The 111,488-nt window shown below is 72.0% G+C and carries 110 protein-coding genes, 1 pseudogene and 1 riboswitch (1 of these 112 running past the window's edge); of the genes and pseudogenes, 61 read left to right on the top strand and 50 right to left on the bottom strand.

What is annotated here, in order from left to right; translation table 11 throughout:
* From CHF16_RS25500 to CHF16_RS25475, 7 genes are all read left to right on the top strand, one after another.
* On the top strand, nt 1-2,632 hold the 3' portion of the coding sequence (locus tag CHF16_RS25500; RefSeq protein ID WP_089328666.1) for a LamG domain-containing protein. 287 nt of this gene lie to the left of the window's left edge; the window shows 2,632 of its 2,919 coding nt (coding positions 288-2,919); its start codon lies beyond the left edge, outside the window; the stop codon is at nt 2,630-2,632.
* A 111-nt stretch (nt 2,633-2,743) separates the two neighbouring features.
* Nucleotides 2,744-9,619 carry an RHS repeat-associated core domain-containing protein gene (locus CHF16_RS25495; protein ID WP_143228112.1) on the top strand — a complete coding sequence of 2,292 codons (6,876 nt, stop codon included), beginning with the start codon at nt 2,744-2,746 and terminating at the stop codon, nt 9,617-9,619.
* The gene (locus CHF16_RS40445; RefSeq protein ID WP_179271693.1) at nt 9,616-9,834 is read left to right on the top strand and encodes a DUF2283 domain-containing protein; all 219 of its coding nucleotides are present in this window, start codon (nt 9,616-9,618) and stop codon (nt 9,832-9,834) included. Before CHF16_RS25495 ends, CHF16_RS40445 begins: the two co-directional genes overlap by 4 nt.
* A 179-nt stretch (nt 9,835-10,013) precedes the next feature.
* Nucleotides 10,014-10,145 (top strand): hypothetical protein, encoded by a 132-nt coding sequence (locus CHF16_RS41935; protein WP_281259394.1) that lies wholly within the window; start codon nt 10,014-10,016, stop codon nt 10,143-10,145.
* A gap of 123 nt (nt 10,146-10,268) precedes the next feature.
* Complete coding sequence (locus tag CHF16_RS25485; protein ID WP_245869204.1) at nt 10,269-13,289, top strand: ATP-binding protein; 3,021 nt, start codon at nt 10,269-10,271, stop codon at nt 13,287-13,289.
* A gap of 74 nt (nt 13,290-13,363) precedes the next feature.
* A complete protein-coding gene (locus tag CHF16_RS25480; protein ID WP_089328662.1) occupies nt 13,364-15,232 on the top strand; it encodes a hypothetical protein in 1,869 nt (622 codons plus the stop codon).
* Between the two features lie 19 nt (nt 15,233-15,251).
* The gene (locus CHF16_RS25475) at nt 15,252-15,611 is read left to right on the top strand and encodes a DUF5955 family protein (protein WP_089328661.1); all 360 of its coding nucleotides are present in this window, start codon (nt 15,252-15,254) and stop codon (nt 15,609-15,611) included.
* Nucleotides 15,612-15,684: 73 nt separating this feature from the next.
* Here the strand turns inward: CHF16_RS25475 and CHF16_RS25470 are convergent, their stop codons facing one another.
* Nucleotides 15,685-16,596, bottom strand: a complete 912-nt coding sequence (locus CHF16_RS25470) for a hypothetical protein (RefSeq protein ID WP_089328660.1) — start codon at nt 16,594-16,596, stop codon at nt 15,685-15,687.
* Nucleotides 16,597-16,759: 163 nt separating this feature from the next.
* Nucleotides 16,760-18,514, bottom strand: a complete 1,755-nt coding sequence (locus CHF16_RS25465; protein WP_143228111.1) for a hypothetical protein — start codon at nt 18,512-18,514, stop codon at nt 16,760-16,762.
* 367 nt (nt 18,515-18,881) lie between these two features.
* Between CHF16_RS25465 and CHF16_RS25460 the strand changes: the two genes are divergently transcribed.
* The 3 genes from CHF16_RS25460 to CHF16_RS25450 all read left to right on the top strand — a co-directional run bounded on the left by CHF16_RS25460 (nt 18,882) and on the right by CHF16_RS25450 (nt 22,392).
* Complete coding sequence (locus CHF16_RS25460) at nt 18,882-20,132, top strand: Mur ligase family protein (protein WP_089328658.1); 1,251 nt, start codon at nt 18,882-18,884, stop codon at nt 20,130-20,132.
* Nucleotides 20,122-20,832: a type 1 glutamine amidotransferase gene (locus CHF16_RS25455; protein ID WP_089328657.1), complete on the top strand. Its 711-nt coding sequence runs from the start codon at nt 20,122-20,124 to the stop codon at nt 20,830-20,832. The genes CHF16_RS25460 and CHF16_RS25455 overlap by 11 nt, the downstream gene beginning before the upstream one ends.
* 141 nt (nt 20,833-20,973) lie before the next feature.
* A complete protein-coding gene (locus CHF16_RS25450) occupies nt 20,974-22,392 on the top strand; it encodes a purple acid phosphatase family protein (RefSeq protein WP_089328656.1) in 1,419 nt (472 codons plus the stop codon).
* A 23-nt stretch (nt 22,393-22,415) separates the two neighbouring features.
* Here CHF16_RS25450 and CHF16_RS25445 read toward each other — a convergent pair whose 3' ends face one another.
* Nucleotides 22,416-23,255, bottom strand: coding sequence for an SAM-dependent methyltransferase (locus CHF16_RS25445; protein ID WP_089328655.1), 840 nt, complete (start codon nt 23,253-23,255; stop codon nt 22,416-22,418).
* A gap of 84 nt (nt 23,256-23,339) precedes the next feature.
* Between CHF16_RS25445 and CHF16_RS25440 the strand changes: the two genes are divergently transcribed.
* Nucleotides 23,340-24,668, top strand: a complete 1,329-nt coding sequence (locus CHF16_RS25440; protein ID WP_089328654.1) for a cytochrome P450 — start codon at nt 23,340-23,342, stop codon at nt 24,666-24,668.
* A 320-nt stretch (nt 24,669-24,988) separates the two neighbouring features.
* The gene (locus CHF16_RS25435; RefSeq protein WP_089328653.1) at nt 24,989-25,834 is read left to right on the top strand and encodes an SDR family oxidoreductase; all 846 of its coding nucleotides are present in this window, start codon (nt 24,989-24,991) and stop codon (nt 25,832-25,834) included.
* A gap of 125 nt (nt 25,835-25,959) precedes the next feature.
* On the opposite strand, the gene CHF16_RS25430 is transcribed toward CHF16_RS25435, so the two are convergent.
* Together CHF16_RS25430 and CHF16_RS25425 are read right to left on the bottom strand one after the other, a co-directional pair.
* Nucleotides 25,960-27,012 (bottom strand): glycoside hydrolase family 11 protein, encoded by a 1,053-nt coding sequence (locus tag CHF16_RS25430; protein ID WP_089328652.1) that lies wholly within the window; start codon nt 27,010-27,012, stop codon nt 25,960-25,962.
* Nucleotides 27,013-27,317: 305 nt separating this feature from the next.
* Nucleotides 27,318-28,313 (bottom strand): helix-turn-helix transcriptional regulator, encoded by a 996-nt coding sequence (locus tag CHF16_RS25425; RefSeq protein WP_089328651.1) that lies wholly within the window; start codon nt 28,311-28,313, stop codon nt 27,318-27,320.
* Between the two features lie 93 nt (nt 28,314-28,406).
* On the opposite strand from CHF16_RS25425, the gene CHF16_RS25420 reads away from it, so the two are divergent.
* Nucleotides 28,407-28,958 (top strand): DinB family protein, encoded by a 552-nt coding sequence (locus CHF16_RS25420; RefSeq protein ID WP_089328650.1) that lies wholly within the window; start codon nt 28,407-28,409, stop codon nt 28,956-28,958.
* 35 nt (nt 28,959-28,993) lie between these two features.
* Here CHF16_RS25420 and CHF16_RS25415 read toward each other — a convergent pair whose 3' ends face one another.
* The gene (locus CHF16_RS25415; RefSeq protein ID WP_089328649.1) at nt 28,994-30,013 is read right to left on the bottom strand and encodes a TerC family protein; all 1,020 of its coding nucleotides are present in this window, start codon (nt 30,011-30,013) and stop codon (nt 28,994-28,996) included.
* A 158-nt stretch (nt 30,014-30,171) separates the two neighbouring features.
* Between CHF16_RS25415 and CHF16_RS42295 the strand changes: the two are divergent.
* Nucleotides 30,172-30,729, top strand: a pseudogene (locus CHF16_RS42295) (DUF2238 domain-containing protein); the annotation flags it as partial.
* Nucleotides 30,730-30,828: 99 nt separating this feature from the next.
* Here CHF16_RS42295 and CHF16_RS25405 read toward each other — a convergent pair.
* Entirely contained in the window at nt 30,829-31,191 is a 363-nt protein-coding gene (locus tag CHF16_RS25405) for a DsrE family protein (RefSeq protein ID WP_089328647.1), read from the bottom strand.
* 184 nt (nt 31,192-31,375) lie between these two features.
* On the opposite strand from CHF16_RS25405, the gene CHF16_RS25400 reads away from it, so the two are divergent.
* The 4 genes from CHF16_RS25400 (at nt 31,376) to CHF16_RS25385 (ending at nt 34,169) form a co-directional block, all read left to right on the top strand.
* Nucleotides 31,376-31,864 (top strand): heme-binding beta-barrel domain-containing protein, encoded by a 489-nt coding sequence (locus CHF16_RS25400; protein WP_089328646.1) that lies wholly within the window; start codon nt 31,376-31,378, stop codon nt 31,862-31,864.
* A gap of 329 nt (nt 31,865-32,193) precedes the next feature.
* Nucleotides 32,194-32,610 (top strand): Fur family transcriptional regulator, encoded by a 417-nt coding sequence (locus CHF16_RS25395; protein WP_089328645.1) that lies wholly within the window; start codon nt 32,194-32,196, stop codon nt 32,608-32,610.
* A 9-nt stretch (nt 32,611-32,619) separates the two neighbouring features.
* The gene (ygfZ, locus tag CHF16_RS25390) at nt 32,620-33,600 is read left to right on the top strand and encodes a CAF17-like 4Fe-4S cluster assembly/insertion protein YgfZ (RefSeq protein WP_089328644.1); all 981 of its coding nucleotides are present in this window, start codon (nt 32,620-32,622) and stop codon (nt 33,598-33,600) included.
* 80 nt (nt 33,601-33,680) lie between these two features.
* Nucleotides 33,681-34,169 carry a hypothetical protein gene (locus CHF16_RS25385; RefSeq protein WP_089328643.1) on the top strand — a complete coding sequence of 163 codons (489 nt, stop codon included), beginning with the start codon at nt 33,681-33,683 and terminating at the stop codon, nt 34,167-34,169.
* Here the strand turns inward: CHF16_RS25385 and dtd are convergent.
* The gene (dtd, locus tag CHF16_RS25380; RefSeq protein ID WP_089328670.1) at nt 34,166-34,591 is read right to left on the bottom strand and encodes a D-aminoacyl-tRNA deacylase; all 426 of its coding nucleotides are present in this window, start codon (nt 34,589-34,591) and stop codon (nt 34,166-34,168) included. The genes CHF16_RS25385 and dtd overlap by 4 nt on opposite strands.
* Before the next feature lie 20 nt (nt 34,592-34,611).
* Between dtd and CHF16_RS25375 the strand changes: the two genes are divergently transcribed.
* Together CHF16_RS25375 and CHF16_RS25370 are read left to right on the top strand one after the other, a co-directional pair.
* Entirely contained in the window at nt 34,612-35,439 is an 828-nt protein-coding gene (locus CHF16_RS25375) for a beta-keto acid cleavage family enzyme (RefSeq protein ID WP_089328642.1), read from the top strand.
* A gap of 222 nt (nt 35,440-35,661) precedes the next feature.
* Nucleotides 35,662-36,615, top strand: coding sequence for an asparaginase (locus CHF16_RS25370; RefSeq protein ID WP_245869201.1), 954 nt, complete (start codon nt 35,662-35,664; stop codon nt 36,613-36,615).
* 103 nt (nt 36,616-36,718) lie between these two features.
* Here CHF16_RS25370 and CHF16_RS25365 read toward each other — a convergent pair whose 3' ends face one another.
* From CHF16_RS25365 to CHF16_RS25345, 5 genes are all read right to left on the bottom strand, one after another.
* Nucleotides 36,719-37,105 carry a hypothetical protein gene (locus tag CHF16_RS25365; RefSeq protein WP_089328640.1) on the bottom strand — a complete coding sequence of 129 codons (387 nt, stop codon included), beginning with the start codon at nt 37,103-37,105 and terminating at the stop codon, nt 36,719-36,721.
* A gap of 39 nt (nt 37,106-37,144) precedes the next feature.
* A complete protein-coding gene (locus CHF16_RS25360; RefSeq protein WP_089328639.1) occupies nt 37,145-38,389 on the bottom strand; it encodes a CynX/NimT family MFS transporter in 1,245 nt (414 codons plus the stop codon).
* Nucleotides 38,386-39,066 (bottom strand): FadR/GntR family transcriptional regulator, encoded by a 681-nt coding sequence (locus CHF16_RS25355; RefSeq protein WP_218826825.1) that lies wholly within the window; start codon nt 39,064-39,066, stop codon nt 38,386-38,388. Before CHF16_RS25355 ends, CHF16_RS25360 begins: the two co-directional genes overlap by 4 nt.
* Nucleotides 39,067-39,124: 58 nt before the next feature.
* Nucleotides 39,125-39,541 (bottom strand): hypothetical protein, encoded by a 417-nt coding sequence (locus CHF16_RS25350; RefSeq protein ID WP_089328637.1) that lies wholly within the window; start codon nt 39,539-39,541, stop codon nt 39,125-39,127.
* Between the two features lie 61 nt (nt 39,542-39,602).
* A complete protein-coding gene (locus CHF16_RS25345; RefSeq protein WP_245869198.1) occupies nt 39,603-41,318 on the bottom strand; it encodes a DUF2207 domain-containing protein in 1,716 nt (571 codons plus the stop codon).
* A gap of 408 nt (nt 41,319-41,726) precedes the next feature.
* Here CHF16_RS25345 and CHF16_RS25340 point away from each other — a divergent pair, with 408 nt between their 5' ends.
* The 5 genes from CHF16_RS25340 (at nt 41,727) to CHF16_RS25320 (ending at nt 44,894) form a co-directional block, all read left to right on the top strand.
* A complete protein-coding gene (locus CHF16_RS25340; protein ID WP_089328635.1) occupies nt 41,727-42,614 on the top strand; it encodes a neutral zinc metallopeptidase in 888 nt (295 codons plus the stop codon).
* A 118-nt stretch (nt 42,615-42,732) separates the two neighbouring features.
* A complete protein-coding gene (locus CHF16_RS25335; protein WP_245869195.1) occupies nt 42,733-43,182 on the top strand; it encodes a helix-turn-helix domain-containing protein in 450 nt (149 codons plus the stop codon).
* A complete protein-coding gene (locus CHF16_RS25330) occupies nt 43,179-43,589 on the top strand; it encodes a hypothetical protein (RefSeq protein WP_089328634.1) in 411 nt (136 codons plus the stop codon). The genes CHF16_RS25335 and CHF16_RS25330 overlap by 4 nt, the downstream gene beginning before the upstream one ends.
* A 191-nt stretch (nt 43,590-43,780) precedes the next feature.
* Nucleotides 43,781-44,146: a DUF2516 family protein gene (locus CHF16_RS25325; RefSeq protein ID WP_089328633.1), complete on the top strand. Its 366-nt coding sequence runs from the start codon at nt 43,781-43,783 to the stop codon at nt 44,144-44,146.
* 16 nt (nt 44,147-44,162) lie between these two features.
* Complete coding sequence (locus tag CHF16_RS25320; RefSeq protein WP_089328632.1) at nt 44,163-44,894, top strand: alanyl-tRNA editing protein; 732 nt, start codon at nt 44,163-44,165, stop codon at nt 44,892-44,894.
* Nucleotides 44,895-44,923: 29 nt separating this feature from the next.
* Here CHF16_RS25320 and CHF16_RS25315 read toward each other — a convergent pair whose 3' ends face one another.
* Nucleotides 44,924-45,643 (bottom strand): TetR family transcriptional regulator, encoded by a 720-nt coding sequence (locus CHF16_RS25315; RefSeq protein WP_089328631.1) that lies wholly within the window; start codon nt 45,641-45,643, stop codon nt 44,924-44,926.
* 71 nt (nt 45,644-45,714) lie between these two features.
* Between CHF16_RS25315 and CHF16_RS25310 the strand changes: the two genes are divergently transcribed.
* The 3 genes from CHF16_RS25310 to CHF16_RS25300 all read left to right on the top strand — a co-directional run bounded on the left by CHF16_RS25310 (nt 45,715) and on the right by CHF16_RS25300 (nt 49,764).
* Nucleotides 45,715-48,039 carry an MMPL family transporter gene (locus tag CHF16_RS25310; RefSeq protein WP_089328630.1) on the top strand — a complete coding sequence of 775 codons (2,325 nt, stop codon included), beginning with the start codon at nt 45,715-45,717 and terminating at the stop codon, nt 48,037-48,039.
* 58 nt (nt 48,040-48,097) lie between these two features.
* A complete protein-coding gene (locus CHF16_RS25305) occupies nt 48,098-49,147 on the top strand; it encodes a type III polyketide synthase (RefSeq protein WP_089328629.1) in 1,050 nt (349 codons plus the stop codon).
* Between the two features lie 98 nt (nt 49,148-49,245).
* The gene (locus tag CHF16_RS25300) at nt 49,246-49,764 is read left to right on the top strand and encodes an isoprenylcysteine carboxyl methyltransferase family protein (protein WP_245869192.1); all 519 of its coding nucleotides are present in this window, start codon (nt 49,246-49,248) and stop codon (nt 49,762-49,764) included.
* A gap of 49 nt (nt 49,765-49,813) precedes the next feature.
* Here CHF16_RS25300 and CHF16_RS25295 read toward each other — a convergent pair whose 3' ends face one another.
* The 6 genes from CHF16_RS25295 to CHF16_RS25270 form a co-directional block, all read right to left on the bottom strand.
* Nucleotides 49,814-50,353 carry a hypothetical protein gene (locus tag CHF16_RS25295; protein ID WP_089328627.1) on the bottom strand — a complete coding sequence of 180 codons (540 nt, stop codon included), beginning with the start codon at nt 50,351-50,353 and terminating at the stop codon, nt 49,814-49,816.
* A 151-nt stretch (nt 50,354-50,504) separates the two neighbouring features.
* Nucleotides 50,505-50,894 carry a hypothetical protein gene (locus CHF16_RS25290; protein WP_089328626.1) on the bottom strand — a complete coding sequence of 130 codons (390 nt, stop codon included), beginning with the start codon at nt 50,892-50,894 and terminating at the stop codon, nt 50,505-50,507.
* Entirely contained in the window at nt 50,891-51,130 is a 240-nt protein-coding gene (locus CHF16_RS25285; protein WP_089328625.1) for a ribbon-helix-helix domain-containing protein, read from the bottom strand. The genes CHF16_RS25290 and CHF16_RS25285 overlap by 4 nt, the downstream gene beginning before the upstream one ends.
* 48 nt (nt 51,131-51,178) lie before the next feature.
* Nucleotides 51,179-51,853, bottom strand: coding sequence for a winged helix-turn-helix transcriptional regulator (locus CHF16_RS25280; RefSeq protein ID WP_089328624.1), 675 nt, complete (start codon nt 51,851-51,853; stop codon nt 51,179-51,181).
* Between the two features lie 4 nt (nt 51,854-51,857).
* The gene (locus tag CHF16_RS25275) at nt 51,858-52,571 is read right to left on the bottom strand and encodes an alpha/beta fold hydrolase (protein ID WP_089328623.1); all 714 of its coding nucleotides are present in this window, start codon (nt 52,569-52,571) and stop codon (nt 51,858-51,860) included.
* The gene (locus tag CHF16_RS25270) at nt 52,568-53,587 is read right to left on the bottom strand and encodes an LLM class flavin-dependent oxidoreductase (protein ID WP_089328622.1); all 1,020 of its coding nucleotides are present in this window, start codon (nt 53,585-53,587) and stop codon (nt 52,568-52,570) included. The genes CHF16_RS25275 and CHF16_RS25270 overlap by 4 nt, the downstream gene beginning before the upstream one ends.
* 98 nt (nt 53,588-53,685) lie before the next feature.
* Here CHF16_RS25270 and CHF16_RS25265 point away from each other — a divergent pair, with 98 nt between their 5' ends.
* The gene (locus CHF16_RS25265; RefSeq protein ID WP_089328621.1) at nt 53,686-54,114 is read left to right on the top strand and encodes an organic hydroperoxide resistance protein; all 429 of its coding nucleotides are present in this window, start codon (nt 53,686-53,688) and stop codon (nt 54,112-54,114) included.
* A gap of 75 nt (nt 54,115-54,189) precedes the next feature.
* Here the strand turns inward: CHF16_RS25265 and CHF16_RS25260 are convergent, their stop codons facing one another.
* On the bottom strand, nt 54,190-55,014 hold the full coding sequence (locus CHF16_RS25260) for an aldo/keto reductase (protein WP_089328620.1): 825 nt from the start codon (nt 55,012-55,014) through the stop codon (nt 54,190-54,192).
* A 310-nt stretch (nt 55,015-55,324) separates the two neighbouring features.
* Between CHF16_RS25260 and CHF16_RS25255 the strand changes: the two genes are divergently transcribed.
* A complete protein-coding gene (locus CHF16_RS25255; RefSeq protein WP_089328619.1) occupies nt 55,325-56,506 on the top strand; it encodes a Cmx/CmrA family chloramphenicol efflux MFS transporter in 1,182 nt (393 codons plus the stop codon).
* A 148-nt stretch (nt 56,507-56,654) separates the two neighbouring features.
* Nucleotides 56,655-57,413, top strand: coding sequence for a TioE family transcriptional regulator (locus tag CHF16_RS25250; protein WP_089328618.1), 759 nt, complete (start codon nt 56,655-56,657; stop codon nt 57,411-57,413).
* Between the two features lie 19 nt (nt 57,414-57,432).
* Here the strand turns inward: CHF16_RS25250 and CHF16_RS25245 are convergent, their stop codons facing one another.
* Together CHF16_RS25245 and CHF16_RS25240 are read right to left on the bottom strand one after the other, a co-directional pair.
* Nucleotides 57,433-58,458 (bottom strand): NADP-dependent oxidoreductase, encoded by a 1,026-nt coding sequence (locus CHF16_RS25245; protein WP_089328617.1) that lies wholly within the window; start codon nt 58,456-58,458, stop codon nt 57,433-57,435.
* Nucleotides 58,459-58,461: 3 nt separating this feature from the next.
* Nucleotides 58,462-59,064 carry a TetR/AcrR family transcriptional regulator gene (locus tag CHF16_RS25240; RefSeq protein ID WP_089328616.1) on the bottom strand — a complete coding sequence of 201 codons (603 nt, stop codon included), beginning with the start codon at nt 59,062-59,064 and terminating at the stop codon, nt 58,462-58,464.
* 312 nt (nt 59,065-59,376) lie between these two features.
* Between CHF16_RS25240 and CHF16_RS25235 the strand changes: the two genes are divergently transcribed.
* Nucleotides 59,377-60,630, top strand: a complete 1,254-nt coding sequence (locus tag CHF16_RS25235; protein ID WP_089328615.1) for an IS4 family transposase — start codon at nt 59,377-59,379, stop codon at nt 60,628-60,630.
* 431 nt (nt 60,631-61,061) lie between these two features.
* Nucleotides 61,062-62,330 (top strand): HNH endonuclease signature motif containing protein, encoded by a 1,269-nt coding sequence (locus CHF16_RS25230; protein ID WP_089328614.1) that lies wholly within the window; start codon nt 61,062-61,064, stop codon nt 62,328-62,330.
* Nucleotides 62,331-62,342: 12 nt separating this feature from the next.
* Here CHF16_RS25230 and CHF16_RS25225 read toward each other — a convergent pair whose 3' ends face one another.
* The 3 genes from CHF16_RS25225 to CHF16_RS25215 all read right to left on the bottom strand — a co-directional run bounded on the left by CHF16_RS25225 (nt 62,343) and on the right by CHF16_RS25215 (nt 65,577).
* Nucleotides 62,343-62,795 (bottom strand): hypothetical protein, encoded by a 453-nt coding sequence (locus CHF16_RS25225; protein ID WP_089328613.1) that lies wholly within the window; start codon nt 62,793-62,795, stop codon nt 62,343-62,345.
* Nucleotides 62,796-62,829: 34 nt separating this feature from the next.
* Nucleotides 62,830-64,443 (bottom strand): serine/threonine-protein kinase, encoded by a 1,614-nt coding sequence (locus CHF16_RS25220; protein WP_179271692.1) that lies wholly within the window; start codon nt 64,441-64,443, stop codon nt 62,830-62,832.
* Between the two features lie 396 nt (nt 64,444-64,839).
* On the bottom strand, nt 64,840-65,577 hold the full coding sequence (locus tag CHF16_RS25215) for an SDR family NAD(P)-dependent oxidoreductase (protein ID WP_089328611.1): 738 nt from the start codon (nt 65,575-65,577) through the stop codon (nt 64,840-64,842).
* A gap of 114 nt (nt 65,578-65,691) precedes the next feature.
* Between CHF16_RS25215 and CHF16_RS25210 the strand changes: the two genes are divergently transcribed.
* Both CHF16_RS25210 and bluB read left to right on the top strand, forming a co-directional pair.
* Nucleotides 65,692-66,330, top strand: a complete 639-nt coding sequence (locus CHF16_RS25210; protein WP_218826824.1) for a TetR/AcrR family transcriptional regulator — start codon at nt 65,692-65,694, stop codon at nt 66,328-66,330.
* Between the two features lie 26 nt (nt 66,331-66,356).
* Nucleotides 66,357-66,552: riboswitch (cobalamin riboswitch) on the top strand.
* Nucleotides 66,553-66,588: 36 nt separating this feature from the next.
* A complete protein-coding gene (gene bluB, locus CHF16_RS25205) occupies nt 66,589-67,215 on the top strand; it encodes a 5,6-dimethylbenzimidazole synthase (protein ID WP_089328610.1) in 627 nt (208 codons plus the stop codon).
* Here bluB and CHF16_RS25200 read toward each other — a convergent pair.
* On the bottom strand, nt 67,112-68,290 hold the full coding sequence (locus tag CHF16_RS25200) for a glycosyltransferase 87 family protein (RefSeq protein ID WP_179271691.1): 1,179 nt from the start codon (nt 68,288-68,290) through the stop codon (nt 67,112-67,114). The genes bluB and CHF16_RS25200 overlap by 104 nt on opposite strands.
* Nucleotides 68,291-68,422: 132 nt before the next feature.
* Between CHF16_RS25200 and CHF16_RS25195 the strand changes: the two genes are divergently transcribed.
* The 4 genes from CHF16_RS25195 to CHF16_RS25180 are packed head-to-tail and all read left to right on the top strand — an operon-like array spanning nt 68,423 to nt 71,548.
* Entirely contained in the window at nt 68,423-69,535 is a 1,113-nt protein-coding gene (locus CHF16_RS25195) for a sensor histidine kinase (protein WP_179271690.1), read from the top strand.
* Nucleotides 69,532-70,224: a response regulator gene (locus tag CHF16_RS25190; RefSeq protein ID WP_089328607.1), complete on the top strand. Its 693-nt coding sequence runs from the start codon at nt 69,532-69,534 to the stop codon at nt 70,222-70,224. Before CHF16_RS25195 ends, CHF16_RS25190 begins: the two co-directional genes overlap by 4 nt.
* Nucleotides 70,225-70,262: 38 nt before the next feature.
* A complete protein-coding gene (locus CHF16_RS25185; RefSeq protein WP_089328606.1) occupies nt 70,263-70,646 on the top strand; it encodes a BlaI/MecI/CopY family transcriptional regulator in 384 nt (127 codons plus the stop codon).
* Complete coding sequence (locus CHF16_RS25180) at nt 70,643-71,548, top strand: M56 family metallopeptidase (RefSeq protein ID WP_089328605.1); 906 nt, start codon at nt 70,643-70,645, stop codon at nt 71,546-71,548. The genes CHF16_RS25185 and CHF16_RS25180 overlap by 4 nt, the downstream gene beginning before the upstream one ends.
* Here CHF16_RS25180 and CHF16_RS41525 read toward each other — a convergent pair.
* From CHF16_RS41525 to CHF16_RS25170, 3 genes are read right to left on the bottom strand one after another with little or no spacing between them, the layout of a single operon-like run.
* Nucleotides 71,505-71,765 carry a hypothetical protein gene (locus CHF16_RS41525; RefSeq protein WP_245869189.1) on the bottom strand — a complete coding sequence of 87 codons (261 nt, stop codon included), beginning with the start codon at nt 71,763-71,765 and terminating at the stop codon, nt 71,505-71,507. The genes CHF16_RS25180 and CHF16_RS41525 overlap by 44 nt on opposite strands.
* A complete protein-coding gene (locus tag CHF16_RS25175; protein ID WP_245869186.1) occupies nt 71,735-72,988 on the bottom strand; it encodes an MFS transporter in 1,254 nt (417 codons plus the stop codon). Before CHF16_RS25175 ends, CHF16_RS41525 begins: the two co-directional genes overlap by 31 nt.
* Nucleotides 72,989-73,035: 47 nt before the next feature.
* Nucleotides 73,036-73,524 (bottom strand): MarR family winged helix-turn-helix transcriptional regulator, encoded by a 489-nt coding sequence (locus CHF16_RS25170; RefSeq protein WP_089328604.1) that lies wholly within the window; start codon nt 73,522-73,524, stop codon nt 73,036-73,038.
* 226 nt (nt 73,525-73,750) lie between these two features.
* Here CHF16_RS25170 and trpS point away from each other — a divergent pair, with 226 nt between their 5' ends.
* Nucleotides 73,751-74,848: a tryptophan--tRNA ligase gene (gene trpS / locus CHF16_RS25165; RefSeq protein WP_089328603.1), complete on the top strand. Its 1,098-nt coding sequence runs from the start codon at nt 73,751-73,753 to the stop codon at nt 74,846-74,848.
* A 21-nt stretch (nt 74,849-74,869) separates the two neighbouring features.
* Here the strand turns inward: trpS and CHF16_RS25160 are convergent, their stop codons facing one another.
* Genes CHF16_RS25160 through CHF16_RS25150 form a run of 3 tightly spaced genes read right to left on the bottom strand, consistent with a single transcriptional unit; the run spans nt 74,870 to nt 77,225 of the window.
* Complete coding sequence (locus CHF16_RS25160; protein ID WP_089328602.1) at nt 74,870-75,487, bottom strand: TetR/AcrR family transcriptional regulator; 618 nt, start codon at nt 75,485-75,487, stop codon at nt 74,870-74,872.
* Complete coding sequence (locus tag CHF16_RS25155) at nt 75,487-76,437, bottom strand: saccharopine dehydrogenase NADP-binding domain-containing protein (protein ID WP_245869183.1); 951 nt, start codon at nt 76,435-76,437, stop codon at nt 75,487-75,489. The genes CHF16_RS25160 and CHF16_RS25155 overlap by 1 nt, the downstream gene beginning before the upstream one ends.
* Complete coding sequence (locus CHF16_RS25150; protein ID WP_089328600.1) at nt 76,413-77,225, bottom strand: class I SAM-dependent methyltransferase; 813 nt, start codon at nt 77,223-77,225, stop codon at nt 76,413-76,415. The genes CHF16_RS25155 and CHF16_RS25150 overlap by 25 nt, the downstream gene beginning before the upstream one ends.
* A gap of 29 nt (nt 77,226-77,254) precedes the next feature.
* Between CHF16_RS25150 and CHF16_RS25145 the strand changes: the two genes are divergently transcribed.
* A complete protein-coding gene (locus CHF16_RS25145) occupies nt 77,255-77,512 on the top strand; it encodes a CTP synthase (RefSeq protein ID WP_218826823.1) in 258 nt (85 codons plus the stop codon).
* Nucleotides 77,509-78,597, top strand: a complete 1,089-nt coding sequence (locus CHF16_RS25140; RefSeq protein WP_089328599.1) for a winged helix DNA-binding domain-containing protein — start codon at nt 77,509-77,511, stop codon at nt 78,595-78,597. Before CHF16_RS25145 ends, CHF16_RS25140 begins: the two co-directional genes overlap by 4 nt.
* 9 nt (nt 78,598-78,606) lie before the next feature.
* Here the strand turns inward: CHF16_RS25140 and CHF16_RS25135 are convergent, their stop codons facing one another.
* Nucleotides 78,607-79,095, bottom strand: a complete 489-nt coding sequence (locus tag CHF16_RS25135) for a MarR family winged helix-turn-helix transcriptional regulator (protein WP_089328598.1) — start codon at nt 79,093-79,095, stop codon at nt 78,607-78,609.
* A 92-nt stretch (nt 79,096-79,187) separates the two neighbouring features.
* Here CHF16_RS25135 and CHF16_RS25130 point away from each other — a divergent pair, with 92 nt between their 5' ends.
* Nucleotides 79,188-79,955: a dioxygenase family protein gene (locus CHF16_RS25130; RefSeq protein WP_089328597.1), complete on the top strand. Its 768-nt coding sequence runs from the start codon at nt 79,188-79,190 to the stop codon at nt 79,953-79,955.
* 19 nt (nt 79,956-79,974) lie between these two features.
* On the opposite strand, the gene CHF16_RS25125 is transcribed toward CHF16_RS25130, so the two are convergent.
* On the bottom strand, nt 79,975-80,823 hold the full coding sequence (locus CHF16_RS25125; RefSeq protein ID WP_089328596.1) for an NAD-dependent epimerase/dehydratase family protein: 849 nt from the start codon (nt 80,821-80,823) through the stop codon (nt 79,975-79,977).
* A gap of 268 nt (nt 80,824-81,091) precedes the next feature.
* Here CHF16_RS25125 and CHF16_RS25120 point away from each other — a divergent pair, with 268 nt between their 5' ends.
* Complete coding sequence (locus CHF16_RS25120; RefSeq protein WP_089328595.1) at nt 81,092-81,604, top strand: O-acetyl-ADP-ribose deacetylase; 513 nt, start codon at nt 81,092-81,094, stop codon at nt 81,602-81,604.
* 7 nt (nt 81,605-81,611) lie between these two features.
* Here the strand turns inward: CHF16_RS25120 and CHF16_RS25115 are convergent, their stop codons facing one another.
* From CHF16_RS25115 to CHF16_RS25105, 3 genes are all read right to left on the bottom strand, one after another.
* Nucleotides 81,612-82,076 (bottom strand): universal stress protein, encoded by a 465-nt coding sequence (locus CHF16_RS25115; RefSeq protein WP_089328594.1) that lies wholly within the window; start codon nt 82,074-82,076, stop codon nt 81,612-81,614.
* 101 nt (nt 82,077-82,177) lie between these two features.
* Nucleotides 82,178-82,966 carry a TIGR03084 family metal-binding protein gene (locus CHF16_RS25110; RefSeq protein ID WP_089328593.1) on the bottom strand — a complete coding sequence of 263 codons (789 nt, stop codon included), beginning with the start codon at nt 82,964-82,966 and terminating at the stop codon, nt 82,178-82,180.
* Nucleotides 82,967-83,045: 79 nt separating this feature from the next.
* The gene (locus CHF16_RS25105) at nt 83,046-84,650 is read right to left on the bottom strand and encodes an AMP-binding protein (protein ID WP_089328592.1); all 1,605 of its coding nucleotides are present in this window, start codon (nt 84,648-84,650) and stop codon (nt 83,046-83,048) included.
* A gap of 189 nt (nt 84,651-84,839) precedes the next feature.
* On the opposite strand from CHF16_RS25105, the gene CHF16_RS25100 reads away from it, so the two are divergent.
* On the top strand, nt 84,840-85,709 hold the full coding sequence (locus CHF16_RS25100; protein WP_089328591.1) for an SAM-dependent methyltransferase: 870 nt from the start codon (nt 84,840-84,842) through the stop codon (nt 85,707-85,709).
* Between the two features lie 5 nt (nt 85,710-85,714).
* On the opposite strand, the gene CHF16_RS25095 is transcribed toward CHF16_RS25100, so the two are convergent.
* Nucleotides 85,715-86,473, bottom strand: a complete 759-nt coding sequence (locus CHF16_RS25095; protein ID WP_089328590.1) for an SDR family NAD(P)-dependent oxidoreductase — start codon at nt 86,471-86,473, stop codon at nt 85,715-85,717.
* 149 nt (nt 86,474-86,622) lie between these two features.
* On the opposite strand from CHF16_RS25095, the gene mshA reads away from it, so the two are divergent.
* Genes mshA through CHF16_RS25080 form a run of 3 tightly spaced genes read left to right on the top strand, consistent with a single transcriptional unit; the run spans nt 86,623 to nt 89,307 of the window.
* Nucleotides 86,623-87,945 carry a D-inositol-3-phosphate glycosyltransferase gene (gene mshA / locus CHF16_RS25090; RefSeq protein WP_089328589.1) on the top strand — a complete coding sequence of 441 codons (1,323 nt, stop codon included), beginning with the start codon at nt 86,623-86,625 and terminating at the stop codon, nt 87,943-87,945.
* Nucleotides 87,942-88,448: a type III secretion system chaperone family protein gene (locus CHF16_RS25085; protein WP_089328588.1), complete on the top strand. Its 507-nt coding sequence runs from the start codon at nt 87,942-87,944 to the stop codon at nt 88,446-88,448. Before mshA ends, CHF16_RS25085 begins: the two co-directional genes overlap by 4 nt.
* Nucleotides 88,449-88,476: 28 nt before the next feature.
* Nucleotides 88,477-89,307: a phosphoglyceromutase gene (locus CHF16_RS25080; RefSeq protein WP_089328587.1), complete on the top strand. Its 831-nt coding sequence runs from the start codon at nt 88,477-88,479 to the stop codon at nt 89,305-89,307.
* A 98-nt stretch (nt 89,308-89,405) separates the two neighbouring features.
* Here the strand turns inward: CHF16_RS25080 and CHF16_RS25075 are convergent, their stop codons facing one another.
* A complete protein-coding gene (locus tag CHF16_RS25075) occupies nt 89,406-89,843 on the bottom strand; it encodes a hypothetical protein (RefSeq protein ID WP_089328586.1) in 438 nt (145 codons plus the stop codon).
* 141 nt (nt 89,844-89,984) lie between these two features.
* Nucleotides 89,985-90,647, bottom strand: coding sequence for a phosphate signaling complex protein PhoU (gene phoU / locus CHF16_RS25070; RefSeq protein ID WP_089328585.1), 663 nt, complete (start codon nt 90,645-90,647; stop codon nt 89,985-89,987).
* Between the two features lie 166 nt (nt 90,648-90,813).
* Here phoU and CHF16_RS25065 point away from each other — a divergent pair, with 166 nt between their 5' ends.
* Together CHF16_RS25065 and CHF16_RS25060 are read left to right on the top strand one after the other, a co-directional pair.
* Entirely contained in the window at nt 90,814-92,019 is a 1,206-nt protein-coding gene (locus CHF16_RS25065) for a sensor histidine kinase (RefSeq protein WP_179271689.1), read from the top strand.
* 5 nt (nt 92,020-92,024) lie between these two features.
* Nucleotides 92,025-92,696, top strand: coding sequence for a winged helix-turn-helix domain-containing protein (locus tag CHF16_RS25060; RefSeq protein ID WP_483860511.1), 672 nt, complete (start codon nt 92,025-92,027; stop codon nt 92,694-92,696).
* Nucleotides 92,697-92,833: 137 nt separating this feature from the next.
* On the opposite strand, the gene CHF16_RS25055 is transcribed toward CHF16_RS25060, so the two are convergent.
* Together CHF16_RS25055 and CHF16_RS25050 are read right to left on the bottom strand one after the other, a co-directional pair.
* Nucleotides 92,834-93,730, bottom strand: a complete 897-nt coding sequence (locus tag CHF16_RS25055; protein WP_143228110.1) for a copper chaperone PCu(A)C — start codon at nt 93,728-93,730, stop codon at nt 92,834-92,836.
* 204 nt (nt 93,731-93,934) lie between these two features.
* Nucleotides 93,935-94,711, bottom strand: a complete 777-nt coding sequence (locus CHF16_RS25050) for a hypothetical protein (protein ID WP_089328582.1) — start codon at nt 94,709-94,711, stop codon at nt 93,935-93,937.
* A 351-nt stretch (nt 94,712-95,062) separates the two neighbouring features.
* On the opposite strand from CHF16_RS25050, the gene CHF16_RS25045 reads away from it, so the two are divergent.
* Together CHF16_RS25045 and ispF are read left to right on the top strand one after the other, a co-directional pair.
* Entirely contained in the window at nt 95,063-95,545 is a 483-nt protein-coding gene (locus CHF16_RS25045) for a CarD family transcriptional regulator (protein ID WP_089328581.1), read from the top strand.
* 34 nt (nt 95,546-95,579) lie between these two features.
* Nucleotides 95,580-96,053, top strand: coding sequence for a 2-C-methyl-D-erythritol 2,4-cyclodiphosphate synthase (gene ispF / locus CHF16_RS25040; RefSeq protein ID WP_089328580.1), 474 nt, complete (start codon nt 95,580-95,582; stop codon nt 96,051-96,053).
* Nucleotides 96,054-96,076: 23 nt separating this feature from the next.
* On the opposite strand, the gene fahA is transcribed toward ispF, so the two are convergent.
* Genes fahA through CHF16_RS25025 form a run of 3 tightly spaced genes read right to left on the bottom strand, consistent with a single transcriptional unit; the run spans nt 96,077 to nt 99,293 of the window.
* Nucleotides 96,077-97,294, bottom strand: a complete 1,218-nt coding sequence (gene fahA, locus CHF16_RS25035) for a fumarylacetoacetase (RefSeq protein WP_089328579.1) — start codon at nt 97,292-97,294, stop codon at nt 96,077-96,079.
* Entirely contained in the window at nt 97,291-98,097 is an 807-nt protein-coding gene (locus tag CHF16_RS25030; RefSeq protein ID WP_089328578.1) for a hypothetical protein, read from the bottom strand. Before CHF16_RS25030 ends, fahA begins: the two co-directional genes overlap by 4 nt.
* 29 nt (nt 98,098-98,126) lie before the next feature.
* Entirely contained in the window at nt 98,127-99,293 is a 1,167-nt protein-coding gene (locus CHF16_RS25025; RefSeq protein ID WP_089328577.1) for a hypothetical protein, read from the bottom strand.
* 214 nt (nt 99,294-99,507) lie between these two features.
* Here CHF16_RS25025 and CHF16_RS25020 point away from each other — a divergent pair, with 214 nt between their 5' ends.
* The 6 genes from CHF16_RS25020 (at nt 99,508) to CHF16_RS24995 (ending at nt 105,568) form a co-directional block, all read left to right on the top strand.
* On the top strand, nt 99,508-100,245 hold the full coding sequence (locus CHF16_RS25020; protein WP_089328576.1) for a DUF6585 family protein: 738 nt from the start codon (nt 99,508-99,510) through the stop codon (nt 100,243-100,245).
* Between the two features lie 123 nt (nt 100,246-100,368).
* Complete coding sequence (locus CHF16_RS25015) at nt 100,369-100,725, top strand: YciI family protein (protein WP_218826827.1); 357 nt, start codon at nt 100,369-100,371, stop codon at nt 100,723-100,725.
* Nucleotides 100,722-102,005: an RNA polymerase sigma factor gene (locus CHF16_RS25010; RefSeq protein WP_089328574.1), complete on the top strand. Its 1,284-nt coding sequence runs from the start codon at nt 100,722-100,724 to the stop codon at nt 102,003-102,005. The genes CHF16_RS25015 and CHF16_RS25010 overlap by 4 nt, the downstream gene beginning before the upstream one ends.
* Nucleotides 102,006-102,009: 4 nt before the next feature.
* Nucleotides 102,010-103,419 (top strand): cysteine--tRNA ligase, encoded by a 1,410-nt coding sequence (gene cysS / locus CHF16_RS25005; protein WP_089328573.1) that lies wholly within the window; start codon nt 102,010-102,012, stop codon nt 103,417-103,419.
* A 187-nt stretch (nt 103,420-103,606) separates the two neighbouring features.
* Nucleotides 103,607-104,518: a 23S rRNA (guanosine(2251)-2'-O)-methyltransferase RlmB gene (rlmB, locus tag CHF16_RS25000; RefSeq protein WP_089328572.1), complete on the top strand. Its 912-nt coding sequence runs from the start codon at nt 103,607-103,609 to the stop codon at nt 104,516-104,518.
* A gap of 114 nt (nt 104,519-104,632) precedes the next feature.
* Nucleotides 104,633-105,568 (top strand): EamA family transporter, encoded by a 936-nt coding sequence (locus CHF16_RS24995; RefSeq protein ID WP_245869180.1) that lies wholly within the window; start codon nt 104,633-104,635, stop codon nt 105,566-105,568.
* On the opposite strand, the gene CHF16_RS24990 is transcribed toward CHF16_RS24995, so the two are convergent.
* A complete protein-coding gene (locus tag CHF16_RS24990; protein ID WP_089328571.1) occupies nt 105,498-106,715 on the bottom strand; it encodes an RNA polymerase sigma factor in 1,218 nt (405 codons plus the stop codon). The two genes, CHF16_RS24995 and CHF16_RS24990, sit on opposite strands and share 71 nt — an antisense overlap.
* Nucleotides 106,712-107,059: a YciI family protein gene (locus CHF16_RS24985; protein WP_089328570.1), complete on the bottom strand. Its 348-nt coding sequence runs from the start codon at nt 107,057-107,059 to the stop codon at nt 106,712-106,714. The genes CHF16_RS24990 and CHF16_RS24985 overlap by 4 nt, the downstream gene beginning before the upstream one ends.
* 233 nt (nt 107,060-107,292) lie before the next feature.
* Between CHF16_RS24985 and CHF16_RS24980 the strand changes: the two genes are divergently transcribed.
* Nucleotides 107,293-107,589 (top strand): hypothetical protein, encoded by a 297-nt coding sequence (locus CHF16_RS24980; protein ID WP_143228109.1) that lies wholly within the window; start codon nt 107,293-107,295, stop codon nt 107,587-107,589.
* A 14-nt stretch (nt 107,590-107,603) separates the two neighbouring features.
* Here CHF16_RS24980 and CHF16_RS24975 read toward each other — a convergent pair whose 3' ends face one another.
* Entirely contained in the window at nt 107,604-108,272 is a 669-nt protein-coding gene (locus CHF16_RS24975) for a metallophosphatase domain-containing protein (RefSeq protein ID WP_089328568.1), read from the bottom strand.
* 356 nt (nt 108,273-108,628) lie between these two features.
* Here CHF16_RS24975 and CHF16_RS24970 point away from each other — a divergent pair, with 356 nt between their 5' ends.
* The gene (locus CHF16_RS24970) at nt 108,629-109,027 is read left to right on the top strand and encodes a DUF3592 domain-containing protein (RefSeq protein ID WP_179271688.1); all 399 of its coding nucleotides are present in this window, start codon (nt 108,629-108,631) and stop codon (nt 109,025-109,027) included.
* Nucleotides 109,028-109,184: 157 nt separating this feature from the next.
* Here CHF16_RS24970 and CHF16_RS24965 read toward each other — a convergent pair whose 3' ends face one another.
* The gene (locus tag CHF16_RS24965; protein ID WP_089328566.1) at nt 109,185-110,147 is read right to left on the bottom strand and encodes an esterase/lipase family protein; all 963 of its coding nucleotides are present in this window, start codon (nt 110,145-110,147) and stop codon (nt 109,185-109,187) included.
* 239 nt (nt 110,148-110,386) lie between these two features.
* On the opposite strand from CHF16_RS24965, the gene CHF16_RS24960 reads away from it, so the two are divergent.
* Entirely contained in the window at nt 110,387-111,175 is a 789-nt protein-coding gene (locus CHF16_RS24960; RefSeq protein ID WP_245869177.1) for a sulfite exporter TauE/SafE family protein, read from the top strand.
* Nucleotides 111,176-111,488: the final 313 nt, after the last annotated feature.

Raw genomic sequence — 111,488 nt, 5'->3', positions numbered from 1 at the left:
GACCGTCAACGACATCTCCACGGTGTATGCGTATTTGAAGGATCCCGACACCGAGGACAAGAACAAGGTGCAGGGCCAGTTCACGCTGCATTGGGCCAACAATGCCGATGGGTCGGACTGGGGCCCCAAGTGGACCTCGTCGCTCACTCCGGCCAAGACCTCCGGCAGCCGCTTCTCGGTCACTTTGCCGTCCACGATCCCGCAGCGCACCAAGATCGGCTGGGGTGTGCGGGCCTGGGACGGCGAGCAGTGGGGGCCCTGGTCCTACGACGGCGCCCAAACCGGCTGCTACTTCATCTACGACCCCGCAGTCCCGGCCAAGCCGACCATCACGTCCACCGACTATCCGGCCGATGACAACTGGCATGGCGGGGTCGGCCAGGCGGGCACGTTCACCATCTCCGACTCCGAAGGTGTCGCCGACCGGTACGTCGTCACTCTCAACGACGAACCGGCCCGCACGGTGACCACCACGGCCGGTGCGCCCCGGCAGGTGCAGATCGCGCCAACCCGCTCGGGCCCCAACGTGCTGACCGTGCAGGCCTTCGCCCCGTCCAACCAGAACGGGTCCACGGTCTCGTACGAATTCCGCGCGAACACGGGGACCGAGCCGGTTGCCACCTTCACGATGGACGAGGGAGCCGGATCGACCGAGGTGACCTCTTCCGGCCCGGGACGGCCGGCATGGCTGCACGGCGCGGCGACCCTGGGCGGGGCGGGCAAGAACGGCACCGCGCTGACACTGGACGGGACGACCGGGTACGCCGAGAGCAGTCTGCCGGCCATCGACACCACCCAGAGCTTCACGGTGTCGGCCTGGGCCAAGCCGACTGAGCACCGCCAGGGGGAACTCGTCGCCCAAGCAGGGACGTACCAAAGCGGCTTCGTCCTAGGGATGCACGCTGGGGGCGAGGCCATCTTCGAGTGGCCCACCGTCGACAACAACACCGACGGCACACCATGGCAGTGGGCGGTAGACGACACCCCGCTTCCGCTGGGGGAGTGGAGTCACCTGGTCGGCGTGTACGACAAGTCTGCGGCCCAGATGCGGCTCTACGTCGACGGTGAGCTCCAGGCGACCGGGAACGGCGTCACACCGCTGGCAACGCATGGTCCACTGCAGATCGGTCGAAGCCTCTATAACGGTTTCTTCGTCAACAATTGGCCGGGAGCCATTGACGACGTCCGGGTGTTCGACCAGGCCTTGTCCCACTCGCAGGCCCAGCAACTCGCCGGCGGCACCGTCCCTGCGGGTACGGGCCTGGTGGCGGACTGGAACATGGACGAACCGGCGGGCAAACCCGTGGTCTACAGCTCGGCCGCGCCGTGGAAGGCCACCCTCCACAACGGCGCCACGCTCGGCGCGCCCGGGCAGGTGAACACCGCGCTGCAGACGGACAACACCGCCCAGCAGTACGCCGCGACCGAGGGACCCGTCATCAACACCATGCGCAGTTTCGCAGTATCGGCGTGGTTGAAGGCCGATGGCAGCGCTACCTCGCCCAGCCGCAACTTCACCGCGGTCTCGGCGCGCGGGGAATCCAAGAGTGCGTTCTACCTGAAGTATGTCGAGGCGACAGGCCGGTGGGTGTTCGCCCGCACCGCCTATGACAGCGATGAAGCAGGCTGGTACCAGGCCACCTCCAAGGATCTTGCGCAGACCGATGAGTGGACGCACGTGGTCGGGGTGTACGACGACGTCTCCAAGCGCCTGCGGATCTACGTCAACGGTGTACGCGGCACCGACAGCGCCGAGGTCACGTCCCGCTGGCAGGCGACCGGCGGCCTGGAGATCGGACGCTCCCAGTGGGGCGGCGCCCCCGTCGACCACTGGGCGGGCGAGATCGACGACGTGCAGGTCTACGACCGGATCGTCGGCGACCGCGAAGCCGAGGAGATGGTCACCCAGCACCCGGTGCTCAAGGCCCGCTGGCTGCTGAACACCGATGGTGCAGGGGAGACCAAGGACGGTGCGGGGCCGGGGCTGGTGCTGCACAACGGTGCGTTCATCGATCCGGCGGCCGGGTTCAAGGGCTGGGGTTCGGAGGCGGGATTGAAGCTGGACCCGGCGGTGAAGGCGTTCGCCGAGACCGCCGATCCGGTGGTGACGACGAACGAGAGCTTCACGGTCGCCGGATGGGTCCGCAACGCGGGCCGGCCGTTGCAGCCGGCGACGGTGTTCTCTCAGCCGGGTGCGGCGACGGATGCGTTCGCGTTGCGGTATGTGCCGGGTGAAGACCCTGAGGAGCAGGGCGTCTGGCAGGTCGTGATGCACAACTCCGATGACGGGTCGGCGGGTGCGCTGTCGGCGTCGCATTCGGGGTTCGTGGTGGCGGACTGGGTGCATGTGGCGGTGGTGTACGACGCGTTGCGCGATCGGGTGAGCCTGTATGTGGACGGGCAGCTGGAGCAGACGTCCGAGAGTGTGTCCCAGCAGGACCAGGTGATCGGGTTCAAGGCTGAGGGCAACGGCGGGTTGCAGGTGGGCCGTACCAAGTTCGGCGCGGCCGATGGCACCGAGTACTGGACTGATGCTCTGGATGACATCTGGGCCTACCAGGGCGCGCTGACCACCGAGCAGGTCCAGATGCTGGCCGGCGGAGTCGAACTCCCCACCGACGACGGCCCCTAGCCCCGGCGTCCGCCGCTGCGCCCTGTACGGAGCGGCGGACCGCCCCTGCCCCCCCAACCGATTTCTCTTCTGCTGATCGCATAATGCGCCCCGGGCCATGGGGCGGTGGCGATGGAGGACGTCGTGAACGCAGGCCGCAAGAGGCTGGTACTGGGATCGCGCAGGGTCGTGACCGTGGTCGCGGCCGTGGTGGCGATGGCGATGCCGGCCGGGCTGCTGTCGGTGCCACCGGTGCTGGCCGACCCGCCCCATTCCCAGCGCCCCAAGGCGGCCACTCATGAGAAGCCGGTGCCGGGTCATGACCTGAAGGTCCGGCCCCGCAAGACCGACCCCGCCGAACCCGGGCCCGCGGCCAGGGCCGCATGGCCGAAACCGGGAGCCGCCGAGGTCGCCGTCCCCTCCGACCCCAAGAGCTCCGGTGCCCGTGCGGGCACGCTCCCCGTGCGGGTGTTGGCGCCGGGGAAGCAAGCCCATGCTGCGCGGGCTGTGCCGGCGGCGGACCGAGTGCGTGTGCAGGTCCTCGACCGGCAGACCCCCCAGCGGCTCGGGGTGGACGGTCTGGCCTTCACGGTGGCGCGCACCGATGCCGGCACCCCGGGCCGGGCAAAGGTACAGCTCGACTACTCCACATTCGCGCAAGCATTCGGTGGCGCCTACGGCGCTCGGCTGCGCCTCACCCAGCTGCCGCAATGCGCCTTGACCACGCCCGACACCCCCGAATGCCGCACCGGCGAGCCGTTGACAACCGACAACGACGCGGCGGCCAAGACCCTGACCGCCGAGGTGGACGCCGCCCCGGCGGCCCCTTCCGGTGCGCGGACGGCGGCGGCCGGGCAGAACGCGACGCTGCTGGTCGCAGCCGCTGACTCCGACAGCTCCCAAGGCGACTACAAGGCCACTTCCCTGAAGGCGTCGGCAACTTGGAACTCCGGTGGAAACAGTGGCGACTTCACCTGGTCGTATCCGATGCGCGTCCCACCGACACCGGGTGGGCTTACCCCAAAGGTAGAAATTTCCTACTCCTCGGCGAGCGTGGATGGCAAGACCGCTAACAGCAATGGGCAGCCCTCGTGGGTGGGCGAGGGCTTCGATCTGTGGCCGGGGTATATCGAGCGGCGTTACAAGTCGTGTGAGGACGATGGCGCCCCGAAGGACGAGTGGGGTATTTCGCCAGGAGATCAGTGCTGGGGTTATGACAACGCGACGGTCACGTGGAACGGCAAGGGCGGGGAGCTGATCAAGGCCTCCGACGGTTCCTGGCGGATAAAGGGTGACGACGGCACCAAGTTCGAGAAGCTCACCAGTTCGGCGACCGGCAACGGTGACGACAACGGCGAGTACTGGAAGGTCACCACGACCGACGGCACCCAGTACTTCTTCGGGTTGAACCGCCTCCCCGGTTGGGAGACCGGGAAACCGGAGACGAACTCGACGTGGACGTCCCCGGTGTTCGGTGATGACTCCGGCGAGCCGTGCCATGACTCGTCGTTCGCGGGTTCGTGGTGTCAGCAGGCGTACCGGTGGAATCTCGACTATGTCGTCGACCCGTCCGGGAACGCGATCAACTACACCTACGGCACCGAGACCAACCACTACGGCCGCAACCTCAAGGCCGCCGACGAGACGCCCTACACCCGCGGCGGGTACCTGAAGACGATCTCCTACGGGCTGCGCAAGGACGCGCTGTTCGCCAAGGCGCCGGCGCAGGTCACCTTCACCACCTCCGAGCGCTGCATCCCGGACGCGAATTTCGACTGCGACCCGTCCAAGATCGGCGACAACCCCGACAAGTGGTGGGACGTTCCCTGGGACCTGAACTGCAACTCCGGCCAGGAATGCAAGGACGCCCACGGCACCCTGTCGCCGACGTTCTGGTCCCGCAAGCGGCTGACCAAGGTCACCACGCAGATCCTCAAGCCGGACGCCTCCGGTTACCGGCCGGTGGACTCCTGGGCGCTGGACCACGAGTGGAAGCTGGCCGACGTCGAGCGCGACCTGGTTTTGAAGGAGATCACCCACACCGGTCACGCCGCGACCGATGGCGGCGATCCGGTGACGTTGCCGAAGGTGACGTTCAACCATGTCCAGTTGCCGAATCGGCTGGACAAGACCGGCGACGACATCCTGGCCTACATCCGCTACCGGCTCGGCGCCATCTACGACGAGTCCGGCGGGCAGATCGACATTTCCTACTCCGACCCCGACTGCTCATTGAGCGATCTGCCGACGCCGGAGACCAACACCACCCGCTGCATGCCGGTCATCTGGACACCACCGGGCCGCGAGGAACCCATCACCGACTGGTTCCACAAATACGTGGTCACCTCCGTCATCCAGACCGACCGCACCGGCCTGGCACCGGACATGGCGACCAAGTACCAGTACCTGGGCGGCGCGGCGTGGCACTTCGACGACGATGACGGGCTGACCAAGGAGAAGAACAAGACCTGGTCGCAGTGGCGCGGGTACGGCCAGGTCCGCACCCTCACGGGCGGCTTCGACAACCCGGCCGCCCAGACCGACACGTTCTACCTGCGCGGGATGGACGGGGACCGGAAGAACAAGGACGGCGGGGAGAAGAGCGTCACCGTCTCCGACGGCGAAGGCGGCACCTACACCGACCACGACGCGCTCGCCGGGTTCACGCTCAAGACCGTCCAGTACACCGCCCCGGGCGGGAGCATTCACGCCAAGACGGTGAACACGCCGTGGCGGGTGCAGACCGCGTCCCGCACCCGCTCCTGGGGCACGACCACCGCGAACGTGACCGCCGTCGACACGACCCATACGTGGACGGCCAAGGACGGCGGCGGCTGGACCGAGACCAAGACCGACAATGACTACACCGCATCAGGCCCAGGCGTCGGGCGACAGACCATGGCCAACGACCTCGGTGACACCGGCACCAGCAGCGACGACAGGTGCACTCGCATTTCCTACGCGGACGATAACGGCGCCTGGATGGTGTCGTTCCCGTCAAGGGTGGAGATCGTGTCGGTCGCCTGCACGGCCACTCCCGACCGGCCTGCACAGGTCGTGTCCGACATGCGTACCTATTACGACAGTGGCGGCTTCGGTGCCGCCCCGTCCAAGGGCGATATCACCAAGGCTGACCGACTCTCCGGTTACGACGGGGCCACACCGCAATACGTGACTCAGGCCACCACCTCCTACGACTCCTTCGGCCGGGCCACACAGGTGAAGAACGCGCTGGGGCAGGTCACCACCACCGTCTACACCGACACGCAAGGTCTGACGACCAAGAAGCAGACCACTACTCCGCCGGCCACGCCGGGCAGTGCCTCCACAGCCTTGACCACCACCGAAGAGTTGGACCCGGCGTGGGGGGAACCGACCCGCAGCATCGACGCCAACGGGCTGCAGACCGACCTGGTGTACGACGGGCTGGGGCGGCTCGTCCAGGTGTGGCTGCCCAACCGCTCGAAGGCCAATAATCCCCACCCGAATTACGCGTTCGGCTACCAGGTGGCCGAGGGGCAGATCGTCGCGGTCACCACCAAGGCGCTGACGGCGTCCGGCGGGCAGCGGGTGGAGAAGATCGAGCTGCTGGACGGGTGGCTGCGCTCCCGCCAGACCCAGGCCCCCAGCCCGGACGGCCGCCTGATCACGGACTCCTTCTTCGACGAGCGCGGCCAGATCGTCAAGGCCTACACCGCTTACCCCGCAGCGGGGGCTCCTGAGACCGCCCTGTTCGGTGTCGGGACTCCCGGCAACGTCGAGTCCCAGACCCGCACTGAGTACGACGGCCTGGGTCGCGAGACCGTCGAGAAGGCGATGAAGGGGAACGGGTCGCAGCCCGAGCAGGAGCTGTGGCGCACCACCTACTCCTACGGCGGCGGCAACCGCACCTCGGTCACGCCGCCTACCGGCGGCACCCCCAGCTCGCAATTCGTCGACGCCCGCGGTCAGGTGATCGAACGCCGCCAGTACAAGGCCGCCACCCCCACTGGGGACTATGACTCGACGACCTACACCTACACCCCGGCCGGGGAGATCGCCTCGGTCACCGACCCGTCCGGCAACACCTTTACCAGCGCCTACGACGTGCGCGGCCGCAAGATCCAGACCACCGACCCTGACAAGGGCACCAGCACCTTCACCTACGACGACCTCGACCGCGTGGTCTCCACCACCGACGCACGCGGCAAGAAGATCTTCACCACCTACGACGGCCTCGGACGCAAGACGGCCACCCACGAAGGCGCCGCAGACGGACCGCTGCTGACCTCCTACACCTACGACACCGCCACCCGGGGCAAGGGCAAGCTTGCCAAGTCGATCCGCCATTACGACGGTGCCCAGTACATCAACCAGGTCCACGGCTACGACACCCTCAGCCGCGTGGAAGCCGCCGCCGTCACCATCCCCTCCCATCAAGGGGCGCTGGCCGGGACCTACCTGTTCACCACGAACTACAACCTCGACGGCACCATCCAGAGCAGCACTCTGCCCGCCGCCGGTGGACTGCCCTTGGAAGCCCTGGTCAACACCTACGACACCTGGCTCCGGCCCACCCGCATGGCCAGCACCAAGGCCACCTACGTCAACGACACCGTCTACACCCCCACTGGAAAAGTCTCCATCCTGGAACTAGGGACCGCGCCGAAACGCGCATGGCAGACCTTCACCTACCAGTACGGCGCCCAGCGCCTGGACACCGCCAAGACGCTGCGTGAGGGCATCGACGGCGACGATCGGTACGCGACCTACCACTACACCGACTCCGGCAGGATCACCTCCATCACGGACAACTCCCGCGACGGCGTCGACAACCAGTGCTTCACCTATGACCACCTCCAACGCCTCACCCAAGCCTGGACCCAGGGCAGCACCGACGCCTGCGCGTCCGAACCGGCATCATCGCTCATTGGAGGTCCAGCCCCGTACTGGCGCAGCTTCACCTACGACAAGGCTGGGAACCGCACCGGCGAGACCCGCCACGGCATCGCCGGCACCGCCGACACCACCCGCACCTACACCTACGCACCCGCCGGCCAAGGCAACCGCCTCACCCAAGTCACCCAGACCGGCCCGACCGGAAACCGCACCGACACCTACGGCTACGACGCCACCGGAAACACCGCCACTGTCCAAACCAGCGACGGCAGCCCCACGACCCGCACTCAGACCTTCGATTGGGACACCGAAGGCGAGCTGGCCAAAGTCTCTGAAAACGGCAACGACGAAAACCACATCTACGACGCGGACGGCAACCGCCTCATTCGCAAGGATCCCGCTGGGACCACGCTCTACCTGCCTGACGGTACCGAACTACACACCCTAAGCGGTGCGACCACCGCCACCGGCACCCGCTACTACGATTTCGCCGGCCAGACCGTCGCCATGCGCACCTCCGACGGCACCATCACCTACCTAACGGGCGACCATCAAGGTACGGCTCAGGTCGCCGTCAACGCGGCCACCCAGGTGAGCACAGTCCGTCGGCTCACTCCCTTCGGATCAATCCGCGGCATGGACGAGGACGCCACTTGGCCAGGCGACAAGGGCTTCGTGGGCGGTACCCGAGACACCACCGGCCTCACCCACCTCGGCGCTCGCGAGTACGACCCCGACACCGGCCGCTTCATCTCCGTCGACCCCCTCATGGACCAGGCCGACCCCCAGCAGATGAACGGCTACACCTACGCTAACAACAACCCTGTCACACACGCCGACCCCGACGGGCAATGCCCACCCGACATCTGCGGTGCCGGCTATGTTCCGGTCGGGCACAAGAAGCCGCTGATGACCGGAGGCTGCGGCCACGACTGCGGGGATCCTCCCCCGGGCTTCACCTCATCTATCAACAAGCCGGTGCACGTTCGTTGGGGCGACACTGTCGTCCACGCCCGGAACTCCATGGCTTACACCGCCGCCCTCCAGCGGATGATGCAGCGCGTCTACATGAAATACGCGGGCACTCTGGGACCGCTGGACCCCCAGCTCATGCCAACGTGCGCCACCGAAGGTACAGCTTGCTTCCCCGGAGACCTCGGCAGGCTGGGAAACTTCGCGAATCTCCTCTGCCAGATCGGCGGATTCACATGCGAACGCATGTCGGGCCTGGAATTCTTCGGTGTCGGGATGCGCAGCTTCGTCGACCTCGGCGGCTTCGGGAAAGATGGCGGAATCACCGGTGCCAACGGCGGCGGCCGACGATCTGGTGGACGAAGCGGAGCAAACAGCGGCGACGGTCAGTCCGGCGGCGCTAAGAACGGTAGACCTCCCGCCGCGGAGACGCCTTCCGGCTCCTGCCCGGTGAGCAGCTTCGTGCCCGGAACGACCGTTCTCATGGCTGACGGCAGCCGCAAACCCATCGAAGAGATCGAGGTCGGCGATAAGGTCCTCGCCACAGACCCTGTCAGTGGTGAGACACGAGCTCAACCCGTTCTGGGTACTATCACCAGCAAGGGCGAAAAGAACCTGGTCCAGATCACCATCGACACCGACGCTCCCGCGCTCGGCTGGATGACCGACGAAGAACCCAAGGACGGGGCGTCCACACTCCTCGCCGCCAACAGAGTTGGGAGCGGGCTCGTCATCGCGACCGCCCACCACCCCTTCTGGGTCGCCGATGGTATTAATGCCTGGGTGGAGGCTGGCGACCTCGAGCGTGGCATGTGGCTCCGCACAAGCGGGGGCGCCTACGTCCAGATCAGCCACGTCGAACATCTGGCCGTGCACCACCAGCGCGTCCACAACCTCACCATCGCCAACACTCACACCTATCATGTTGGAGTGGGCGTTGCAGTCCTCGTCCACAACGCCGGATGTGTACGAAGTTATTCGGGCCATGCCAGGGACCAGATGGAGGCTCGCGGCCTGACGGAGGACATGGTGGAACAGACGGTGCGAACCGGAAAGAAGACCAGGGGCAACAGGCCGGGCACGACGAAGTACAAAACCAAGAAGATCTGGGTCGTCCTCAACACGAACGGCCATGTGGTCTCTGCGGGGAGAAATTGAGCGAAAGCATAGAGCGGAACGCCAAAGTAAAGATCTCGACGGAGGTCGATGCACTCTACATCAAGCTCGCCACCGATATCCTTCCGGGCGAGTCGGTAAAAAATGAGTCCTTTACACTGAGGAGTCGAGAATCCGAGGTGATCTTCGACCTCTCCGCTGACAACCAGCTGCTCGGGATCGAGATTCTCGGCATTGAGGGCCTACTGAAAGAATGAGTCGGGTGGTACCGGACTGCGGGTCCTGAACGGTGCCTCCGCCGCACCAAAGGGATAGGAATACTTGCATGGGCGCAGATGGGCGCGCCTGGGCCGCCCCACCGGAAGCCGAGGCCGGGGAGTAGTGGATTGCTCATATCAGCGCTGACGCCGAATAAACCTCTCTCTATGATCCAGATGTGGTCACCGGGTACGTGACTTTCTTCGCCGCCGATTTCGCTGACGCGCTGGGCGTGCGGCCGCTGGGCGAAGGCCAGGGGATCCAGATCCTCCTGGAGAGCGCTGACTGTCTGGAGCCGCTTCCCCGTTAGCCGGCGGACCTTGCCCGGCCTACGGGTGGACGGGCGTGAGAGTTTCTTGGTGGGGCAGTGGCGTGGGGCGGGGTGGGGCGTCAGGATGCTGGGGTGAGTTCGCCGCCGCCTGGGATGCCGTCCATGCCGCCCTATCGAGGGGCAGCCGGGGTTCCGCCGGGTGGGCCGCCGCCCGGGATGCGGGCCGGGCCGCCGCCGCCGAGGCCCGAGCCGTTCGTGCTGCCGGGGCCCTGGTACCGGATCCAGGCGATTCCGGCGCCGCAGCGGGACGGGTCGGCCGAGTGGGATTTCGTGAGCGTGCTGCCCGCGGCGCTGTCGGCGGCGCGGCGGGGCAGGCCGTTCGTGGTGGGGTGGCTTTCGGCGGGGGCGGGCGCGCCCCTGGAGCTGATCACCAACGCGGGGCCGATCGGGACGCCCGAGCCCGGGGTGGAGACGCACGGGCTGCTGTTCCCGAGCGGGGCGCGGGGTGTGCCGATCGGGGACGGGTGGCTGCGGCAGGCGGAGCGGATGGCGTGGACGCGGTGCGCCGGGCGGCTGGCGCCGCCGGGGGCCGAGGGCGGGTCCGGCCTGTTCGAGGCGACGCTCGTGACGTTGATGGAGCGTCCGTTCGGGTGGTTCGTCGTCGCCGATCCCTGTGACGAGCGGATGATCGACGAGGAGATGCGGGAGCTCCACCACGAGCTGCGCATGCTCCGCAGGGGGGAGGACGAGCACGCGCGGCTCGCGGTCGCGCGGGCCGATCAGCGGCTTGCCGAGCTGGACGCGTTCCGTGAGGCCGGGCTGTGGCAGGTCCGGGTGGTGGCGGGGGCGGCGTCGCAGGACGAGCTGGGGCAGATCGCGCCCGTGCTGGTCGGGTCGATGGAGCTCGGGCACCACCCCTACCGGCTCAGGTCCGGGCACGGGAGCGGGTCGTTCGCCGAGATGCTCGGCCCGGGGACGGCGCCCGTGCCAGTGCGGCCGATGGGGGAGTCGGAGCAGCGGTTCCCGTTCGTGGCGACGGCGGGGGCGCTGGCGGCGCTGGCCGGGCTACCGCGCAGGGAGGTTCCCGGGCTGCGGGTGCTGGAGGCCGGGTACTTCGACGTCACGTCCGAGACCGAGCCGCAGGGCGGGGAGCCGCAGATCGAGCTGGGCGCCATCCTGGACGGTCAGGACCGGGAGGTCGGACGGTTCACCGTGCCCCGCTCGACCATCAACCGGCACGTGTTCGTGACGGGGGCCACGGGGGCCGGGAAGTCGCAGACCGTTCGGCATCTGCTGGAGCAACTCACGCGGGCGGGCATCCCTTGGCTGGCCATCGAGCCGGCGAAGTCGGAGTACGCGGCGATGGCGGGGCGCATCCAGGACCTCGGCGGGCCGGTGACGGTGGTGAATCCGTCCGATCCGGTCTCGGTGCCGCTGTCGGTGAATCCGCTCGCGCCGGAGCCGGGATATCCGGTGCAGGCGCACATCGACATGGTGCGGGCGCTGTTCCAGGCCGCGTTCGACGCGGAGGAGCCGTTCCCGCAGATCATGGCGCAGGCGCTCCAGCGCGTCTACGAGAACAACGGGTGGGACGTGGTGACGGGCGCGGGCGTGCCCGGGTCGCTGATCGAGCCCGCGGTGCCGACGCTGGAGCAGTTGCAGAACGCGGCGCTCCAGGTCATCCAGGACGTCGGGTACGGGCGCGAGCTGATGGCCGACGTGCAGGGGTTCGTCGACGTGCGGCTGCGGTCGCTGCGCATCGGGTCCGCCGGGCGGTTCTTCGAGGGCGGGCACCCGGCCGACATCGGCGGGATGCTGCGCGACAACATCGTGCTCGCCATCGAGGACGTCGCGAACGACGAGGACAAGGCGTTCCTCATGGGGACGCTCATCATCCGCATCGTCGAGCACCTGCGGATGCGGGAGCGGAAGCGCGACAGGGCGACCGGGTCGGTGCTGCGGCACGTCATCGTCATCGAGGAGGCGCACCGGCTGCTCCGCAACCGGGGGCCCGAGCGCGGCAGCTCGCACGCGGTCGAGCTCTTCGCCGGAATGCTCGCCGAGATCCGCGCCTACGGCGAGGGGATCATCGTCGCCGAGCAGATCCCGACGAAGCTCGTCCCGGACGTGATCAAGAACACGGCGCTGAAGGTCGTCCATCGGCTGCCCGCCTTCGACGACCGGCAGCAGGTCGGCGCGGCGATGAACCTCGACGGCGACCAGTCGCGCGAGGTGGTGTCGCTGCGGCCCGGGGTCGCGGCGGTGTTCGCGGACGGCATGGACCGCCCGCTGCGCGTCCGGGTGCCGCTCGGCGAGGGGCGCGAGGCGGAGCTGCCCGGTCCGCCGCCGCCGGTGGACGGACGGCGCTCCGCCGCCTGCGGCTGCGAGTGCCGGTCCGGGCGCGCGTGCACGCTGTTCGAGCTGCGCGAGGCCGACCTCGTCGCGAGCGGTCCCGACTGGGCGTGGCTGCGGCTGTGGGCCGACACGCTGGTGCTGGCGCACGTGGTCAACCGGCCGCTGCCGGCCGTCCCGGCGGAGCTGGGCCGGGGCTGGTCGCGGCTGGCGCCGCGGCTGCGCGAGTGCGCGCTCGCGACCGTGCTCGAAGGGGCCGTGACCCGGCGGTCGCGGTCGCTGCGGTCGGCCTACCCGCCGGCGGATCTCACCGCCGCCGCGGCGGAGGTCGCGGGGCGGCTCCTCGGCGGTGCCGCGCCCGGCGGGGCGCCGGGGCCGCAGTGGATGATCCCGCAGGTCAAGTGGCTGCACGAGCTGGACCGCCTGTTCCCCTACGGCGGCGGGGCCCCCGACAAGCACGCGCCCGCGCCGCCGCTCGACTACCCGCTCGCCGGGCTCAAGCAGCCGCCGGACGCCAGGCTCGGCCACCGGCTGCGGGCCCTGCGCCGCCATCCGCTGTCGATGGAGCTGGCACGCAACCGGCCGATCGCGCTCACGGCCCTGTACGGCGACGACGACCAGGCGGGGTTCTACCAGGACCTGTCCGTCGTCGCGATCGGCTTCGACGAGGACGAGCAGATCGACCACGTCGCCCGGACGATGGGCGTCGCCGAATGGCTCGAACCCGTGCTGAGCTGGTACGAGCGCTTCGTCCACCCCTTCGAGGACCCGTCGGCGGGGCTCCCCTTCCTCGGCCGGCCCCGTGACGCGGAAGAGCCCGACGGGTCGTGACCAAGTGTGGCCATATGGCCACGAATCGGTGCTTATTCACGTGTCGGCGGCATGATCTGGATAATTTCGTCCGCATGACCGTGGAGCAGGCGACCCCCGGCGCCGCGCCGCCGTTCTACCACGCGCAGCCCGGCGCGCAGGCGCCACGGCAGCCGATGCAGAACACCACCCGCTACCTGTGCGCCGCGGTCTACCTCGACCAGCGGATCGGCGACCGCGTCATCGCCGAGTTCCTGGACGACGAGAACCGCGCCGTCGTCCCGTCCTACGGGTTCGACGTCGAGCCGGTGCTGCTGCACGCGCTGCGGGCGCGCCGCTACCGGCTCGTCCGCGACGTGGTCCTGTGCGGGATCTGGTTCGGCGCGCTCGTCTTCCTGCAGTTCCTCGCCGTGGGGTACTTCTTCGTCCTGCTGCTCCTGGCCGGCCTGGCGGCGGTCCCGTGGCGGAGGCTTCCCTGGCTGTGGCGGGTGGCCGTGGCGTGGGTCGGGTTCGTGGTGGTCCCGTGGGCGGTGTTCGGCGTCGTGTTCCTCATCGTGGGCGAGCAATGGGCCGAGGAGTCCGGATTCACCGGCTACGAGCAGGAGCGGACGGAAGGGCCCCTTGAGCTCCTCCAGACGGATCTGGCCGTCCCGAGCCTGGCCGTCCTCACCATGGTGCTGGCCCTGACGATCATCGGGCATCTCGCGGCCGTCTACGGGGTGCTGGCGCGCGACCTCGCGCCCGGCTCCACCGCCGAGCCGCCGCGCACGTTCAGCGAGCGCGCGTCGCGGGTGCTCGCCCGCGTCCGGTCCGCGCAGCGCGGCAACGTGACGCTGCACTCGGGGACGAACCCGTTCATCGGCGCGGGCGACCTCACCTCGCCGTGGGCGCGGGCCTGGTCGATCGTCCTCGAACTGGACCGGCCCGCGTCCGGCCCCGTCGACCTCACCAAGGGCGCGGCGGACGAGACGAAGGACGCCGCCCCGCCGCGCGTCGACCCGATGACCATGCACCTGCGGGTCAGGGATCGGCTGCACGCCATGCGGGACGAGCGGCCGCCCGGCCGGGCGAGCGCCGATCCGCTGCCGCCGAACGAGCGGATCACCGCGCTGCTCACCGGCATGCACATCGCCGCGCGCGGGGAGAGCGTGCGGCGCAGCCGTCCGGCCGACCCGGCGACCGCGATCACGCTGCCGCCGAACCCGCTGATCGACCCGTCGAGCGGCCTCCCGTTCTCGATGGCGACGCCGGAGGCCGCCGAGGCGCTCATCCGGCATCCGCAGTCGCACGTCCGCTGCTTCCAGCGCGTCACCGTCGGTGCCCACGGGCAGGCGGTGCTCGGCCGGGACGGGCGGATCGTCGCGCCCGCCGAGGAGCAGGACATCTCCCTCACGGCCTTCATCTACCTGGCGGTCGAGGGCCGGATGCTGTATGGGCACTTCGCCGCGACCGTGCTGCCGCCCGTCCGGCGCGAGTTCCGCGTCGTGGACCTGCTGCCCGCCTGGGGCACCGGGGGCCAGGTGCTGCGCGCATTCACGCGCGCGCGGCACGGACTGCTGCGCACGATGGCGCTGCCCGCCGTCCGCATCGTCGCGACCGGCTGGGCCATGGCGCGCAGCCTCATCGCCGCGACCGTCGCGCAGTCGTCGGCGCAGCGGCTCGTGCACGACTACGGCGCGCGGATCAGCGTCCGGGAGCTGTGCGCCGCCGACGAGTTCGACACCTACGTCCAGGAGATGGACGCCGACAAGTACACCCGGCTGATCGAGTGGCGCGTCAACGAGGCGCTGCTCGACTACCTGGGCGACGAGTGCGGGCTGGACGTCTCGGCGTACCGGGCGCAGGCCGGCGTCATCATGAACGAGGGCGTCATCATGACCGGCGGCACGATCAACGGGCAGGTCGCCGCCGGCGGCCGCGTCGACCAGCGGCAGGGCACCGGCGCCCGCCGCGGCAACCCCTGACCTTCCAACCGGAGGCGCCATGAGCGAGCACGGAGACCGGGGCATCAGGATCGGCGGCAACGCCAACGTGTCCGGGCAGGTCGCGTCGGGCGACAACGTCACGCAGTACCAGCAGGCGGGCGCCGCCGGGCCGGCGGCGGACGTCGCGGCCGCGCTCGACCGCCTCGAACGGCTGCTGGCGGCGCACGAGGGCGAACTCGCCGAGCCCGCGCGGGCCCGCCGCGACCTCGCCGACGTGCGCGAGGAGGCCGCCTCCGGCGACCCCGACCCCGAACGCGTCGAGGGCGCCCTCGCCCGCCTCGGCCGGCGCGTCGCCGGGGTGGCGGTGCTCGCGGAGGCCGTCGGCGCGCTCGGCGCCGCCCTCGGCGCGGGCGGCTGACGCCTCCGCGCGCTCACCCGAGGCCCGGCGGGCTCAGCGACGCCGCGGCGGGCTCAGCGACGCCGCGGCGGGATCAGATGTCGCTCTCGGTGCGGGCGGGCAGGCCCGCCTGCTCGGCGATCGGCGTCCAGTACCCGATGAACTCGCTCTTGGCGCTGCTCGCCCGCTGGTTGACGTCCGCGACCTCCGAGTCGGACGGGCAGCCGGGCGCGACGTCGAGGTAGCGCTGGTTCGACGCGGTCGACGCCTCCAGGGCGCGGATCAGCGCCTCCTTCATCTGCGTGCCGTTCCGCAGCGCCCCGACCTCCAGCTCGCGCGCCTTCTCCAGCTGGCCGCGCCGCTCCTCGAGGATGCGCTGCAGGCCGCTCGTCGTGCATCCCTCCTGGACGACCGTGCCGAGCGAGGAGCGGGTCGCGCCCATCGACTCCAGCAGCTCGTTCACGGCTCCGGCCTGCGCGTCGACGTCGCCGGCGTCGCCGGTCTCGGACACGGTGCCCTCCGACGCCGGCGCCGACTCCTGCGGCGCGGACTGCTGCACCGCCGCCGACGGCTGCCGCGGGCCGGCCGAGCCGCTCGGCCACAGCACGATCGCGAGCGCCACGCTGAGGAGGACGACGGCTCCGGCCGCGCCCAGCAGCCACGGGGTCCTGCTCCGGCGCGGCGGCGGGGGCGGCTGCCAGATCGGCGGCTCGGCCCACGGCTCCGGGGAGAGCTGCGTCGACGCCCACGGCTCGGGGGAGAGCTGGGTCGACCGCTCGGTCTCGTCCGACGGCGGCATCGGGGTGGTGAAGTCGCCGCCCTGCTCCCACGGGGTGGGGCTCTGCGCGGCCCACGGCGGCGGCACCGGGTCGCGCGGGACGGGCACCTCGCCGAACGGGCCACTGCTCGGCGTCTCACCGGGCGGGGGCCCGGCGAACGGGTCGCGGGCGGTCGCGTCGAGGGCGGTCGCGTCGTCGTCCGGTGGCAGCGGGGCGTTGCAGCGCATGCACGCCGGCGACGACGACGCTGTGTCGGTCCCGCAGTTCGGACACCGCATGACGGCTCCCAGCCCCCCGTGAAAACGATCGGTCACAAGATAACGCGCGACCATGGAGCCGGGGCGCTTCGTCCCCTTTCGAGACCCGGCCGTAACCGGCCGTCACCGCCCGTTACACGCGCAGCCAGCTGCGCTGCGGCTGCCCCGTCTTCTTGGCGACCGGGTTCCACAGGACGACGAACTTCTTCTTCGCCGCGGTCGCGCGCCGCTCCTGCGCCGCCCGTCCGGGCACGTGCGCCGCGCTCGGCTTCGGCTTGCCGTGGCACTTGCGCTGGTTCGCCTGCGCCCACCGCAGCAGGACCAGGTCGACCTGGAGGGACGCGTCCAGCGCCTCCGACAGCGAGCCGCGCAGCCGCTCCCCGTTCGCCAGCTTGTCGACCTTGAGGCTCTTGGTGCGGCCGAGCTGGTTCTGCCGACGCTGCGCGACCTGCTGGAAGCCCTGGATCGCCTGCGGCAGCGTCTTGCACTTGCCCGCCCGGCCGAGCGCCCCGGCGAGGACCCGGCGGGTGGCGACGCTGTCGTCCAGGATCCCGTTCAGCTCAGCGGCCTGCTGCTTCGTCTCGGGCGGGATCGCGTTCTTCTGCGCGACCTGCTTGCTGGACGGCGTCGAGGTCGGCGTCGTGCTGGCGGACGAGTTGTCACCGGACGGCCACACCACGAACACCACGGCCCCGACCGCGACCGTGACCAGCGCCGCGACGGCGGCGATGAGCGGCTTGCTCGGCCCGCCGCCCTTCGAGCCGCCCGGCTGCTGGGACGGGTAGCCGCCGTACTCGGGACCGCCGGGCCCCATCCCGCCCATCGGCGCCATCCCGGGCTGGCCCATCCCCGGCTGGCCCATCCCGGGCTGGCCCATCCCGGGTTGGCCCATGGGACCCATCTGACCCATCTGGCCCATCGGCGCGGCGCCCATGGGGGAGCCGCCGTCCAGGCGGGTCTGGTCGAAGTCGCCGCCGAACCCGCCCTGGAAACCGGGGTTCATGGGCGCGGACTGCATCGGCCCCGGGGCGAGCTGCGTGGCATCGGCGTCCGGCATCGCGGGCGGCTGCGCGGCCGCGGCCTGACCGCCCCATACCTGGGTGGCGTCGGCGTCCGGCTCTTGCGGCTTGCGCGGCTGCGCGAACCACGACTCCGGGACGATCGACTCGGTCGGCTCGGGCGCGTCGGCGAGGCCGAACGGGTTCGCTCCGCCCGAGGGCAGCGCCGGCTTCTCGCTCGCGGGCAGCGCCGGCTGCCCGGACTGACCCGCTCCGGCGCCCCAGGCGGGCGGCGGCGGAACGGTGCCGTAGGAGCCCGAGTCGTCGTCCTCCGGGTTGAACGTCCAGGCGGCGGTGTCCTCGGGGTCGGCGGGCCCGGACGCGGGGGCAGCGGACGAGGCGCCCGCGGCGCCCGCCGGCGGCTCGGGGGACGTCGACTGCGGCCCGCCGAATCCCGGCCCTGCCTGCGCATACCCTGCCTGCGCCGACCCGGCCTGCGCATGCCCTGCCTGCGCATGCCCTGCCTGCGCGTGCCCTGCCTGAGGTGAACCGCCCTGTGCGTAACCGGCCTGTGCGTAACCGGCCTCTGCCGGTTCGGCGTACGGCGAGCCGGCCGGCGGTGTGGCAGCCTGCGGCGAGCCGTTCTGCGGTGTCGGGAAGTCCGGCAGGCCGGCCGGCTGGGGCTCGGGGGCCCAGGACGGCGTGGGCGGCGGCACCATCATCGTCCGGTCGCCGAGCCCGTCGGCGGCACCGGCCCCCGGGGCCTGGTCCGCGACGGGCGCCGCGAGGGGGGCCGCGGGCCCGACCGAGTACACGTCGATCGGCGCCGCGCAGTGCGAACACTTGCCGAGCGTCCCAGGCGTGTCATTACCGCACGTCGGACACTGCATCGCTCAGACCTCGCATTATCGCCGCTTTGCCACGCCTGCGGTCCTGGCCCGCCGGCCGGGACGGGCACCGCTTCCCCGCGAAACCAGCAGGGCTCCCGACAAAAGTAGTGGGTGCCGCCCTTCTCGGATGCGTGGACGCAAATCTGGCACGCCGCAGTCGGAGGTGGCACCGAATCACGACATGTCAGGTCTGGTCAACAATGCCCAGGTTGGTTTACCCCGTCGCGTGTGATGATGCTCACATTGTGCACCGGTCCGCCGGGGAACGCCCGCGAACCCGCCGCTACACCCCCAACGCGCCCGGACGGGTGCGTCCAGCGGCTAGGCTCGGAGCGGTTTTCCGGCGCATCCAGAGAAGACGGAGTCCATGAGCGATCTTCCGCTGCGTTCGCAGCTGGCCGTCGCGCTCGGTCGTACGGCCGCCAAGATGTCCCGAATGGCGGGCCGCGGGGACGGCTCGGTGATCGGCGGACGGGTCGGCCTCCGCCTCGACCCCGAGCTGCTGACCCGGCTCGCCAAGGACCGCAAGCTCGTCCTCGTCAGCGCCACCAACGGCAAGACGACGACGACCCGGCTGATCACCTCGGCGATGACGCCGCTCGGGGAGGTCGCCACCAACGCGTTCGGCGCCAACATGCCGACGGGCCACGTGTCCGCGCTCGCGTCGGCGCCGTCCGCCCGCTACGGCGTGCTGGAGTGCGACGAGAAGTACGTCCCGATGGTCCTGAAGGAGACCGGGGCGAACCTCGTCGCGCTGATGAACCTGAGCCGCGACCAGATGGACCGGGCCGCCGAGATCTGGCTGCTGGCGGGCAAGTGGCGCCGCGCCCTGGAGGCGTCCCCGACCAGCCATGTCATCGCCAACTGCGACGACCCGCTCGTCACCTGGGGCGCGTCCACCGCCAAGAGTGTCACCTGGGTCGCCGCCGGGCAGCACTGGCGCGAGGACTCCTGGTGCTGCCCCGAGTGCGGCGGCCCCCTCGACCGGCAGGACACCGACGAGGACAGCGACTGGGCCTGCCGCCAGTGCCACTTCCGCCGCCCCCGCCCCGACTGGGCGCTGCACGGCGACACCGTCGTCGGGCCGGACGGCCGCCAGTACTCGCTCGCCGGGCTGTCGCTGCCGGGCCGCGCGAACCGCTCGAACGCGCTGATCGCGCTCGCGGTCGTCGCGCAATTCGGCGTCCCGCCCGAGCAGGCCCTGCCGCTGCTGTCGCAGGTCACCTCCGTCGCCGGCCGGTACACGACGGTCGAGCACGAGGGCCGGTCGATCCGGCTGCTGCTGTCGAAGAACCCGGCGGGCTGGCTGGAGGCGTTCGACGTGCTGCAGCCCGCGCCCGGCCCGGTCGCCCTGTCGATCAACGCGCAGGGGCCGGACGGCCGCGACACGTCCTGGCTGTGGGACGTCGACTACCGCATCCTGCGCGGCCGCCCCGTGTGGGTCACCGGCGAGCGCCGCATCGACCTCGCCGCCCGGCTGGAGGCCGCGGACGTGACGTTCACCGTGGTGGACGACATCGACCAGGCCGTCATGGCGGTCCCGCCCGGGCACCTCGACGTGATCGCCAACTACACCGCCTTCCAGAACATCCGAACGAGGTACGGCCGTGTCGTCTGACCGCATCAAGATCGTCTGGATCTACCCGGACCTGCTCAGCACCTACGGCGACCAGGGCAACACGATCGTCCTGGAGCGGCGCGCGGCGCTGCGCGGCATCCCGACCGAGACCGTGAGCCTGCGCTCGGACGAGCCCGTCCCCGCCGACGGCGACATCTACCTGCTCGGCGGCGGCGAGGACCGCCCGCAGATCCTCGCCGCGCACCGGCTGCGCGGCGACGGCGGCCTCGCGCGCGCCGTCCAGTCCGGCGCGGTGGTCTTCGCGGTCTGCGCCGGCTACCAGCTGCTCGGCCACGAGTTCGGCGGCGAGGAGGGGCAGCCCGTGCCCGGCCTCGGCCTGCTCGACATCCGCTCCGGCCGCGGCGAGCAGCGCGCCGTCGGCGAGATCGTCGGGGACGTGGCGGCCGAGCTGAACGTCCCCCGCATCACCGGCTTCGAGAACCACCAGGGCGTCACGCACCTCGGCCCGAACGCGCAGCCGTTCGCGAAGGTCGTGCACGGCATCGGCAACGGCGACGGCTTCGAGGGCGCCTACAGCGGGCGCGTCCTCGGCACCTACATGCACGGGCCGGCGCTCGTCCGCAACCCGGGCCTGGCCGACCTGCTGCTGCGCTGGGCCGTGGGCGCCGAGCTGGCGCCGCTGGACGACTCCTGGGCGGGCCGCCTCCGCGAGGAGCGCCTCCGCGCCGTCGTCGGCTAGCCCCTCGTCCGTAGACCTGCCGTTCCGGGCCCGGTCGTTCCGGGCCCGGTTCGTTCGCGCCAGGCCGGTTCCGGGTGGTTCCAGAGTTTTGTCGACTTTTGGGGCTGGCCGGACGGGCCCGCCGGTGCCACGGTAGCGATCATGATCTGCTGCCGCCCGAGCCGCCGGGCCCTGCTCCGCTGGAGCGCCATCGCCGCGGGCGCGTCGCTGCTGCCCGGCACCGCGCGGGCGGACGGCGGCGCCGTCCGGCCGGTGAACCTGGAACTGGTCACCGTCACCGAGACGACGGCCGTCCTCACCTGGTACACCGGCGTCCCCGGAACCGACGACGGCCTGGGGCGCATGCGGCCCGCGCCGTCCGACGCCGAGGTGCTCTACGGGACCGACCCGTCCCGGCTGACGTCCGTGGCCCACGGCCCGTCAGGCACCCCCTACCACTACGTGGAGCTGACCGGCCTGGAACCGGGCCGCACCTACTACTACAGGGCGCGCTCGGCCGGACAGGACGCGGCACCGACCTGGCTGGCCTTCGGGACGGCGGCGGGCACCCCGCAGGGCGACGTGTTCGCGTTCACCACCCCGCAGCCGCCGCCCGGACGCCACCTCTTCTCCATCGCCCTTTGCAACGACCTGCACCTCGGGGAGACGGTCGCGGGCCTCGTCGGCCAGCTCCCGTGGATCAAGGGCATCGAGCAGGCGCCCGGCCACCCGCCCTACCCCGAGGTCATGGCGAGGGCCCTGATCGAGGACGCCCGGAGCAGAGGCGCGACCTACCTGCTGGCGGCCGGGGACGTCTCCAGCGAGGCGGCCCCCGCCGACCTGCGGAGCGCCAAGGGCATCCTCGACACGTTCGGCACCCTCGGCGGCGACTACCTGGTGGCGCGCGGGAACCACGACCGCGCGCACTCGGGCACGGCCTACGGCGCCTGCTCGCCCGGTTCGTGGCAGGGGAACGACTGCTTCAAGGACGCCTTCTTCCCCTCCGGCCGCACGTACTTCTCGCACGACCTGCGGGGCCTTCGCGTCATCGGCCTCGACACCTACGACAAGCCCGGCGACGGCGGCGACTCCGGCGGGCTCTCGGCGGACCAGCGGGCATGGTTCGAGGCGGAGCTGGCGAAGGAGCCGGACCGGCCGACCCTCGTCTTCGGCCACCATCCGCTCTTCACCGAGAACGACCCGCTCGCGATCACCGGCGCCCATTCGCTGGACGCGGGCCAGTCGCTGCGCATCCTCGCGGCCTACAACCGCACTCCGGGGGTGTTCCTGCACCACGCCGGGCACACGCACCGCAACCAGCGTTCGACGTTCCCGCTCGCGCCCCGGGTCGTCCAGCAGGAGGTGGGAGCGGTGAAGGAGTACCCGGGCGGGTTCACGCTGCTGCGCGTCCACACGGGCGGCTACGCGCTGAACTTCTACAAGACGCGCAGCGACGAGGCGCGGGCCTGGAGCGAACGCAGCCGCCAGGAGCTGTCCGGGCAGTGGCCCCAGCTCTCCCTGGGAAACCGTCCGACCGACCGCAACACCGTTGTGGCTCGCGACTTCTCCGGCCTCGGTTAGCGGTACGGCGCCCAGCGGTACCGCTACTCGGGCTTGCGGCCCACGCCCGCGTAGCACCACTGGCGCTCGGCGCCGGGCGGGACGGTCGCGCGGGGGTCGGGACGCCACAGTGACAGCGTCGTGAGCCCCGGTTCGACCAGCTCGAACCCCTCGAACAGCCGCAGCACGTCGGCGCGGCTCCGCAGGGTGATCTGGTACGTGGCCTTCTCGTACACCGCGCCCGCCTCGCGGACGCGGCGGTCGGCGTCGAAGTCGGCGGTCACGTGCGACACCGCGAGATAGCTGCCGGGGGCCAGGGCGGAGCGGAGCCTCGCGACGATGCCGGGCGGGTCGGCGGCGTCGTCGATGAAGTGCAGGACCGCCAGCATCAGCACCGCCACCGGCCGGTCGAAGTCGATGAGGTCGTTCAGCTCGGGGTCGGCCAGGATCGCGCCGGGGTGCCGGGCGTCGCCGTGGATGACGGTCACCTCCGGCGTCGCCGCCAGCAGCGCCCGCCCGTGCACGAGGACGACCGGCTCGATGTCGACGTAGACGACGCGGGCGTCCGGGGCGACCTGGTGCGCGATCTCGTGCACGTTGCCCTGCGTGGGCAGGCCGGAGCCGATGTCGATGAACTGCCGGATCCCGGACTCGGCCAGGAAGCGCACCGCGCGGCGCAGGAAGGCGCGGTTCTCCCGCGCGAGGAACGGGGTGTCCGGCGCGTGCCGGACGACCTCCTCCACGGCCTCCCGGTCGACGGCGTAGTTGTCCTTCCCGCCGAGCAGGTAGTCGTACATCCGCGGGACGTTCGGCGTCGTCGGGTCAACGATGTCCAGTGTCTTCTCCCCCGTCCTGCCGGAGCCGGGCGATTTTCTGCCCGGCATATCGCGAACTATGCACGAACATGTAAGCATTGTGATCAACTCCATAACAACCGAATCGACCATCCTGACGGCGGGAGAACGCAAATGCGACGTGACGCAGGCATCCCCTCGCGGATCCCCGGGCCGGCCGCGGAAAATGACGGTGCCGCGGCCATCGCGGCGGCGGGCGGGCTGCACAACTACCAGTTGCGACTGCACGCCGAGTACGGGCCGGTGGTGCGGTTCCCGCTGCCCGGCGCGGACGTGGCGGTGTCGGTCGCCGACCCGGTCCTGCTGGAGGCCACGGCGAAGATCGACAAGCGGCCGGACAAGCTGTTCGAGTTCCTCGCGCCGCTGCAGGAGGCCGGCAACCTGCAGACGATCCCCGCCGAGGAGCACGGCCCCTGGCGGCGGACGATGCTGTCGGTGCTGGCCGGGCGGCCGTCCCACGAGGCGCACTTCGCGCAGTTCACCGCGCTGGCGACCGAGCTCGCCGACCGCTGGGCGGCCGACGCGGGGCCGGTCGTCCTGCAGCGGGACCTGAGCGCGCTGTCGCTGCGCATGATCTGCCGGTACGCGCTCGGCAGCGGCGTGGACGACGCGGAGTCCGCCGGACGCGTGGTCGAGGCGTTCGAGACCGTCCTGACCGAGTACATGGGGTCGCCGGGCCCGGCGAGCGCGCGGGCCGCGGAGGCACTGGCCTACCTGCGCGGGACCGTCGACGAGGTCCTCGCCGCCCACCGCGACCGCGGCACCGGCGAGGCCGAGCGCAGCGACCTGATCGCGGCGCTGGCGGCCTCCGGCGAGTCGCCGGCGCGGATCCGCGACACGGTGCTGATGACGATGCTCGCCGCCCACCACACCACCGGCGTCGCGATCTCGTGGACGCTGTACCTGCTGGCCAAGCACCCCGAGGTGGCCGAGCGCGTCGCCGAGGAGGTGGACCGCGTCCTCGGCGACCGGGACGCGCCCGGCTACGCCGACCTGAAGGCGCTCACCCGCCTGGACATGGCCCTCAAGGAGGCGATGCGCCTCTACCCGCCGGGCCCCTACGGCGCCCGGGAGGCGACCGAGGACGTCGTGCTCGGCGAGTACACGGTGCCCGCCGGGACGACGATCTTCTACCCGTTCTGGGCCGTCCACATGAACCCCGAGTACTGGCCCGACCCGGAGGTCTACGACCCGGAGCGGTTCACCCCGGAGGCGTCCGCGGGCCGTCCGAGGTTCGCCTACATCCCGTTCGGGCTCGGGCCGCGCAGCTGCGAGGGCTCGACGCTGGCGATGGTGGAGGCCGAACTCGTCCTGGCCGTCCTGCTGAAGCGGTTCCGGTTCGAGCTCGCCCCCGGCCAGACGGTCACGCCCATCGAGCGCTTCGTGCTGTGGGCCGCCGACGACATCAAGATGCACCTGACCCCGCGCGAAACGGCGAAGTGACCGGCCGCGAACATTGAATCATCAACCAATTCGACGCCGGTCGGTAATTGGCGCAGTCGACCATTCGAAACGATTCGCCGGACGGCTTTCCGGCCCACCGTGAACGCCACCGCGGGCGACCGGCCCCGGCCTCGTGATTCGGTCCTCTTCCGGACGGCCGAATACCGAGAATGCCGCGGACCGGTCGCCCGCGCGGCCGCGCCGCTCGCCGCCACCCATCTCCTCCCGGGTAGTCGCTTTCTCCTAGGTACCTACTATCCGGAGGGTGTTAGCGTCCCCGTCGTCGCAAGAGGCGGCAGTGAGGAAACGGGGAGTTGACCATGATCGTGGTGACGGGTGCGACCGGTAACGTCGGACGGCCGCTGGTGCGGGCCCTGGCGGACGCGGGAGAGCGGGTGACGGCGGTGTCGCGCGGCACCGTCCCGGTCGATCTGCCGGAAGGGGCCGCCCACGTGCGCGCCGACCTGTCCGAGCCGGAGACCCTGCGGCCCGCGTTCGAGGGGGCAGAGACGCTGTTCCTGCACGACGGCGGCGCCGGCGGCCAGAGCCTCGGTTCGCAGGCCGTCCTGGACGCGGCCCGGGAGGCGGGGATCGAGCGCGTCGTCCTGCTCTCGTCGCAGGGCGTGGTGACCAGGCCGGAATCGCCCTCGCACGGGGGCGTCATGGCGGCGCGCGAGCGGGCGGTGCGCGAGTCGGGCCTCGGCTGGACGATCCTGCGGGCCGGCGCCTTCGCGTCCAACGCCTATGGCTGGGCGGAGTCGGTGCGCGCCGAGCGGACCGTCTTCGCGCCCTTCGGCGACGTCGGCATCCCGGTGGTCGACCCGGCGGACATCGCGGCGGTCGCGGCCGCCGCCCTGCGCAAGGACGAGCACGCGGGCCGGATCTACGAGCTGACCGGGCCGGCGGCGGTCACGCCCCGGGAGCAGGCCGCGGCGATCGGCGCGGCGATCGGCGAGCCCGTGCGGTTCGTGGAGCTGACCCGGGAGCAGGCGCACGCGCGCTTGTCGGCGTTCATGCCGGAGCCGGTCGTGGAGACGACGCTGCAGATCCTCGGCGAGCCGAAGCCCGCCGAGCTGCGGATCAGCCCCGATGCGGAGCGGGTCCTCGGCCGGGCGCCCCGCTCCTTCGCCGACTGGGCCCGCGCCAACGCCCCGGCCTTCCAGTAGGCGAGCCCTCCGGTGAACGGCCTTCCGGTAGGGCGGGCCGTCGGTTGAAGGACGGTGTCGGTTGAAGGACGGTGTGGCGCGGCGACCGGAGGCCTGGTCGCCGCGCCACACGCGCGGTGCGCCGGTCAGGCGCTGCAGGAGACCGTCGGCCACGTCCACGTGCCGTTGGTCTGGATGGTCACGCCGAAGTTGTTGCCGTTGCCGTTCGGCCGGGCGGTCATGACCTGGCCGCTGGAGTCCCAGCTCGCGGACGTGTTCCAGGTCGCGATGATCTTCTCGGGGTACGGGACGTTCATCGTGACGGTCCAGTTGCTGGAGCCGGACACCGAGACGTTGAGGTTGTAGCGGTCGCCCCACTGCTGCCCGGCGGACAGGGTCGCGTTGCAACCGCCGCCGCCACCGCCACCGCCACCGCCCCCGCCCCCGCCACCGCCACCGCCGCCTCCGCCGCCGGAGCCGCCGACCGTGATGTTGGAGCTGCCGCTGCTCTGGTAGCCCTCGGTCGCGAGGATCATGTAGTAGTTGAAGCTGCCCAGGTTCATGCCCTTGCTCGCCCAGGCGTCGAAGTGGTTGCCGGTCGTGATGGTGCCGCCCGTCCGCTTCGACTGCCGGACGCTCCAGTACTGCTGGAAGGTCTTCGTGCCCTCGACGGACGGCGCGTTGTACCGCGTCGTCTCATAGATGTCGTAGGTGCCGCCGTCGCTGGTGACGGTCCCCTTGTACGTCCCGGTGGGCCGGTAGGTGCCCCAGTTGTCGACGATGTAGTACTCGACGAGCGGGTTGGACGTCCAGCCGTAGAGGGCCAGGTAGGCGTTGCCGGACGGGTTGAAGCTGCCCGAGTAGTTCACGCTCCGGCGGCCGCCGTTGCTCCAGCCCTTGCCGGCGACGAAGTTGCCGACATTGCTCCAGTTCATCCGGTAGTTGCCGCCGTCGCCGAGGGTCATCGAGGTCGACCCGCCGCCGTCCGTCCAGAAGGAGTAGTAGTAGCCGTTGTTCGTCCCGGTCTGGTTCGTGGTGATGGTCGTGTCGGCGCTGGCGGTGCCGGGCAGCAGCGCCGTGGCCGTCGCCAGCGCCACGGCGCAGGCGCCGATGACCGGCCTGGTGCGGATGAGGGTCGCGGGGCGGCGGCGTCTGCGGCCTTGGCGGGCTGCGGTGTCGCTGGTGGGCGCGCTCTTCATGGGGGTGGGTCCTCACTCGTGACGCGGGCGGCGCGGCCGGGCGGCGCTGGACGACCCGGTCGTCCGCCGGATGGCGGGGGATCGATCGGCGGGGTGCGGGAGCAGGCCCGTCGATGGCGCCAGTGTTCGTCCGGCCCCGGGGCATGTCAACGGTTTCGGAAACATTTCGAAGACGCTGCGCTCGTTCAGTCCGCTTTTCGCCTGCTCAATGGCAGACCGGCCGCTGGAAGTCCAAAACATGGACAACTTGGACGGAAAATCGGTGAATGCCGACCGGCTTGCTTCGAAACTTTCCGTCCCGGCCGTCAGGCACGGGAGAACCGGGCGCCCCAGGCGTGCAGCCGGTCGCGCAGCTCGGGCGGCTCCACGACGTGGATGTCGGCCTCGACCGTGCCGAGCGCCATGATGGGCCATTGGAGGGAGTCCCCGGTCATGCGGACGCGGCACCGGTACCCGCCGGGCTCGCCGCCCACTTCCCCGTCCACTTCTCCATCCGGCTCCCCGTCCAGCTCCTCGACCGTGCACCACCGGCCGATCAGCTCCCGCACGGTGGCGGCCGGGGCGTCCACCAGGACCTCGATCCGGTAGGGGCGCGGCATGTCCTTCAGGCCGCTGCGGACGAACTCGGCGGCGTCCGCGGCGGGCAGCTCGCGGGGACGGAACCGGGCACCGGTCGGCTCGGGGGCGCGCAGGCGGTCCAGCCGGAAGTTGCGCCAGTCGTGCCGCCGCAGGTCGTAGGCGACCAGGTACCAGCGGCGGCCCAGCCGGACGAGGCGGTGCGGCTCGGCCTCCCGGTCGGTGCGGGTCCCGTCGGCGGCGGTGTAGGAGAAGCGGAGGCGCTCGCAGTCCCGGGAGGCGAGCGCGAGCACGGTGAGCACGGCCGGGTCGATGCCCTCCTCAGCGGAGCCGTCCCAGGTGGCGGGGACGGTCACGGCGCGCAGGGCGTCCACCTGGCGGCGCAGCCGGGCCGGCATCACCTGCGCCACCTTCGCCAGGACCCGCACCGACGCCTCGGCGATGCCCTCCACTCGCGTCGCCGCCTGCAGGCCCACGGCCAGCGCGACGGCCTCCTCGTCGTCGATCACCAGCGGCGGCAGCGCGGCGCCGGCGGCGAGCTGGTAGCCGCCGTCGACGCCGCGCGACGCCTCGACCGGGTAGCCCAGCTCGCGCAGCCGGTCGACGTCCCGGCGCAGGGTGCGGACGGACACGCCGAGCCGCTCGGCGAGTTCCGCGCCCGGCCAGTACCGGTGCGTCTGGAGCAGGGACAGCAACCGCAGGGTCCGGGAGCTCGTGTTCGCCATGTTCTCCAGTCTCCCGCACATTGCGGTCAGGAAGTGGCCGCAATCCTGCCTAGCGTGGTGTCCACCGGAACGGGAACGACGAAAGGCGGAGGCATGACCATGGCGGAGCAGACCACGACGGGGCAGACCACGACCGAGATCACCGGCGAGCGCGCGGACCTGCTGGCGACGCTGGCCACGGCCCGCCACTTCCTGCGCTTCACCACCCGCGACCTCACCGACGAGCAGGCGGGCCTGCGGACGACCGCGAGCGAGCTGTGCCTCGGCGGCCTCATCAAGCACGTCACCGCGGTCGAGCGGAACTGGGCGGCCTTCATCGTCGAAGGCCCGTCCGCCATGGGCGACTTCAGCGAGATGACCGAAGAGGACCGGCAGAAGTGGGCGGACGAGTTCAAGATGCTCCCCGGCGACACGCTGCAGGGCGTCCTCGACGCCTACGAGGAGGTGGCCCGCCGCACGGACGAGCTCGTGGTGAGCCTGCCCGACCTCGGTGCGGTCCAGCCGCTCCCGAAGGCCCCGTGGTTCACCGAGACGCACTGGTCGGCCCGCCGCGCCCTCACGCACATCGCGGTCGAGACCGCCCAGCACGCCGGGCACGCCGACATCATCCGCGAGGCCCTCGACGGAGCGAAGAGCATGGGCTGACCCAGGTCGCGGGGGGAGCCCCGGCCCGGCGCGGGTCAGCGGCGGGCGGGCTCCTCTTCACGCGGCCTCTCCTCGCGCCGCTTGCGCAGGGAGCCCGGCTTGGCCTTCTCCTCCGGGTGGGCGTGGACGCGGATGAGGCTCGCGGCCGTGGTGAAGAGCAGGATCGCCAGGATCACGCCCAGGGACAGCGTGGTCGGCATCTCCGGGATGGACTCGCTGACGTCCTCGTGCAGGAACTGCAGGATCAGCTTCACGCCGATGAACGCCAGGATCACCGACAGGCCGATCGTCAGGTACACCAGCCGTTCCAGCAGCCCCTCGACGAGGAAGTAGAGGGCGCGCAGCCCGAGCAGCGCGAACGCGTTGGCGGCGAAGACGAGGAACGGGTCCTTGGTGACGCCGAACACGGCGGGGATGGAGTCCAGCGCGAACAGGACGTCGGTGCTGCCGATCGCGACGAAGACGATGAGCAGCGGCGTCATCACGCGCCGGCCGTCCTCGTGGGCGAGCATCCGCCCGCCGTGGAAGCTCTCGCTCACCGGCAGGATCTTGCGGGCGCGGCGCACGAGGAAGGTGTCCTCCACGTCCGGCTCCTCGTCGCGGTGCCGGATGAGCTGCACCGCCGTCCAGATCAGGATCAGCCCGAAGATCAGGAAGGTGAAGGAGAACAGGCTGATCGCGGCGGCGCCGACCGCGATCAGCACGGCCCGCAGCAGCAGCGCGCCGGCGATCCCGAACAGCAGCGTCTTCTGCTGGAACTCGGGCGGCACCGCGAACCGGCCCATGATGATCACGAAGACGAAGAGGTTGTCGACCGACAGGCTCTTCTCGACGAGCCAGCCGGAGAAGTACTCGGTGCCCGCGGTCGACCCGCCGACCATCCACACCGCGAGGCCGAACAGGAGCGCCACGCCGGTGTAGAACACCGACCAGAACGTGGCCTCCTTGATGTGCACCACGTGCGGTCCACGGACGGCCGCGAAGAAGTCGAGCACGAACAGCGCGACGAGCAGTCCGATCGTCGCGCCCCAGGCCCACAGCGGTACGTCGAGCATGCGGCCGACTCCTCCTGAACGGGTGTCGGCTCACCTATAACCGTTCTGCGCCGCTTCTACCGCGCCCGAGGCGGCGTCCCGGGTGCACGAATCACTCATGCGCATCTGAGTAGCCGCACCGATGCCGCCGGACCAGGCGCGACGCGAAGCTTGCCCGCATGGACACCTCCCGCCGGCGCCCGCTCGCCCTCACCGCCAAGGCGGCCCTCGCCGCCAAGGCGGCCCTGGCCGCCCTGCTCGCGCTCGCCGTGGCCTTCCCCGAATGGGACCGGTTCGCGGACAAGGCGATGGGCGTCCGCGTGGCCGCCTACCCCGCCGCCGTCATGCTCGTCACGCTCGTCTGGGCGCTGCGCGGCCGCGACCGGTCCTTCCCGTGGGACGTGGACCTGCTCGTGACGCTCCCGTTCCTCGTGGACGTCGCCGGGAACGCCGCCGACCTCTACGACACCGTCGGCTGGTTCGACGACGCCTGCCACTTCGGGAACTGGGCGCTGCTGAGCGCCGCGGCGGGCGTCGCGGTGCGCCGCTGGGGCGGCCTCAAGCCGTGGGCGATGGCGCTGACCTGCACGGGGGCCGGCGCCATCGCCGCGATCCTGTGGGAGTTCGCCGAGTACGGCATCTTCATCCTCGACACCCCCGAGGCCGTCACCATCTACCGCGACACGATCGGCGACCTCATGCTCGGCCTCACCGGCGCCACCCTCGCCGCCCTCGTCCTCGCCGTGCGCGCGCGCCTGCACGGTCCGGTGAGCGAGAGCCCGTCTTCGGACGAGCTCCCGTCAGTAGACGAGCACCCGTCAGTAGACGAGCACCCGTCAGTAGACGATGGCCTGGACGTCGTCGAGGGTGATCTCTTCGACGAACGTGGGGGCGCCCGCGATGCGGATGCCGGGCAGGACATCGTCCGGGCCTATGTCGCGGCGGGCCGCGCACTGGGTGCAGAGGGTGACGCGCCCCGCGGAGAGGATGACGGTGAGCAGGTCGTCCAGGGGAGTGGCGTGCGGCAGTGAGAACTCGGCGGCCCGGCCCGGCAGCGCGAACCACGCCGACTCGCCGGTGAGCCACAGCGAGACCGGGACCCCGCTGGCCGCGGCGGCCGCCGCCACCGTGAACGCCTGGTTGCAGCGCTCGGGGGCGTCCGCGCCCGCCGTCACCTTGATCACGAGTGGTCTCGCCATATCGGCACTCTAGTTCCGGCCGGTGCCCGTAGCATCGGCGGTGTGGGTGGCATGGTGAACGCGGGGATCCTCGTCCTCGCCCTCGGGCTCATGGCGGTCGCCGCCGTCCTCCTCGTGATCCGGCTCGGCCGGCTGAAGTAGGGCGGGACGCGGGCGGCGGCGCGCGCCGCTACGCTCGGTGCCCATGGACGTTCCTGAGCTGCACCCGGACCTTGAGCCCCTGAAGTTCCTGCTCGGCACCTGGGAGGGCGCCGGTGTGGGCGGCTATCCCACGATCGAGTCGTTCAACTTCGGCCAGGAGCTGTCCTTCACCCACATCGGGAAGCCGTTCCTGATCTACGCGAGCCGCACCTGGATGATCGAGGCGGACGGCACGCTCGGGCGGCCCCTTGCGGTGGAGACCGGGTACTGGCGGCCGCAGCCGGACCACCAGGTCGAGGTGACGCTGGCCCACCCGACCGGGATCGTCGAGATCTACGTCGGCGACGTGGCGTTCAACCGGGTGGAGCTGCGCACCGACGTCGTGGCCCGCACCGAGTCGGCCAAGGAGGTCACCGGCGGGCACCGCCTGTACGGGCTGATCGGGGAGGACCTCGGCTGGGCGTACGACATGGCGGCCGTGGGCCAGCCGCTCCAGTCGCACCTGTCGGCGCAGCTGAAGAAGGTGTCCTGACAGGGCCCTGGAAAAGAACGATCCCCGGACCTTCCCGCCGGGTGGCGGGGTGATGGACAGGACGGGTCCATCGGTCCGGGGACCGGGTAACTGCCTGGTATTCGCCGGTCACCGTCGCGACCGGCTCCGCCGCCCGGGGGCGGCGGTCCGAGGCGGAACGGCGACTAGCGGACAGCCACCTCGCGAGTCCTACAATCAACCATTGCTTGGACCACCTCCTTTCGCGCGTACCCCGCACGTTATGTGAGCGCGAGCGGTGAGGCAAACAAGTTTTCCGTGGGCTGAATCCTGCCCGGGCGGGCCCGGCGGGCGGGTCCTACACTCGGTGCATGGTCGAGTCGTGGCAAGAGGAGCTGCGGGCCAAGGGGTACCGGGTCACCCCTCAGCGCCAGCTGGTCCTCGAGGCGGTCACCAACCTGGAGCACGGGACCCCCGAGGAGATCTGCGCCGAGGTGCAGCGCACCGCCCGCGGCGTGAACATCTCCACCGTGTACCGGACGCTCGAACTCCTGGAGGAGCTCGGGCTGGTCAAGCACGCCCACCTCGGGCACGGACCGCCGAACTACCACCTCGCCGCCGAGGCCGAGCACATCCACCTCGTCTGCCGGGGCTGCCACACGGTGGAGGACGTCGACCCGCGCGCGGCCGCCGGGCTCGCGGACGTGCTGCGGCGCGACTTCGGGTTCGAGACCGACGTGCACCACCTCACCGTCTACGGGCGGTGCAAGGAGTGCCGCGCCACATAGTCTGGACGCATGGAGAGCCCGCTGCTGAAGACGCCCGGAGCCGTCGCCGCCGACGCGCCCGACCAGGAGATCGCCGCCCACTACGGCGACCCGTCGAAGGAGCAGCGCGCGCTGGAACGCGGGGCCGCGTTCGTCGACCGGAGCAACCGGGGCGTCCTCAAGGTCACCGGCCCGGACCGGCTGCGCTGGCTGCACAGCCTCCTCAGCCAGCACCTGGAGGGCCTGGCGCCGTTCACGCCGACCGAGGCGCTGCTGCTCGACCCCAAGGGCCACGTCGAGCACCACATGTTCGTCGTCGACGACGGCGAGGCGACCTGGGCGCACGTCGAGCCCGGTGCCGCCGCGCCGCTCGCGGAGTTCCTCGACCGGATGCGGTTCATGCTGCGCGTCGAGGTCGCCGACGTGTCCGCCGACTACATGGTCGTCACCGGCCCGCCGCGCGACGGCGGCCCGTCCTGGCCGGACGTGGCGGGGACGCAGACGCGGATCGTCCCGCGCGGCGAGTTCCCCGAGGGGCTCGAACCGTCCGGCCTGTGGGCGTACGAGGCGCTGCGCATCGCCGAGCATCGGCCGCGGTTCGGCCTCGACACCGACGAGCGGACGATCCCGCACGAGGCCGGCTACGTCGAGACGGCCGTCCACCTGAACAAGGGCTGCTACCGGGGGCAGGAGACGGTGGCGCGCGTCCACAACCTCGGCCGGCCGCCGCGCCGCCTGGTGTTCCTGCACCTGGACGGCAGCGTTGACCGGCTGCCCGCGCACGGCGACCCGGTGGAGATCCCGGGCGGCCGGGCGGTCGGCTGGGTCGGGTCGGCGGCCCGGCACCACGAGCTCGGGCCGGTCGCGCTGGCGACGGTGAAGCGGAACGTCCCGGTCGACGCGGAGCTGCTGGCCGGTGGAGTCGCGGCCGCGCAGGAGGTCGTCGTGTCGCCCGACACGGGCGCGAACGCGCAGATCGCGCTGCGCCGCCGCCCCGCGAAACACGGGTAGCAGCGCGCCCCCTGGACGAATATCGTCGGACATAGACGATTTCTGACCGGCCGCCGTCCGGGGAAGGTGGATTCCTACCGATGGTCGCGAACCCGGGGAAGAGGGAACCTCAGGCGGCCAGGCGGGGGACCCGGCGCCGGCCCCGCCGCGAGTCCGCGCTGCTGTGGTGGGCCCTGTTCGCGCTGGTCGCCGGTGCCGCGTGGTGGCTGCACTCCTGGCGGGTCGCGCTGCTCGCCCTCCTGGGCTGGTGCCTGTACCAGTTCATGCTCGTGCCCACGATGTGCCGGGTCCTGAGCCAGCAGGGGGCGGCCTGCACCGAACGCACCCGTGGGCGGCTGTTCGCCTGCGGGCCCGACCACCAGCGGATCCGCAACGACGCGCTGTGGCGGCTCGCGGGGCTGCGCAACCCGTTCCAGAAGGAGCCGCGCGGCGACGAGACCGGGACGGGCGTCGTCGTGGTGTCGTCCGACGTCCGCGGGCGGCTCACACCGCCCGACCGGTTCCTGATCCTGCTCGCCGCCGCCGGGACGGTCGTCGTCCTGGTCGGCATGGTGTACGGGTTCCGCTAGACGTCCAGGACGAGCGTGATCGGGCCGTCGTTGACCAGCGCGACCTTCATGTCGGCGCCGAACTCGCCCGTCTCGACCTTCGCTCCCAGCTCCCGCAGCTCGCGGACGACGGCGTCCACGAGGGGCTCGGCGACCGGGCCGGGCGCGGCGGCCGTCCACGACGGGCGGCGGCCCTTCCGCGCGTCCCCGTAGAGGGTGAATTGGCTCACTACCAGCAGCGGCGCGTTCACGTCCGAGCATGACCTCTCGTCCTGCAGGATCCGCAGGGCCCACAGCTTCGCGGCCAGCTTGCGGGCCTTTTCCGGGCCGTCGTCGTGCGTCACGCCGACGAGCACGAGCAGCCCCGGCCCCTCGATCTCACCGACGACGCGCCCGTCCACGGACACGCTGGCCTGGCTCACCCTCTGGACTACCGCACGCATGACCATGCATTCTGCCGCCTATGGGAGCAACGACGCTCATCACGGTGGCGCCCACGGGTGCGGAGTCCGCCAAGGCGGACGTCCCGGCCCTGCCCGTCACCCTGGATGAACTGGTCCAGACGGCCAAGGAGTGCGAGGCGGCCGGCGCGGCCGTGATCCACGTGCACATCCGCGACGACGACGCGCGGCCCACGCTCGACCTGTCCCGCCTGCGGGACACCGTCGCGGCGCTGCGGGAGAGCACGGGACTGATCGTGCAACTGTCCACGGGCGGTGCGGTCACCGACCCCTACGAGGACCGTATCCGCGTCCTGGACGTCGAGCCCGACATGTGCTCGCTCACCTGCGGGACGGTCAACTTCGGCGACGACGTCTTCATGAACCCCTGGCCGTTCATGGTGGAGCTGTACCAGCGCACTCAGGAACGCGAGGTCGTCCCGGAGTTCGAGCTGTTCGACCTCGGCCACATAGCGGCGCTGCACAGGCTCCTGGACAAGTACGGGCTCCCCTACGGCGGCCACGTCCACTGCGACCTGGTGATGGGGGTGCCCGGCGGCATGCCCGGCGACGCCCGCACCCTGGTCGCCGCCGTCGAAGCCCTCCCGCCGGGCGCGACCTGGTCGGCCACGGGCATTGGCCGGACGTCCCTGCCGGTCCTGTTCGCCGCGCTCTCAGCGGGCGGTCACCTGCGCGTGGGCATGGAGGACACCCTCACCCTGGCGAAGGGCCGTCCGGTGACGGCGAACGCCCAGCTCGTGGAGCGCGCCGCCCAGGCCGCCCACCTGGCCCAGCGTCCCCCGATGGCGGCGGCGGAGGCGCGTGCCCTGCTGCACACCAAAGCCCGCTGATCTTGGGGTTATCCACAGGATCTGATTTCGGTTCCATGGGGCCGGAGGGGTACTTGACCATGGAGTTGAGCGGCCGGCCACCGGGCCGGGCCTGCTTTTCGTAGCGCCGGAACGGCGGGTCGGGGGCTTTCCAGCGGCGGACCGCCGCCCGCGGGCGGCGGGGGCCGATCGATGTCCAGGTCCGGGCCGGTGCCGGTGCGCGCGGACGTTAGGGAGGGTGCGGTGGACGTGAATCCTGTGCTGGTCGAGGTGGAGCGGTCCGGCTTCGTGGAGTCGCGGCACCGGGGGGCCGCGGTCGGGATCGCGGCGGACGGGACGGTCGCGGTGCGGGCCGGGGAGCCCGAGGCGGCGATCTTCCCGCGGTCGGCCAACAAGCCGATGCAGGCCGTCGCGATGCTGCGCTGCGGGCTCGACCTGGACGACGAGCTGCTCGCGCTCGCGTCCGGCAGCCACTCCGGGGAGGACTTCCACGTCGAGGGCGCCGAGAAGATCCTCGCGGGCGCGGGGCTGGTCGCGGACGACCTGCGGTGCCCGCAGAGCTGGCCCATCGACCTGGAGGCGCAGCAGGCGGTCGCGCGGCAGGGCGGCGGCCCGTCCCGGATGCGGATGAACTGCTCCGGCAAGCACGCCGCGATGCTGGCGACGTGCGTCGCCGCGGGCTGGCCGACCGGCACCTACCTCGACCCGGGGCATCCGCTGCAGGAGGCGGTGCGCGAGGTCGTCGAGGAGCTGGCCGGGGAACCGGTCGCGGCCGTCGGCGTGGACGGGTGCGGGGCGCCGCTGTTCGCGGTGTCCACGGCCGGGGTCGCGCGGGCGTTCCGGGCCCTGGTACTGGCCGGGCCGGGCACGCCCGAGCGGCGCGTCGCCGACGCGATGCGCACCCATCCGCAGTGGACGTCCGGCACCCGGCGCGAGGAGCGGCAGCTGATGGACGCCGTCCCCGGCCTCCTCGTCAAGTGCGGCGCCGAAGGCGTCGACGCCTTCGCCTACAGCGACGGCCGGGCCGGCGCCGTCAAGATCGACGACGGCGCGATGCGGGCGCGGACCCCGGTCACCGTGGCGCTGCTGCGCTCCCTCGGCGTCGACGAGCCGGGCCTGGCCGAACTGGCGACGGTCGAGGTACGCGGCGGAGACGGCGTCGTCGGCTCCGTCCGCCCCGCCCCCGGCGCGTTCTAGCCCGGTCGGTCCGCGTGCGCCGGTCTCCCGACCGGGAGGCCCGTCGGTCGGTGTTCAAGAGACGACCCCGGCCGGGACGCCGGCCGGGGTCGGTTCGAGGGCTCTAGCGTTTCTCGGGTGTCCGCTTGAGGTCCTCGATCTCCTCCCTGAACACCGTCTGCTCGTACAGGACGCCTTCCGGCCAGGGCTTCCGCGGCTCGCGGCCCGGCTGGGGGTTGTCCTTGCGGAACTCCTCCCACTGGCCGTCCCGCGCCGGCGGGTAGCTGTGGGAGAACATCCCGGGCCGGTAGGTGTACATGCCGCCCTGCTCCATGCCGCGGTGGTTCTGCTGGTCGTTGCGGCGGTCAGGGTGGATCTTCCGGGACCCGGCCGTCCGGGTCACGTAGAGGCGGGCGATCGTCAGGACCGTGCCCACCACAACGATGATCCAGACCCACCTGAGCGCGACGCTGGGCGTGGCCGTGTCGGCGAGGGTCGCGGCGAGCATCATGGTCCACCTCCCCATGGCGGTATCGGCCCCAATGTGGGGTCAATTAGGGATGTGTCCGCTAATTTCCGAGTTAACCCCCTCGAGGGCCTTCGCGGGGGCACCGACCGTCCGGAGGCGGCCCGCCGCCACCCCGGGCACCGCCATGCCGACGCAGACCGCGAGGACGCCGACCATCGGAACGCTCCATCCGCCGGTGGCGTCGTGCAGCGCGCCGAGCGCGAGCGGGCCGAGCGCCGCGATGACGTAGCCGACGCCCTGCGCCATCCCGGACAGCTGCGCCGCCACCTGCGCGTCGTGGGCGCGCAGGCCGATGAACGACAGGGCGGCGGCGAACCCGAGGCCCTGCCCGAAGCCGAGGATCACGGCCCAGCCCCACACCGACCCGATCGGCGCCCAGGCCGTCCCGGCGAAGCCGACCAGGGCCAGCACCGCCGTGGCCAGCACCAGCGGGCGCTGGTCGCGCATCCGCCGCGCCAGCACCGGGACCGCCAGCGACCCGATCGCCTGGACGCCCGCCGTCAGGGCGAGGACGTATCCGGCGGCGGTCTCGTCCATCCCGCGGTCCTGGCAGAGGGTCGGCAGCCAGCCGAGCACCACGTAGGCGAGCAGCGACTGGAGGCCCATGAACACCGTGACGTTCCAGGCGAGGCCCGACCGCCAGACCAGCGCCGTGACGCCCTGACGCGACACCACCGGCGGCGCCGACCGGGCCGCGTGCGCCGCCCGCCGCGCCCGGGGCACCCACAGCAGCCCGGCGAGCGCGGCCGGGACCGCGAGCAGGCCGAGCGGCAGCCGCCAGCCGGAGTCGAAGGCGTGCTCGACGGGCACCACGATCCCCGACGTCAGCGACGCCCCCACCGTCACCGCGACCGTGTAGACCGAGGTCACCGTGGTGATCCGCTCGGGATGGTCGCGCTTGATGATGCCCGGCATCGCGATGTTGCCGATGCTGATCGCGATCCCGGCGACCAGCGACCCGGCGAACAGCGCGGCCGGGCCGTCCAGCAGCCGCAGCACCAGCCCGCCGACCAGCAGCGCCATCGCGCTGACCAGCAGCGTCTCGCCGCGCGGCGCCCGCGGCAGGAACGCCGCGACCAGCCCGTAGGAGCCGAAGAAGACCAGCGGCAGGGTGGTGAGCGCGCCCGCCGCCGTGCCGGACAGCCCGAACTCGTCGCTGATCTCGGTCAGCACCGGGCCGACCGCCGCGAGCGCCGGCCGCAGGTTGACCGCCACGAGGACGATCATCAGGAGGGAGCCGGCCAGCCCGGCGCGCCGCGCGGTCACCGGGCCCCGCCGAGCAGGGTCTCCAGGACGGCGAGGGTCGGCTCGACGACGGCCGCCGCGGCCGACGCCGCGGCCTCCGGGTCGCCCGCGGCGATCGCGTCCAGCACGGCGCGGTGCCGGGCCGGGCCCGCCTCGGGGACGTCGTGGTCGAGCCGGATCGCGCGCATCGACTCGTGCAGCCGGTCGATGAAGTACCGCATCGCCTCGATCAGGACCGGGTTGCGGGACGCCTCCGCGACGCCCAGGTGGAACCGCGCGTCGGCGGCGCCGAACGCGTCCGGCTCGGTCGCCTCGTCGCGCGCGCGGAGCAGCAGCTCCAGCCGCTCGAGATCGGCGGTGGTGCGCCTGCGGGCGGCGAGCCGCGCCGCCTGGACGTCGTAGGCGAGCTGCACCTCGAACACGTCCCGCGCCGACGCCCGCGCGACCCGGCGCAGCAGCGGCCGGGGGTCGGCGCTGCTGCGCACGTACGTCCCGTCGCCGCGCCGCACCTCCAGCACCCCGACGTGCGTCAGCGCCCGGATCGCCTCCCGGACGGCCGGACGGCTCACGCCGAGCTGCGCGGCGAGGTCCAGCTCCGCCGGGATCCGCTCGCCGACCGGCCAGGAACCGGCGCTGACCTGCGCCTGCAGCTGCTCCAGCACGGCGTCCACCGTCGAGCCGCTGGAAACGGGACTCAACCCCACGAATCCTCCCAAGTAAGACGTCAGACATCTTACGTGGGGTGATCAGGAACGGTCAGCGGGGTCCGCGCCCGCCGAACAGGCCCCGCTTCCTGCGGCGCCCTCGGCCTTTCCGCCGGTGCGAGGGCCGCCGGACGGCCTCCTCCTCGGCGCGGGCCTGCTCGGCGAGGGCCTCCTCTTCGGCGCGCGCCTGCTCGATGTGGGCCATGACCTGGCGGTGCGTCACCGACGGCGCCGGGTCGCGACGGGTCCGCTGGGACGGGCTGCCCTGGAGGATCCCGCCCTGGACGGGCCCGCGGTCGGACAGGCGGCCGGTCGGCGCCCGCCTGCGCGGCGGCACGCGGGACGCCGTCAGCGTGACGGCCACCCAGAAGATGATCGCGAGGAAGATGACCGCCGGGCCGACGTAGAGGCCCCAGGAACTCCCGAGGTCGCCGCCGTCGGGCGGGGGGAGCTGGTCGGCCAGGATCATGGGGCGGCACCTCCTCGCCCCGGCCCTACCCCGCGTCAGGCGGTTAACCGCCCGGCGCCGGTCACATCCCGCGCGACTGCGAGATGGAGCCCGAGGTGGCCAGCGTGAACGTGCGCATCGACTCGGCGAACTTCGACAGGTCCCACTCGGCGGGGCCCTCGTACCAGTACAGGTTGTCGGCGCCGCGCTCGCCCGCGTCCTTGACCGTCTCCGCCCACTTCGGGACGGTGCCGAACACGACCGCGTACGGCAGGAACCGGGAGAACAGCGCGATCCGCTGCCGGGACGCGACGGCGTCGCCGTCCGGGACGGCGCCGCGCTCCAGGAACGCGCGGAACCCGATCGTGTGCGCGAGGACCGTCGCGCCGCGCGCGGTCTTGGCCGGCATGTACTGGCCGCCGTAGGCCAGCGCGGCGCCCGCGATGATCAGTGCGAGGCCGGCCAGGGCCCACTCGCTGGTGAGCGCCAGCGCGACCGTCGCGGCGATGCCGAGCAGCGTCACCGCGATCCCGGCGATCGTCCAGCGGGACCGGACGGTGTCCGGGCGGCGCGCGAACCAGCCCTGCTTCACCACGTCGTCGTACATCGCGGACCTCACCTGCGCCAGCTTCGTCGCGAACGTCCCGCCGAGTTCCGACAGCTTCACCGCGTCGCGACCCGTCCCGTCCGGGGCGGTCAGCAGCGCGTCCAGCAGGATCCGCTCGTAGGGGAGGAGGTCGACCTGGGGGCGGTCGAGGCGGCGCAGCGTCCAGTCGAGGCGGCCGGTGACGGCCCGGTCCTCCTCCTCGATCAGCAGGTAGCCGCGCACGGCGAGGTCGACGATCGTCGCGGTCACGTCGATCACGTCGGCCTGCTCGTCGATCAGCGTGCCGATCTGGCCGGGGCGCACCCCGTCCGGCGGCTCGAACTCGGTCCCGGCGAGCGGCGCCTGGTCGCCCTCGGCGGCCTTCCTGCCGACGACCCGCGCGTCCCGCCCGCGCAGCAGGTAGAGGGCGGCGACGCCGCCGAGCAGCAGCACCACCAGCCCGGCGAGCACGGAGCCGGTCACGGCGTTCACGGAGAACGCGGTCGCGACCGTGTGCCGCCGCTCGTAGAGCGCCTTGCCGCCGGTCGTGCCCGCGGGCAGGCCCGCCACGACCGTCAGGTACTCGCCGGGCAGCATGCCCTGCTGTGCGTAGACGCCCTGCGTGTGCGTGTGGTTCGTGTAGTACTGCGTGCAGCCGATCGTGCTGCCGATCGGCCCGGTGAAGCAGTTGACGTTGCGGATCATCGCGCCGCCGTCCACGGTGGCCTTCGCCTCGTCCACCGGGACTTTCCAGCCGCCGATCACCGGCCAGCGCAGTTCCTCCGCGCCGCCCATCGGGGTGATCGCGCCGCGCAGGTCGTACTCCAGCACCACCGTGCGGTCGCCGTTGAGGGCGCCGTCGGCGGTCACCTTCACGGTCGTCCGCGTCTCGCCCTCGGATGCGCTGACCCGCGTCGGCCCGCCGTCGGGGCTGCTCGCCCGCAGGTTGTCCAGCTTGTAGACGCGGTCCTCGCTGAGGCTCTCGTGGACGCGGGTCTGGAACGCCCGCTGGAAGCCCTTCTGCCCGGCGAACCGGTAGACGACCGTCTCCTTCACCTTGACGGTGCCGCCCTTGCCCGCGGTGAGGACGACCTGGTCCTTGAGCACCCGCTCCGCCGGGGCGGCCGCCCCGGCGCCCGACCCGTCCGCCGCGGCGGGGGAGGCCGACAGGGGGATCAGTACCGCGGCCGACAGCACCGTCGAGACCGCCACCGACACCGTGGCCGAGACCCTGGCCGCCAACCTGGCCGGCCCCGTGGCCGGCCCCGTGGCCGAGACCCTGGCCGCCAGCCTGGCCGACCCCCTAGCCGACCCCGTGGCCGAGATCCTGGCCGACACCGTCGGGACGACCGGCCGGAACCGGAACAACGCCGCAAGAGCAGACATGGCCGCAAATAGTATCGGCAACGCGTGCGATGATTCTGCGCTATGGCAGGTCAATACCCCCCGCCGCCCCCATCGTCGCGGCCACCGGCCCCGCCGTACGGCCGTCCCCCTTATGGCGGGCCCCCGCAAGGTGTGCCGCCCTACGGTGCGCAGCCGCCAGGTGGCCCTGGGTACGGGTACGGGCCGGGGTACGGGCAGCCTGCCTACGGTCAGCCGCAGTACCGGTATGTCCCAATGCGGCCACCGCCGCGCCGCAGCGCGGGCGGGACGATCGCGGGCATCTTCGGCGGGCTGACGGCGCTGGTCGTCCTGGCGATCGTGGGGCTGTCCCTGTTCGGCGGGACGCAGGGTGCGGTCGGCACGGGACCGACCACCGCGTCCGGCGGCGGCACCGAGTCGGGGTCGCCCAAGGAGAAGGCCACCAACAGCAAGCTCTACAAGAGCGGGCCGCTGACGTCGGTCAGCTGCCGCCTGCCGCGCATCCTGCCGTCCGCCGACTCGATGCGGCAGTTCATGGACACCCTCAGCGACTGCCTCGACAGCGCGTGGGCCAGGCAGTTCCAGAAGGCCGGGATCTCCTTCAACAAACCCAACCGCGTGTTCTGGGTGAACCCGGGGCGCAGCCCCTGCGGCACCTACCCGGCGCCGGGCGCGTCCGCGTTCTACTGCCCGGCGAACAACACGATGTACGTCGGCTTGAATCACGTGGTCGAGACGTCCGGTGGCGAGCCTCTCTCTCACTACGCCGTGTACGCGCGGGTCATCGCGCACGAGTACGGACACCACGTCCAGGACCGTGCCGGGATCCTTCTCTACGGCGACCGGCAGATCGAGACGGGCGACACCGCCACCGGCAACGAGGCGAGCCGCCGCATCGAGCTGCAGGCGCAGTGCTTCGCCGGCGCGTTCCTCGGCTCGGAGCGGTCGACGCTGCCGATGACCCGGGAGCAATACGTCGCGATGATCATGGACGTGCGAGGCCGCGGCGAGGACCGCAAGCCGGTGGCGGAGCGCGACCACGGCTCCGGCCGCCACTACGCGGGCTGGGTGGTGACCGGGTTCAACGGCCGCGACCTGACCGTCTGCAACACCTGGATCGCCCCGGCCTCCAAGGTCGACTGACCCGCCCCGACCAGCGATCTTTCCGGCCTTTCCGACCTTTCCGGCGTGTGAGGCGATTCACCACGAAGTGCTAGCAAGGGCGCTTGCAATTGCAAGCACCATGACGCACTGTGGAGTCATGGCAAGTTCGAAGGTCGGCTCCATCGGGGAGTACATCCGGGAACAGCGGACGCGCGCGAAGATCTCGCTGCGCCAGCTCGCGGACGTCTCGGGCATCTCCAACCCGTACCTGAGCCAGATCGAGCGCGGCCTGCGCAAGCCGAGCGCCGAGATCCTGCAGCAGATCGCCAAGGGGCTGCGGATCTCCGCCGAGGCGCTGTACGTGCAGGCCGGCATCCTCGAGGACCGCGAGGCCGACACCGACGTGATGGCGGCCGTCCGCAGCGACCTCCTGCTCACCGAGCGGCAGAAGCAGGTCCTGCTCGACATCTACGCGTCGTTCCTCAAGGAGAACGAGGCCACCGGAGTGACCGGCACCGGGCCCGCCGACGCGGCCGCCCAGAACGGCCGGGCCGCCCCGGAACCACCAGAGCCGCACGAACCCAAGGGAAAGGAAGAGGTCGGATGACGCTGGCCAGCAACCTCCGAGCGAACAGGGCCGTCTACACCGTGGCCGGCGCCGGCGACTTCGCGGTGGAGAAGCTCCGTGAGGTCCCCGGACAGGTGGACCGCTACCGCGAGCAGGTCCGCGAGACCGTGGAGCGCTACCGCGGCGAGGTCTCCCGGTACCAGCAGCGCGTCGAGGCCAAGGACCTGCCGGGCGCCGCGGTCGCGTACGCCACGCACGTCGGCACCCGCGCCGTCGAGTTCATCGACGAGCTCAGCGAGCGCGGCCGCAAGGTCGTGAACCGCGAGGCCGTCGAGGTCGCCGAGATCACCGAGTCCGAGGCCAAGCCGGCCGCCCGCGGCCGCACGGCGCCGCAGCGCCGCGCCAACGGCACCGCCCGGCAGAGCCGCACCACCGCGAAGAAGTAACGGCGCCGCCGTGAGGGCCCGGCCGGGAACATCCGGCCGGGCTCCTTCGTCTGTTCCAGCAGGCAGGCCGCGAGGGGGGCGCCCCGGCGGCCGGTGCGCATAGGGTTGGGCCCGTGAGACGCCGTGTGAGCGACGCGCCGTGTGAGCGGCGGGGTGTCGCCGTCCGAGACGAGCAGGAGCGCTGATCGCCGATGGAGGGCTTCAATGTCCTGGACTACTTCTTCTGGCTGCTGCTGATCATCGCCTTCGTGATGGAGGCGTGGGCGCTGGTCGACTCGCTGACCGTGCCCGAGGGCGCCTACGCCGCGGCCGGCAAGTGGCGCAAGCGGCTCTGGATGATCGTGCTGATCGTCGCGACGGTCGTCGGCGCCGCGTACGCGGTCGCCCCGGCGGCGCTCGGAGCCAGCCCGATCGCGCTGCTGATCGGGATCCTGCCGGTCGCCGCGTTCATCGCCGCCGCCGTCTACCTGGCGGACGTCCGGCCCGCCGTCGCCCCGTACAAGAAGAAGAACGGCGGCCGCGGGGGTTCCCGATCCGGCCCCTACGGCCCCTGGTGACCTCTACCGTGAGGCCATGAGCGAGACCCTCGGACGCACCACCCGGCTGGAACTCGACGACCAGGCGCTGCGGGAGTGGGAGGCCGTCGTCCTCGACGCGGGCCCCGACGGCATCGTCCTCGACCGCTCCGCCTTCTATCCGGGCGGCGGCGGGCAGCCGCCGGACCACGGCGTCCTGCTGTGGCAGGGCGTCCAGACGCGGATCGCGGGCGTCCGCAAGGGCGACGACCTGGTCCTCATCCCCGTGGAGGACGACCCGATCCCGCCGGTCGGCACCGTCGTCCAGGGCGCCGTGGAGGACGACCGGCGCACCGCCCTCATGCGCACCCACTCGGGCCTGCACCTGCTGTGCGGGGTGGTGTTCCGCGACTACGGCTGCCTCGTCACCGGCGGCAACATGGAGCCGCTGACCGCGCGGATGGACTTCGATCTGCGCGAGGTCCCGCCCGGGTTCAAGCAGGCGGTGGAGGACGCCTGCAACGCCGAGGTCGAGGCCGACCGCCGCATCGACGTCAGGACGCTGCCGCGCGCCGAGGCGTTCGAGATCCCCGACATCATCCGCACCGCGACGAACCTCGTGCCGCCGGAGGTGTCGGACGTCCGGATCGTCGACATCGTCGGGCTCGACACGCAGGCCGACGGCGGGACGCATGTCGGCTCCACCAAGCAGATCGGCCGGATCACGGTCGCCAAGGTCGAGAACAAGGGGCGCGGTTTCCGCCGCCTCCGCATCAAGATCAGCGACTGACGCCCGGGGCGCCGGGGAACCGGCCGGGTCTAGGGGGACGGTCGGGAGAGCGCTTCGACCGAGACCAGGCCGTGCTCCATCATGTCCACGGCGCGGTCGAGGGCCGTCCGCATCGAGAGCGGGTCGTACCCTTCGCGGCGGCAGTGCGCGACGACCGCCTGCATGCCGCCGATCGCGATGCCGGACGCGGCCACCGCGTCGATCTCGGAGATGCCGGGGCACAGGTCGCGCAGCAGCCGCTCGATCACCTCCTGGGCGTCGGTCATCCGCTGCAACGCGCGCGCCCGCAGCGCGGGGCGCTCCAGGACGAGGGCGATCTGCACGGGCCCGTAGTCGCGGTGCTCCGCCACGACCGCGTTGAGGACGTCCACGACGCTGCGCCGGATCGTCTCCATCGGCGTCTCGCCCGGGGTGCGGCGCAGCCGCTCGGAGACCTCGGCCAGCCGGTCGTCGATCTCCGCGAAGACCACGTCCTCCTTGGACGGGAAGTAGCTGAAGAACGTGCGGGGCGCGACGTCGGCGGCGGCCGCGATGTCGGCGATCGTCGTCTCCTCGTAGCCGCGCTCGGCGAACAGCCGCAGCGCCGCGGTCGCGATGGCCTGCCGGGTGCGCTGCTTCTTGCGCTCGCGCAGGCCGGGGCGCTCGCCGCCCTGCTCGCCGCCCTGCTCGCCGCCGGGCACCCCGCCGGGCACCCCGCCGGGCTCGCCGCTGGGCGCCCCGCCGGGCTCGCCGCCGTGCTCCGCGTCCATGTGACGGATATTACCAGGACTGCAAACTTGCACGTATTGCAAATCTGCACTGATGGGTGTTCTCTGCCAGCATGGCGCGATTCCTGGACGCACTGGGGCGTCTCTGCGTGCGGCGGCGGCGCACCGTGTTCGAGCTGTGGGTCGCCGTCATGCTCGGCACGGGCGTCCTCGGCCTGATGTACGGGGGCATGTTCGTCCAGCAGAGCACGCTGCCCGGCACCGAGACGCAGCGGGCCATCGACACCCTGCGCCAGGACTTCCCGGCGATGACCGGGCCGACCGCGACCGTCGTGTTCCACGAGACATCCGCGGCGAGCCCGGCGGACTGGCGGGTCGCGCTCACCATCGGCCGGTCGATCGAGAACATCGCCGCGCTGAAGCGGGTCGCGTTCGTCGAGAACCCCTACGCGCAGGGCATGGGCGGGCTGAAGGACGACAACGCGGTCGTCGTCCGGCTGAACCTCACCGGCTCGATGAGCGATGTCGGCCACGCCGACCTCGACGCGCTGAACCGCGCCGTCGAGCCCGCGCGGATGGCGGGCCTGGAGGTCAAGTTCGGCGGCATCACCGCGATGATCCTCAACCAGCCGAAGGGCGGGCCGCAGGAGGGCGTCGGGATCGTCCTCGCGCTGGTCGTGCTGCTGCTGGCGTTCGGGTCCTACCTCGCGGCGGGCATCCCGATCCTGGTGTCGCTGTGCGGGATGGCCGTCGCCTACTCGCTGATCCACTTCTCGGCGTCGCTGTTCCAGATCGCGCCGACCGCGCCGATGGTCGCCGCGATGCTCGGCATCGGCGCCGGGATCGACTACGCGCTGTTCATCGTCACCCGGTACCGGCAGCAGCTCGCCGAGGGCGACGACGTCGAGACCGCGGTCGGCCGGGCCATGGCGCACTCCGGGCACGCCGTGGTCTTCGCCGGCGGCACCGTCGTGTTCGCGATCTGCGGGCTGTTCCTGTCCGGGATCGAGTTCATCGGGCGCATCGGGATGGCGACCGCGCTCGCCGTCGGCATCATGGTGGTGGCCGCGCTGACGCTGCTGCCCGCCGTGCTCGGCGCGCTCGGCACCCGCATCGACCGGTACCGGCTGCCGCGCGTCCGGCCCGACCGCAGTTCGCGGCGCTGGACGGCGTGGGGACGGCATGTCGACCGGCACGCGTGGCCGTACGCGATCGTCGCGACGCTCGTCCTGCTGGCTCTGTCGGTCCCGACGCTCAGCCTGCGGTTCGGCGTGATGGCCGACAGCATGTCGTCGCCGAAGATGGAGGCCCGGCAGGCGTACGACATCGTCGCCCGCGAGTTCGGCGCCGGGCACTACAGCCCGTTCGTCGTCGTCGCCAAGGTGCCGGGGGAGGAGCAGCGGACCAAGCCGAAGCGCGTCGTGCCCACGGTGGACGGGCGGGCGGGGCTGTCCGGCCTGACGGGGCCGTCCGGGGCGGCGCCGAGCCCGTCGCCGTCGCCCGCCCTGCCGAAGGGAGCGCCGGACCAGACCAAGAAGCCCGACAAGGACGCGGTCCTCATCGGCCAGGAACTGCAGCGGCGGCTGTCGGAGGCGCCCGGCGTCGTCTTCGCCGCCGAGCCCGTGGTGACCGGGAAGACGGCGATCGTGCAGATCGTCCCGCGGGACGCGCCGCACGCCGAGTCGACCACCGAGCTCGTCCGGCACCTGCGGAAGGTGGAGATCGCCGCCGTGCGGGACGCCCATCCCGGCACCGAGATCTACCTGGGCGGCGAGAACCCAGCGATCATCGACGTGGCCGCCACGGTCGGGGACCGCATGCTCACGGTCGTCGTCGCGGTCGTCGGCGTCGCGCTGCTGCTGCTCGTCATCGCGTTCCGCTCGATCATCGTGCCGGTGAAGGCGGCGCTGATGAACCTGCTGTCGATCGGGGCGTCGTTCGGCGTCGTCACCGCCGTGTTCCAGTGGGGCTGGGGCGTCGAACTGCTCGGCGTCGACCAGGCCATCCCGATCATGTCGTTCATCCCGCTGTTCATGTTCGCGCTGATCTTCGGGCTGTCCATGGACTACGAGGTCTTCCTGCTGTCGCGGATCCGGGAGGAGTACGACCGGACCGGCGACCCGCACGAGTCGGTCGTGGTCGGGATCGGGGCGACCGCCCGGCTCATCACCTCCGCCGCGCTCATCATGATCTTCGTGTTCACGAGCTTCGTCCCGCAGCCGGACCCGACGGTGAAGATGATGGCGCTCGGCCTCGCGGTCGCCGTCGCGATGGACGCCACGATCGTCCGGCTCGTCCTCGTGCCCGCGCTGATGAGCCTGCTCGGCCACGCCAACTGGTGGTGGCCGGGACGCGGCCGCCCGGTGCCGCCCCCGCCCGCCCCGCAGCCGCCCCCGGAGCCGGTCGCCGAGCAGTTGGAACTGGAGCTCACGACCTGACCGGCGAGTGTTCCCCGGAGTGCCGGGTACGTGCTGTGGGGGACATTCGGGGGGCCTCATGCGCGTCGCTGCAGTACGGACGGTCTTGCCAGAGCACCACTACGACCAGGACCAGATCACCCGGGCCGTGGTGGAGCGCGCCGCCGCGAAGGAGCAGATCGTCCGGCGCCTCCATGCCGCCACCCAGGTCACCGGCCGCCGCCTGGCGCTGCCCCTCGACGAGTACGTGAAGCTCGACGGCTTCACCGAGGCCAACGCCGCCTACGTCGAGACGGCCGTCGAGCTGGCGACGCGGGCGGTCGGCGACGCGCTCGACCGGGCCGGCCTCGCCCCGCGGGACGTCGACCACCTCGTCTTCTGCTCCTCGACCGGGGTGGCGACGCCCTCGCTGGACGCCCGCGTCGCGCAGCGCGCCGGGCTGCGCGAGGACATCACCCGCGTGCCGATGTTCGGCCTGGGCTGCGCGGCGGGCGCCGCCGGGCTGTCCCGGGTCACCGACTACCTGCGCGGACGTCCCGAGCGGGTCGCGGTGCTGGTGTGCGCCGAACTGTGCTCGCTGACCGTCCAGCGCGACGACGCCTCCATGGCGAACCTGGTGGCCAGCGGCCTGTTCGGGGACGGCGCCGCCGCCGTCGTCGCGCTCGGCGAACACCGCGACACCGCCGGGCACCTGGGGCCGCGGGTGGTCGCGAGCCGCAGCAGGCTCTATCCCGGCACCGAGCGCCTCATGGGCTGGGAGGTCGGCGACCACGGCCTGCGCGTCGTCCTCGCCGCCGACCTCGTCGCGCACGTCGAGGCCACCCTCGCGGACGACGTGCGGTCGTTCCTGGACGATCATGGGCTCGCTCCGGACCGGGTCCCGTCATGGGTCTGCCACCCCGGCGGCCCGCGAGTGATCGAGGCCATCGAGCGGGAGCTCGCGCTGGAGCCGGGGGCGCTCGACATCACCTGGGAGTCGCTGCGGACGCTCGGGAACCTGTCCTCGGTGTCGGTGCTGAACGTACTGGAGGAGACGATCGCGCGGCGCCGCCCGCCCGACGGCACGCCCGGCCTGCTGATGGCGCTCGGGCCGGGGTTCTCCGCCGAGCTCGTCCTGCTGCGATGGTGACGAAGCCCGGGTTCCGGGGCGGGCGGGGCGGCCGTGCCGGGCGTGGCGGGCGTGCCGGGCGTGGCGGGCGTGGCGGGCGTTCGGGGGATCTGTACGGGGTGCTGATCGGGCTCGTCGCCGCGGAGCGGCTGGCGGAGCTGGCCGTGGCGCGCCGCAACCGCGGCTGGGCGCGGCGGAACGGCGGGGTCGAGCACGGCGGGCGGCACTATCCGCTGATCGCCGCCGCCCACGCCGGTCTGCTGGGCGGGGCGCTGCTGGAGGCCCGGCGGGGGCGGAGCCCGTTCGTCCCGCGGCTCGGCTGGCCGATGCTGGCGGTGGCGCTCTCGGCGCAGGCGCTGCGCTGGTGGTGCATCGCCAGCCTGGGTAAACGGTGGAACACGCGGGTCATCGTGGTGCCCGGCATGCCGCTCGTGGAACGCGGCCCCTACCGGCGCATGCGGCACCCCAACTACGTGGCGGTCGTCGCGGAAGGGGTCGCCCTGCCGCTCGTCCACACCGGGTGGCGTACCGCGCTGACGTTCACGACGGTGAACCTGTACCTGCTCAGGACCCGCATCAAGATCGAGAACGAGGCGCTCGGTCACACCGGGACGTCCGACCACGACGGCTGCCAGTGAAGCGTTCACCTGCTCGCCGGGAGGCGCCGGATGGGGGGTGTCCGACTGGTCATGGTTTGACGGCCGCGTGCGTGCGGCTCGTCCGGTTCGTGCTCTCCTCGCGGAACGCCGTGTCGGCGGCCCGCTTGTGGAGTCCCTCCAGGAGGGCGATCTGGGCGGTGGCCCTTTCGAGCAGGGTGCGCAACTGCTCGACGTCCAGGCCCGGCTCCCGGTCGGCGATGGCGAGGAGCGTCCGCCACCCGGCCGCTTTGCCCTCGACGGCCAGCCGGAGCACCTCCATCTCCACCAGATCGCTGAGCGGGGAGCGGGTCGTCACCCGGCCGTTGAGCTTCAGCCGGCCGCCCTTCTCCGCGGCCCACACCGCGATGCTCTTCCACCGGCGGGGCGGCATGTCGAGCGAGCGCAGGATCGACAGCAGCGCCCCGCGGTCGGCGGCGATCTCGTCCGCGAGCGTCCGCAGCGAGCCGGCGGCGTCGGTGTCGCGGTGCGACTGCGCGACGCGGCGCGCCAGGGCCACGCCGGCGGCGGCCGCGGCCAGATGGTCCGTCAGATAGATGTGCAGGAACTTCCGGCTTCCACGTGTGCCCATGCGGGCCCCGTACCCCGGTCCGGCCCCGTAAACGGGTCGGCGGCGTGTTGTGCCCGGGTCAGTGGCGTGCTGTGCCCGGGTCGGGGGGCTCGGGTCAGGGTGGCTCGGGCCGGGTGGCTCGGGCCGGGTGGCTCGGGCCGGGTGGCTCGGGTCAGGGGATCTGCTCGACGCGGACGCCCGGGACCGCCTCGTAGACGTCCGGGTCGGCGGTGATCAGCGGCCACCGGCGCCAGCGCGCGGACCAGGCGGCCTGGGCCGCGTCTATGCCGAGGTTGGGGATCGAGGTGACGAGCAGGCCGGTCTGCTGCGCGATCACGTCGTCGAGGTCGTCCACGTGGACGACCTGCATGCCGGGGAGCCGTTCCAGGACGGTGCGGCCGTGGTCGGGGACGATCTGCCACGCGCGGGCCAGCGCGGTCGCCGGGATCACGATCGTGGCGTGCTGGGCGATGGACGCGCGGAGCCGGGCGCGGACGTAGATCGTCTTGCCGGTGGCGAGGTCCAGGAGTGCGGTCGCGTCGAAGACGTGACCGGTGATCACGCGACGTCCCTGCGGTCCGGCGTGCCGCGTTCGACGAGGCGGTCGACCATCGCCTGCTCGTCGGGGCTCGGCGGGCCGAACAGGTCGTCGATGGTCGAGGCGTCCCGCAGGTAGGCCAGCTTGAGCCGCGCGCCGTCCGCGAGGAAGCCGGACACCGAGGCGATCTTCTTGTCCTCGGCGAGGCCCTGGAGCGTGGCGGCAAGCTCGTCCGGGAGCGTGATGTTGAGTCTCGCCATGGGGCACACAATACACACTCGGATGCCGTCCAGTGTGTACTGGCCGGGTTAGACCGCCGTGCGGGAGCGGGCGGGCGGCAGCGAGAACAGGCCCCGCAGCCTGCGCAGCGCCTCCGTGTCGCCGGTCGCCGTCGCGGTGCCGCTCTCGATGGCCGCGGCGAACGTCCCGCCGCCCGCGGTCAGCTCGACGAAGGCGTCCTCGGCGATCGTGATGACGGCGTCCGGGTGCTGGGCCGGGCCGTGCAGCGCCTCGATCGTCCCGTCGTCGATCCGGGCGTGGAACACCTCGTCGCCGATGCGGAACTCGTAGACGGCGCGGAGCCCGGCGGCGGCCTCGGGGTCGAAGCAGGCGCGCAGGCCGAGGACCGTCCAGCCGGGGTGGAACGTCTCGCCCGGGTGGCGCTCGCCCATCGCCCACTTCAGCCCCCACCGGGCCAGCTCCAGGATCGCCGGGGCGAGTTCCTCGCCGGCCTCGGTGAGGGCGTAGACGGGGGTGCGGGCGGGCGGCGGCAGGGTCGTCTTGTGCGCCAGTCCCTCCCGCTCCAGGTGCTTCAGCCGCGCGGACAGCAGCCCGGTGCCGAGGCCGCGCAGGCTGGCCTGCAGGTCGCCGAACCGCTTCGGGCCGGTGAGCAGCTCGCGGACCAGCAGCAGCGTCCAGCGCTCGCCGACGAGGTCGAGGGTGCGCGCGGTCGCGCAGTACTGGTTGTAGGTTCGCTGTTCCACTTCATCACTGTAGGCTGCGCGCTTCCTGTTCCTGAAGCGTGTCGCGGTGGTCGGTCACGTCGAGCAGCATCTGGGCGAGGGACTCGGGGTGGGTCAGCATGACGTTGTGCGGGCCGTCCACCGTGAGCGTCCGGTATCCGATGGATCGGGCGAACCGGTCGAAGGCGAAGGTCGGCGGTGCGCAGCAGATGGCGGTTCCGGGGATCAGGTCGACGGCGCCGAGCAGCCGGGTCGCATCGGTGAACGTGCGCAGCGGCTGCGGGACGAGGCGCGGGGCCAGCCAGTCCACGTCGGCGGGGTCGGTCACGCCGAACGCCTGCGGGGGCGGTGCCGGGATCCAGCGCTCGTCGTCGCCCGCCTCGGTCAGCGCGCCGATCTGCTTGATGAAGGAGGCGGGGGCGAGACCGAACATGCTCGCGCCGTCCGGGCCCGCCCAGCCGTCCACCAGGACGATGTGCCGGACGCGGTCGGGGCGCGCGTCGGCGGCCTCTCTGACGACCAGGCCCGCGTAGCTGTGCCCGACGAGCACGGCCTTGTCTGGCTTATCTGGGAGGTTGTCGAGGGCGGCAGTGACCAGGCGGACATGGTCGCGCAGGCCGTGGTCGCCGTGCAGATCGACGTTGATCGTGCGGTGGCCGGCGTCCTCCAGGAGGGGGACGACACGGTCCCAGGCCCAGGGGCCGTGCCAGGCGCCGTGGACCAGGACGAAGGTGGTCATAGGGCGATCTCTTCCTTGTCGGTGTCGTTCGCGGTGTCGGTGTCGGTGTCGGCGCGCAGATGGGGGAGGACCTGGTCGGCGAGCTGTTCCAGGCCCGTTTCATGGTCGTCGGTCGCCAGCCGGATCACGAGATGGCGGGCACCGGCGGCGGCGTAACCGCACAGCCATGCGGCGGCGTCGCGGGCCGTGCCGGCGAACAGGGCCTGGATGGACGCGATGAACTCCAGCGATGTGCCGTAGTAGCGCTCGATGCTCGTCCGCATCCGCTGCCGGGCCTTCTCCGGGTCGTCGTCCAGGCAGAGCGTGGCGTACAGGGCGGGGGTGATCCGGCGGGACGACGCCTGGCTGGGTGTCGCCTGCTCGGTTTCCGCCTGCTCGGTTGCCGCGTGGTCGATTGCGGCGAGTTCCTGCGCGTAGGTCGTCGCTTCCGGTGGGTACGGGAGCCAGCCGTCGGCGAGCCGCGCCACGCGGCGCAGTGCCCGGCCGCCGCCGCCCGCCAGCCAGATCGGCGGCCCGCCCGGCCGGGACGGCGGCGGCGCGACCCGGACGTTCTCGAACGCGAAGTGCTCGCCCCGGTAGGAGACCTCGCCGCCCGTCCAGAGCCGCCGCATGACCTCGATCGACTCCTCCAGGCGGCGTCCGCGCCGGGTGAAGTCGACGCCGATCGCCGTGAACTGGGCCTCGGTGGCGGCGGTCGGGAACCCGGCGCCCATGCCGGCGATGACCCGTCCGTCCGACAGCCGGTCCAGCGTGGCCAGCTGGTGGGCCAGCAGGATCGGATGCCGCAGTGCCGGCAGCAGCACGGCGGTGCCGAGCGCGACTCGCTCGGTGGCGTCGGCGACGCCCGCCAGCAGCAGGAGCGGATCGGCGCGGGGCCTGGTCAGCGGGCTGTCGCCCGCCCAGACCGAGTCCAGCCCCAGCGCTTCGGCGCGGCGCGCCTGGGCGATGAGCGGTCGGAGGTCGTGCTCGCCCGCGACGGTCCGGTCACGGGTCGGCAGCAGGTAGCCGATGTTCATCTCGCCTCCTCGTCGGTGCACGACCTTAACTATTGACTTCTTATTTTTGAAGTGCAAGATTCTGATACCGGTAGTTGAGGATGAGAGAGGGAGTTGCGATGGCGAAAGCGGCGTACACGGCGGAGGCGCACGTCTCCGGAGGCCGGAACGGTCACGGGCGCACGTCCGACGGGGCCCTGGACCTGGACCTGCGGATGCCCGCCGAGATGGGCGGGGAGGGCGCGGGCGCCAACCCCGAGCAGCTGTTCGCGATCGGCTACGCGGCCTGCTTCGGCACGACGCTCGACCTGCTCGGTCAGCGCGACGGCTTCACGGCGGGCGACGCGGAGATCGACGCGGCGGTGTCGCTGGTCCCGAACGGCTCCGGTGGCTTCAAGCTGGGGGCCGAGCTGCGGATCTCACTGCCGTCGCTGACCCCCGACGAGGCCGTCCGCCTGGCTCGGGCCGCTCACCAGGCGTGCCCTTACTCGTCCGCCACGCGCGGCAACATCGACGTTTCTCTCGTGGTCAACGGCAAGCAGCTCTGACCGCGGAGTCGGTTACGTACAGCACGGCTCTTGTTGCATACGGGGCGGCTCTTGTTCCGTCCGGGGCGGCTCTTGTTATGCGGTGGCGTCGAGACGGGCTCGCTGCTGATCGGTGAGCCGCAGATCGGCAGCGGCGACGTTCTCCTCCAGATGCCGGATCGACGCCGTCCCCGGGATGGGCAGGACGACGGGAGAACGGGCGAGCAGCCACGCCAGGGCCACCTGGGCCGGGGTCGCATCGAGCTCGGCGGCCACGGCGGCGACCTCGCCGGCCGTGGTCGCGGGCAGGACGGGCCGCCACGGCAGGAAGGCGATACCCGCGGCGGTGCAGGCGTCGAGCACCGGGTCATGCTCGCGGTCGAGCAGGTTGTAGCGGTTCTGCACGCTCGCGATGTCGACGATCCGCCGCGCCTCGTCGAGTTCGGCGACGGTCACCTCGGACAGCCCGATGTGGCCGATCTTGCCCTCGTCCCGGAGGTCGCGGAGCGTCCCCACCTGGTCGGCGAGCGGTACCTCCGGGTCGACGCGGTGCAGCTGGAGCAGATCCAGACGCTCGGTGCGCAGCCGGCGCAGAGCCCGCTCGACCTGGTCGCGGAGGACTTCCGGCCGCCCGCACAGCGCCGCGTCGCCGCGCGGCGGCTCCGGCGGGACGACGCCGACCTTCGTCGTGACCAGCACGTCGTCCGGGAAAGGGTGGAGGGCCTCGACGAGCAGTTCCTCGTTGGCGCCCCAGCCGTACATGTAGGCGGTGTCGATCAGCGTGACGCCGAGCTCGACCGCTCGCCGGGCCACCGCCAGCGAGTTCTCCCGTACCTGCGCCGGACCGGTCGGCAACTGCATCGCCCCGAACCCGAGCCGCCCCACCTCGATGGCGCCCCCGATGCGGAAGGTGTCAGACATATACCGGCATCTCCCCTCGTGATCACCGTAACAGCCGGTCCAGGCTGGTCAGGTTCGGTTGGGCTGGGGCGCCGGGTCGGTTGGGGCGGGCGCGGATTATCGGTGTGCGATCGCTGGGCGCCGGTGAGTATGGTCTGGGACATGGTGAGCCCCGAGGCATCCAAGACGGGGGCTTTCGGTCACCCGTCAGCCCCCTGAACCACCGAAGCCATCCGGCCCGGCCGGCCGCTGCGAGCGGCCGGGGCCGTTCTCGGGCTGAGCGCGGTGACGAGACGACTCGTCCGATCCCAGCTCACCTCGGAGCCATGCGGTGCCTCTTCCGCTGTACCTGCTCGCCGTGGCGGTCTTCGCCATGGGCACCTCGGAATTCATGCTCGCCGGCCTGCTGCCGGACATCGCCGCCGACCTCGGCGTCCCCGTCGGAACCGCCGGCCTGCTGACCTCGGCCTTCGCGCTCGGCATGGTCGCGGGCGCGCCGCTGATGGCGGCGGCCGCACGCACCTGGCCGCGACGGTCGGCCCTCTTCGCCTTCATCCTCCTGTTCCTCGCGGCGCACGCCGTCGGCGCCGTGACCGGCAGCTTCCCGGTGCTGGTCGTGACGCGGATCGTCGCGGCGCTCGCGAACGCCGGGTTCCTCGCCGTCGCGCTGGCGACGGCCGCCGCGCTCGTGCCGGACGACCGGAAGGGCCGCGCGCTGGCGGTGCTCCTGTCCGGCACGACGGCCGCCACCATCGCCGGAGTCCCCGGCGGTGCCGTCCTCGGTACGCTGCTCGGCTGGCGCGCCACCTTCTGGGCGGTCGCCGTCCTGTGCCTGCCCGCCGCCATCGGCGTCCTCCGCGGGCTCCCTTCCCGTGCCGGACGATCGGACGAGTCGGGCGCGCGGGACGAGCCCGGCGCGCCTGATGGTCCCGCGCTGCAGGTCGAGCTCGCGCAGTTGCGGAGGCCGCGGCTGATCCTCGTGATGGTTCTCGGTGCGCTGGTGAACGCCGCGACCTTCGGGACCTTCACCTTCCTCGCGCCCATCGTCACCGGCACGGCCGGGCTGGCGGAGATCTGGGTGTCCGCCGTGCTGGTGCTGTTCGGACTCGGCTCTTTCGTTGGGGTCAGCGCCGCCGGACGCCTGTCCGACAAGCACCCCGGCCTCGTCATCGGGATCAGCGGGCCGCTTCTGCTGCTGGGGTGGTTGGCCATGGGAGCCTTCGCCGCCAGCCCGGTGGCGCTGCTCGGCCTGGTGTTCGCGCAGGGGGCGCTCTCGTTCGCCCTTGGGAGCACGTTGATCGCTCGCGTCCTGTACGAGGCGTCGGGGGCACCGACCATGGGCGGTTCGTACGCGACGGCGGCGCTCAACGTCGGAGCCGTCGCGGGACCGCTCGTCGCCGCCGCAACGCTCGACACCCGCCTCGCTGACCTCGGCCCCGTCTGGGCGAGCGGTCTCCTCGTTGCGACGGCCCTGCTTCTCGCCGTGCCCTTCAGGCGTGTCCTGGCGAAATAGCTGAGTTGTGCCGCAGTGGCTCCCCGGCCGACCGACGAGGATGGTCTCGCGGTGGGTCGGGGAGCTTCGAGACTGGCTGAAATGGCGTTGATACCTTCGGCCTGATGTACGGAGAGCCGTGGCGAGAAGCGCCGGACGGGTGATCTGAGTGCGTCCGTCCGATCTTGCGCGGGAGCACGGCATCTCGGCGCAGGCCGTCCGCAACTACGAGCGGGACGGGTTCATCCCGCCCGCGCGGCGTTCCGCCAGCGGATACCGCATCTATACCGAGGCGCACGCCGCCGCTCTCCGCGCTTACCTCTCCCTTGTGCAGGCGGTCGGCTACGCGGCGGCCGGTGAGGTGATGAAGGCCCTCCACGACGACCGGCTGGACGACGCCCTGACCGTGATCGACCGCGCTCATCACCAACTCCTTCGCGACCGCGACACCCTCGGCTCGCTGCGGCAGGCGGTAGATCACCTGACGGCGGACGCCGGTCCCGTTCGCTTGGATGCCGGTGCGGTCCGCTTGGATGCCGGTCCGGTGCGCTCGGATGCTGGTCCGGTGCGCTCGGACGCCGTCGCCGTCGGGACCATCGGAGATCTCGCCCACCGGCTCGGCGTCACCGCGGCGACCCTGCGCAACTGGGAGGACGCCGGGATCATCGCTCCCGAACGCGACCCGGCCACCGGGTACCGCGTCTTCCGCGCGACCGACGTCCGCGATGCCGAACTCGCCCATCTCCTTCGGCGCGGGGGATACCTGCTGGACCACATCGCCGCCGTGGTCCAGCAGATCCGGACCGCGGGCGGCACCGATGCGCTGTCCCGTTCCCTGGACGATTGGCAGCGGAAGCTGACCGCTCGGGGCCGCGCGATGCTGAAAGCGTCCGCCCGGCTCGACGACTACCTGAACCTGCTCGGCTGAGGGGCCGTCCCCTTCGCCCTCACGCGAGTTCGCTCACCTGGACGAGTTGCTTGCCGAGGTTGCCGCCGTCGAAGAGCCGTTGCAGCGCGGTGGGGGCGTTGTGCAGACCGTCGATGACGTCCTCGGCCCAGCGCAGCTTCCCAGCGGAGACCCAGCCGGCGAGACGGGACAGCGCTTCGGGAAATTCGGAGACGTAGTCGAAGAAGATGAAGCCCTCCATGCGAGCCCGCCGGAAGGCCAACTGCATGTAGTTGGACGGCCCCGCCCCATAGCCGGCGGCCGTGTAGCCCGACGAGATCGACCCGCAGAGTGCGATGCGCGCATGGACGGCCAGCCGGTCGAGTGCGTTCTCCAGGAGAACACCGCCCACGTTGTCGAAGACGGCGGTGAACCCGTCGGGCGCGAAGGCGCGCAGAGCGGCCGGGACGTCGTCGGCACGGTATTCGACGCACGCGTCGAACCCGGCGACGTCCTTCACCCAGGCGACCTTTTCGGGCGATCCGGCGGTGCCGATGACCCGGGCGCCGAGGAGCCGGGCGATCTGCCCGGCGAGCGAGCCCACACTTCCGGCCGCGCCGGTGACCAGCACGGTGTCGCCGTCCGTGACGTCCAGCACGCGTGACATGCCGAAGAATGCCGTCAGCCCGCTCACGCCGAAGACGGTGAGCATGTGGCGGGGGTCGATGCCGTCCGGGACGGGGTTCACGCCGAACAGTCCGCCGTCGCGGGCCACGACGTACTCCCGCCACCCCAGATCGCCGTAGACCCACTGACCTTCCGGAAGCGCCGGATTGCGGGAGGCGACCACGCGGCCGACGCCGCTGCCGCGCATCACATCGCCGATCTGCACATGTGAGGTGTAGGTGGCCTCGGCGTTGAGCCATGTCCGCTGTGTCGCGTCGATTCCCAGCCAGGTCACCTCTACCAATGCTTCGCCGTCTTCAAGCGAAGGCATCGGCTGGGTCTGCTCGCTGAAAGTGTCGGCGGTGATGCCCGCACTCGGACGTTCGCGGAGCACGATTTGGCGGAAGGTCTTGGCAGGCATTATTCAGGCTTTCTTATTGGAGCGCGTTGCTAGGCTGAAAGTCGCGGTCAGTTCGTTGATGACGTCGTACACCGGGGTTCCGAGTGCGACCCGCAGACCTTCGCTGTCGAGGGTGCGGCGGAGCATCGAGGCCATCATGACGGGGTCGAAGCGGCGCAGTTCTTCGCTGTTCTGGCCCTCCTCGAACAGCGCCACAAGGTCGGAGAGGGACGCCGCCACGAGATCGTCGTAGGAGCCCGCCGCCGTTGCCGCCCGATGCGCGACGACCGCTATCAAGGCACGCGTCTCCACTGGCTGCTGCGCGCAGTACGTGAGGAAGGTGCGGATGTACGACGTGAGCCGGTCCAGCACGCTGCCCTCGGCGCGCAGTGTGGCGGCGAGTTCGGGACCGAGACTCCCGACGACGAGCTCGACCACGGCGTTGAGGATCTCGTCCCTTGTCTCGAAGTTGCTGTGGTAAGCGCCCCGGCTGTACCCGGCCTCCTCCGCGATCGCCTCGACGGAGGTGGCGGCCACCCCGCGCTCCGCGAACAACCGCGCCGCCGATATCACCAGCTCAGCGCGTGTGCGCTGCTGCCTCTCGGCCCGCGTCTCTCGTCTCGCCATGGCTTGAAAGATACATCATCGTATCTGGATACATCGTCGTATCTGAGAGGTCGGGTGTTCGCCTGGCCCGGTTCGAGCCGGGCATGTTCGTGGAATCGTGGTGGGGGCGGCGCTGCGTACGGGGCCGCCCCTCCAAAGTCAAGGGCGCCTTCGGCGTCGCTTCGCGATGGGACTCCGTCCCACCCTTGACTCAATGCCGCTTAGTTAGGGCTGGCGCGTCGGCTTCTTCACATATCCACAGGGTGGTTTGTGGATTAGTTCATTTTTGGGTTTTCGTGGACGTGGAACTAGCGGCAGATCTACCGTGCGGCGATGGATGAGGCTGCTGCGCGTGGTTCGGGTTCGGCTGGTGTGCTGGTGGACCAGATCGGTATCGGGGTTTTGACGCGCTTGGTGCCGCGTGAGCTGGTGGATGAGGTGGTCGCCGCTGCCGGGCGCCGGGAGAAGCGGGTGCGGCTGCTGCCTGCGCGTGTTGTGGTCTATTTCGTCATGGCGATGACGTTGTTCCATGGGGACGCGTATGAGGAAGTGATACGGAAGCTGGTGCAGGGTCTGCGCGGGTTGCGGATCTGGCGGGACGAGTGGGCGGTGCCGACCTCGGGTGCGCTGACCCAGGCCCGCCGGCGGCTTGGGGCCGAGGTGATGCGTGATCTGTTCTTCCGTGTGGCGGTTCCCTGTGCCCGGCGGTCGACCCGGGGCGCGTGGCTGGGGCGGTGGCGGCTGATGGCCCTTGATGGCTTTGACATCGAGGTGCCCGACAGCGCCGCGAACGCCGAGCGTTTCGGGTATGCGGGGAAGAAGAAGACCGAGAAGGGCGTGTTCCCCAAAGTGCTGGTGGTCGGGCTGGCCGAATGCGGCACCCACGCCATCGTCGGAGCGGAGTTCGGTGCGCAGCATGATACCGAGATCGCGCTGGCGACCCGGCTGCTGGGCTCGGGGATCGTGGGCGAGGACATGCTGGTCATCGGTGACCGGGGCATGTACAGCAACGAACATCTGCAACGGATCAAGGATGCTGGGGCGGAGGCGTTGCTGCGCGCCAAGGTCAATGTTCTGCTTCCGGTCATCAAATGGTTCCCTGATGGGTCTTATCTGTCGTATTCGGCGAACCGCAGGGCCCGCACCGCCGCGTCCAAGCGCTTGGCGGCCGGGACTATGGAGTTGACGGAACTTCCCGGCCTGTACGTCCGGGTCGTGGAATATGAAGTGACCAACCGGGGAGAGGATGAGCTGTTCACCCTCGTCACCACCATCCTTGACCCCCTGGACGCGCCCGCGGCCGAACTCGCCGCGGCCTACCATGAGCGGTGGGAGATCGAAACGGCCATCGGCGAACTGAAAACGCACCAGAAGGGCGCCGGGGTGTTGTTGCGCTCGAAGTCACCAGAGATGGTCGAGCAGGAGCTGTGGGGGATGCTGCTGACATACTACGGCGTCCGGCAGCTCATGGCCGAGGCCGCGGATCAAGCGGAATTGGATCCGGACCGGTTGTCGTTCATCCGCTCACTTCGCATCGTCCGCCGGCAGGTAGGGGGCCCGGCGGATTTTTCCCCCGGCGCACCTTGACCGCGCGACCGCCGACACCATCGCTGAAATAGTCGAACGTCCGAACCCGCCACGGCGTCTACGCAGTTATCCACGCGTTACCAAACGTCAGCGGTACACGTCCTACCGAGTCAAACGACCCGCAGATACCTGCATCCATCACTCGGAAGAACCCGCCATCAAGGTCCTGGGTCCCGCAGCCTAACTAAGCGGCATTGACCCTTGACTTTGGAGCCTCTGCGGCCCCTGAGTGCAGCTTTCGTCGGGCAGGCTCCGCCTGCCCTCTGCCCGACGCGCCGCCCCCACCCCAAAAAGGAACGACACAATAATTCGAATGCCCGATATGAGGCATTTGTGAAACGCTCGACGGTGATCAAGAATTCCACAAAAGAATCATGGTCGAATTCTAGTTCAAGAGCACGAAGCGGCATCCGGCCGGATATCATGGATACATGAGTCTGATTGCGGTCGACCCCGATGCCGCGTCCACCATGGAATTGGTGCACGCGGCCTCGACGATCGCCGCAGCACTCGCCTCTCGCACCGCCCCCGACTCCCCAACCGCCTGCCTGGAACTCGCCGAAGAACTCGCCGCCGACGTTGATCTGCTGGAGGCTGCGCTGGCGGGGTTCGTCGGTGTGGTGGACGGGGCCCGGGAGGTGCAGCGGTGGGGTTTCCCCTCCACCCGGTCCTGGCTGCGGTCCCGCATGGGCATGCGCGAATCCCGCGCCAAGGAGCGGCTGACCCTGGCGCGGCAGCGGCATCGTCTGACGGAGGTCACCGAGCGTTGGACCACCGGTGACCTGTCGGCCGGGTACGCCGCGACGATCGCCGAGGCCACCGCCCGCCTGGACGATGATGATTGCGCCACTGCCGAGACGACCCTGCTGGACATGGTCGACAAGGGCTTCTCCGCGGGGAAGGTGGCCTCGTTCGGTAAGCGGATCCGCGACGTCATCGCCGAACGCGACGGACGCGAACAAGCCCCGCAGGACGTGAAGCGTGGGTATGAGCGGTCGTGGATCGACTCGACCCGGTCGTTGGACGGTGGCCGCTACGTCAAGGGCTGGTTGAACGCCGAGGACGCCGCGATTTGGGACGGCACCCTCGCACCGTTGGCCAAGCCCGCCGGGACCGACGACCGGCGCGACCTATCAGAGCGGACCGCGGCGGCGTTGACGAGTGTGCTGTCGGGTGGGCACACGGCCACCAAGGTCACCGTCATCTGCGACCTGGACACCCTCACCGGCGGCACCACCCCCGCACGCCTCACCGACGGCACCTCCATCCCCGCAGCCCAAGCCCGCCGCATCGCCCTGAACGCCGGAGTGTCGCCGCTGCTGCTCGGTCAGGGGAACACGCCGCTCTACCTCGGGCACCGGGTGCGGTTCGCCACCGTGCCGCAACGGCAGGTCCTGGAGGCCCTGTACTCGACGTGCGCGGTGCAGGGATGCGAGGTGCCCGGGACGCTGTGCGAGGTCGACCACGTCCACGGCTGGGCCCTCGGCAACAGCCCCACCGACATCGACAAACTCACCCTGTGCTGCGGCTGGCACAACCGCTACAAACACACCCACCCCGACCGACTCCACATCACCAAAGCCCAGGACGGCCGGTACACCTACCGCCTCCACCCACCTGGCGCTACTCCGGCCACGGGGCCGCCACTGTGGACGATCAGTCCGGCCAATCGTCCACCGCCAACAAGCCAAGCGGCGTGATGACCGTGCCCCTCACGGGCGGGGGCTCTTGGGGGCACGGATTGGCGCATCGCTGACGGCCGCGAGCAGTTCGATGGGGAACTCCGCGTCCTGCTGGCCGACCAGGAGGGCCACCCATCGGTCCGGTGTCGCGTGCCGCCACAGGTGCATCCTGGTGCTGAGCATGGACAGCTGGTCGATCGGCTCCGGCGCCGGGTCTTCCTCAAGCGGCCACAGATCGAACGGCTCCGGGTTGCCCCAACGTGCCGTCAGCACCTCCGTCAGCCCCTGGCGGGCGGCTTCGATCTCGGCCTCGGCCGCCTCGACGATCTCCTCGCTGCGGTCCTCCCAGAAGTCCTGGCTGGCACAGAGGACCTGCACGTGGTAGCTCGGTCCGCTGCTCCGATCCCCGTCATGCTCTTCCTCGCGGGGAAAGGAGCGAGCGAGCAGTTCGTCGACGATGGCCCCCAATTCCTGTGTTTTCACGCGGGGAGGCTAACGCGCCGGCGGCATGCGGGCATCACGGGCCGGTCTGGGGGCTCCAGCGCGGTCCGGCATGCCGGGCCAGGGCCTCGATCAGGGCCCGGTGCCGCTGCTCGTCCATGGGGCCGAGGACGCAGAGGGGTGGGCGTTCGTCCTGGCCTCTTTGCAACTCGGGGATCGACACGTCGAGGCCGATCCATCCGGCCGGGCGGAAGCGGCTGAATTGGCGTTGCGTCCCGTGGAACCGGACTCGCAGTGCATTGCACCGGTGGTACCGGCCCGCCGCCGTGCGTTCGAGGGAGACCGTTTCGATCTCGTTCCAGGGGAATGTGCGCCGCCCGGCGGGCCCGGTGGAGGGGGTGGCGCATCGCGGGTCCGCGGTGGTGATGCCGTACGAGTCCACGCGGAGCGACCACGGGTGCCTCTGCGGCAGTCCGCGAGAATGGCGGAGCCAAGCCCGGGTGTAGACGGCGAGGTAGATGGCGTACAACGGGACGACCAAACAGGCCAAGAGTGCCGGGTAGAGCGCAAGGAACATCGCGTACTTCAGAGGGTCGCCCGGCGTGTCGTCTCCGAAGTTCACTCCCAGCCACATGGTCAGCGGCGTTGCGACTGCGAGGACGGCCACGACGATCCAGCGGGGGCGCGGGTCCTTCCTCGTTGCTTCCGTGTATGTGGACGGGAATTCTTCTCCCGTCCAGGTCATTTCGAAAGGTTCCGCGGTGCTCGGCGGATCCTGCAGGGTGGTGGCCCCTGCGGGCACCGTCGCCGGTTCCGGCGCACCGGACTTCACCAGATCCTCGGTCCGGTCCGGGAGGGTGGCAGTCCGCGCCTGCCGGAGGCGTTCGTGGACGACCTGCGCATTCGCCGGGCGCTTGTCCGGGTCGCGTTGCAGGAGTTCTGCCACCAGGTCTGTGAGAGGCGCGGGGACGTCCGGGCGAAGGGCGTTCAACCGGGGTGCTTCGCCGTCCAGTTTCCGGCGGATGACGGAAAGGTCGTTGGCGCCGGTGAACGGGGGCTCCCCGGCGAGCAGTGCGAACAGGACGCCGCCCAGCGCGTAGAGGTCGGAGCGCTCGTCGCCGCGCTGGTCGAGGAACTGCTCCGGCGCACCGTACGAGGCCGTGCCCGCAGGTGACAGGACGGTGGTCGGGGCGACGGTGAAGGTGTGAGTGTGAGAGAAGCCGGCGATGCCGAAATCGACGACCTTGACGCGGCCGTCGGCGGTCAGCATGACGTTCGACGGCTTGATGTCGTAATGGATGACCTTCGCCTTGTGCGCGGCGGCCAGGGCTGCGCAGATCTCCTGGGCGATCTCCAGGGCCCGCGTCACGTCCATCGGTTTCCCGCCGCGCACGTGTTCGGTGAGGGCGGTGCCCTCCACCCGTTCCATCACCATGAAGCGCAGACCGTCATGGACGCCCCGGTCGTAGAGGGCGACGACGTTGGGGTGATTGATCTGCGCGGCGGCCACGGCCTCGCGTTCGAAGCGGTGGCGCAGATCCGGGGGCGCGTCGGTGTCATCGGCGAGGAATTTCACGGCCACGTCCCGGTGCAGGTCACGGTCGCGGGACGCCCATACCTCGCCCATCCCGCCCCGGCCCAGGCGTTCGACCAGTTCGTACCTGCCCGCGATCAGCGTGCCGCTTTCCACCCGCTGCCCCTCACTCGTTCGCCTTCGACGCACGATCATTTTGGCGCAATCCGGCTCTTCGGATGAGTGACTTGTTCCCTTGTCGGCACCCCGGCGCGCCGCCGAGAGGCCACGTGGCCACGCCGCTTCTCGGCGCGGCGAGCCCTGTGGTTCGGGCTGGAGGGCCGGTCTCAGGAATGGCCACGGGCTTGTGTCCAGCCGTGGGGCCCCGAACTCTGGCTTCGCTACACCGAGAACTGCGGCGGCGCTGATGGTCTGCCGATCGGGTGGGGCTTCGGCGCCTGGAGTACGCACGAGTGCCTTATGACACCGCCCTCCTCGCGCTGGGGCGGGATGGGCGCCGCCGCCCCTTTCACGCGGAGGCGCGCTCCTGAGGCGGCACACGCGCCCTCGCGGTTACTGCATCTGATCGGTCGGGCGGATGAGGATTTCGTTGACCGCGACGTGGTGCGGCTGCGTGAGTGCGTACACGACGGCGTTGGCTATGTCCTCGGGCTGGAGGGTGCGCATGGACGCGGCCAACTGCCGTGCGGCCGCCCGGCTCGCCGGATGGGAGAGGTGGTCGGTCAGTTCCGTGGAGACGAAACCCGGTTCGACGATCACCACGCGCACGCCCTGGGCGGTCACCTCCTGCCGGAGCCCCTCGGAGAAGGCGTTGACGCCGAACTTCGTCGCGGCGTAGACGGCGCCGCCCGCGGAGGCGATCCGTCCCGACGTCGAGGAGACCTGCAGGACGGTGCCCTTGCTCTCCAGGAGGTGCGGCAGGGCCGCGTGGACGGCGTACATCGAGCCGAGCAGGTTCGTCTCGACCATGCGGGTCCACTCGGTGGTGTCGGCGTCCGCGATCGGGCCGTTGAGCATCACACCGGCGTTGTTCACCAGGACGTCGAGGGCGCCGAAGCGGTCCACGGTCTTCGCGACCGCGGCCTGGACCGACCGCTGGTCCGTCACGTCCAGGTCCACGGGCAGGACCTCGCCCGGTGCCTTGTCCGCCAGGGCCGCGAGGCGGTCGGCGCGGCGGGCCCCGGCGGCCAGCTTCGCGCCCTCGGCCGACAGGGCCAGTGCGGTCGCCTCGCCGATGCCCGAGGACGCGCCGGTGACCAGGATGACCTTGCCGGCGAGCGTGTCGTTCATGTCGTGTCCCTCCCTTGTGGCCGATCTAAGCGGACCGGCCGGTCACCTTAGTGTAGGCGCTAAACGGACCGATCGGTCACCTTAGGTAGGGTGGGCGTCAGGAAGGAGCGGCACATGTCCAGAACCGTCCCGTCGCGCAGCGACGCGGTGCGCAACCGGCGGCTGCTGCTGGACGCCGCGGCCCGGACGTTCGCCGAGCGCGGCGTCGAGGTCTCCATCGGCGAGATCGCGGAGTGCGCCGGGGTGGGCAAGGGGACGGTCTTCCGGCACTTCTCGTCCAAGGCCGACCTGCTCGCGGCGATCATGCTCGGCATGCTGGACGAGATGCAGGGCACCGGGATCGCGCTGCTGGAGGCCGATGATCCGGGGCAGGCGCTGCGGGAGTTCATGGCGGCCGGGGTGGAGATCTTCGTCAGGGACCGGGCGTTCTGCGAGGTCGTCGGCCGTCCGTCGCTGCAGAGCGCGGAGGTGCGGGAGGCGATCCAGCGGCTTCGCGACGTCGCGGAGGAGCTGACCGACCGCGCACGGCGGCAGGGGGCCGTGCGGGCGGACGTCACCGGCACCGATATCGTCCTGCTGCTGAGCGGCATCCAGCACACGGCGGAGCCGCTGCTCGACCAGGAGCCGCAGGCATGGCGCCGCTACCTCGAACTCGTTCTGGACGGGCTCTCCGCCGGATCGCGGCCGCCGCTGCCGTATCCGCCGCCGGGGCGGTTGTCCCTGGACGGGGCGGCGGGCGATTTCGGCGATTGAGTCCGTTAGAGCGGTAGAGTCGCCGCCGGCATGAACTGATGCGGGGTGCCCCCTCGTGGGGAGAATCGGGAAGCCGGTGTGAATCCGGCACGGGCCCGCCGCGGTGACCGGGGAGCTGCCGTCCACGCGCGCTTGCGCGGCCACTGGCCGGAAGGCTGGGAAGGCGGACGGTTTCGGCGTCGATCCGGGAGTCCGAAGACCGGCCCCGCTCCACGCGGCCGCCCGTTGCGGCGGCCCGAACGCAGCGGGAGCCTGCCCATGGAGCTTTACGACGCCATCCACCGCCGCCGCGATGTCCGCGCCGAGTTCACCGGCGCGCCCATTCCGCCGGACGTGCTGGAGCGTGTGCTGGCGGCGGCGCATGCCGCGCCGAGTGTGGGGCTGTCGCAGCCCTGGGATTTCATCCTGGTGCGGGACGCCCGGCTTCGGCGCGCCTTCCACGACCACGTCCAGGACGAGCGGGACGTTTTCGCGCGCACTCTTCGGGGGGACGCGGCGGAGCGGTTCGCGCGGATCAAGATCGACGGGGTGCTGGAGTCGACCCTTTCGGTCGTGGTCACCTACGACGCCGCGCGTGGCGGCCCGGCGGTTCTGGGACGGCACGCGATCGCGGACGCGGGGCTGTACTCGGTCTGCCTCGCCATTCAGAACCTGTGGCTGGCCGCCACGGCGGAGGGTCTCGGCGTGGGGTGGGTTTCGTTCTACCAGGAGGCGTTCCTGCGCGAGCTGCTCGGCATTCCGGTGGACGTCCGTCCGGTCGCCTGGCTGTGCCTCGGGCCGGTCAGCCGTCTGCGATCCGTTCCGGATCTCGAACGGCACGGCTGGCGGCAGCGGCGGGCACTGGACGCCGCTGTTCGCCATGACGGGTGGGCGGGGCGGTCCTGAGGCGGATCGCCATGTGGGTCAGGAAGGCCACGGCCGCCAGCAGGTAGCAGTTGGCGACCGGCGTCAGGAGGATGTGGAAGCCGTATTGCAGCGGATGGCCGTTGTGCGGCGTCCACCAGAGGGGCGAGAGCGCGAAAAGGAGGTAGGCGGCCACGGCGGTTCTGCGGTTGCCGTTCCTGAGGAGCAGCGCCAGGGCGGGGACGATCCACACCCAGTGGTGCGCCCAGGAAATGGGAGAGACCAGCAGGCCGGTCGCGCCCGTGACCGCCGTTGCCGCCAGCCAGTCGCCCCGCCTCGCCCAGAGGACGGCGAGCGTTAGGCCGATCGCGCCGATGGTCAGGGGAATGGCGGTGTACCAGTCGCCCACTTCGGCCGTCCCGCGCAGTATCCGGTTCAGTGTGCCGTAGGGGGATTGGTTGCTGATGTACGGGACGCCCACTCGGGTCGTGTCGTAGAAAGTGTCCAGCCAATAGACGCGGGATGCTTCCGGGGCGATGGCATAGGCGAGCAGGGTGCAGGTGGCGAAGGTCGCCGCGGCGGTCACGGCGTCCTTCGTGCGCCTCGTCAGCAGGAGCAGGACGACGAAGACGGCCGGGGTCAGTTTGATCGCGGTCGCGATGCCGATGGCGATCCCGGCGGGGCGGCCCTGGGCGGCGCGGTGCATGTCGGCCAGGACGAGGGCGAGCAGGAAAAGGTTGACCTGGCCCAGGAAGAACGAGTGGTAGACCGGTTCCAGGAGGAGGCCGGCCGCGACGACGGTGATCAGGGACGCGCGGCGTCCGGTCAGTTCCATCGTGGTTCGGCACGCCCAGATGAAGGCCGCCAGTGCCGCGAACTGCCAGATCACCCGGGCCGCGGTGAGGGGGAGCAGGGACAGCGGCGTGAAGAGCGCGGCGAAGAAGGGGGTGTTGGTGAACCAGTGGTCGGCCAGTTGTTCGGTATAGAGGCGGGTTCCCTCTTTTATGGCGTCCCCGCCCAGCCAGTAGATGCGGAAGTCCAGTGAGTCGTAGACGACGGAGAAAACCGCGATCGCTGTGACTTCGACGGCCAGGAGAAGTGCCATCCAGCGTTTCATGCGATAACGGTGTCGGCGGCCCCGGGTCCCGCGCATCGGGCCGTCGCACACATTCGCGGAAGGTCTGTTGGCCTGCGGGATTACGCCCGCGGGCCAATGTGCGGGAGAACGGCCTCCGGTTACGATCGGCGCATGTCAGCCCAAGTGCGCCGTCTCGCCGGAGCGGTTCTCGCCTGGGCGGGGGCCGCTCTCTATCCCGGCGTCCTGTTCGTCGTCTTCTCCGGGGAGCTCGTCTCTCCGGAAGTGGACGTCCTGCTCTGCGCCGGTGGCACGGTCCTCCTCGCCGCGCTGCTTCGGCGCCACCCCGTCCCGGCCCTCGCGCTCCTGTTCCTGGGCTGGACCCTGGCCCTCGTGGAGACGGAGAACGGAACCGTCGCGGGGGCGCTGATCCTGCTCACCGATCTCGCCGTCTGCTACGTCGCCGCGACCCGGCCGCGCCGGTACTCGGGGTCTGTGGCGGCCGCCACCGGTGTCCTGCAAGTGCTGGCCGTCGCCGGGTTCCTCGTGCCGGACGAGGTGCTCCTCCTCACCGTCGTCCTGGCGATGGCCGTCGTGTGGATGACGGGGAACTCGCTCCGGGTGCGGCGCGCGCACGCGGAGGAGATGCGCGAGCGGGCGACCGCGCAGGCCGTCGCCGCGGAGCGGCTCCGGATCGCCCGGGAGCTGCACGACATGGTCGCGCACAGCATCGGGATCATCGCGATCCAGGCGGGCGTGGGCGGACGGGTGATCGAGACGCAGCCTGCGGAGGCCCGCAACGCGCTGGGCGCGATCGAGGCCACCAGCCGCGACACCCTGGCCGGGCTGCGGCGGATGCTGACCGCGCTCCGCGCGGACGATCCCGTGCCGCTCGGCCCCGCGCCCGGCCTGGCCGACCTCGACCGGCTGGCGCGGGCGACCGCGGATGCCGGCGTCGAGGTCGACATCCACCGGACGGGCGTGCCGCGGCCGCTCCCGCCGGAGGTCGACCTGTCCGCGTACCGGATCGTCCAGGAGGCCGTGACGAACGTCGTCCGGCACGCGGGCACCGACCGCTGCCGGGTGACGATCGACTACCGCGACGGCGAGCTGGCGGTCGAGGTGGCCGACGGCGGGCGCGGCGGCGTGGTCGGCACCGGGTACGGGCTGGTGGGCATGCGGGAGCGGGTCGCGCTGCTGCGCGGCGAGTTCGCGGCCGGCCCGTGCCCCGAGGGCGGGTTCCGGGTGGCGGCGCGCATCCCCGTCGAGGCGGGGGCGGCCGCGTGACGATCCGCGTCGTGCTGGCCGACGACCAGCCGCTGATCCGCGCCGGGCTGCGCGTCCTGATCGCCGACACCCCGGACCTGGAGATCGTCGGCGAGGCGGGGACGGGCCGCGAGGCCGTCGAGCTGGTCGAGGAACTGCGTCCCGACGTGGTCGTCATGGACATCCGCATGCCCGACATGGACGGCATCGAGGCCACCCGCCGGATCAGCGGGGCGCACGTGATCATGCTGACCACGTTCGACGACGACGAGTACGTGTACGGGTCGCTGAAGGCGGGTGCGAGCGGCTTCCTGGTCAAGGACATGGCGCTGGAGGAGATCCTCGGGGCGATCCGTGTCGTCGCGGGCGGGGACGGGCTGATCGCGCCCAGCGTCACCAAGCGGCTGATCGAGGAGTTCGCCGCACGTCCCGGATCCGCCGCGGCGCCGCGGCACACGGCGGCGCCGCGGCCCGCGGGGGAGGGGAAGGCCGCCGGGATCACCGAGCGCGAGCGGGAGGTCCTGACCCTGGTCGGGCGCGGCATGACGAACCAGGAGATCGCCGGCGAGCTCTACATCAGCGTCGCCACGGCGAAGGCGCACGTCGCCCGGCTGCTGGCGAAGCTGTCCGCCCGCGACAGGGTCCAGCTGGTCATCATCGCCTACGAGCTGGGCCTCGTCGGGCCTCCTACCAGCGGTAGTACTACCTGACGTGGTCACCTCGGTATCGGTCGGATAACCTTGGTGGCGTGAAGGGTCTGGGAGAGCTTGAACGCACGGTCATGGAGGTCCTCTGGGAGCGGGAGGACGCCGGCCACGAGGCGGCGACCGCCCGTGACGTGAGCCGCGCGCTCGCCGGCGACCGGGACCTCGCCCACACGACGGTCATGACGGTGCTCGACAGGCTCGCCAAGAAGGGCTTCCTGGAGCGCGAGCGCGACGGCCGCGCCTGGCGCTACCACCCGGTCGCGAGCCGGGAGATGTACGTGACCGAGCTGATGCTCGGCGCCCTGAACGAGACCGGTGACCGGGACGCGGCGCTCGCGCACTTCGTCCGGTCCGTCTCGCGGGACGAGATCGACGTCATCCGGGAGACCCTCGCGGGCCTCACGAGCAAGGAACCACCGGCATGACCGGCGCCGCCCTGCTCGCATTGATCTCTCTCGGGACCGTCGGCGGGGCGCACTTCCTGTCCCGTGCCCGGTGGACGTGGCGGGCGCCGCGCATCGGGATCGCGCTCTGGCAGGCCCTCGGGCTGTGCTGGGGCGTCGCCACGATCGGGGCCCTGCTCGGCCTCGCCCTCCTCCCGTACCGCAAGGGCGTCCTCGGCGGGCTGCCCGGCCTCTACGACGACCAGGCCGCGCGGCTCGGCGCCGTGCAGGTCGCGGCGCTGCTCGGCGCGATCAGCCTGGCCGGCGTGCTGCTGGTCATGCTGATGTTCGCGGTGGTCCGGGTGTTCCGGGCCCGGCGGCGGCACCGGGCGCTGCTCGCGCTGGTGTCGCGCCGCGACTCCTCCGTGCCGGGCACCCTCGTCCTCGACCATCCGGGCGCCGCCGCGTACTGCGTGCCGGGCGTCCGCTCGCACAAGGTCGTGGTCAGCGCCGGGACGCTGGAGCTGCTCGACCGCGGCGAGCTGGCCGCGGTCCTCGCGCACGAGCGCGCGCACGCGCGCGAGCGGCACGACCTGGTGCTGCTCCCGTTCGCGTCGCTGCGCCAGGTGTTCCCGCAGTTCCGCCTGGTCGGGCGATGCCTGGACGCGGTGGAGCTGCTGATCGAGATGGCCGCCGACGACCGGGCCCGGCACCACCACCCGGCGCGCGAGCTGGCGACGGCGCTGCTGCGGTTCGCCGCCGCGCGCCCGGCCGCGGCCCCGTCCGGGACGCTCGGCGTCGCGCACGGCGAGATGCCGGTGATGGCGCGGGTGAACCGGCTGCTGGAACCGCAGCCGGTGTCCCGCCGCATGCGCGTCGCCGCGACGATCGCGGTGCCGGTTATCGCCGGCCTTCCACTGCTGCTTCTCGTCCTGCCGCACTAGCCGCCGCGGGCTCCGCCGGGGCGCCCGCGGGCCGCGGGCGCCGCAGGACGAGCAGGGACACCGCGAGCGCGGCGACCAGCAGCCCGCCGGAGACGCCGAACGCGAGGTGGTAGCCGCCGGTGAGCGCGCGGGCGGCGTCCTGCCCGTCCGCGCGCAGGGTCTCGGTGCGGGACGCGGCGAGCGTGGTCAGGACCGCGACGCCGAGCGCCATCCCCACCTGCTGGACGGTGTTGAACACCCCGACGCGAGGCCCGCGTCCTCCGGCCGGGCGCTCGACATGCCGAGCCCGGTCAGCGACGGCAGCACCAGCCCGGCGCCCGCGACCAGCACGAACACCGGGAGCAGGTCGGTGGCGTAGTCGGCGTCCACCGGGACGGTCGTCAGCCACGCCATCGCGCCGATCAGCAGCACCAGCCCCGCCATCAGCACGAGCCGCTCCCCGAGCCGGTTCGACAGCCGCGCCGACACCAGCAGCGACACCGCGCCGATCGCGACGGCGGCCGGGAGCATCGCGAGGCCGGTGTCCAGCGCGCCGTAGCCGAGGACCTGCTGCATGTAGAGCGCGACGACCACCTGGAACGAGAACATCGCCGACAGGGTGAGCAACTGGACGGCGTAGGCGCCGGACACGTTGCGCGAGCGCAGGATCCGCAGCGGCATCAGCGGGGTTTCCGCTAGCGCCTGCCGGACCGCGAACCCGGCGAGGAGCAGCAGCGACACCGCGCCGAGGCCCAGCGTGTGGAGCGAGAGCCAGCCGTGGCCCTCGACCTTCACGATCGTGTAGATGCCGAGCATCAGCCCGGAAGTGACGAGCAGCGCGCCGGCGACGTCCGCGCCGGCGGACAGGCCGAGCCCGCGGTCGCGGGGCAGGGCGGGCAGCGCCAGCAGGATCGTGACCAGGCCGATCGGCACGTTGATCAGGAAGATCCAGTGCCAGCTCAGGGCGTCGGTGAGGACGCCGCCGAGGACCTGCCCGATGGACGCGCCCGCGGCGCCGGTGAAGCTGAAGATGCCGATGGCCTTCGCCCGCTCGCGCGGGTCGGTGAACAGCGTCACGAGGATGCCGAGCACGACCGCGGTGGCGAGCGCGCCGCCGGAGCCCTGCAGGAACCGGGCCGCGATCAGCACGCCGGACGTGCCGGCCGCCCCGGCGAGCGCGGACGCCGCCGTGAACACCGCGTTCCCGGCGAGGAAGAGCGTCCTGCGGCCGACGAGGTCGCCGATCCGTCCGGCGAGGAGCAGCAGCCCGCCGAGCGGGATCAGGTAGGCGTTCATGATCCAGCTGAGCCCGGCGGGGGAGAAGCCGAGGTCGGCCTGGATGGCGGGGGCGGCGACGGTGACGATGCTGCCGTCGAGGACCGCCATCAGCATGGTCGCCGACAGCACGGCGAGCGCCGTCCAGCGGGACCGCAGTGCGGGAAGGGTCGTCTCCTGGTTCATGGAGCGACCGTAGCAGATTGTTTTGTTATAGACGATCCTTTGTGGATCTACTTTTGGCCCTGCCGGGCGCGCCGGGCCGGGCGGCCCGTCTCCACGGGGGTCGCGAGATGCCCCGTGACCAGCGCGTTCAGGGCGCGGACGAGCACCTCCCGGTCGCTCTCCGGCAGCGACGCGAGGGCGGCCTCGTGCACGCCGTCCACGATGCGCTGGCTCTCCACCGCGACACGCGCGCCCTTCTCGGTCACCGCGATGATCCGGGCGCGGCGGTCGGTGGACGACGGCCGGCGCTCGGCGAGGCCCGCCTTCTCCAGCGCGTCCACGGTCACGACCATGGTCGTCTTGTCCATGTCGCCGATCTCGGCGAGCTGGATCTGGGTGCGCTCCTCCTCCAGCGCGTGGACGAGGACGCAGTGCATGCGCGGCGTCAGCCCGATCTCGTCGAGCGCGGCCGTCATCTGCGTGCGCAGCACGTGGCCGGTGCGGTCGAGCAGGAAGGACAGGTCCGTGGTCGTCCTGCGGGGGGCCATCGAAGTCATGCCCCAAGCCTACCCAAGTGGTTCTGTTGCGGATTATCTGCGAACGGCTGCATGCCGTGGTCTATGCTGGGCGCATGACTCGCGTGCGTCTGGGCTGGTGGCCGTCCTAGGACGGCCGACGCTGACGCACGCCAAGGGCCGTCCGCTGGACGGCCCTTCCGCTTCTCGGTGACCCGGGGCCGCTCCGGCCGGACGGCCGCAACCCGCTCCCCACCGAGGAGAGACCATGGAGACCGCCGCCACCATTGCGGACGCCCTCACCGCCACGCCCACCGCCACGACCGGGTCCGTCTCGACCGCCGCCGCCGAAGCGCGCAGCCGGGAGCTGGAGCGGCGGATCGCCGCCGACCCCGGCGCGTTCCGCATCCTGACCGGCGACCGCCCCACCGGGCCGCTGCATCTCGGCCACTACTTCGGCACCCTCGCCAACCGCGTGCGGCTGCAGCGGCTCGGCGTCGAGCTGTTCGTGCTCGTCGCCGACTACCAGGTGCTCACCGACCGGGACGTCGCCGACCGCCTGTCGGAGCACGTCGAGGGCCTGGTCGCCGACTACCTGGCCGTCGGGATCGACCCGTCCGCCGCGACCGTGTTCCGGCACAGCGCCGTCCCGGCGCTGAACCAGCTCGTGCTGCCGTTCCTGTCGCTGGTGACGGTGCCGGAGCTGAGCCGCAACCCGACCGTGAAGGACGAGATCGCCTCGTCCCGGCAGGCGTCGGTCAGCGGGCTGATGTTCACCTATCCCGTCCACCAGGCCGCCGACATCCTGTTCTGCAAGGCCGACCTCGTCCCCGTCGGCAAGGACCAGCTCCCGCACCAGGAGATCACCCGGACGATCGCCCGCCGCTTCAACGAGCGCTACGCCCCGGTCTTCCCCGTCCCGGACGCGCTGCTGTCGGCCGCCCCGAGCCTGCTCGGCACGGACGGCCGGAAGATGAGCAAGAGCCGCGGCAACGCCATCGCGCTGTCCGCCGGGCCGGACGAGACCGCCAAGCTGATCAGGCGGGCGGTGACCGACGCCGACCGGCGGATCACCTACGAGCCGGAGACCCGCCCGCAGGTGTCGAACCTGGTGCTGCTCGCGGCGCTCTGCCAGGGCCGCGACCCGCACGCCGTCGCCGCCGAGATCGGGGACGGCGGCGGCGCGGCGCTCAAGAAGGCCGTCACGGAGTCGGTCAACGAGTTCCTGCGCCCGATCCGCGCCCGCCGCGCCGAGCTGATCGCCGACCGGGGGCACCTGCGGCGCGTCCTCGCCGAGGGCGCCGAGCGCGCCAAGGCCGTCGCCGACCGCACCCTGGCCGAGGTCAGGGAGGCCATGGAGTCGTAGGGGCAGGGAGCCGTAGGAGTCCTACGGGCGGGCTATGCCGTGCAGGACGACGGTGACGAGGTCGTCGACGCCGTCCGGCGGGACGCGGCGCGCGAGGTCCTCGCCCTGGAAGAGCACCGACAGCACCGGTTCGTGGCAGGCGCCGACGATCATGGACGTGGCGGCGTCCACCGGTGCGTCCGGGGCGAGGCGGCCGAGGTCGCGCTCGGCCCGCAGGTAGGCGGCGAGCCGGGACCGCCAGTCCGCCTCGCCGCCGCTCATGGCCGAGAACCGGGCGAGCACGTCCGGCTGCGCGACCAGGCCGGCGAGCACGGGCACGAGGGCGCCGTGCGCGGCCATCCCGTGCGCGACGTACGCGCGCAGGTTCTCCTCGACGGTGGCGGTGCCGGGCTCGGGCAGCGGGCCGAGGGCCCGGCCCACCGACTCCACCCGTGCCCGCAGCGCGTGCGCGAGCAGCTCCTCCTTGTCGGCGAAGTGGTTGTAGAGGACGCCGTCGGCGACGCCGGCCTCCCGCGCGATCGCCCGGACGGTCAGCCCGGCCGTCCCGCGCTCGGCGAGCATCCGCTCCGCCGTCGCGATCAGGTGCTCGCGCAGGGTCCGGTCGCCGGCGCGCAGCGCGGCCGCTTTTCGAGGTGACATCACCGCGCATCGTATTCGTCCAGCGCGAACCCGTGGGCGGCCAGCTCGGGCAGGAAGCCCGGGCCCGCCACGTCCTCGATGTGCCGGACGCCGCGCGGCGCCCCGTCCAGCAGCCGGACGACCAGCGCGGTGGCCAGGCCCGTCGCCCGGCTCTGCCGACGCCCGGCGAACGACCGGACCCGGCCGCCGGACGCGGCCGCCACCGCGAAGCCGTCCCCGCCCAGGTGGACGTGCCGGAACACGGCCCGCACCGGCGCGGAGCCGCGGAACCGCCGGAGCCGGGGGAGGGCGGCGGTCAGGGCGCGCGAGTCCAGGCAGAGGCCCGTCCTGACCCGCCCGGGGAGGGTGTACTGGTCGGAGAACGGGAAGCGGTGGACGGTCCGCACCCCGTAGGGCGGCGGGAAGCGCATCCGCCACGACTCGCCGATGCCGCCGAGCGAGTCGAGCGTCCAGTCGACGGCGGACGGGCCGTGCCGGTCGCCCGCGCCGATCAGGACGCCGATCTCGGTGCCGGCCCCGCCGAACCCGCGGGCCAGCAGGTTGGTGACGCCGGGCGCGAGGCCCACGCTCAGCACGGCCGTCGCGCCCGCGCCCGCCGCGAGCCCGTCGAGCTCCTCGATCGCGGAGAGCACCTCGTAGGACGCGGAGACGTCGACGTAGTGGACGCCGCGCCGGAGGCACCGCTCGGCGACGCGCGCGTTCCCGGTCTCGGCGCACATGACGACCGCGTCGGCGCCGAGGAGTGCGGCGTCGAGGTCTTCGGCGTCGCCGCTGCGCAGGTCGATCCGCAGCGGTGTCGCGCCCTCCACGGTGCGGGCCTTCTCGAGGTCGCGGCCCGCGACGACGATCTCCCGGACGTGCCCGCGCAGGCCCGCGACGACCTCCCGCCCCACGGCCCCGTACCCGCCGAGGATGACGACCCGGTTCATCGGCGCGCCGTCACCAGCCACGCCCGGCTCCGCAGCCGGACGGCGCCGTCGCGCTCGAAGCGCCGCATCGCGCCCGCCAGCGTGTCGACGAGGCCGCCGTCCGAGCCGTAGTTGTAGCGGATCGGGCCCCAGGCGGCGAAGAACCGCGCCGCGTCGCGCGCGTCCCGTCCCCAGACCTGCTCGGCCTCGACCCGGCGGCAGTTCACGGAGCCGAACCCGGCCGCGCCGAGCACCTCCCGGACGCGCGCGGGATCCGACAGCGACAGCGGCCCGTCCTGCCCGACCGGGGGCTGCTCGAGCGGTGGCAGCGCGGCGAACAGCGCCTTGAGGTCGGTGTCCCCGATCGGCGCCATCGACAGGAACGCCAGGCGCCCGCCGTCCCGCAGCGCCCGCCGGACGTTGCCGAAGGCGGCGACGGGATCGGTGAAGAACATGACCCCGAACCGGCTGATCGCCACGTCGAAGGCGCCGTCCGGGAAGGGGTGGACCTCGGTGTCGCCCTGCGTGAACTCCACGTTCCCGACGCCCTCTTCGGCGGCGAGGCGTTCGGCGGTGCCGAGCATGGGCCCGGACAGGTCCACGCCCGTCGCCGCGCCGAGCCTGGCCCGCCGCGCCGCGAGCCGGGTGGTCTGCCCGTTCCCGCAGCCGATGTCGAGGACGCGGTCGTGCGGCCCGATGGCCGCCGCGTCCAGCAGGGCGTCGTTGAACCCGCCGTTGACCGCGTCGTACCGGGCGGGATGCTCGGCCCAGTGCGTGCCCTCGTACCCGTTCCACGCCTCGGCCTGATGCGTGTTGACGATCTTCGCCATGCCCCCTCCTTCATTATGAACACCTGTTCATGAACATAGGTTCATACCGCCTCCGCCGTCAAGCGCCGCGCGCGGGCGGCCTGTGGTTCACCGGCCACGACGACGCCGGGCAGGTGCGCATCGCTGAGCTGGCGGGGCACCCGTTCTACCTCGCCACCCTCTTCCAGCCGGAGCCGGCGGGCGACGGCACCCGCCCCCACCCGGTCATCGCGGCGTTCCTGGCCGCCGCGGCCGGTGCGGGCCGCCCACCGGGAATGTCGGACGCATCCGCGACGATGGGCGGATGACACGGGCTGACAAGCGGGACCTGAACCGGGCGCTGCTCGCGCGGCAGATGCTGCTGGAACGCCGCGACATGCCCGCCCTCGACGCCGTCGAGCACCTCGTCGGCATGCAGGCGCAGGCGCCGAGCCCGCCGCACATCGGGCTGTGGAGCCGCCTCGCCGGGTTCACGTTCGACGCGGTGGGCCCGCTGATGACCGAGCGGCGCGTGCTCCGGATGGTGCTGATGCGCGGAACGCTCCACCTGGTCAGCGCCCGCGACGCCCGCGCGCTCCGGCCGCTCGTCCAGCCGATCCTGGACGGCTACCTGCGGTCCCGCGCCGCCGACCTCGCCGGCGTCGACCTCGGCGCGGTCACCGCGCACGCCCGCGCGCTGCTGGAGGACGAGCCGCGCACCGACAAGGAGCTGCGCACGCTCCTGGCCGAGCGCTGGCCCGACGAGGACCCGGCGCTCCTCGGCTGGGCCGTCCGGACCCGGCTGCCGCTGGTGCAGGTTCCGCCGCGCGGCATCTGGGGCGCCTCCGGGGTCGCCCGGCACACGACGCTCGACACCTGGCTGGACGGGCACCCGCCCGCCGAGACGACCCTGGACGAGGTCGTGCGGCGCTACCTGGGGGCGTTCGGGCCTGCGAGCGTCCAGGACGTCCAGCAGTGGTCCGGCCTGACGCGGCTCGGCGAGGTCGTCGACCGGCTGCGCCCGGAGCTCGTGGAGGTCCGGGACGAGGACGGCCGCGTCCTCTACGACCTGCCGGACGCGCCGCGCCCCGGCGGCGACGCGCCGGCGCCGGTCCGGTTCGTCCCGGACTTCGACAACCTGCTGCTCTCCCATGCCGACCGCGCCCGGATCATCAGCGAGGAGCACCGCAAGCGCGTCTTCACCGTGAACGGCATCATCCGCGCGACGTTCCTCGTGGACGGCTTCGTCCACGGCATGTGGAAGATCGAGAAAAAGCGCGGGGAGGCGGTGCTGCGCGCCGACCCGTTCGGCCCCGTCCCGAAGCGGGAGCGCGCCGCGCTCGAGGAGGAGGGCCTGCGGCTGCTGGCCGCGGCGCACCCCGGCGCGAAGACGCACGCGGTCGAGTTCGGCTAGCGGAACGCCCTACCCCTCGCCGCGGGCGCAGGGGGCCTCGTGGTCGGGGTCGAGGGACGACAGGAGCGCGTGCAGGGCCTCGCGGAAGGCGAGCATCTGCTCGCGGTCCAGCGGGTCGAACAGGTGGCGCCTGACCTCGGCGACATGGCCGGGGGCCGCCTTCTCCAGCACGGCGTACCCCTCGTCGGTCAGCCGCGCGATCGTGGTGCGGCGGTCGCCGTCGTGCTTGCACCGGCTGACCCAGCCGGCCTCCTCCAGCCGGTTCACGGCGTGCGAGAGGCGGCTCGGCGACGAGTGGACGAGCTCGGCGAGCGCGGTCATCGTCAGCGCGCGGCCGGGCGCCTCCGACAGCATCGCGAGGATCATGTAGTAGGCGTGCGGCATCCCGGAGTCGCGCTGGAGCTGCCGGTCGAGGGCGGAGCTGAGCAGCCGCGACGTCCACAGGAAGGCCCGCCAGGTCTCCTGCTCCTCGTCGTCCAGCCACCGCGCCTCGGTCATGCCGACAGTGTACCCAACAGTTGAATCCTCAAGCCTTGAAAGTTCAAGTATCTTCCGGATATGGTTGAAATCTCAAGTAAAGGGAGGACGACATGACCCGGATGCCGGTGCTCTACCTGAGCCACGGCGCCCCGCCGCTGGCGGACGACGCGCTGTGGACCGATCAGCTCGCCCGCTGGTCGGCGGACCTGCCGAAGCCCGCCGCGATCCTGATGGTGTCGGCGCACTGGGAGGCCGCTCCGCTGAGCATCGGCGCCACCCGGCGGGTGCCGTTGGTGTACGACTTCTGGGGGTTCCCCGAGCACTACTACCGCGTCCGCTATGACGCGCCCGGCGCCCCCGAGCTGGCCGCCGACGTGCGCAAACTGGTTCCCGGCGTGCAGCAGGACGAGGAGCGGGGGCTGGACCACGGCGCGTACGTCCCGCTCGTGGAGATGTACCCGGACGCCGACGTCCCCGTGCTGCAGATGTCGCTGCCCACGCTGGAGCCCGAGCGGCTCTTCGAGGTGGGGCGGAGCCTCGCGCCGCTGCGCGACCGCGGCGTGCTGATCATCGGGAGCGGTTTCACCACGCACAACCTGCGGGAGCTGCGCCCGGACCCGGACGCCCCGCCGCCCGCGTGGTCGGCGGAGTTCGACGAGTGGACGGACCGGGCGGTGCGGAGCGGCGACGTCGACGCCCTGCTCGACTTCCGCGCGAAGGCCCCCGCGGCGCGCATCGCCCACCCGCGGACCGAGCATTTCGCGCCGCTGTTCATGGCGCTGGGAGCGGACGCGGACGCGGACGCGGCGTCGGAGCGCCGGTCCGTGATCGACGGCTACTGGCTCGGGCTGGCGAAGCGGTCGTTCCAGTTCGGGTGAATTGTCACGTTCCGCCCGATTATTCGGTTGTGGTCTCCATCTGGGCGAACCCGGTGCGCCACGACGTCACCCGCGGCTTCCAGCCGAGCTCCAGCGCCTTGGCGTTGGACACCGGGCGGCCGGTCGTCGCGGCGTGCTTGCCCGCGCTGCCCGGGTGCGGGGCGCCGATCGCCGCGCTGTAGACGGGCAGCCAGTCCGCCGTGGTGGCGGGCTCGTCGTCCACGATGTTGACGGTGCCGGCCGGCCAGTCGAGCGCGGCGAGCGCCGCCGAGGCCGCGTCGTCGGCGTGCACGAAGGACGTCCACGACGGCGCCAGCCGCAGCGTGCCCGCGCGGGCCCGCTCCGCGATCGCGCCGTCGGGGGCGTACCAGGTGCCGGGGCCGTAGAGCGCGCCGTAGCGCAGCACCACGCCGCGCGGCATCTCGCCGACCGCCTCCTCCAGCGCCGCGACGCCCGCGTACGGGGGCAGCGTGGGGTCGAGCGGGTCGCTCTCGACCGCGGGCGAGGTGCCCGGGACGTACAGCCACGCGATGCTCTGCGCGACCATCGTCTCGACGCCGGCCGCCTTCGCCGCGTCCACCAGGTTGCGGGTACCGGTGATGCGCAGCCGCGAGTTGGCGTCGAAGTCCTCCTCGCTGAGGTCGGTGAGCTGGTGGATCACGGCGTCCGGGCGCTCGGCCGCGACGGTGTCGCGGACCGCCTCGGCGTCCAGCATGTCCACGATGACGGGCGCGGCGCCGAGGTCGCGCAGCAGCCCGGTGCGTTCGGACCGGCGCGTCGTCCCTGCGACCTCGTGGCCCGCCTGGACGAGCAGCGGGATCAGCCGGCGACCGACGACTCCGGTCGCTCCGGCGAGGAGAATCTTCAAGGGGGTACCTCCGCGACTGTCACGCCTTTGTGAGATCGTCTTTTATGGGATCGTCCAGTGCACTCACCCGGCGTTCGGCATGGTAGCCCCCCTGCGTCCGGCCGGACGATGTCGGACGAGCCGCACCGCCCCCGGGGTCCCGTCCGCCACTGAGCGTACCGCCGGGAACCGCCCGAACGCGTTTCGCATCCGGCGCGTACGAGAATTCACGTGTTCGGGCCGAATCTGGGACGGCCGAGAGACGCGGAAAGACGGCGGAGGAGCGCGCATGGAGATCACCCTCGTCCAGGGCGACATCACCGAGCAGGACGTCGACGCGGTCGTGAACGCCGCCAACTCGTCGCTGCTCGGGGGCGGCGGCGTGGACGGCGCGATCCACCGCCGCGGCGGGCCGGAGATCCTCGCCGCGTGCCGCGAGCTGCGCGCCGGGCACTACGGCGGCGGGCTGCCGACGGGCCGGGCGGTCGCGACCACGGCCGGGCGGCTGCCCGCCCGCTGGGTGATCCACACGGTCGGCCCGGTGTACTCCGCGTCCGACGACCGCTCCGGCCTGCTGGCCTCCTGCTACCGCGAGTCCCTGCGCGTCGCCGACGAGCTGGGCGCCGCCTCGGTCGCCTTCCCGGCCGTGTCGGCCGGGATCTTCGGCTGGCCGGTGGACGACGCCGCCCGGATCGCCATCGGCACCGTCCGCGCCACCCCCACCCGGGTCACCGACGTTCGCTTCGTCCTCTTCACCGAGGACGTCCTCGGTGAGTTCGCGCGCGCGCTCGAATCGTCCTAGCCGGCCGCTAATCCTTCTTGGGCGGCGGCACGACCAGCACGGGGCGGTGCGCATGGTGCAGCACGCGGGTCGACACGCTGCCCAGGATCACCGAACGCGCGCCCGCGAGGCCGCGCGAGCCGGTGACGATCAACGAGGCGTCCAGCTCGTCCGCGACGTCCACGATGGCGGCCCACACGGGCCCGCCGCCGCGCTCCGCCCGCGTCGTCACATCGGTCAGCCCGGCGGCCGCGGCGAGGTCGGCCCCCGCCCGCGCGAGCTGCTCGGCCTGCTTCTCCTCCTCCCACCTGTCGCCGTCCTTCGGCTCGGCCGGGACCGGCGCCACGGCCGCGATCGGCGCCCAGGTGATCTGCGTCAGCAGCGGCTCCCACACCGTCATCACCACGGCCGGCTCGTCCTTCACATGGCGGGCGGCGAACTCGATCGCGGTGCGCGCGTCGTCAGAACCGTCGAATGCAATGAGAACTGTCATATGGAGGACATGTCCAAGATCAGCCCCGGTGGAACCCGGACGGCCCGCACAGTGGCCGATCTCTCAGCGGCCCCGTCAGCCGGCTCTCCCGGCCGGCCCTGTCAGCTCGACCGGGGTGCGCGGCCGGTACCGGGTGGCCCGGCGAACGCCTGGGCGATGTCCAGCCAGCGGTCGGCGTCCGGGCCGGTGGCGGTGAGGGCCAGGTCGGCGCGGTGGCGGCGCTGCGCGACGGCGTGGCAGAAGTCGAGCGCGGGGCCGGTGACGGACTGGCGCGCGTCCTGCGGCCCCCACGTCCACTCCTCGCCGCCGGGCCCGGTGAGGACGACGCGGAACTCCTCGGACGGCGGCTCCAGCCCGCGGTTGCGGTAGGAGAAGTCGCGGGTCCGGACGCCGATGTGCGCGACGTGCCGGAGCCGGTGCGTCGGCTCGCGGCGGACCCCGAGCGCGTCGGCGACGTCCTCGCCGTGCGCCCACGTCTCCATCAGCCGCGCGGTCGCGAGCGTCGCGGCGCCCATCGGCGGGCCGAACCAGGGCAGCCGCGTGCCGGGCGGGACGGCGGCGAGGGCGGCCACCATGCGGCGGCGCCCGTCGCGCCAGCGGGCGAGGAGGTCGGCCGGGTCCTCCTCCGCGCCCTCCCGCGCGCCCGACTCGACGAAGCCGGAGGGGTCGGCGATCGCCGCCTCCAGGAGCTTCGCGAACGCGTCGGCGTCGGTGGCGGCGACCACGGCCTGGTCGTCGGTCCAGGCGAGATGGGCGATCTGGTGCGCGATCGTCCAGCCCTCGGCGGGGGTGGGGTCCGCCCAGCGGGCGGCGGGCAGCGGCGCGACCAGGGCGTCGACGGAGTCGCCCTCGGCGGCGAGGTCGGCGAGCAGAGAGTCCAGATCCGGCATCCCGCCATGATCGTCCGTTCCGGCGCCCCGGTACAGGCCGCGCCCCTACAAACCGAACGCGGTTCTTTCTCCGGGTCCGTCAGTCGAGGAGGGCGCGGGCGGCGGTGTAGTCGGCCTTGCCGTTCGGCAGGCGCAGGCCCGCGTCCGTCCGCACGAACGCCTTCGGGATCTTGTAGCGGGCCAGGTGGGCGGCGCAGCCCGCGCGCAGCTCGTCGTCCGAGGGGCCGCCGGCGGGGCTGACCACCGCGACGATCTCGGTGCCCCAGCGCTCGCTCGGCCGGCCGACGACCAGCGCGTCCGCGACGCCCGGCAGCCCGCGCAGCACGGACTCGACCTCCTCCGCGAACACCTTCTCCCCGCCGGTGTTGATCGTGGTGGCCTCCCGGCCGTGCACCTCCACGGTGCCGTCCGCGAGCAGCCGCGCCCGGTCGCCCGCGACGACCAGGCGCTCGCCGTCCAGCGTCAGGAACGTCTCCCGGGTCTTCGCCGGGTCGCCGAGGTAGCCGAGCGGGATCGCGTCGCCGCCCTTGGCCAGCCAGCCCAGCTCGTCCTCGCCGGGCGCGAGGCGCCGGGACCGGTCGGCCGACAGCACCGCCGTCCCGGGCGCCGCCGCGAACGTCCGGGCCGCCGAGCCGTGCCGGGTCACCTGGAACCCCGACTCCGACGACCCGAGGACGTCCACGATCCGGGCGTGGGGGAGGAGCTCCAGCATCCGCGCCTTCACGGCGGGGCTGATCGCGGCGGCCGAGTTCACGAACGTGCGCAGCGTGCCGAGGTCGTGCGGGCGCGCCTCCAGCGCCGCCGTGATCGGACGGGCGAACGCGTCCCCGACCAGCGGCATCCGGGTGACGCGCTCGCGCTCGGCGGTCGCCATCAGGTCGGCCGCGTCCAGGCCGTCCACCCGGTCGGGGAACACCACGCACCCGCCGCCGCACCAGGCGCCGAGCGCCGACCACGTGCCCGCGCCGTGCATCAGCGGCGGGCCGACCAGCACCCGCACGTCGCTGCGGACGGCCCGCGCGACCGCGTCGTCCAGATCGGTGACGGGGAGGCCGTCGCGGCGCCGCATCCCCAGCGGGCCGATCATCAGGTCGCCGATCCGCCACAGCACGCCCTTCGGCATGCCGGTCGTCCCGCCGGTGTAGAGGATGTGCAGGTCGCCGGCCTCGGGCCGCACCGGCGGCGGGCCGGCCGGCGCCTTGGCGAGGGCCTCCTCGTAGTCGAGCGCGCCGGGCAGCAGTGCGGCACCGGACTCGTCGGCAACCTGGAGGAGCAGGGGTCGCTCGTCCAGCCGCTCGACGACCCGGCCGATCGCGCCCGCGAACCGGGCGTGGAACAGCACGGCGGCGGGACGGGCGTCGCCGAACAGGTGCGCCAGCTCGTCGTCGACGTACCGGTAGTTGACGTTGAACGGGGCGACCCGCGCCTTGTGGGCGCCGACCAGGCCCTCCAGGTACTCGGGGCCGTTGTGCAGGTAGAGCGCCAGATGGTCGTGCGGCGACTCCCACGGCTCGGCCGCCGCCGTGCCGCGCAGGCCGAGGCCGTGCCCGTGCAGGACGTTCGCCAGCCGGCGGGTCCGGTCGGCCATCTCGCGCCAGGTGGTCCGGCGGTCGCGCCACACCAGGCACTCGCGGTCGGGGATCGCGGCGGCGATGGCCTCGTGCAGGGTCGCCAGGTCGAGCATCGGCACTCCTCGGGGGGACGGCGTCGGCACCGTAATCGCCAACTTACCGAACCTCGTTCGGTGAGGGGCGCGGGAGGTCGGGCGGTTCGCGGCGTTGTCGGACGTACCCCGCACCTTCCGGCGTACAAGGCATAGGCCGCGAGAAGGAACAATTGCCGGGTGCCCCCAGCAAGCCGGCCGCGAGGCGAGGTGACTCGCGGCACCACCGCCCCCAACCGGCTCCGCCGCGTGGACCGCTGGATCGCCGCCACCCAGGCCCGCCCGCTGCACGCGGACCCGCGCCCGCTGGCCGTCGACCTCGGCTACGGCGCCTCGCCGGTCACCACGTTCGAGATCTACACCCGGCTGCGCGCGGTCGCGCCGCGCCTGGAGGTCGTCGGCATCGAGATCGAACCCGACCGCGTCGCCGCGGGCCGGACCCTCCTCGCCGCCCTCCGCGAACCCCCCGAACCCCCGGATCCGCCCCCGCCGCGACCCTCCGTCCCCTCCAAAGGAGCCGGAGACCGCAAAGGAGCCGGTGCGTTCGAGGGGCTGTCGTTCCGGCTCGGGGGGTTCGAGCTGCCGGTGCCGCGGCCGCCCGCGCTGGTCAGGGCGTTCAACGTGCTGCGGCAGTACGACGAGTCGGCCGCCTGGCGCGCGTGGGACGACCTGCGCGCGCGCCTGGCACCATCGGGCGTCCTCGTGGAGGGGACGTGCGACGAGATCGGGCGCCGCGCGGTCTGGGTCACCCTCACCCGGGAGGGGCCCCAGACCATAACGTTCGCCGCCCATCTGGGCTCGCTGGAGCGTCCGTCCGTGCTGGCCGAGCGCCTGCCGAAGACGCTGATCCACCGGAACGTGCCCGGCGAGCCCGTCCACGCGCTGCTGGCGGACTTCGACCGCTGCTGGGCGACGGCCGCGCCGCACTCGGCGTTCGGCCCCCGCGCGCGCTGGGTCGAGGCTGTGTCGCTGCTGGCGCGGACCCATCCCGTCCTCACGCGTCCGCCGTACGGCGGGCGGCGCCGGTGGCGCCTCGGAGAGGTCACGCTCCCGTGGGCGGAGGTCGCCCCGCGACGCTGAGCCCGCTACTCGCGGTGCAGCTTGTAGGGGGCGGCCTGCACGCGGGGCTGCACGTCGATGCGGTCGATGTTCACGTGCGGCGGGCGGGTGACGGCCCAGGCCACGCAGTCGGCGACGTCCTCGGCGACGAGCGGCTCCGGGACGCCCTCGTACGGCTTGGCGGCCCGCTCGGCGTCCCCCCGGAACCGGACCAGGGAGAACTCCTCGGTCTTCACCAGCCCCGGCGCGATCTCGGTCACCCGCACCGGCTCGGCGACCAGTTCCAGCCGCATCACGTCGTTGACCGCGTAGGCGGCGTGCTTGGCCGCGTTGTACCCGCCGCCGCCCTCGTACGGGACGTGCGCGGCGAGCGAGGTGATGTTCACCACGTGCCCGGCGCCGCTCTCGATCAGCTTGGGCAGGATCGCCTTCGTCACCCGGACCAGGCCCAGCACGTTGGTGTCGTACATCGTCTGCCAGTCGGACAGGTCGGCGTCCGCCACGCTCTCCAGGCCGACGGCGCCGCCCGCGTTGTTGACCAGCACGTGGCAGGCGGGGACCGCCGCCGCCAGCGCCTCCACCGACTCCTGCGAGGTCACGTCCAGGGTGACCGGGACGGTCTTCGCGGCGCCCGGCACGGTCTCGGCGATCTCTTTGGCGAGCGCGTCCAGGCGGTCGCGGCGGCGCGCGGCGAGCACCACGTTGAACCCCTCCGCCGCCAGGCGCCTCGCCGTGGCGGCGCCGATCCCGCTGCTTGCTCCGGTCACTATCGCGGTCTTACGCATGCGACCAGGGTCCCAGACGCGGTCGGCCGCGCCGCGCGGGGGACGGTCCGCGGTGAGACGGGTCACTGTGGCGAGAAGTCACGAATGTCCCCCTTCCCGAGGGAACACCAAACCCGGTCGATAGGTTGCACTACCGGAGGTGATGTTCAGTGTCGCGTCGTATCAACCGGGTTGCGACGGTCAGTGTTCATACATCCCCCCTTGACCAACCTGGTACCGGCGACGCGGGCGGCATGAACGTCTACATCGTCGAGGTGGCCAAGAGGCTGGCCGCGAGGGGTGTGGAAGTCGACATCTTCACCCGCGCGACATCACGGGCCCTGCCCCCGGTGGTCGAGCTCGCCCCGGGCGTGCTCGTCCGCAACGTCGTCGCCGGGCCGTTCGAGGAGCTGGAGAAGACCGAGCTTTCCCGGCACCTGTGCGGCTTCACCTCCGGGGTGCTGCGCGTCGAGGCGGCCCACGACCCCGGCCACTACGACCTCCTGCACACGCACTACTGGCTGTCCGGGCAGGCCGGCTGGGCGGTCAAGCAGCGGTGGGGCGTGCCGCTCGTCCACTCGATGCACACGATGGCGAAGGTCAAGAACGCGGCCCTGGCGGACGACGACAAGCCGGAGCCCGCCGAGCGCGTCCTCGGCGAGGAGCAGGTCGCGGCCTCCTCCGACCAGCTCGTCGCCAACACCGCCAAGGAGGCCCGCGAACTCGTGGACCTCTACGGCGCCGACCCCGCGCGGGTCGCGACCGTCAGCCCCGGCGTCGACCTGTCGATGTTCCGCCCCGAGTCGCCGATCCTCGCCCGCAGCACCGGCCTCCTCCCGCACCGCACCGGCCCGGCCCGCCGCCGGCTCGGACTGCCCCGCGACGCGTACGTGCTGCTGTTCGTCGGCCGGATCCAGCCGCTCAAGGCGCCGGACGTCCTGCTGCGCGCCGTGGCCCGCATGCTCGCCGACGATCCGGCGCTGCGCGCCAGGCTCGTCGTCGCCGTCGTCGGCGGCCCGTCCGGTTCCGGCCGCTGCCGCCCCGAGGGGCTCCAGTCGCTGGCCGCCGGGCTGGGCATCAGCGACGTCATGCGCTTCGAGCCGCCGAGCCCGCAGCGCGAGCTGGCCGACTGGTACCGCGCCGCTGACGTCACCGTCGTCCCGTCCCACAGCGAGTCGTTCGGGCTCGTCGCCGTGGAGTCGCAGGCGTGCGGGACGCCCGTCGTCGCGTCCCGCGTCGGCGGCCTGTGCACCGCCGTCGCGGACGGCGAGTCCGGTGTCCTGATCTCCGGGCACGACCCCGCCGACTACGCCGCCGTCCTGCGCCGGCTGCACGCCGAACCCGGCCTGCACGCGCGGCTCGCCCGCGGCGCCGTCCGGCACGCGGACGGCTTCGGCTGGGACGCCACCGTCGACCGCCTCCTCGACGTGTATACCGGTGCCATGTCGTCGATGCCCGCCATGAACGCCGCCGCCGCGGAGGTCACCGCATGACCGAAGAGCGTGCGAACCACGTCGAGACCATCAGGGAGACGCTCAGGGCGGCCGAGCTGGAGTTCGACGAGCCGCGCGAGAACGCGTTCTTCGTCAGGCTCCCCGGGCAGCACAAGCTCGCCACGATGACCTGGCTGATCGTCGGCGACCACTCCCTGCACGTCGAGGCGTTCTTCTGCCGCCGCCCGGACGAGAACCACGCCGAGTTCTACCGGTTCCTGCTGGAGAAGAACGGTCGCATGTACGGGGTCGCGTTCGCCCTGGACGACGTCGGCGACGTCCACCTCGTCGGGAAGCTGCCCCTGGAGGCGATCTCCCCGGACGAGATCGACCGCGTCCTCGGCTGCGTGCTCACCTACTCCGACGAGAACTTCGACAAGGCCCTGGAGCGCGGATTCAAGACGTCCATCCAGCGCGAATGGGACTGGCGGGTCAAGCGCGGCGAAAGCCTCGCCAACCTGCGGGCGTTCGCCTCCTTCGCGGACCCGGCCAACCGCGAGTGACCCCGGGCGGGCCGATAGGCTCTGCGGCATGGCGACCCTGGTATTGCTCCGGCATGGCGAAAGCGTTTGGAACGCGGAAGGGCTGTTCACCGGCTGGGTGGACGTCGACCTGTCCGCGAAGGGCGAGAGCGAGGCGACCCGCGGCGGCGACCTGCTGCTCGACGCCGACATCACCCCCGACGTGGTGCACACCTCCCTGCTGAAGCGGGCCATCCGCACCGCCAACATCGCCCTGGACGTCGCGGACCTGCTCTGGATCCCGGTGAAGCGCTCCTGGCGGCTGAACGAGCGCCACTACGGCGCCCTCCAGGGCAAGAACAAGGCGCAGACGCGCGAGGAGTTCGGCGAAGAGCAGTTCATGACCTGGCGCCGCTCCTACGACACCCCGCCGCCGCCCATCAAGGACGACGACCCGCTGTCGCAGGTCAACGACCTCCGGTACGCCGAACTGCCGTCCGAGCTGATCCCGCGCTCGGAGTGCCTCGCCGACGTCGTCGACCGCCTGCTGCCGTACTGGTACGACGCGATCGTGCCCGACCTGGCCGCCGGCAAGACCGTCATGGTCGCCGCGCACGGCAACTCGCTCCGCGCCATGGTCAAGCACCTGGACGACATCTCCGACGAGCAGATCGTCGGCCTGAACATCCCGACCGGCATCCCGCTGGTCTACGAGCTGGACGACGACTTCGCGCCGCTCAAGCGCGGCGGCGAGTACCTCGACCCGGCCGCGGCGAAGGCCGCCATCGAGGCCGTCAAGAACCAGGGCGCCGCGAAGCCGGGCGCCCCGAAGCCCCCGGCGCCCGCCAAGGACGCCAAGGACGCGAAGAAGGACAAGCCCCGGCGCGGCCGCAAGAAGTGACCGTCCCGGCCGGCCGTGGCGCGCACGGCCGGCCGGCCCGGCCGAAGACGGGCCGCGCCGCGCGGCCTCATACGTCGAGGGCCGCCCGGGGCGGCCCCTCACGCAACGAACGCCGAGAGGAGCCCGCCGCCGACCACCGCGAGCCCGATGAAGGTCAGCGGTCCGGTCGCCCACGCGGAGGCCCGCGCCTGCTTCTCCGTCGCCCCGGCCCTCATGAGGAGGCGGCGGATCGCTCCATAGGGGTCTCCGCGTGTGAAGATCGGCATGTACGCCACCGGTGCGTACAGCAGGCTCAGCATGAAGGCGGCCGCCCGCGCGAACAGGCCGTCGAGGACCGAGTGCACCGCCAGCAGCGCCAGCCCGACCGCGGCCGCGCCGGCGAGGTACAGGACGGCCGACCTCACGGCGGCCAACGCGACGTCCCCGTCGGTGGACCGCACGAGCGGTCCCCAGATCCAGCTGACCATCGTGGAGCGCAGGAAGTGCGCCCAGGCCAGTACCGCGAGGATGAGAATCAGGAAGAGCGCCTCGTCCACGCCTCACTCCAGCCGGATCGCGGCGCGCGTCGCCGGCGGCACGCCACATTAATGATCACAGCTGATCGCGGCGAGCACCAGATGGCACCCGTGGCCTGAGGAGGACGAGGGGAGCGGCCGTCGCGGTTCCGGGCGTCCCGCTCAGGCCGGGTCGGTGATCTCCTCCGGCCGCTGCCCGGTCACCAGGTAGACGACGTTCTCCGCCACGTGGACGGCGTGGTCGGCGAAGCGCTCGAAGTAGCGCCCGGCGAGGGTGATGTCGACGGCCGGTTCGACGCCGTGCTTCCACCTGGGCGACAGCAGGATGTCGAACAGCCGCCGGTGGAGGCGGTCCATCTGGTCGTCGTCGGCGTCGAGCTCCAGGCCCATCTCCACGTCCTGGGACGCGATGACGCTGCCCGTCTTGGCGATCATGCGCTCGGCGATCTGCCCCATCTCCAGGACGGTCGCCTGCAGCTCCGGCGGGACGGCCGTCTCCGGATGCCGGCGGCGGGCGGTCTTGGCGATGTGCACGGCGAGGTCGCCCATGCGCTCCAGGTCGCCGCTCATCCGCAGCGCCGTGATCAGCGTGCGCAGGTCGCCGGCGACCGGCTGCTGCCGCGCCATCAGGTCGAAGACGGTCGCCTCGATCGCGGCGTCGATCTTGTTGACGTGCTCGTCACCGCTGATGACCTCCTCGGAGAGCCGCAGGTCGGCGTCCAGCAGGGCGGTCACCGCGCGGGCCATCGCGGACCGGACGAGGCGGGTCATCTCCACCAGGCTGTCGGTGAGGGAGTCGAGTTCCTCGTGGTAGGCGTCGCGCACGTGAAGTCCTTCGCTGTGAACCGGGGGAGGGCGGACTCGCCCACGCCACAGCCTGCCCCGCCGCGGTGAACGGCCCCGTAGGGGAAGGTGAACTTTAAGGGAACGAGACGTACCTGACCTGCATCGCGGGGAAGGGCAACTGGTTTCGCCGCCTACGATCCGTGGTGTGGAGGTCGAGATGGTCGCGAGCCTCGCCGGGCTCGCCGGGCTCGCCATCGGGCTCACGACTGGATTGGCGGTGCGCGTGAGCGAGCGAGCCCAGCGGAGGGCGCCCCAGACGGCCCCGGTGGGAACCCTGCCCCCCGGCGTGGCGTCGGTGCTGAGCGTCCTGCGCTCGTCGGCCGTGGTCGTGGACGGTGAGGACCGGGTGCTGCGCGCCAGCTCCGCCGCGCGGGCCTACGGCCTGGTCAGCGGCGACCGGCTGGTGGTGGACGAGGTCCTCGCCATGGCGCGGCTCGTCCGCCGGGACGGGGAGATCCGGGAGAGCGAGATCCAGGTCGGGCCGACGGGCGCGCGGAGCCGGGCGGACGGCCGCTGGTTCGCGGTCCGGGTGGCGCCGCTCGGCTCGCACGGCCTGGTCCTCGTGCTCGCCGAGGACCTCACCGACATGCACCGCACCGAGGCGATCCGGCGCGACTTCGTGGCGAACGTCAGCCACGAGCTGAAGACCCCGGTGGGCGCCCTGTCGCTGCTCGCCGAGACCGTCGAGAACGCCGCCGACGACCCCGAGGCCGTCCGCCGGTTCGCCGGGCGGATGCAGTACGAGTCGGTGCGGCTGACCAATCTCGTCCAGGACCTGATGACGCTGTCGCGCGTCCAGGGCGACGAGCCCCTCCCCGACCTGCGGCCCGTCGAGCTGGACGAGGTCGTCGCGGAGGCGCTGGAGCGCTGCCAGTTCAGGGCGGGCGAGAAGGAGATAGCGCTCGCGTCGGGCGGCGAGGCCGGCCTGCGGGTCCGCGCCGACCAGGAGCTGCTCGTCACCGCGCTGCGCAACCTCGTCGACAACGCCGTCGCCTACAGCCCCGAGCGCACCCGGGTGGTGGTGTCGGCGCGGCGGCTCGACGACCGGCAGGCCGAGATCAACGTGACCGACCAGGGCATCGGCATCCCGGACGCCGAGATCGGCCGGATCTTCGAGCGGTTCTACCGGGTCGACCCGGCCCGCTCGCGGCGCACCGGCGGCACCGGGCTCGGCCTCGCCATCGTCAAGCACGTCACCGGCAAGCACGGCGGCGACGTGACGGTGTGGAGCAAGGAGGGCCACGGGTCGACGTTCACGATCCGGCTCCCGCTGCTCGACGCCCCCCTTCGTCCCGCCGCAGGGACCGCAACGAAAGCCCCAGAGAACACCGCCCGGGAGGCATCACCGTGACCCGCGTGCTCGTCGTGGAAGACGAGGAGTCGTTCAGCGACGCACTGTCGTACAACCTCCGCAAGGAGGGCTTCGAGGTGGCGGTCGCCGCCACCGGCCCCGACGCGCTGGACATCTTCGAGCGCAACGGTGCCGACCTCGTGCTGCTCGACCTGATGCTGCCCGGCCTGCCGGGCACCGAGGTCTGCCGGGAGCTGCGCGCGAAGTCGAGCGTCCCGGTGATCATGCTGACCGCGAAGGACAGCGAGGTCGACAAGGTCGTCGGGCTGGAGCTCGGCGCCGACGACTACGTCACCAAGCCGTTCTCCACCCGGGAGCTGATCGCCCGGATGCGGGCCGTGCTGCGCCGCCAGGGCGAGGCGGACGAGCCGGCGCCCGCGACGCTGGAGGCCGGGCCGGTCCGGATGGACGTCGAGCGGCACGTCGTCAGCGTCGGCGGCGAGCCCGTCCAGCTCCCGCTGAAGGAGTTCGAGCTGCTGGAGGTGCTGCTGCGCAACGCCGGGCGCGTCCTCACCCGCATGCAGCTGATCGACCGCGTCTGGGGCGCCGACTACGTGGGCGACACCAAGACGCTGGACGTCCACATCAAGCGCCTCCGCGCCAAGATCGAGGAGGCGCCGTCCGCGCCCCGGTACATCGTCACCGTCCGCGGACTGGGCTACAAGTTCGAGCCCTGACGGACACGGGAACGGCCCGCCCCCGGCTGGGAGCGGGCCGTTCGCGCGTTCGCGCTCGCGTGCGGGCCGTCGCGGGCCTTGCGGGCCTTGCGGGCCGTGTGGGCCGTGTGGGCCTTGTGGGCCTTGCGGGGCGCCGGTCAGTGGCCGCCGGAGGCGCCCGGCGTCTCGGTCGTGCCGGGCGATCCGGTCGTGCCGGGCGTCCCGGTCGTGCCCGGGGTCGGCTCTCCGGTCGCGCCCGGCGAGGGGCTGCCCGTCGGGCTCCCGGTCGCCCCCGGCGACGGCGAGCCGGTCGGCTGCGTCGTGGGCGTGGCGGCCGGGTAGGTGGAGAAGTCCTCCTGGTCCGGGGCCACGGGCACCTGGAACTCGACGGCGCCGGCGTGCTCGAACTGCATCCGCACCGGGACGGTCGTCCCCGCGACGAGGTCCTTGGTGAGGCCGGTCAGCACCACGAGGGGCCGGTCGCCCGCGCCCGGCGTCACCGGGAGGCCGCTCTCCTGCGTGCTGGTGGTGTTCTCGGACGTCGGGGTGCTCGTCGTGTTCGGCGTGGCGCCGGTGCCGGCGCTGGTCCGCGGGCTCGGGGTGCCGGTCTGCCCGCCCGACGGCGTGGCGGTGGCGCTCGCCTTCGGGGCCGGCTTGCCGAGCAGCTTGGCGACGCCGCCCGTCCCGTCCGCCTGGGCCGCCGGCACCGGGACGGCGCCGCCCGCGATCTTGGCCTGGCCGAAGGCGGGCGAGCTGACCGCGACCAGCCGGTCCGGCCGCCCCTTGACCTGGTTGATCACCACGCCGTAGAGCGGGACGTCCGCGCCCGCCTTGAGCGGCTGCCCGTCCCGCCCGCCGAGCAGGAACATGTTGCGCAGGTCGATCTGCGTCGCGGCCTTCTCGTCCATCGGGATCGACACGTTGACGCCCTCGGTCAGCTGCGTGGGCGCGGCCGACTGGGGCGACGTGCCCGCGCCGCAACCGGAGATCACCGGCGCGATCGCGACGGCGCCCGCCACGGCGAGCACGACCACTCGACGGCTGTTTCGGATCACGGCGTCGGTCTCCTCGCGAAGTGTCATGGTGAGAGCGGCGTGAGATACGCCAGGGGAAGCGTAGCGAGACCCCGGCGCGAACCCCTCCCCGGGGTCGGCGACACGCCCTGATCATGCTCTCGCACGCGCGGACCATGCGCGGGCGGGGGCGGAAATTCGTCGCGGAATCGCGGAGCGGACCGCGCGGCCCGTCCGGCCGGCGGGTCAGTAGCCGGTGCCGAGCGCCTGGACCCGGCCGGCGAGTTCCGGGCCCGGCCGCGGGGCGCGGACGATCTCGGTGACGACGCCGTCCGGCTGGACGAACACGGCGGTGAGGCCGGTGCCGGTGGGGCCGCGGGTACCGGGCGCGGGGGCGTAGGCCGAGGCGAGGACGCCCTCCCGGTCCGTCAGGATCAATGGCGTGCCGCCGTGGGCGGTGCCCGCGCACGCCTTCAGCTCCTTCAGCGGCGTCGCCTTCTTCCCGGGCGCCGGGCGCGGGTCGGCGACGAGCCAGAAGTTGAGCTTGTACTGCCAGGTCCTGGCGGCGAGGTCGGCCACCACGCTCTCGCACTCGTACGCGGGCGGGACGATGCCGATCACGCCGGGGCGCAGGTCGCGCAGCGGGGTGCGCACATCGCCCTCAGCGCCGGTGCCGACCTCCCGGTCCGGCAGCAGCCCGCCGATCTCGCCGGGGCTCGCCGACGGGCGGGGCGCGAGCTGCGCGCCGGTCGGGCGCGGTACCGGGCGCGGGCCGAACGCCGTCATGAGCACCCCGCTGAGCAGCGCGACCAGCAGCGCGCCCGCGATGATCGGGATCGCGACGCCGAACCGGCCGACCGGCCGGGTGAGCCGCCGGACCCGGGCGCGGCGCCGTCGGCGCCGCTCCTCGCGGTGGTAGGCGGCCATGTCCGGCTCGAGCTCGCGGGCGTCATCGGGCACGACGACGTCAACGTGCGGGAGCCCGTAGTCGTCGGGCTCCGGGTCGCCGCCGTCCGGCCTCACGCCGCACCTCCCTCAACGGGTCGCGTCACCCGGGCCGCCGTCCAGTTCCAACCCTTCCGGGCGCTTCGTACCCGCGCCGCGCGGCTGGTTCACCTCCCAGTATGGAACGCGTGGCCGGGCGCGGCGGGACGGATGCTTGTAACCGCGGCCCCCTTACCGGTAATGGCGTTTCGGTGGGATCCCAGTGATCTCCCGGCTACACTGAGTGCGGGGAACTGGTCGCCGATGCACCATTAAAGGGCTTTGTCAATACCCCAATATGCGGGTTGACCTGCGCATATGTCTGGAAGGCCGGTTCAGCCATGCTCGTTTCCGTGCTACCCTGGTTCTAGCGGAAGGGGTACTTGTCACATGACTTTCCAGGTCGGCGACACCGTCGTCTACCCCCACCATGGGGCTGCTCGGATCGAGGCCATCGAGACTCGCACCATCAAGGGTGAGGACAGGACCTATCTGGTCCTGAAGGTTGACAAGGGTGACCTGACAGTGCGGGTCCCGGTCGAGAACGTCGAGGACGTGGGCGTCCGGGACGTCGTCGGCCAGGAGGGACTTGAGAAGGTGTTCGAGGTGCTTCGCGCACCCTACACCGAAGAGCCCACCAACTGGTCGCGCCGGTACAAGGCGAACCTTGAGAAGCTCGCCTCCGGTGACGTCAACAAGGTCGCCGAAGTCGTCCGCGACCTCTGGCGGCGCGACAAGGAGCGCGGCCTGTCCGCGGGTGAGAAGCGGATGCTGGCCAAGGCGCGCCAGATCCTGGTCAGCGAGCTCGCGCTCGCCGAGAAGACCAACGAGGACAAGGCAGAGGCCCTGCTGGACGAGGTCCTGGCCAGCTGAGCGGCCGGCCGAATTGAGCACACGGCTTCCACGGGTGGGCGTCGGTACCGACGTCCACCCGTTCTCGTCCACTCCGCGGCCGCTCAAGGTCGCGGGGCTCGAATGGCCGGGTGAGGGCCACGGCCTCGCCGGCCACTCCGACGGCGACGTCGCCGCGCACGCCGCCTGCGACGCCCTGCTGTCGGCCTGCGGTCTCGGCGACCTCGGCGCGGTCTTCGGCACGGATGACCCGCGCTGGTCCGGCGCGTCCGGCACCGACCTGATCGCCGAGGTCGCGCGCCGCGTCACCGACGCGGGCTTCACCATCGGCAACGTGGCCGTCCAGGTCATCGGCAACCGCCCGAAGATCGGCAAGCGGCGGGCCGAGGCCGAGAAGACCCTCACCGAGGCCCTCGGCGGCGCCCCGGTCACGATCTCCGCGACCACCACCGACGGCCTCGGCCTCACCGGCCGGGGCGAGGGCCTCGCCGCCGTGGCGACCGCCCTGGTCCTGCCCCCCGGCCCCTGACCCTGCGGCCCGGCCCCTGCGTTCTAGCCCTGGGCCGGGTGGACGGTGCCGGTCACCTCGCCCAACGTGATGCGCGAGCCGCCCGCCCCCGGCGCCTGGGCGCGGATCGTGACCGTGTCGCCGTCCTCCAGGAACGTGCGCTTCGTGCCGTCGGGCAGTTCGAGGGGCTCCTCGCCGTTCCAGCTGAGTTCCAGCATGCAGCCGCGCTGGTCGCGCTCCGGGCCGGAGACCGTCCCGGAGGCGAACAGGTCGCCGGTGCGCAGCGGCGCGCCGTTCACCGTGGCGTGCGCGAGCTGCTGCGGCGACGTCCAGTACATCGACGCGAACCGCGGCCGCGCCGCCACCTGCCCGTTGATCAGGACCTCCAGCCGCAGGTCCAGCCCCCACGGCTCGGCGCAGCGCAGGTAGTCCAGCGGAGCCGGGTCCTGGACGGGCGGCTCGACGCGCGCGGCCTCCAGCGCCGCGACCGGCACCACCCAGGACGAGACCGACGTCGCGAACGACTTGCCGAGGAACGGCCCGAGCGGCTGCGACTCCCACGCCTGCAGGTCGCGCGCGCTCCAGTCGTTCACCAGCACGAAGCCGAACACGTGGTCGCGGAACGCGTCCGCGGCGACGCCGCGGCCGGCCGAGGACGGGACGCCCGCGACGAACCCGACCTCCGCCTCGAAGTCCAGGCGCTGCGACGGACCGTAGGACGGCTCGCCGCCGCCCGGCGCGCGGCGCTGCCCGCACGGCCGGATGATCGGCGTCCCCGACGGGTACACGGTGCCCGAGCGGCCGTGGTAGCCGACCGGCAGCCGCTTCCAGTTGGGCGGCAGCGGGTCGCCGTGCGGCCGCATCATCCGCCCCGCGTTCACGGCGTGGTACTCGTTCGAATAGAAGTCGACGTAGTCGGCGACCTCGAACGGCCGCAGCAGCTCCACATCCGCGACGGGGAGCAGGTGCGGCTCGACCCGGTCCCGGTAGGACGCGTCGGTGAGCAACTCGGTCACCCGCTCCCGGTTCGCCCGCCAGGCGCCGCGTCCCGCCACCATGAAGGCGTTCAGCGAGCCCGAGGCGAAGTAGTGGCGGTCCTCGACCAGCCCGGCCGCCGACATCGCGGCCAGGTCGAGGACGCGGTCGCCGATGGCCACGCCGACGCGCGGCAGCTCCCCGGGCCGCGCGAACACCCCGTAGGGCAGGTTCTCGATGCCGAACCCGGCGTCCTCGTCCGCCTCAACCCACGACTCGGTCGTCATGGAGACATATCTTCCCCCGTGTCCGGCGATTCGATCAGGCCCAACCGGTGCAGTTCGGCCCGCGCCGCGCCGGGGCGGCGGACGCCGACCGCGGCCAGCAGCCGCCGGGCGGCCCGCGCCGCCTCGTCCGGGAGCCTCCGGGCCTCGGCGGCCAGGCCCGCGGCGTCGGCGCGGTCGAGGGTCCGGGCGATGTCGCGCTCCCCGGCGGCGCCGGCCGGGGCGGTACCGGCTGGGGCGGCGGCGTGCGCGGCGGCCAGCAGAACGTTCAGGACCCTGCGGCCCGGCTCCGCCGTGCAGGTGAAGTCGAGCCGGCGCTCGGCGCAGGCCGCGATGAACGCCGTGGCGGCCGTCCGGGTCGCGGCGCCGAGGGGGATGCCGCGGTCGCGGGCGGCGGCGATGCGGTCCAAAGCCTCGCGCCAGCCGGGCGCGGAGCGCACCTCGACGCGCGCGGGGACGCCCGCGGGCAGCCGCGCCACCGCCACGGCGACGGCCCGCGCCTGGTCGGCGTCGTCCGACACGGGGATCTCCACGTCCAGGGGCCGGACGCGCGGCTCGGCGTGCGCCGCGGCCAGCGCCCTCGGCAGCTCCTCGAGGCCGGTGTCGGCGACGAGGACGAGGTCGAGGAGGTCCTCCGGGACGAGATGGGCCCGCAGCTCGCCGAACCGGGACGCGGGGCAGCGCAGCCGCCCGGTGACGGGCGCGCGGGCGGCGGCCCGGTAGGCGGGCAGGGCCTCGGACGGCGGGGCGGGGTCCGGCGAGGAGAGCGCGGCGTCGTCGAGGAGCCGAGCGAGTAGGGCGCTCATGCGGGCCCCCCTACCCCGGACCCGCGCCGCTAGTCGGCGGGCGGGGTGGGACCGCTGCGGAAGTTGCCGGACGGCGGCGGGTTCCAGTCCGCGGCCGGGCGGTCGCCGGCGTCGGGGTCCTCGGCGCGGTCGGCGGGCGGCGGGTCGTGGAGGTCCTCGTCCCCACCGGTCGCCGCGGGCGCGCCTGGCCGGCTGGCCGCACCGGGCGTGCCGGCCGCGCCGGGCACGACGATGTCGGGGCGGGTTGTCGCCGCGACCGGCCGCTGCGGCGCCTCCTCGCGGTCCTGGCCGCGGACGAGCTCGACGTCCGTCGGCAGCAGCGCCGGGACGGGGTCGAGCGGCTGCCGGGGCTCGGGCAGGGCGTCCAGCGGCGGCGCGGGCTCGGGCAGCGCGTCCAGCGGCGGTGCCGGTTCGGACGACAGGTTCCCGGCGTACAGGCCGCCGCCGAACCCGCCGGGCTCCCGCTGGGGCTCGTACGCCGCCGGTTCGTGAGCCGCCGGTTCGTGCGCCTCCGATCGGTGGGGCTCCGGCTCGCGCGGTTCCGGCTCGACGGGCTCGGGCTCCGGCTCGGGGGCGGCGGCCTCCGGCGGGAAGGGGATGAGCTCGTCCGGCCCCTCGGTGAAGGGGGCGTGCGGCTCCGGTGCGCTCTCGGCGGGGGCCTCCAGGGCGAGCGGCGGCGCGGCCGGCTCCAGCACCTTCACGTGGCCGCGCTGCTGCGTCTCCGCGGGCGCACCCCCGTCGTCGGCGGTGGGCCGGGCCACCCGGATCTGCTTGAACATCGTCAGCCACAGCCAGACCGCGATCACCAGCATGACGTGCGGCGCCACGGCGATCCCGGCCTTCACGGCGTCGTCCGGCAGGGACGCGTACCCCCACACCGAGTGCTGGACGTGCAGCGCGGCGCCCCCGGCGACGAGGGCGAGCAGCAGCGCCCAGCGCAGCAGCCGCGTCCACCAGCGGGCCCCCCGGGTGACGACCAGCGACAGGATCGTCATCGCGACGAGCGTGTCGGCCATCACCGGGTACAGCGGCGCCCAGCGCCGGCCCGCCCCGCCGGCGACCGCGAGTTCGCGCAGCACGCCGTAGGTGAGCACGTACGCGCCGGCCGCGAGCGCGGCGACGACGAGGCCGGCGAGGGCGGTCAGCAGCCGCCGCTGCCCGCGGCTGTAGGCGGGCCGGGTCCGATCAGTTGGCATCGAGTCTCGTTCCGGGGGAGGGCGGCTGAGGTCCTGAGCCGAGATTAACCAGCCCGCACCGCGCCGAACCGCAACTTCTTGGTGATCACTTTGTCGCTGTGCACCATAAGTGGAGAGACGTACGGTATGGACGACGACACCCCGAGAGGAGGCTGCGATGCCGTACGGCCGGTTCGTGGGCGGGATGCGGGCCGGGCGGGCCCGGTAGCGCGGCGTGGCGCCGCCTCATGATCGGCTGGGCGAGCCGATCCGGACCTTCGACGGCAGGGCCGCGGGCCGCCGCACCTGGCTGTGGCTGTGCCTGCTGAGCCTGGCGTCGCTGGCGCTGATCCCCGGCGCCGTCCTCTACCTGCGCGATCGCGTCTGGTGGGTGGGGATCCCCGCGCTGCTGCTGGCGATGGGCTACGCGGCCGCCGCCGGCTGGATCGCGGGACGCGACCCCCTCCGGCTCCGCCACCGGGTCGCGCGCCTCCACACGGGCGGCTTCTCGATCACCGGGCCGGACGGCGAGGCCGCCTACGCGTGGGACGAGCTGGAGTCGGTCACGGTCTCCGGCCGGCGCGGCGGCCCGCGCACCCGGTGGCGCTTCACGGTCGTGGCCCGTGACGGCCGCGTGCTGCGCCTCGAAGACGACATCCCGGACGTCCGGACGCTCGGCGTCGCCATCGCCGAGGAGGTGACGGCCCGGCTCGTCCCGCGCCTCCTGGCGGCGGTGCGGGCCCGGGAGACGGTGCGGCTGGGTCCGTTCACGCTGGACCTCGACGGCGTCGAGAAGGACGGCGAGCGCCTGCCGTGGAAGGACGTCCAGGACGTGGTGATCGAGAACGGGCTGGTGGCCGTCCGGTCCCATTCCGGCCGTCCGGACCTTGTCGCGGTCGCCTCCCAGGTGCCGGACACGCCGGTGTTCGCGGCCCTGTGCCACCGCCTCGGCGACGACGGCGGACTCCGCTGAAGAATTTTTCCGCGGATCGCGGCGGGGGATGTCGAGAACGCGGCCGCGGTTCCGATCGTTCTGTGACGAGCGGCCGCGGCGGCCGCCCGGAACCGCGAGCGAAGGGGAGCACCCGTGAAGTACATGCTGCTGATCTACAACCGTCCCGGCTTCGTGGAGGAGCTGACGGAGGCCGAGCGCGAGGCGCTGTTCGGCGAGGTCGACGCGATCATGGCGGAGCTCACCGAGTCGGGGGAGATGGTGCAGGGCAACGCCCTCGCCGACCCGGCCGCGACGAAGACCGTCCGGGCGGGGGACGGGCAGCCCGCCGTGACCGACGGGCCGTTCCTGGAGGCCAAGGAGCACTTCGCCGGCTACATCATGGTCGACTGCGAGTCGGAGGAGCGCGCGGTGGAGATCGCCTCCCGCTGGCCCGACGTCCGGTACGGCGGGCACATGGAGGTCCGGGCGGTCATGACCGAGGCCGGGACGGAGATGTGAGGACGCCCCCGGCCGTCGAGGACCTGCTGCGCGCGCTCGCGCCGCAGGTGCTCGGCACGCTCGTGCGGCGGCACGGCGCCTTCGACGCCTGCGAGGACGCCGTGCAGGAGGCGCTGCTCGCCGCCGCCGTGCAGTGGCCGGGGGAGGGCGTTCCGGACAATCCGCGTGGCTGGCTGCTCACCGTGGCGACCCGGCGGCTCACCGACCAGTGGCGCAGCGAGCGGGCCCGGCGCGACCGCGAGGCGGCCGTCTTCGCGGACGACACGGTCTTCGCCGGGGAGGGGGCGGTGCCGGGCCCGGACGAGGACCGGACATCCGACCGGGACGACACGCTGGCACTGCTGTTCCTGTGCTGCCACCCGGCGCTGTCGCCGCCCTCGCAGGTCGCGCTGACGCTGCGCGCGGTCGGCGGCCTCACCACGGCGCAGATCGCGCGCGCGTTCCTCGTCCCGGAGGCGACGATGGCGCAGCGGGTCAGCCGCGCCAAGCAGAAGATCAAGGCGGCGGGGGCGCGGTTCGCGATGCCGCCCGCCGGGGAGCGCGACGCGCGGCTGAAGGCCGTCCTGCACGTGCTGTACCTCGTCTTCAACGAGGGCTACACGGCGTCCAGCGGGCCGGACCTGCAGCGCGCCGACCTGACGGCGGAGGCGATCCGGCTGGCGCGGGCGCTGCGCGCGCTGCTGCCGGAGGACGGCGAGGTCGCGGGCCTGCTCGCGCTGATGCTGCTCACCGACGCCCGCCGCCCGGCCCGGACGGGGCGCGGCGGCCTGCTGATCCCGCTCACCGAGCAGGACCGGACGCTGTGGCGGCGGGACGCGATCGAGGAGGGCACCGCGCTGATCACCGAGGCCCTCACCTGGTCGCCGCCCGGCCCGTACCAGCTCCAGGCCGCGATCGCCGCCGTGCACGCGGAGGCCGCGCGGGCCGAGGACACCGACTGGCGCCAGATCCTGAGCCTGTACCGGCTGCTGTCGCACCTGTCCCCGAACCCGATGGTCACGCTGAACGAGGCGGTGGCGCTGGCCATGGTGGACGGCCCGTCCGCCGGGCTGGAGCTGCTGCGCACGCTCGACGGCGACGCCCGGATGGCGGGGCACCACCGGCTCGCCGCCGTCCGGGCGCACCTGCTGGAGACGGCCGGCGACCCGGACGCCGCGCGGGAGGCGTACCGGGAGGCGGCGCGGCGCACGACGAGCCTCCCGGAACGCCGCTACCTGGAATCCCGCGCCGCACGCCTCGCCGGATGCGCGACGCGCGGCACGCCTGATCCAATAACCTGAACCTGTGAGCCTGCGCTTCTACGACACCGGCACCCGTACCACCCGCACGTTCGAGCCCCTGGAAGAGGGCCGCGTGGGGATGTACGTGTGCGGTGCGACCCCGCAGGCGGCACCCCACATCGGGCACCTCCGCTCGGGCGTCATCTACGACGTGCTGCTGCGCTGGCTGCGCGCGTCCGGCTACGAGGTGACGTTCGCGCGCAACGTCACCGACGTCGACGACAAGATCCTCGCGGTGGCGGCGGAGCGGGGCGTCCCGTGGTTCGCGGTCGCCGAGGGCAACCAGCGCGTCTTCAACCAGGGCTACGACCTGCTCGGCTGCCTGCCGCCGACGATCGAGCCGCGCGCCACCGGGCACGTCCCGGAGATGATCGTGCTGATCCGCCGGCTGATCGAGAAGGGGCACGCCTACGCCGCGGGCGGCGACGTGTACTTCGACGTCAAGTCGTGGGCGGACGAGTACGGTGCGCTGTCCAACCAGCGGCTCGACAGCATGCGATCGGCGGGCGACACCCCCAACGAGGACTGCAAGCGCGACCCGCGCGACTTCGCGCTGTGGAAGGGCGCCAAACCGGGCGAGCCGTCCTGGGAGACGCCGTGGGGCGACGGCCGCCCCGGCTGGCACCTCGAATGCTCCGCGATGGCGACCAAGTACCTGGGCCCGACGTTCGACATCCACGGCGGCGGCGTCGACCTGATCTTCCCGCACCACGAGAACGAGATCGCCCAGTCGCGTGCGGCGGGTGACGGGTTCGCCCGCTACTGGCTGCACAACGGGCTCCTCACCGTGGACGGCGAGAAGATGAGCAAGTCGGTCGGCAACGTGGTCCTGCTGCCCGATCTGCTGGAGAAGGCCCGTCCGGTGGAGGTGCGGTACTACCTGCTCTCGGCGCACTACCGCTCCCTGATGGACTACACCGACACCGCCCTGGCCGAGGCCGTGTCCGCCTACCAGCGGATAGAGGGCTTCGTGACGCGGGCGTCCGAAGTGGTGGGCGCCGTTCCGGCCTCTTCTGTACCGGCCTCTTCCGTGCCGTCCGCGTTCAAGGACGCGATGGACGACGATCTGGGCGTCCCGCAGGCGCTGGCCGTGCTGCACGAGACGGTGCGGGAGGGGAACAGCGCGCTGGCGTCCGGCGACCAGGAGGCGGTGCGCGCGGCCCTCGCCTCGGTGCGGGCGATGGCGGACGTCCTCGGCATCGACCCGCTGTCGCCGCAGTGGAACCGCTCCGGCGAGGCCGACCTGCGTCCCGTCGTGGACGCGCTCGTCGCCGTCGCGCTGGAGCAGCGGCAGGCGGCGCGCGCGCGTAAGGACTACGCGGCCGCCGACGCCATCCGCGACAGCCTGGCTGAGGCGGGGATCGTCGTCGAGGACACCCCGCAGGGCCCGCGCTGGGAGCTGAAGCGGGCTTGAGCAGGGCGTCCGTTCAGGGGGACGGCCGGATCGTCCGCGGGGACTGAAGGACGCCGCGCACCGGATAAAATCGGATGTTCGCGGGGGGTTGGCCGAGTGCGCCGCAGTGTGCCGTCCCGCTGAGATCTTGAGCCGCCCGGCAGCCGCGAGGGCGAGCACGCAACCGTCGCGAGGGGCGTAACCGAGAATGGCCAAGCGCAAGGGCAAGGGACCCACCCCCAAGGCCGAGGACCGGCACTGGCACGCCAAGCGCCAGAAGGCCCGCGCCGTGAAGAACGCCAAGCGCACCGGCACGCCGACGCTCGGCCCCGGCGCGCGCGCGAAGGGCGCGGCACCGTCCGCCGGGAGCCGTCCCGCCGGCGCGCGGCGCGCCAACGGCGAGGTCCCCGAGCTGGTCACGGGCCGCAACCCGGTGGTCGAGGCGCTGCGCGCGGGCGTCCCCGGCACGGCGCTGTACGTGATGTCCAGCACCGACGAGCGGGTCCGCGAGTCGATCCAGCTCGCCGCCGACCGGCGCATCCCGCTGCTGGAGACCGGCAAGAACGAGCTCGACCGGCTGACCGACGGCGCCGTCCACCAGGGCATCGCGCTGCAGGTCAAGCCGTACCGCTACGCGCACCCCGACGACCTGCTCACCGGGTCGTCCCCGCTGGTCGTCGCCGTCGACGGCATCACCGACCCGCGCAACCTCGGCGCGATCGTCCGGTCCGCCGCCGCGTTCGGCGCGAGCGGCGTCGTCGTGCCGGAGCGGCGCGCGGCCGGGGTCACCGCCGGGGCGTGGAAGTCGTCCGCCGGCACGCTCGCGACCTGCCCGGTCGCGCAGGCCACCAACCTGACCCGCCAGCTCAAGGCGTACCAGAAGGCGGGCTGCTTCGTCGCCGGGCTGGACGCCGCCGGCGGCGTGACCGTCGCCGACCTGGAGATCGCGTCCGGGCCGTTCGTCCTGGTCGTCGGCTCGGAGGGCAAGGGCCTCAGCCGCCTGGTCGCCGAGACGTGCGACATGCTCGTCACGATCCCGATGCCGGGCAAGGCCGAGTCGCTGAACGCGGGAGTCGCGGCCGGGATCGCCCTCTACGAGGTCAGCCGCCTCCGCGCCTGAGACGCCGCGCCCGCCCCCCGGCGAAACCGAACTCTCTCAACGGGAATAATCTCAACGTTCAGATACTTAATGTTGGCGTACCTGTTGGGATCGTCCGGTTCGAGGTGAACGCCCGTGACCGCCACCGCGGCATCCGGGACGCGCAGCCGCTACGCGTCCGACCTGGCCCTGGCCGCCTTCGCGCCCGCGAGCTGGGGCACCACCTACGTCGTCACCACCACCCTGCTGCCCGCCGACCGCCCGCTGCTCGCCGCCACGCTGCGCGCCCTCCCCGCCGGGCTGGTCCTGCTCGCCGCCGGACGCCGCCTCCCGCGCGGCGACTGGTGGTGGAAGTCGATCGTCCTCGGCATGCTGAACTTCGGCGCCTTCTTCCCGCTGATCTTCTTCGCCGCCTACCGGCTGCCCGGCGGGGTCGCGGCCACCATCGGATCCGTCCAGCCGCTGGTCGTGGCGCTGCTGTCGCTCGGCATCCTGCGCGTCAGCCCGGCCCGCGCCGTGCTGTACTCGGCGCTCGCGGGCACCGGCGGCGTCGCGCTGCTGACGCTGACCGCCGAGGCCCGCCTCGACCCGCTCGGCATCGCCGCCATGCTCACCGCGACGTCCCTCATGGCCGTCGCGATCGTCCTCGCCAAGAAGTGGGGACGCCCCGAATCGCCGCTGGTCATGACGGGCTGGCAGCTCACGGTCGGCGGCCTGGCCCTGCTGCCGCTGACGCTGCTCACCGAGGGCGTCCCCGCCTCCGTCACCGCCGGGAACGTGCTGGGCTTCGCCTACCTCGGCATCGTCGGCACCGCGATCGCCTACGCGCTGTGGTTCCGCGGCATCGACCGGCTGCCGCCGACCTCGGTGTCCCTGCTCGGGCTGACCAACCCGATGGTCGCGACCCTCGCGGGCCTGCTGATCCTCGGGCAGACGCTGACGTTCTGGCAGGTGGTCGGCTTCACCATCGCGCTCGGCGCGCTGATCGCCGGCCAATCCCTCAACCGGAGGCCGGCCCCGCCCGCCGTCGAGGCGCCCGCGCCGGTCCCGCAGCCGGCGGGACGCGCCTGATCCGGCTCTCCAGGAAGGCGATCTCCACCGGATTCTCCGCCCGCTCGATGGCCGCGCCGTACGCGTCCGCGGCCTCCGCGTCCCGCCCGAGCCGCCGCAGCAGATCGGCGCGGACCGCGTGGAACAGGTAGTACCGGCCGAGGCCGAGCCCGTCCAGCAGCGCCAGACCGGCCTCCGGACCCTCGACCTCGGCCACCGCCACGGCCCGGTTCAACGCCGCCACGGGGCTCGGCGCCACGGCCATCAGCTGGTCGTACAACCGCAGGATCTGCCTCCACCGCGTGGCCCCGGCCGCCTCGTCGCCGTGCACCGCGTTGATGGCCGCCTGGATCTGGTACCGCCCGGGCCGGTCGATCTCCAGGCAGCGCCGGACGATCGCCTGGCCCTCCTCGATCAGCCCGCGGTCCCACAACCGCCGGTCCTGGTCGTCCAGCAGGACGAGCTCGCCGCCCCGCACCCGGGCCGCCCTGCGCGACTCGACCAGGAGCATCAACGCCAGCAGACCCAGCACCTCGGGCTCGTCCGGCATCAGCTCCCGGAGCACCCGCCCCAGCCGGATCGCCTCGGCGCACAGCTCCGCTCGCCCGCCGTACCCCTCGTTGAACACGAGATAGACGACGGCCAGCACACCTGACAGCCGCTCGGGCAGATCGCGCTCCTCCGGCACCCGGTAGGGGATCCGCGCATCGCGGATTTTCGCCTTCGCCCTGACCAGCCGCTGCGCCATCGTCTTCTCCGGCACCAGGAAGGCGCGCGCGATCTCCGCCGTCGTCAGGCCCCCGAGCAGCCGCAGCGTCAGCGCCACCCGCGCCTCCATGCCGAGCGCCGGATGGCAGCACGTGAAGATCAGCCTGAGCCGGTCGTCCGGCACGGCGCCCTCCTCGACCGGCTCCCGCACCGCCACCACCGCCTCCGCCTGCTTCCCCGCCCGCCGCGCCTCGCGCCGCAGCCGGTCGACGGCCTTGTTACGCGCCGTCGTGATGATCCACCCGGCGGGGCTCGGCGGCGTCCCGTCCGACGGCCACCTGCGGACCGCCTCCGCGAACGCGTCCTGCACCGCGTCCTCGGCCACGTCGACGTCGCCGAAGGCCCGGACCAGGACGGCCACCGCCCGCCCGTGCTCCTCCCGGAAGACCCGCTCGATCACACCTCGCCCACGAACGGCCGCACCTCGATCGGCAGTCCCGTCGCCTTGACGAACCTGGCCGCCACCCGCAGCGCCGCGTCCAGATCCTCCACCTGGATGATCGTGATGCCGCCGATGTGCTCCTTGCCCTCCGTCCAGGGCCCGTCCGTCGCGACGCAGTCGTCCCCGCGCGGCCGGACCATGGTGCTCGTCTCGGGACCGTGGAAGCCCCGCCCGAACACCCACGACTCCTCCAGCTCCAGATCCCGCCGGATCTCCGCGATGTCCGCCATGACCTTCTCCAGCTTCTCCGGCGGCGGCGGATCGCCCACCGGCTGGATCATGTTCAGCGCGTAGAGCTTCATGGTTCCTCCTCAATGCGTCCACTACCCCGGTGACCTCGTCGTTCCCCGGCGGCGGCCCGCGCACCTCGCGCGGCCGCGGTGGACGCTCTCACCTCCTACACGAACGGCGCCCCGCGAAATCGACACGCGGGCCACAAAGAATCTGCACCTGCGGTCGCTAGGTTCGGCGAATGATCGTTCCCCGGTGGACCCCATCGACCGCTCTGCTCCTGGCCCTGTTAGCTCTCGGGTCGGTGAGCGCTTGCGGTACGCAGGACACGCAGGTCAAGTGCGCCCGCACCATCGTCGGCCGTGCCGAGGGCCCCTGCATGGTGAGGTTCGACGGCGAAGGCTCTTCTACAGCCACCGTTCTGGGCCGCGACATCAAGCTCCTGGACACCCGGCCCGACCGGGTGACCCTCAGCGTCGCGGGCGCCCAGATCACCGTCTCGACGGACGAGAGCGAAGCCCAAGAGGCCAACCTGAACATCAGGGTCCTATCGATCGGCCCGAAGACCGTCGTCGTCCGCTTCTCGGAAGTCGACGTCTGAGGTCAGGCCCGGGTTCAGCCCAGGGTTCGCGCCGGGGGCACGACCTCGCCCACCACCCCGGAGTCGTCCAGCCGGATGACCGTGGGGCCGCGCTCGCACTCCCACGTGGTGACGTTGGCGAAGGTCGTCTCCGCGTGGTGCCAGAGGCCCCCGTCCTGGTGGATGTGCCCGAACAGGTGCAACTTGGGACGGACCTGGCGCACGCGGGCCAGTAGATCCTCGCACCCGTGCCGTCCGGGGTAGGCGTGCGCGTCCCCGATTCCGAGCGGTGGCCCGTGCGTGACCAGGACGTCGACGCCGTCCGGGATCAGGGCCCACTTCTCCGCGAGGGGACGGCCCCGGGGCAGGTTGAACGCCCACTCGTTGAACTCCGGCTGCCAGGGACTGCCCCAGAACGTGACGCCGTCGATCTCCGTCCCGCCGTCCTCCAGGTAGCGGATACCGCGATCGGCCAGGACGGCGCGGGCGCGTTCGGGCGCGTCGAGGAACATCCAGTCGTGATTGCCCGCGACGACGACCTTCGTCCGGTGGGGGAGGTCGCGGATCCAGTCGGCGGCGTCCTCGAGCTCGCCGAGGTCCTTGCCGCGCCGGCACAGGTCACCCGCGTGCACGAAGACGTCCCCGTCAGGGACGGCGAGGTCATCGTGAAAGGTGTGCGTATCGGCGACCGCCACAATCCGCATGACCCAAGCGTACGGACCTCCGGCAGATTCCGGGCGTTTTGGATGACCGGCGTAAGCACCCGCCCGCGTCCGGCCCGCCAACTCAACGGACCCTGCTCCCCGGCTGAGCCGCCTACCGCGTGCCTCCGGCCGCATCTCCGAACTCGTTCGCCCCACGCCGCCGTCCTGGCCGGACACGGACATGCCCGCCGGCTTGGGAAACGGCTTCCCGGCCGAGGACGTCACAGGAGAAACGGGGAGGCACGATGGGCCAGCGACCCTGGATGGCGGCTCTCGAGCGGCGGCATCAGAAACGGTTTCGGACGCCCGAGCCGAAGCCTCGGCGGACGATACGGCTCCCAGCGACGACACCGTACGTGGCGGTCGCCGTGTTCTTCACCCTCATCGCCTCGGTGTTCATCTTCAAAGAGGTGCTGCGGGCGCGAGACGGCGTGGAGACGTCCGGAGTCGTCGTGAAGAGATGGACCGGGCACAAGTCGAAGGACTACGCGGATGTGGTCTTCACGACCTCCACGGGACGACGGGTACGGGCCTCCATCAGCCAGGAAGACTGGGTGGAGATGCCGAAGGTCGGCACACGGGTCCGGATACGGTATGCGCCGTCCAGGCCGGAGTTCACCGCGGTCGACGCGGAACGGCCGATGATCGACGGACTGTTCGTCCCGGTGCTGTCACTGGGCGCCGCCTCGGTCTTCGCGACGTGGGCCTTCGTGACCTGGCGAAAGGGGAGGGCGAGTCGGGTGGCACATGGCTAGGCGGCGGTACGTTGCGCGCGGGGTCCCTGGCGGATATCGCATATGGGACGTCCGGCTGCGGTGAATCGCCACCCGGAAAGCTCGTGGCGCACAACGCAGGCCGCGCCGGGCCCTGTGCAGGGCTCCGGCGCTCGCCTGGTCGCCTCGGAATCCGAGGTCACCACTTGTTGGACCAGTAGATGGCGTCCATGGCCACGCGGACGGGCGGTGCGCCGTTCCGGATGTGCTTCCAATTGGCGTCGTTGAGGCTGTAGTTCAGCCGGTAGTGGCCGGACACCCTTGTGCGCAGGTCACTGTGCCGGAGGCTGCCGATCGCCGCGTAGAGCACCCGGTGCTGGGCTCCGATGAGCCCGGCCGCGGCGCTGGAGGAGTTGACCGCCTCGTCCCGGTCCGTAGCGATCAGCGTCCAGTCGGTGCCGCCGTCGGCTTGGGGCAGCGTCGGGCCGAGCCAGGTCAGGAACGAGTTCGTCCCGCTCATCTCCCGGCACTGCCTGTTGACCCCGCAGAACGTTGAGAAGAAAGCTCCCTTGTGCGGCGTGCCGAGCGTGACCACGTCCTGGATCAGCAGCTTGGGCGGCCAGCCCGGCTCGTGGCGCTGGTAGCCGGCGATCGCGGCACGGGCGATCAGACCGCCCATGGAGTGCGCGATGATATCGACGCTCTGGCCCTTGGACGAGTAATTCTTGTAGATGTTCTGGGCCAGGTTCCTGCCGAGAACCTTGATGGAGGTGTCAGCCGACCCCTTGGCGATCCGCACGCAGTTCTTCGGATTGTCGGTCGAGTAGTAGCCGACGCGGTGGAACCTGCCCTTCCAGCCCCAGCCGCGCATCGCCTTCACCGCGCCGCTCCACTTGCCGGCGCATCCCTTGTCGGTGATCTTCCGCCGGTACCCCTTGATGAGGTAGACGGGCGTGTTCGCCGAGTCCCCGCTGACACGGGTGGCACCGACCGCGATCTGCGTGCTGGTCAGGCTTCCGGCCGCCTGAGCGGCCTTGCCGCTTCCGGCGCTCAGCCAGGTCTCCCGAGCGGGCGCCGCGTCGTATGCCACCAGCCCCAGCCCGGTTGCCATCGCGAGGCCGGCAGCGACGAAGGCAGCCTTTTTCCGGACGTTGATCGCCACGATCCACTCCCTTCGGTAACGTGCGGAAAGTTACCGAAGCCGATTTATCTGCAGGCAGGGCTAAAAGACCTCAACACGCCAAAAATGTTTTGGGGCCCTAGGGCCCTGGCGCATGGACTGCGACTCACCGCCGATCCAACTTTCCCTGCGTGCCATGCACATCTTGGGCCGACCCTCGCCGAAGCGTCCGCACCTCGATGAGGCATGCTTTGTCGGATGGTGGCGTTGGTGATCGCCAAGTGACGGTGGCGGCAGAGGCTGAACTGCTCGGCTTCGCGGCCGGCGTGCTGATCGCTTTGGTGACGGTGCCGGTCGGGGTGTCGGGCGCGGTGTTCCTGCTGCCTGTCCAGTTGAGCGTCCTCAATGTGCCCAGTCCCGCGGTCACGCCGACGAACCTCCTGTTCAACGTGGTCGCCGGCCCGGCCGCCCTGGTGCGCTACCACCGGCGCGGGCAGTTGAGCGGTGCGCTGACCCGGTTGCTAATCCTGGGGACCCTGCCCGGCGTCGTCGTCGGAGCGGTCATCCGGGTCTTCGCCGTGCCCGGCCCGACCGCCTTTCGCGCCCTGGTGGGTCTGCTGCTCGCACCGCTCGGCCTGTGGCTGTGCGCACGCACCATGCGCCCTCCGCGCGCTGACCGTGCGAGTGAGCCGTCCGAACGCTTCATCGTGGGGCTCTCGCTGGCGGTCGGCACCGTCGGCGGCGTCTACGGCATCGGCGGTGGATCCATCCTCGGCCCCATCCTCGTCGGCCGTGGCATGCCCGTCGCGCAGGTCGCGCCCGCCGCTCTCGCCTCGACCTTCCTCACCTCCGTGACCGGCGCCATGACCTACGCCGCGCTTTCGCTCACGACACAGGGCGACATCGCGCCGGATTGGCGGCTGGGATTGAGCTGCGGCCTCGGCGGACTGGTCGGCGGATACGTGGGCGCGCGCCTGCAACCCCGGCTACCCGAGACCGCCCTACGCCTGGCCCTGGGCGGCTTGGCCACCGCCCTCGCAGTCGTCTATCTGCTCCAGGCAGCCGCCTGACCCGACCCTGACAAGGGTGCCGCGACCGAGGCGACGAAGTCGTCCAGCTTCGCCCTGATGCGCGCGACCTTCTCCTCAAGGGGGACGCCGTCGTCGTGGGGGTTGCCCAGCAGGGTCTGCTCGATCGACGGTGTGGCGTTGAGGACGCTGTTAGCAAACCCGTTAGCAAAGGCTTATGACCGGCCACCGATATATCGATCGGATGCGTTCCTTGTCGTGGATGCTCTTATGGATGTCAAGCGGCGAGTCTAAGATCGTTTGTGGTGATGATCTGGTAGAGCTCGCGGGCGACGTAGCGTTTGAGGCATCGGAT

It is taken from the genome of Actinomadura meyerae, assembly GCF_900188445.1.
GTDB lineage: Bacteria > Actinomycetota > Actinomycetes > Streptosporangiales > Streptosporangiaceae > Spirillospora > Spirillospora meyerae.
This window is presented reverse-complemented; position numbering and strand designations above follow the sequence as displayed.

What these genes read in the sequence shown, in the direction of transcription:
- CHF16_RS25495 (WP_143228112.1), top strand. Translation starts at nt 2,744, where the DNA reads ATGGAGGACGTCGTGAACGCAGGCCGCAAGAGGCTGGTACTGGGATCG.
- CHF16_RS25485 (WP_245869204.1), top strand. Translation starts at nt 10,269, where the DNA reads ATGCCGCCCTATCGAGGGGCAGCCGGGGTTCCGCCGGGTGGGCCGCCG.
- CHF16_RS25480 (WP_089328662.1), top strand. Translation starts at nt 13,364, where the DNA reads ATGACCGTGGAGCAGGCGACCCCCGGCGCCGCGCCGCCGTTCTACCAC.
- CHF16_RS25475 (WP_089328661.1), top strand. Translation starts at nt 15,252, where the DNA reads ATGAGCGAGCACGGAGACCGGGGCATCAGGATCGGCGGCAACGCCAAC.
- CHF16_RS25470 (WP_089328660.1), bottom strand. Translation starts at nt 16,596, where the DNA reads ATGCGCTGCAACGCCCCGCTGCCACCGGACGACGACGCGACCGCCCTC.
- CHF16_RS25465 (WP_143228111.1), bottom strand. Translation starts at nt 18,514, where the DNA reads ATGCAGTGTCCGACGTGCGGTAATGACACGCCTGGGACGCTCGGCAAG.
- CHF16_RS25460 (WP_089328658.1), top strand. Translation starts at nt 18,882, where the DNA reads ATGAGCGATCTTCCGCTGCGTTCGCAGCTGGCCGTCGCGCTCGGTCGT.
- CHF16_RS25450 (WP_089328656.1), top strand. Translation starts at nt 20,974, where the DNA reads ATGATCTGCTGCCGCCCGAGCCGCCGGGCCCTGCTCCGCTGGAGCGCC.
- CHF16_RS25445 (WP_089328655.1), bottom strand. Translation starts at nt 23,255, where the DNA reads ATGCCGGGCAGAAAATCGCCCGGCTCCGGCAGGACGGGGGAGAAGACA.
- CHF16_RS25440 (WP_089328654.1), top strand. Translation starts at nt 23,340, where the DNA reads ATGCGACGTGACGCAGGCATCCCCTCGCGGATCCCCGGGCCGGCCGCG.
- CHF16_RS25435 (WP_089328653.1), top strand. Translation starts at nt 24,989, where the DNA reads ATGATCGTGGTGACGGGTGCGACCGGTAACGTCGGACGGCCGCTGGTG.
- CHF16_RS25430 (WP_089328652.1), bottom strand. Translation starts at nt 27,012, where the DNA reads ATGAAGAGCGCGCCCACCAGCGACACCGCAGCCCGCCAAGGCCGCAGA.
- CHF16_RS25425 (WP_089328651.1), bottom strand. Translation starts at nt 28,313, where the DNA reads ATGGCGAACACGAGCTCCCGGACCCTGCGGTTGCTGTCCCTGCTCCAG.
- CHF16_RS25420 (WP_089328650.1), top strand. Translation starts at nt 28,407, where the DNA reads ATGACCATGGCGGAGCAGACCACGACGGGGCAGACCACGACCGAGATC.
- CHF16_RS25415 (WP_089328649.1), bottom strand. Translation starts at nt 30,013, where the DNA reads ATGCTCGACGTACCGCTGTGGGCCTGGGGCGCGACGATCGGACTGCTC.
- CHF16_RS25405 (WP_089328647.1), bottom strand. Translation starts at nt 31,191, where the DNA reads ATGGCGAGACCACTCGTGATCAAGGTGACGGCGGGCGCGGACGCCCCC.
- CHF16_RS25400 (WP_089328646.1), top strand. Translation starts at nt 31,376, where the DNA reads ATGGACGTTCCTGAGCTGCACCCGGACCTTGAGCCCCTGAAGTTCCTG.
- CHF16_RS25395 (WP_089328645.1), top strand. Translation starts at nt 32,194, where the DNA reads ATGGTCGAGTCGTGGCAAGAGGAGCTGCGGGCCAAGGGGTACCGGGTC.
- ygfZ (WP_089328644.1), top strand. Translation starts at nt 32,620, where the DNA reads ATGGAGAGCCCGCTGCTGAAGACGCCCGGAGCCGTCGCCGCCGACGCG.
- CHF16_RS25385 (WP_089328643.1), top strand. Translation starts at nt 33,681, where the DNA reads ATGGTCGCGAACCCGGGGAAGAGGGAACCTCAGGCGGCCAGGCGGGGG.
- dtd (WP_089328670.1), bottom strand. Translation starts at nt 34,591, where the DNA reads ATGCGTGCGGTAGTCCAGAGGGTGAGCCAGGCCAGCGTGTCCGTGGAC.
- CHF16_RS25375 (WP_089328642.1), top strand. Translation starts at nt 34,612, where the DNA reads ATGGGAGCAACGACGCTCATCACGGTGGCGCCCACGGGTGCGGAGTCC.
- CHF16_RS25365 (WP_089328640.1), bottom strand. Translation starts at nt 37,105, where the DNA reads ATGATGCTCGCCGCGACCCTCGCCGACACGGCCACGCCCAGCGTCGCG.
- CHF16_RS25350 (WP_089328637.1), bottom strand. Translation starts at nt 39,541, where the DNA reads ATGATCCTGGCCGACCAGCTCCCCCCGCCCGACGGCGGCGACCTCGGG.
- CHF16_RS25340 (WP_089328635.1), top strand. Translation starts at nt 41,727, where the DNA reads ATGCGGCCACCGCCGCGCCGCAGCGCGGGCGGGACGATCGCGGGCATC.
- CHF16_RS25335 (WP_245869195.1), top strand. Translation starts at nt 42,733, where the DNA reads ATGGCAAGTTCGAAGGTCGGCTCCATCGGGGAGTACATCCGGGAACAG.
- CHF16_RS25330 (WP_089328634.1), top strand. Translation starts at nt 43,179, where the DNA reads ATGACGCTGGCCAGCAACCTCCGAGCGAACAGGGCCGTCTACACCGTG.
- CHF16_RS25325 (WP_089328633.1), top strand. Translation starts at nt 43,781, where the DNA reads ATGGAGGGCTTCAATGTCCTGGACTACTTCTTCTGGCTGCTGCTGATC.
- CHF16_RS25320 (WP_089328632.1), top strand. Translation starts at nt 44,163, where the DNA reads ATGAGCGAGACCCTCGGACGCACCACCCGGCTGGAACTCGACGACCAG.
- CHF16_RS25315 (WP_089328631.1), bottom strand. Translation starts at nt 45,643, where the DNA reads ATGGACGCGGAGCACGGCGGCGAGCCCGGCGGGGCGCCCAGCGGCGAG.
- CHF16_RS25310 (WP_089328630.1), top strand. Translation starts at nt 45,715, where the DNA reads ATGGCGCGATTCCTGGACGCACTGGGGCGTCTCTGCGTGCGGCGGCGG.
- CHF16_RS25305 (WP_089328629.1), top strand. Translation starts at nt 48,098, where the DNA reads ATGCGCGTCGCTGCAGTACGGACGGTCTTGCCAGAGCACCACTACGAC.
- CHF16_RS25295 (WP_089328627.1), bottom strand. Translation starts at nt 50,353, where the DNA reads ATGGGCACACGTGGAAGCCGGAAGTTCCTGCACATCTATCTGACGGAC.
- CHF16_RS25285 (WP_089328625.1), bottom strand. Translation starts at nt 51,130, where the DNA reads ATGGCGAGACTCAACATCACGCTCCCGGACGAGCTTGCCGCCACGCTC.
- CHF16_RS25275 (WP_089328623.1), bottom strand. Translation starts at nt 52,571, where the DNA reads ATGACCACCTTCGTCCTGGTCCACGGCGCCTGGCACGGCCCCTGGGCC.
- CHF16_RS25270 (WP_089328622.1), bottom strand. Translation starts at nt 53,587, where the DNA reads ATGAACATCGGCTACCTGCTGCCGACCCGTGACCGGACCGTCGCGGGC.
- CHF16_RS25265 (WP_089328621.1), top strand. Translation starts at nt 53,686, where the DNA reads ATGGCGAAAGCGGCGTACACGGCGGAGGCGCACGTCTCCGGAGGCCGG.
- CHF16_RS25260 (WP_089328620.1), bottom strand. Translation starts at nt 55,014, where the DNA reads ATGTCTGACACCTTCCGCATCGGGGGCGCCATCGAGGTGGGGCGGCTC.
- CHF16_RS25245 (WP_089328617.1), bottom strand. Translation starts at nt 58,458, where the DNA reads ATGCCTGCCAAGACCTTCCGCCAAATCGTGCTCCGCGAACGTCCGAGT.
- CHF16_RS25240 (WP_089328616.1), bottom strand. Translation starts at nt 59,064, where the DNA reads ATGGCGAGACGAGAGACGCGGGCCGAGAGGCAGCAGCGCACACGCGCT.
- CHF16_RS25235 (WP_089328615.1), top strand. Translation starts at nt 59,377, where the DNA reads ATGGATGAGGCTGCTGCGCGTGGTTCGGGTTCGGCTGGTGTGCTGGTG.
- CHF16_RS25230 (WP_089328614.1), top strand. Translation starts at nt 61,062, where the DNA reads ATGAGTCTGATTGCGGTCGACCCCGATGCCGCGTCCACCATGGAATTG.
- CHF16_RS25215 (WP_089328611.1), bottom strand. Translation starts at nt 65,577, where the DNA reads ATGAACGACACGCTCGCCGGCAAGGTCATCCTGGTCACCGGCGCGTCC.
- CHF16_RS25210 (WP_218826824.1), top strand. Translation starts at nt 65,692, where the DNA reads ATGTCCAGAACCGTCCCGTCGCGCAGCGACGCGGTGCGCAACCGGCGG.
- bluB (WP_089328610.1), top strand. Translation starts at nt 66,589, where the DNA reads ATGGAGCTTTACGACGCCATCCACCGCCGCCGCGATGTCCGCGCCGAG.
- CHF16_RS25200 (WP_179271691.1), bottom strand. Translation starts at nt 68,290, where the DNA reads ATGAAACGCTGGATGGCACTTCTCCTGGCCGTCGAAGTCACAGCGATC.
- CHF16_RS25195 (WP_179271690.1), top strand. Translation starts at nt 68,423, where the DNA reads ATGTCAGCCCAAGTGCGCCGTCTCGCCGGAGCGGTTCTCGCCTGGGCG.
- CHF16_RS25180 (WP_089328605.1), top strand. Translation starts at nt 70,643, where the DNA reads ATGACCGGCGCCGCCCTGCTCGCATTGATCTCTCTCGGGACCGTCGGC.
- CHF16_RS25175 (WP_245869186.1), bottom strand. Translation starts at nt 72,988, where the DNA reads ATGAACCAGGAGACGACCCTTCCCGCACTGCGGTCCCGCTGGACGGCG.
- CHF16_RS25170 (WP_089328604.1), bottom strand. Translation starts at nt 73,524, where the DNA reads ATGACTTCGATGGCCCCCCGCAGGACGACCACGGACCTGTCCTTCCTG.
- trpS (WP_089328603.1), top strand. Translation starts at nt 73,751, where the DNA reads ATGGAGACCGCCGCCACCATTGCGGACGCCCTCACCGCCACGCCCACC.
- CHF16_RS25160 (WP_089328602.1), bottom strand. Translation starts at nt 75,487, where the DNA reads ATGTCACCTCGAAAAGCGGCCGCGCTGCGCGCCGGCGACCGGACCCTG.
- CHF16_RS25150 (WP_089328600.1), bottom strand. Translation starts at nt 77,225, where the DNA reads ATGGCGAAGATCGTCAACACGCATCAGGCCGAGGCGTGGAACGGGTAC.
- CHF16_RS25145 (WP_218826823.1), top strand. Translation starts at nt 77,255, where the DNA reads ATGAACATAGGTTCATACCGCCTCCGCCGTCAAGCGCCGCGCGCGGGC.
- CHF16_RS25140 (WP_089328599.1), top strand. Translation starts at nt 77,509, where the DNA reads ATGACACGGGCTGACAAGCGGGACCTGAACCGGGCGCTGCTCGCGCGG.
- CHF16_RS25135 (WP_089328598.1), bottom strand. Translation starts at nt 79,095, where the DNA reads ATGACCGAGGCGCGGTGGCTGGACGACGAGGAGCAGGAGACCTGGCGG.
- CHF16_RS25130 (WP_089328597.1), top strand. Translation starts at nt 79,188, where the DNA reads ATGACCCGGATGCCGGTGCTCTACCTGAGCCACGGCGCCCCGCCGCTG.
- CHF16_RS25120 (WP_089328595.1), top strand. Translation starts at nt 81,092, where the DNA reads ATGGAGATCACCCTCGTCCAGGGCGACATCACCGAGCAGGACGTCGAC.
- CHF16_RS25115 (WP_089328594.1), bottom strand. Translation starts at nt 82,076, where the DNA reads ATGACAGTTCTCATTGCATTCGACGGTTCTGACGACGCGCGCACCGCG.
- CHF16_RS25110 (WP_089328593.1), bottom strand. Translation starts at nt 82,966, where the DNA reads ATGCCGGATCTGGACTCTCTGCTCGCCGACCTCGCCGCCGAGGGCGAC.
- CHF16_RS25105 (WP_089328592.1), bottom strand. Translation starts at nt 84,650, where the DNA reads ATGCTCGACCTGGCGACCCTGCACGAGGCCATCGCCGCCGCGATCCCC.
- CHF16_RS25095 (WP_089328590.1), bottom strand. Translation starts at nt 86,473, where the DNA reads ATGCGTAAGACCGCGATAGTGACCGGAGCAAGCAGCGGGATCGGCGCC.
- CHF16_RS25085 (WP_089328588.1), top strand. Translation starts at nt 87,942, where the DNA reads ATGACCGAAGAGCGTGCGAACCACGTCGAGACCATCAGGGAGACGCTC.
- CHF16_RS25080 (WP_089328587.1), top strand. Translation starts at nt 88,477, where the DNA reads ATGGCGACCCTGGTATTGCTCCGGCATGGCGAAAGCGTTTGGAACGCG.
- CHF16_RS25045 (WP_089328581.1), top strand. Translation starts at nt 95,063, where the DNA reads ATGACTTTCCAGGTCGGCGACACCGTCGTCTACCCCCACCATGGGGCT.
- fahA (WP_089328579.1), bottom strand. Translation starts at nt 97,294, where the DNA reads ATGACGACCGAGTCGTGGGTTGAGGCGGACGAGGACGCCGGGTTCGGC.
- CHF16_RS25030 (WP_089328578.1), bottom strand. Translation starts at nt 98,097, where the DNA reads ATGAGCGCCCTACTCGCTCGGCTCCTCGACGACGCCGCGCTCTCCTCG.
- CHF16_RS25025 (WP_089328577.1), bottom strand. Translation starts at nt 99,293, where the DNA reads ATGCCAACTGATCGGACCCGGCCCGCCTACAGCCGCGGGCAGCGGCGG.
- CHF16_RS25015 (WP_218826827.1), top strand. Translation starts at nt 100,369, where the DNA reads ATGCTGCTGATCTACAACCGTCCCGGCTTCGTGGAGGAGCTGACGGAG.
- rlmB (WP_089328572.1), top strand. Translation starts at nt 103,607, where the DNA reads ATGGCCAAGCGCAAGGGCAAGGGACCCACCCCCAAGGCCGAGGACCGG.
- CHF16_RS24985 (WP_089328570.1), bottom strand. Translation starts at nt 107,059, where the DNA reads ATGAAGCTCTACGCGCTGAACATGATCCAGCCGGTGGGCGATCCGCCG.
- CHF16_RS24975 (WP_089328568.1), bottom strand. Translation starts at nt 108,272, where the DNA reads ATGCGGATTGTGGCGGTCGCCGATACGCACACCTTTCACGATGACCTC.